This is a genomic window from Streptomyces poriticola, from assembly GCF_036689765.1.
Taxonomy (GTDB): domain Bacteria; phylum Actinomycetota; class Actinomycetes; order Streptomycetales; family Streptomycetaceae; genus Streptomyces; species Streptomyces poriticola.
Map to the genome: position 1 here is coordinate 400,089 of NZ_JBAGKH010000001.1, position 113,818 is coordinate 513,906.

The window sequence follows — 113,818 nt, forward strand, 5'->3', positions numbered from 1 at the left end:
GCCGCCGCCCAGGCCCCGGATGACCGCCTCGTCACCGATGTTGGCGCGCATGGCGCGGATGTCGGCGAAGAGGGAGTCGGTCCGGTACACCTGCGGGGTCGGGGCGTCCGGGTGCAGCTTCTTGACGTGCGTGACGTACCCGCCGAGCACCCGCTGTTCGAGGGCCTTCGCGCCGAGCATGTGGTAAGGCACCAGCAGGAACCGCTTGCCGTCCGTGGTCAGCCACTCGTGCTTGGTCAGCAGCGGGTCGAACTCGGTACGGGCACGGGCGGCCGGGTCGCCGCTGAGCAGCGCGTACAGCACGGCCATGAAGTGCGACTTGCCGGAACCGAACGAGCCGTGCAGGTAGGCCGCCTTGGAGCGGTGCCCGTCGAGCGAGGATCTGATCAGGGCCAGCGCCTCGTCGAAGTTCTCCAGCAGCCGCTCGGTGACGACGTAGTCCTTGAGCGCGTGCCGGGCGCCCTCGGGTGTCGTCGCCTCGGCGAGGGACAGCACGAAGTCCGAGGTGGAGATGGACTCCTTGATGTCGATGACGTCGCGGAGGAGGGGCGGCTGGGCCATTGCGGGTCTCGCTCTCCCTGACGGTGGTCGCTGCTGCTGCTCGTGTCGGTGTGGTGCGGGTCTGGCGCCCAGCCCCAGGGCCGGATACCGGTCCGGGCCATGGAGGAGGGCCCGTAAGCGCGGGGACCTGTGAGCGGTGCGAGGTGCCGGTGGGCCTGCTCGGCGCGGAGGAGACCGGGTCACGTGCCGCCGGGTAGGACCGACGTTCACGGCATCGGCCAGGTCAGGGGAGACGGGGTCGCAACACTGGCACTCTTTGTCCCCCTCGTCCTCGACGGTCACCTGTACAGCCTGCGCATAGCACCCTACATCCGTACTCCGACCGACCCCGCGCCGTACACCCCCGTGCACCGTCCGCGCATGCCGCTCTCACGCGCCGCACGGTTGCGGCGGGCGCCATCGACCCGATCGGTACTCGTCCAGGAGCTGTCGGCCCGCCACTGTGAAGGGGTGCTCGTGGCCCAGTCCGCGTTCCCGCCGTGCGACGACATCGGCCATCAGCTCGATCGCCTCATCGACGTGGCCGAGCGCGGCCCGGGTCCGGGACAGCAACTGCCTGGCCGCGAGAACGATCGGGTACTCCGGACCGAAGCGCCGCACGTACCTATCGGTGACCAGCCTGATCTCACGGTCGGCCGCGGCGAACCGGCCCAGGAGGTACAGCGCCCACGCATGGTTGTGCCGGGCGCCCAGCGTCACCGTGTGATCGGAGCCGAGAAGCCGGTCGCACTGCGCAGGCAAGGAGAGCAGCGCGCCGCCTTCCTCGACGGCCAATTCGGCGGAGGGCAGCATCTCCAGCAGGCTGGCACGGGCGCGCAGTGTCAGCGGATGCGCCGGACCCAACTCCGAGTGTCGACCCGCCACGGTCGCTCGGAGCAACGCGATCGACTCCTCTCGCCTGCCGAGATTCGCCAGCACGAGCTGAAGCCCGTAGGAGGTGTCCAGGGTGTCGGGGTCGTCGGCCCCGAACAGCCTCTCCTGCGCGGCGCGGGCACCGCGGAGCACCGACTCGGCTTCGGCGTACCTGCCCAGCCGGAACAGTGCCCTGCCGCTTCGCGAACGGGCCGCCAGGACCAGCCGGTTGTCCTGGCCGAGCAGTCGCTGTGCGAGGTCCGCCGCGGCGCGGGAGGTCTCCCAGGCGGACAGGTAATCCCCGGTCCGGTGCAGGGCGACCGAAAGGCGCGTCGCGACGGCCAGGGCGTCGGCGGCGGCCGAGGGCTCGCCGATACGTCGCACCAAGGTAAGCGCATGAGGCACCAGCAGTCGCAGTTGCGGATCGTGCGGGCCCGCATCGGGTGCCCGGGGGACGGCGGCGTCGAGCAGCCGGACGGCCGTGGTGTCGAGCGCGGGCAGCAGGTCTGCGGGGGTCGCCGCGCTCACGCTGTCGAGCAGCACACCATGGCTCTGCACGCAGCGCGCTCCCACGATGTCGACCAGCTCGGACAGCGACTGGTCGAGAAGGGCTCTCAGGGCTGTCTCGGTACGGGCCCGGGGAAGGACGTCACCGATGTCGGCGTGGTTGAGGAGGCTGAGCGGCAGGGGCTCGGCTGGGAACCGGGCCAGCAGCCTGAGCAGCATCGCCGCTTCGGGCAGCCCGCGTGCCTCGAAGATGTCGAGTGTGAGCTGCCAGGTCAAGCCGACCAGATGTCGCGGGTCCGGTCCGGACAACGCGTCGGCTCCCCGGTCGATCAGCTGAACCCGTTCGTCTCCTTCGAGGTGTTGTCCGTAGGCGTCCATCGTCCAGGGATCGAGCACCTGGTGGGAGAGGAAGCCGCCGGCCAGGGTGAGAGCAAGAGGCAGCCGCCCGAGCCGGTCCGCGATCTGCGCCGCCTGCTCGGGCGTACCGGTGTCCGGGGCGAGGTCGCACAGCACCAACGCCGCATCCTCACGCGGCAGTACGCCGATGTGCTGCAGTTCGGCCCCTGGCCACCAGCGGGCCGCGGCGCGCCGGGTGGTCACCAGGACGACGCCGCGGGGGCTGGTGCGCAGCCAGCTGCCGTCCCGTAGGATCTCCGGCTCGTCGGCGTTGTCGAGGACCAGCAACCAAGGTTCGGCGGAGCGATCGAGATACGTCCAGACGAGGTCGGCGGCAGGTCTGAGGCCGTTGCGTGCCGCGAGCAGCTCGCCGTCGCCCGCCCCTCGGTCGGCAGCGACGGCGAGCATGCCGGCGCGCAGGCTGGCGCGGTCGGAAGCGTTGACCCACAGGCCTGCCCGGCCCCGCTCTCCGATGACCTCCTGGAACAGGGCGCAGGCGACCGCCGTCTTGCCCGAGCCGCCCATGCCGTACAGCACGTAGACCTGGCCCCCGCGCCCCGCCTCGACGCTCGCCCGCAGGCGTTCCATCACCTCGTCGCGGTCACGCAGTACGACGGGCGGTCGCCCCACTGCCGGGCGGCGCACGGAGTCCGGGCCACCGCCCCCGGGCTCATCACCGCCGTAATGGTGATGCTCGTGGATGTGCTGGTCACCTCGCGACTGATAGACACGTCCCTGGTCCTCGGCGTGGCCGTCCGCCCCACCCGTCATCGCTCTGCGATGTGCTGGTCACGCCCGGCTTGGTAGACCCGGGCTTGACCGGACGCGGTGGCATGCTGGGTGATCTGCCGGGCAGCCGAGCCACCGGGGTCGAGTTGGTCCAGCAGTCCGCGCAGTTCCTCAACGGCGGCGGGCCGGGCGACGAGCAGCCGCAGCACCAACCCCTGCCACTGAACCCGTAGTTCGTCCAGAGTCTCCTGGTCGTCCGCCGCCGCGGCGGCCAGCACGTCCTCGCGACCGGCCTCCAACTCGGCGGCGACGATCTCGACGCGCTCGGGTTGCGTCCTGCGCCAGAGCTGTGTGATCCCGTCGCGCACATGGTGCCAGGCATCGGTCGCCATCAACGCGACCAAGGTGGTACCCGCGCTCTGTGCGAGCAAGGTCACTTCTGGGCCCACAGCCGCCCCTCCGTTCACCCGTTTTTCCGACAACACAGATGGCGAGATCGCCCCGCAGGCGTTGGCCTGATTTTCCTTCCGATCATTATCATTCCACCCTTGAGTGACATGAAACGAGGAGGGATCAATCCTCGTCATTCCCCGTGGACCGGACCCAACACCTGGCCAGGCGGGCGAGTTGCGCGCTACAGTAAGGCATTCCGACCGATCGAGGGGGAAACGGAAGATGACCAGGCCATGGGAAGCGGATCCGGAGACGACTTTCAAACAGCGCTTGGGAAAAACACCCCAGGAACTCGGAAACACAACCGGAACCCCTGACTGCCCAGACATCTGGGAACTCGCCAACGGCGATATCGCCGTCATCGGCCGGGACCTCACCCAGTCGCTCGGCAGGAACTTGCCCGACGGGGTCTCGATCGGGTCGGACGAACGCCTCGTGGTCATCCCAAGGAACATGCTCATCGCGGCGAAGCCGGACATCCCCGGTGTTTGATTCCTTCCCTGACGGTGCCTCCGAGCGCCTGGACCGCCTCGCGTACCACGCAGACCTGGGCCGGGTCTACAACAGCGGGGTCGGCTTCCTCAACAAGCTCGAACGCGGCCAGCACTTCCAGGAGCGTGGCTTCGCGAGCTGGGAGGCCTTCGCCGCCGGCGACTGGGAGAGAGCACTGGCCTTGGCCGACGAGAGGCGCGAGGACTACGCGCAGGAACTCCGGCGGGCGTCGCAATCGGGCGTCAGGCACCGCCGTCTTCGCGTCGTGGAATTCCCGGTGACGCCGTATGTGCAATGGGAGATGTTCGTCCTGCGCGTGCGCGTGGACCTGGGTGACGACATTAAGGTTATGGACGCTCGCGACATTTCGAACATCGAGCGGAGTCGCCCGGTGCCAGAAGTGGTGATTCTCGGCGATGCGGTCATGTACGAGGTCGTTTACGACGAGGACGGGAATGCGGCCGGCGCCAACCGGTACACCGACCGCTCACTGATCCGGGAAACGAACGTCGGATTCGATGGGCTTTATGAGCGCGGTGAAGAATTCCACGCCTTCTTCGACCGGGAGATCGCCCGGCTGGCCCCGCCCCGGGTGTCCGGTGCTCCGGCGGATCTTCGCCGTTCGCGGTGATCAGTAGCGCGGGTCGCGAGCGAGTCCTTGCGCCGACAGATCACCGCCCGGGCAATGACCAGAACGCCCGCATCGGCGACGCCCTCGGCCCGCAGAGCGCGCCTGCGGTGTCAGGACTGAGGTTCCTCCAGCTTGACGGCAGTGGCGTCCGTGCGGGCTTCACGGAGCCCACTGCACCGGCTCCGTTGAGGCCTCGGCAAGCACACGCCCGCCGGAAGGCCTGCGATCGGTGCCGCCCCTGTCAGAGTGCAGCGAACTGGACGAACGCGGTCCAGGCCGCGGGTGGTACGCCCAGTGCGGTACGGGTTGTGTCTTTCGAGTCGCGGACGTGGACCATGCCGGGGTGTGAGGCGACCTCGACGCATTCGCCGCCGGGGCCCGTGCTGTAACTGCTCTTGAACCAGGCCGACTCAGGTACCGTCGCGAGCCGGAACACCATTACGCCCCTGGCCGGGGTCCGTCACGGAGCAACGGCGCGCACGAGGAGCGTCCCGATGTGCCCAGGGTGAGGAGCGTCGAGGACCCGCGCGTCGGCCGTGGCGAACCCGGCTCGGGTGAGCAGGCGCTCCCAGACAGCTGGGCGGTAGCTGTACCGGTAGGTGAACATCGCCTTTCCGGCGAAGCCTCCCTTGTACATGCCCTGCGGGCCGTACGCGCCGGGGATGGCCGGCGGCTGCGAGAACACGAAGACGCCGCCGGGCCTGAGCCTCCGGCGGACGAGAGAGAAGAGACGGCCCGGGTCGGCGAACCAGGCAGCACCGAAGACCGAGTAGACCGCGTCGTACACCTCTTCGTGCTCGCTCAGGTACTCCAGCACCTCGGAGCACACGAACTCCGCGCCGGTGCCGCCCCATTTCGCGGTGGTCCTCTTGACCATGACGGGAGACAGGTCGACACCCCGGGCGTCGATGCCTCGCTCAGCGAGGTAGGCGAGAGCACGGCCGGTGCCACAACCGATCTCCAGCACGGAGCGCGGGTCGCCCATCAGCTCCGGGCCTGGTCCGTGACCGGCGTACTGGGTCCAGCAGAAGCTCGGCTCCGCGCCTCCTTGAAAGCAGAAGCGGCGAAGGCGTCCCATAGCTCCGTCTCAGCGGCGATGTCGTGTTGTACAGGCAAGGCGCTTCCTCTTAGCTCTTAGCAAGGGCTGGCCCCTACCCTCCGAGGGACGAGACCGTCGGGCAGTGAACTGATCACGCGCCCAAGAGCTCCAGCGTCAACGCCGCCAAGGCATGCCGTCCAGGCGACACGATGGGGCTCCCACCCTTCGGGACATGCACCGGGGCCCTCGGCAAGCGCAGGCCCGCCGAGGGCCCTGCCCGTGTCAGAGTGCCGCGAACTCGACGAACGCGGTCCACGCCGTGGGGTCCACGGCGAGTGCGGGACGGGTGGTGTCCTTGGAGTCGCGGACGTGCACCTTGCCGGGGCGGGCGGCGACCTCTACGCATTCGCCGCCGTCGCCAGCGCTGTAGCTGCTCTTGAACCAGGCCGGTCTGTCCAGGCCGATCCTGGCCTTCTCCCCGCTCATCTCTCTCCCAACAGCCTCTCGATCAACGAACGTGATTCTGCCGGAGTGTGGGCCTGCGCGCGCAGGGTCCCGTACGTACATTCAAGCTCTCGGACCTTCTGACGCACCGTGTGGACCCGGCTGTCGCCTTGTACCTCCGCGTAGGCGATCCTGCGCCCATCCTTCATTTCCATCAAGGTGAACGGGCCAGCCAATCCCGCGTGTTCCTGACGGGAGAGCGGCATCAACTGGATCTCTACGTTCCGCTTCTCCTCGATGAGCAGGATCTGCTCCAGCTGCCCGCGCCAAACCGCATCACCACCGAGCGGACGCAGAAGCACGGCCTCCTCGATCACAAAGCTCACGTGCGGTGCGGGCCGCCGGTCGAAGATGGCCTGTCGCGCCAGCCGGGCAGCCAGCCGCTGCTCGACGACCTCCTCGTCCAACTGCGGTCGCCACATGGCGAACACCGCCCGCGCGTACTCCTCGGTCTGCAAAAGACCTGGCACAGCCTGGGTGGCGTACACGTGCAGCACAACCGCCTCGGCCTCCAACTTGGCCGCATCTCGAAAGAACGCCGGATACTGAGCCCGAGCCACCTCCTCCTTCCCCGCGCTCAACACCCCACCCGCTCCGAGCACTTCATCCGCCCGGTCGATGAACTTCCCTGGCGGAATCCGTCTCGCCTGCTCGAACGAAGCGATCGTCGAGGCCGAGTAGCCGGTCAGGGAGCCGAACTTCGCGCGGTCGACACCCGCCCGCTCCCGGATCAGCTTCAACTGCCTGCCGAACACGGACAGAATGCCCGCCCCGAACTCGTACTCCGGCTGCTGAACCTCGTCGCTCACGCCGCAGCTCCTCCCGTACGACCACACCACAGCCACCGAACGTCACCCAACGCGCGGCCTCCATATCCGGTCACGCCCCGCGCCGCGGACAAGCTCACCGCGCAGGCGTACAGCCCGCGCCTTGTCAGCGCATCGCTCCTGTTCAACGCTACGCAGAGTCCGCGACCTTTGACCGCATGAAGTCGGCAACTCCCCCGAACGGGCATACGTCGCAGCACCCCGAGCCGGACCACGCGTTCACCATGCGCTTCACCTCCACGCCACGCGGCGCGCGCCTCGCCCGCAGACTCGTCTCGCACCGCCTGAACGACTGGGGGCACCCCTACACGACCCCGGTGAATGAGACGCTCACCCTCATCACGGCAGAACTCACCGCCAACGCCGTGCGGCACGGCCACGTCCCCGGGCGGGACTTCCGCGTTCGACTCACCCTCGCCGAGGGCATCTTCCACATCGAGGTGACGGACACCCGAGCCGAGAAACAGCCCCCGTCGACTCCCCCGACCCCCGACTCCGCATCCGAGTCAGGCCGCGGCCTCCACCTCGTTGCCGCTCTCGCGGACGACTGGGGTGTCAGCCCGCGCCTGGCGGCCCCGGGCAAGACCGTGTGGGCGGAACTGCGCGCAATGCAACAGGGCCACTCGTCCACACACCAAGTGGCCCCTGACTCGACCGACGTCGATCTCCTTCTGGCTACTGCTTCACAGCTGCGCGACGACCTCGGGTCGCGGCCGGAGGACGCCAGCCGCGGAGGTCGTCGTCCGTGAGCCCGTGCTCGCCCTGCTTCTGCTGGCGGTAACCCGCGAAGAAGTCGGCCGGGGAACCGCTGTAGAGCACGTCGAACTCGTTGTGCCACTGGCCTAGCCACGGCTGGAGTTCCAGCAGGCCAGCGAGGAACGGGGCGATCTCCTCGGTGGACAGCGCGGTGTTCGTGAAGTACGTGGCGAGGGCCTGCGCCTGCTCCCGGTGGTCCCAGCCGGCCCACCCGTACAGCTCGGGGGTGGCGGCGTTGGTCTGCCCGTACGAGATGAACCGCTCCTTGGGCACGTCGAGCTTTCCACGCGCCCTCCAGTAGGAGGGGCGGAGGAAGTCGGCCGAGGTGTACTTCGGCGGCACGGGGATGGAATCCCGGATCTTCCGCTTGGAAGGCTCATCGGGCGCGGCGTCCTCCTTGCGCTGGAGGTCCCACACCTCTTCCCAGTCGGCGCGTTTCTTCAGCCCGGAGGGCTTGTAGCGCAGGGCGGAGAGGAACGGCACATGCTCGTCGGTGATCAGCTGGGCGACGACCTTGGCGAGTTCCTTGCGGGGCGCGTAGAGCTTGGCGACGGACACGAAGTCCTCGTCACGGGAAAGGGCGTCGGTGAGACGAGCAAGGGTGAGGATGGTGGGCTGACCGTTCTCGTCGAACCAGTGGTCGCGGTTCTCCATCCGGTCGAGCAGCCAGGAGCGTAGGGCCTTCTCCTGGAGGGCGTCCCACCCCTCGGTGGCCCAGCGGCGCTTGTACTCGGGCCGCTCGACCATGCCGATGGCCCGGCTCGACTCGATGGCGTCGACGCGCTTCTGGACGACCTCGCGGTAGAGGGCGGGCCAGTGGGCGGGGATCTCCGTGATGGGCGTGGAGCCGTGCCGCTTGAACCACTCGTCGCTTGCCTCGCCTGCGGCAACGCGTCGCGCCAGCACGATCTCGAAGGCGCGCTCACCGAGGGCGAGTTCGGGGATGTTGGGGTCGTCGGCATCCTCGGAGACGCGGAGGTCTTCGGGGTGGAGGCTGTAGAGGGAGTAGACCTGCCAGTCCAGCTCCTCCTGGAGGGCGATCATGCGGGAGCGGGTGGACTCCCAGCGGGCCTTGGCTTCGCGGATGACGCTGGCGTTGGGTGTGGACTCGGTAGCCACGGTTGCGGGGCTCGTGGCGGTGAGTTGTTGAGCCAGGGCATCGAGGGTGGTGGCGATGGCGGTGGGGTATTCGGCAGGTAGTGGGAACTTCTGGAGCTTCGTGCCAGTGAACTCGTAGAACTGCTCCCATGCCTCTGTTTTGATACCGGACTGATGTCCCTCAGTTCCTTTACTGTGGCTCACCATCTTCAACCAGAACCCAGCCGTAGAGCTGTTGAGCAGCCCAAGCAACCGCGGGTACTCCTCCTCACTCGCCCCCTCCCGCAACCTGATCACAGTCGCGGAGTGCTTGAAAGCGACCCGCCCCCGGTTGAAGTAGAAGTGATTATGAGTCGCGACGAGCGGAAAGGAGATCACCCTGTCAGCACGCAACTTAGAAGGGTAAACTTCGCGCCACTCGATCCAGGGGATGCCCCGTTCAAGCAGGGTGATGCTGAACTTTTTCCGCAACTCAAGCAGTCGCCTCAGTGGCCACATGAACCTGTTCAGGTTGGAATTATCCACGTCGGAAGCAAGGCTGAAGTCCTCCAAGTAGGGGTTCGCCAGGTACACCGCTTTCTGCAGGTTCCAGTCACGGATGTCAGGACCATCCGCCGCCCTGGCCACTCGGACCTTCTTACTGACGAACGCGCGAGCAAGTGGGATCTCGAATGCGGCATCCTCGCCGGTGACCAGCGAAAGCCCCATCTCATCGACGACGTCCCACAACCGGCCTGGTGCTTCCAGTAGCGCGTTCATCACATCAACCGCCGCGCCGCCCGACAGGCTCCACGGGTGCTTCGACATGCTCTCTCGCGGAAGGTCGATGACGCTGACCCACTCACTCTCGGAATCCCCCGCGTCCACCTGCCGACGAATCGCCTGCCAAACCATGCCTTGGCTCGGGTCATCGGGGATCGATGGCTCTCCCTGGATGCTCCGCACCGTACGCAACACAGCCGCCCGCCCGCTGCCGCCCCTGCACCTGCCGATGAGGATGACAGTCGGTGTACCATGCCCGGGAATATAGGCACCAGAAGTATCGATCACTTCTGTGAGCTCGATCTTCTCCCGGAAATAGCTCTCGACAAGCTTCTTTCCGAACTCACGCTTCATGAAGGAGTTGGCCGTGATCTGCCCCACCCAGCCGTAGCCGAACCCCTGAGCGTCACCACGTCTGGCGAGTTCGAAAAACCTTTGCGCAAAGGGCACGGAAAGCGCGTATTCACGATGACAGGCATCATAAAGTTCGCGGTAGAGCGCGTTCGTCCTTTTGTCCTTCACTGTGATGTAAGGAGGGTTCCCCACCACCACATGATAACGCCCCTGCTGGAGAATCCCCGAGTGCTCGTGCACATCCTCCGTGGCGTAGGCAAACGAAGTCAGCGGATCATCCAAGTCGTCCTCATCGCCGCCCAGCGTCAGCTCCAACTGCCGAGCCTTGATCAGCGAGTCGCCCACCGCCAGATGAACCGGCCACTCGAACTTCGCCGCCTCCCCCAGCGTCCGCACCCCACTCGCCGCCATCGCCGCCACCAGCAACCGGAACCGAGCAATAGCCACCGCGAACGGGTTGATGTCCACCCCGTGGACCGAGTCCAGCGCGGCCCGCACCCGCTCGTGCACATCACGTCCCGGCTGGCCCTCCGCCCACAGCCGCACCAGCCGACGGAACGCCCCCAGCACGAAGTGCCCCGACCCGCACGTGGGGTCGATCATCTTCAGGTCCTCGTAGCCGAACTCCCGCACCGCGGGGTTCATCGTCCGGTCGAGGATGAACTCCTCCACGAACTCCGGTGTCTGGAGCAGCGCATACGTCTTCCGGGCCGCCTCGCTCAGGTCCTGGTACAGGTCGCCCAGGAACCGCGTGTCCCAGCCCTCCGTGCCGTCCTCGTTCAACGGGTCGGTGAAGTCGTGGACAAGGGAGCCCGCCTCGTCCCTCCCCCGCCAGAACTCGACCAGCTCCCGCGCGCCGTCGTGCGAAAGCGGCACCTGGTACAGCGGGTTGTGCCGCTGGTCGAAGAGCAGCCGGCCCGCCTGGCCCTGGCCCAGTTCCTCGAACGCCTTCTCCAGCCACCCCCGGTACGTCGGGTCCTCGTCCGACTCCACGTACGCGTCGTACCGGGACTCCGCCAGCTCCCGGCGGTCGCCGTCCGGCCCGGTCAGGTACGGTTCCGGGATCAGGCGGTTGTCCTCGCAGAACCGCACAAAGACAGTGCCCAGCACCCACGCCACCGCGACCTGGGTGATCCGCTCGTCCAGCCATGAGTTCCACGTCGCCGCCGTACGCCCGAGCTTGCGCGCGCGGTCGTACTCGGACCGGAGCCGCGCGCCGACGTCCCCCAGCGCCTTCACCTGGCGCGCCAGGTCGGCTTCGACCGCTTTGACCTGCTGCTTGAGGTCGTCCAACAGAGCCTTGCGGTCGATCACTTCGCGTCTCCCTCGACACCACCGGTACTGGCCGCACCTTCGCCGGACCCCCGATGGGCGTTGCCCACCCAGGTGTCCGGAAGCTGAATCCACTCCCCCAGGCCTGCCTGGTACGGCACGGCCACCTGCCCCAGACGGGGCTCGCGCGACGGGTCGGCCTGAGGGACCAGGAGCCACAGGCCCCGGCCGCCCCGCCGGGCCGCCGACGCCAGGCGGTCCAGGACGCCCATCGCGTCGTACCGCGCGAACACCGCGGCCTCCGTGAGCAGCACAGGCCCGGCCCCGCCGCCATCGCCGCCGTTGCCCAGAAGCTCCGCGATCCGGGGCTCCACCGCGCCCCACGCCGTCCGCGCGTACTCCGCGAACCGCACCGCACCCTTCGAGCCCGGTTCGGCGGCGTCCGCCTTGAGCAGGGTCTCCCAGGTGGGCTTGGTGCCCGGTGTGACCTGCGCGTGAAGGGCCTCAAGGAACAGCTCCGTCACCGACACCGCGTCCGCGCCCAGCCGCCCGGCGCCCAGCTCCCGCACCGCGTCCCGGACCAGCTGCTGTCGTACGGTCAGCACCCGGTAGCCGTCCCGGCGGGCCGACGCGAGCAGCCGCTCCTCCGCCCGTACCGCGCCCGCGAGCTGGGGGTCGTCGGCGTACCGCGTCACCGCACCCGTGCGCGTCGACTGCCGCCACGCGCCCGTCGTGAGGTAGCTGGACGCGTCGTCGATCCGCGTCGGCAGGTAGCGCAGCACGCCGTCGCGTTCGTGCATGCTGAGGGACAGTTCGAAGCCCGCGTCGCGCAGCGCCTTGGTGAGCGGGCCGCTCGTCGGGAGTTCATGGTACGTGCCGCCGCGCCCGTCGGGAACGACCATCTCGGGGAAGCGGGCGCGGACCCTCTCGTGCACGGCCTCCACGGTCAGGCCCGGCTGCTGGCCCTCCGGCATGCCCGGAATCCAGCGGACGAGTCCGGCCTGGGTGAGGCGCAGCGCCCTGACCAGGGACAGGTCGCGGGGGTAGATCTCCAGGCGGGGAGTGGCGGCGGCGTTCACGGACGCCGCGGCCGCCAGCTCCACCATGCGCCGCTCGTCCCAGTCCACCGCGCCCGGCGGCACCGTCAGCGCGCTCAGTTCGGCGAGCACGGTCGCCGCCGTCGGCAGGGTGTCCAGTCTGGCGAGCCGGTCGGCGGTCTTGCCGAGGCGGGTCGCGTACTCCAGGAGGCCGGGCGCGGTCGGGGTGTCGGGGCCGTCGTTCTCGCGTACGTCGAGGGCGAGCAGGCCGGCGCCCAGGGATTCGTCCGTCGCCTTGCGGTTCGGCTGGTGCTGGAACTCGGCTTCCTGCGGCAGCAGTTGCTCGACCTCGACCACGGCCCGTACGGCCGCCAGCGCCATCGCACGCCGCTGCTCGCGCCCCGCGAGATGGGTGCCGCGACGGACCGCCAGGGCATCCGCGATCTCCGCTGCCGAGGCGACCCGGCCCATGCCCGCCAGCAGGTCGAGGATCTCCTCGCGCAGTGCCTGGACGGCGGGCTCCGCCTTCCAGCGCTTGCGCTCCTCCTTGAGCATCTGCGGGATGCGGCCGTGGCTCAGCCCGAGGCCCTCCGCGACGTCCTTCTGCTTCGGCCAGACCCCGATGTCCGGCAGCACGCCGTGCTCGTCGGGCAGGCGCAGCAGCAGCCGCACCATCTCCGCCTTGTTGCGGTTGGAACCGTTGTTGTTGACGGCGGGCACGAAGACGGTGGCGAGGGCGTCGAGGCTGACGGAGCGGAGCGTGCGGGGCGAGAGCGCGCCCGCCGACCCGGCCGCCGTGAGTCCGCCGACGAGGGCCGACTCGGCGGCGGTGAGCTGCTCCAGCTCCTCCCTGGCCTCCGCACGGCCCTTCTGGGTCAGCGGCGATACGGGGATCTCACGCAGCCGCTCGCCCCACTCGCGCTGCCGCTGCTGGACCTCGTTGCGGGTCTTGGCGCCGAGGCCGGGGGCGTTGACGAGCTTGCGGCGGCTGTAGTCGAGCAGTTCGCCGACCGTCGTGATGCCGAGGCCGTAGAGGAAGGACTGGGCGGCGGGTGTGAGGCCGGAGACGGTGAGCGGGGTGTCACGGGCGACCTCGGCGGCGAGGCGGTCGCGCTGCTGCTCGGCGCTCTCCGGCTCGGCGTCCGCGATCCCTCCGGCGGGCGCCCCCTGTCCGGTGGCCGCGGTTGTCGCGGCGGCCGGGTGGCGGGAACGGTGGCTGGACGGGACGGTCTGCGAGGCGTCGAGGAAAACCTTGCGCCAGGCGTCGCGCATCGGCTTCAGCTCGGGGAACCGCTTGCCGGCGTCGCGGTGCAGGGCCTTCTGGAAGAAGGCGACGAGACCGTCCCGTACGGCGGGGTCGAAGGCCTCGGCCGCGATGGTCGGGTACGGCCACTCCTTCGGGTCGGTCATGCGGGGCAGGACGCTGCCGTCGCCCCACTTGGGCAGCTCGCCGGAGGCCATCTGGTGCAGAGTGACGGCGACGGCGTACCGCTCGGCGTGCGAGTCGTACGAGCCGCGGGTGATGACGTCGACGAAGGGGTCGAGGTAGCCGTCGGTGCCCGCGTTGGTGCTCCTCGCCGGGTAGCCGGCCAGGGAGAAGTCGATGAGGACGAGTTCGCGGGTGCGGTTGGGGCGGATGCGGACGGCGATGTTGTCGGGCTTGATGTCGCGGTGCCAGACGCCTTCGCCCTCCAGGAAGTCGACGGCTCCGAAGAGGTAGTCGCCGTATGCCTCCAGCTGGTCGACCTGGAGGCGGCCGTTCTCCCGGAGCTGGCGGGCGACGGTCTCCTCACGGCGGCGCGGACGTCCCCCGCCGTCGGCGCCCTGGCCGGTGTCGTCGCGCTCGTCGCCGACGTACTCCAGTGCCAGGACGGTACGTCCGCCGAGGTGCAGCGGCTCGGGTTCGACGAGGCGGATGATGCCGGAGTGGGGGCGCAGCCGGCCCATGGCCTCGGCCTCGCGGACCAGGATCTCGCTGCGGCTGTCGGAGAGGGCGACCTTCAGCACGGCCAGCGGGCGGGTCCTGCGGGCTTCGGCCTGGAGGTCGCGGACGAGGAAGGCCCGGCTGGTGGAGCCGGTGCCGAGGCGGCGGCGGACCTCCCACCGGCCGGCGAGCACATCACCGGCGACGGCCTCCAGCGGGTCCTTGTCGGCGGCGGCTTCGCCGTCCTCGCGGTCCGCCGGCTCCGTAGCGGCGGCGGCCGGAGCCGGGGCGGTGAGGGAGTCCTCGACGACCTCCAGCAGCTCCAGGAACTCGTCCACTCCGGACAGCCGCTGGCCCGGCCGGTAGGCGGTGGCGGCCTGCACCAGCTCGTCCACGTCCTCCGACAGGCCGTCCACCAGGGAGCTGGGGCGCAGGCCCTCGCCCGCCTCCAGACGGGCCAGCAGCTCGGCCTGGCCGGCGGCCGGGGCCTGGCCGGTGACCAGCAGGTAGGTGAGGACGCCGAGCCCGTACACGTCGAGGTGGACCGGGTCGGGGTTGAGAGCGGTGAGCTCGGGGGCGAGATAGGCGTCGGCGTCGTCGGCCAGGTGCATGGCGGACAGGGCGGTCGGCGCGAAGCGGGTCATGCCCTGGCCCTGGGAGGAGTCGCCGCTGCGCTGGGTGGCGATCTGCCAGTCGGAGATCTGCAGGTGCGGGGTGAGCCAGGCGGCCTCCTCCCCCACGGCCCGCCCCTTCCTGCCGCGCGGCCGGGGGACTACGTGCACGGAGCGGGCGGCGAGGGCCCGGTGGTGGATCCGGCTGGAGTGCGCGGAGCGCATGGTCTCGGCGAGCTGGCGGACCAGTGCCATCCGGCCGAGGATGTCCAGCTTCTCGCCGTACTGGACCAGGTACTCGTCCAGCTTCAGGGTGTCCGGGTGGTAGTCGAAGATCAGCGCCGGGCCGGCGGCGTGCCCGGAGGGGAAGTACTGCTTGAGCTCGACCACGCCCGGGTGCTTGAACCGGCCCAGCACCGCGGCTTCGCGCCGGGCGGCGTTCTCGACGGACTGGCGCAGGGAGGCGTCGGAGCCGCGCTCGCTGAGGTAGATGCGGACGCGGGCGGCCTCGGGCAGGTCGCTGTGGCGGGCGAGGTAGTCGGCCCAGGTGGGACCGGAGTCAAAGGACTTGCGCTCCAGCTCGTACGGGCCGACCTTGTACTGCGCGTCGCTCTTGCGGATGCCGATGTTCTTCAGGCCCGCCGCGATCTCGCGTGAGCCGATCGCGGTGATGCGGCGACGCTCGTCGCGCGGAGGCCGCCCCAGCATCTCGACCAGCTGCTGGACGGTGTAGACGCCGTTCTGGTCGTGGGCGGGCAGGCGTACCCGCAGGCCGTCGTCCGTGAAGCAGACGGCCTCGGCGACCCAGACCCGCCTGCCCCCGGGCAGCGCGAGCAGGCCGGCCAGTTCCTTGGCCTTGCGGTTGACCAGGTGCAGCGGGTTGCCGTGCGTACGGCGGCGGCCGCCGGGCGTGGTCTGCACCCAGGTGCCGTTCTCGGAGGTGACCGAGCCGTGCCAGTCCTTCAGCTCGATCATGCAGACGCCGCCGGGGGTGACGACGAGCAGGTCCACCTCGCGCACGTGGCCGGTGTTCGCGGTGAAGGTGAAGTTCGACCAGGCACGCCAGGGGTCGGAGTCCGGGAGCTTCTCCCGGATCGCCTCCAGGCCGCGGCGTTCGTGATCGAACTCGGACTCGGTGACCGTGACCCACCGGCCTTCCCGCATGCCTGTTCCCCGCTCCGTGTGTCCCGCGAGGGCCGCCGTTCCCCATGGTCAGGCCCAGGGTGCAGATCCTAGTCCCTGTATCTGACATGCGAAGGGGTGACGAAGGGGCTGCGCGCAATCGCGCTACACGACCTCGACGACGTCCGACCGCACACGGCCGTCCCGTCAGACCGGCACGGCTTCCCGCGCGGTTCCACCCGCGAGCTCCCGCAGCCTGCGTCGCGTCTCCGGGTCCGTCGAGTACACGACCGTGCCCACCATGCCCCGTGTGAGCAGCACCTTGTACGTGTTGCGGATCAGTCGGTCCACGTCCGTGTCGGGGGTGGACTTCTTGAAGACCGGGTCCTTCGACGCCGTGCGGTCCGTGATCCAGCGGTCGCCGCGCCAGAGCAGGTCGGGGCCGATGATCACGCCGGACCAGTCGTACTCGAAGCCCTGGGCGGTGTAGACGCAGCCGACCTGTCCGAAGCCCGCCGGGTCGGTGGCCCACAGGGCGGCCGGGGGCGCGCCGGAGACGGAGCGGTCACCGCGCAGGTTCCAGGGGCGCGCCCAGTCGCCGATGACGACGTCGGGCGGGAGCGGGTCGCCCGGCTTGGGTTCCGGGGACCAGCGCCAGCAGTAGCCCGCGGACATACGGGCGCCGTAGCCCTGGCCCCGACGGGCTTCGAGGAAGGCTTCCATCTCCTGCGGGCTGTCGGCGACCAGCAGTTGCATGCGGTCGTCGGGTTCCCATACGACCGGCCCGCCCGGCTCCAGTCCGAGGAGGCGTACCACCCAGCGCAGGTACGCGTCACTGCCACCGCAGCGGAACTGGCTGTCCAGCGGGACGACGCCGCAGGGAATGCCACGCTTCGCCGCTGCCGCCTTGATGTCGGCCACGGTGCCCATCTCGCCGGGGCGGACGACCTGGTGCTCGTCGAGGAAGAAGACGGGCACGTAGGCGACGTCGATGAGTTCGTCGATCTGTGCCCTGCCGGTACGGTTCTCGGCGCGCGTGTACCGGTTGGCCGAGGTCTCCCGGATGCGGTGTGCCTCGTCGCAGATCAGGGCACCCAGGCTGTTCTTCTCGGCCGTCATGAAGCTGTTGAAGTACTTGAACAGGTCCTGGACTTCCCGCTTGCGGGCTCCGGCGACCTTCCTCATCGTCTTCGTGAACGACTGCGAGCCGGTGGCGTGCAGTGCCGGAACCCCGCGCCGGTAGAGCTCGCCGAGCAGTTGGAGAGCGATCACACTCTTGCCGGTGCCGGGGCCACCCGTGACGATCACGACCTCCTTGCGATCGGCGTGCTTCGCCTTCTCGACCGCGTTGAGCACCATGCGGTACGCGACCTGTTGCTCGTCCAGGAGCACGAACTGCGTGCGTTCGCGCACCTCCTCGGCGGCCACGGACATCAGCTGCTTCGACGGCACCGTGGCACCCGCGAGGAGTTCGTCCGCCGCCCGGGTCCCCGGGTGCTTGTCGCTCAGCCTCGAACGAAGGTGGTCGACGAAGGCGCCGCGGCGTTCCGCGGTGAAGAGCAGCCCGTGGTCGTCGCGTTCGATCTCCCGCAGCCCCGTCACGCCGAACTCGGTCGCGTTGTGCAGATACGCCGCCCCGGCCACCCGGTCCCCGTGTTCGGCCACCGCCCCGTTGAAGTTGACGAGGTACTCGCAGTAGCGGCGCACCTGCTCGACGGGGTTGAGGACCGGATGGGCGTAGGCATCGACATGGCACAGCGTGGGATCGTCCTCGTGGGGCAAGGCCTGGCTCCACTGCTTCAGCTCCACCACGACGTAGGACGGCTCACCCGTGACCGGGTGCACTCCGGCGAGGACGACGTCGGCGCGCTTGCTGTTCAGCGGCAGCGCGTACTCCAGCATGACCTCCACGTCGCCCAGGCCGGCGTCGTTGAGCGTGGCGGCCAGGACGGGGATGCTGCGTTCCCAGGAACGCACCTCCGAGGCGCCGGGCCGATAGCCGTGCATATGGACGAACTGGTCAGTGAGGTGCAGGAACAGTGAACCGTCGAGTGCCATGACGGCGACCGTTTTCGCGGACGCGCGGAACAGCAAGGACTTCCCCCAGGCAGCACGAAGAGACTCGTGCGGGTGGGGGCGTGTCCTTCGAGACTCCACCGGAGTGGAACGGAAGCCCGTCGGGCCGCGTTGACGATGTCTGAGGGTACCTGGCGGTACTGACAGTCGTACCGACGGTCACGGTGGCGACGGCAGCCCCCGCGCCGGGAGTCCGCTGCCGGACTCCGCTACCGGCACCCGGACATCCGTGCCGGGATCCTCGGGCATCATGATCTCCGGCCTGCGGAAGCAGAGGGCGGCAGACGAGTCGGGCTGTACGCCGGGTTCTGTTCCGGCGGGTCCTCGCGGGCCCGCCGGTGACGGCCATCCATCTAGGGCCGGTGTTGCCACCGGCCTCCAGCGGTCTACCCGCGGACTCGGGCGGGCCGCCCTCGATCGTCCGCGCAGAAGCACCGGGGTGCTTCCTTCTTGACCTTGCTCCGGGTGGGGTTTACCGAGCTGCCCAGGTCACCCTGGGCACTGGTGGTCTCTTACACCACCGTTTCACCCTTACCGAGGACCGAGGTCCCCGGCGGTCTGTTTTCTGTGGCACTGTCCCGCGGGTCACCCCGGGTGGCCGTTAGCCACCACCCTGCCCTGTGGAGCCCGGACGTTCCTCGGGAAGCCCCGTCAAGGGGACTCCACGCGGCCGTCCGCCCGGCTCGTCTGCCGTGCCGACCATGGTACCGGGCGTCGCCGCGGGCTCGGTGCCGCGGCGGCCGTCGCCAGGACCGAACCCGTGAGGATGAGCAGGAACGCGGCCAGCACGGCCGGTGTCAGCGGCTCGTCCAGCAGGACCGCGCCGGCCGCGACCGCGACCGCCGGATTGACGTACGTGATCACCGTCGCCCGCGTCGGACCGGCCTCCTTGATCAGCTCCAGGAAGGCCACGAACGCGACCGCCGTGCAGAGCACGCCCAGGCCGGCGAGGGCCGCCAGCGCGCCGGTGGAGGGGAGGGTGTCCGGGCGGTTCAGGGCCGCGGCGGGGGCGTAGACCAGGGCGGCCAGGGTCAGGCAGGTCGCGGTGAGGTGGAGGGAAGGTACGTCCCTCAGATGGCGGGCGGCGATCAGCGGGGCGATCGCGTAGCCCAGCACCGTCACCAGGACCTCGGCGAGCGAGCGGGCGTTTCCGCCGGTCAGGTGCGGGACGGTCAGCAGTGCCACGCCGGTCAGGCCCAGGGCGAGGCCGCAGATCCGGCGGGCGCCCAGCGTCTCCGTGTCGCCGAAGAAGCGGGCCAGGGCGACGCCCACGATCGGCACGCCCGCGATCAGCAGCCCGGCCGTCGAGCTGGACAGATGACGTTCGGCGTCGGTCAGGGTCCACCACGGGCCGATGATCTCGATGACGGCGAAGGCGAGGAGGGGCTTCCAGTGCCCTCGCACCATGCGGGGCAGGGTGCCGCCGCGCAGCGCGAACGGCAGCAGGAGTGCGGCGCCGAGTGCGCACCGCGTGAACACGACCACGGACGGGGACACCTCGTCCACCGCCACCTTGATCATCAGATAGGGGATGCCCCAGACCACTCCCATCAGGGAGAAAAGGAACCAGCCGCGTGCAGTCATGCGGCGAGTCTGCGGCGCCTCATCCCCGGTCGTCTTGAACGCTGTTGCGGTACGCCGCCGGGGTCACTCCCACGACCCGGCGGAACCAGCGGGTCAGGTGCGCCTGGTCGGCGAAGCCGACGAGCGCGGCGGCCTGGGCGGGGCGCAGGCCGGTCTCCAGCAGGGCGCGGGCCCGGGTCACCCGGTGCTGGGCCAGCCAGGCGTAGGGCGGGATCCCCATGGTCGTACGGAAGGCGCGCAGGAGCTGGTAGCGGGACAGGCCCAGGTCGGTGGCGAGGGCGGCCAGGGAGGGCGGGGCGAGGAGTTCGTCCGCCAGGCGGTCACGGACGGCGACGGCGATGCGGGCGGCTCCGGGGACCCGGTCGTCGGCGGCCCGGGCCGTGGAGTGGCGGCGGGCCAGTGCCGTCAGCAGCCAGGGCAGCCGGGACTCGGCCTCCAGGGGGTCGGGGCGGCGGGCCAGGTCGGTGTGGGCGGCGCGCAGGGCACGGGCCAGCTCCGGGTCGTGGAGGACGGGATCGCGGAAGTGCGGGAGTGCGCCGGCGCGGGTGCCGTCGGTGAGCAGCGCCGGGGTGGCGTACAGGGCCTGGTAGGCGTAGCCCTCGGGGGCGGCCGGGCCGCCGGTGTGCATCTCGCCGGGTTCCAGGACGACGATCGAGCCGGGTCCGGAGTGGATGTGCCCGCCGCGGTAGGCGATGACCTCCAGACCGCCCACCGTGACGCCGACGGTGTAGTCGTCGTGCGCGTGCGGGGCGTAGACGTGGCGGTCGAAGCGGGCGGTGAGGAGATCGAGCGGCGGTCCGTCCGGGCCCAGGCGGGCTCTGGTCCAGCTGGTCTGTTCCGGTACGTCCACCACGTCCACCACGCCCACCCCTGCGCCCCGACCTGCTACAGGGGATCAGAGGAAGTCCGCGGTGTCCAGGTCGAATCCGAAGGGCTCGGGCAGGGTGAGCGGTTTGCCGGAGGGGCGGGTGCAGTGCTCGCGGTAGTCGCCTCCCTCTGGGGCGCTGAACAGCGTGACCGAGCCCTCATCGCGGTCGGCGAGGAGGTGGAGAGGGATACCCGCGTCGGCGTAGCAGCGGCGCTTGACCTCGCGATCAGCCCTGGGCTTGGTGGACGTCACCTCCAGAACCATGGCGACGCCTTCGCAGGGCATCCACGACCCCGTGCCCCCGAAGAGGTCGAGTTCGAGGGATCCGAACGTGACGTCAGGGATGACGTGGTTCTTCGGGCACACGTGTCCCCTGATGAGCTGCAGCCCCTTGTTCCCGGAGAAGTCCATGTCGATCCGCGATCGCTTGATCACTTGATCACTTGCCGCACGATCCGGCTGATGTACTTCTCGTGATCCCCGTCCGGCGGCGGCGTCACAACGATCTCCCCGTCGATCAGCTCGGCCCGGAAACCCTCCGGGGTGTTCAGGGCGAGGAAGCCCTCCAGCAGGACCTCTTCCTGCGAGAGCGGCTCGTGGGCCATGGCAGTCATGTCACGCCCCTCCTTCGGCCGCTCGCCAGACTGGGACATCGGCTGATCACCTGTCCGAGAGATCGGGAACCGTTCCCTCGATCGTGGCACGCGGTCCCCGCCCCCGTCAGTCACCAGGCCGGTCGCGGCTTGACCCTGCCGCGGCGTCAACGTCTCTACTGAGGTCATGCGGATCGGAGAACTCGCCGACGCCGTCGGCGTCACCACGCGGACCGTGCGGCACTACCACCACCTCGGGCTGCTGCCCGAACCGGAGCGGCTGCCCAACGGGTACCGGTCGTACACGCTGCGGCACGTCGTCGTGCTGGCCCGGATCAGACGGCTGACGGAGCTGGGGCTGGGCCTCGCCGAGGTGCGGGACGTGCTGGCGGACGAGGCGGGGAAGGACCTCGCCGAGGTGCTGGAGGAGCTGGACGCGGATCTGGCCCGGCAGGAGGACGCGATCCGGGAGCGCCGGGCGCGGCTGCGGACGCTGCTGGACGCCGGGGAGCTGCCCGACGAGGGGCCCGTCTCACCGGAGCTGGGCGCGCTGTTCGCCGATCTGGAGCACGCATCCGGCTCCGCCGCCGGCGCCCCCGCGTCCCCGATGGCCGCCCGGGACCGGGAGATGCTCGCGCTGCTGGAGACCACGGCGGCGCCGCAGGACCGGGAGCGGCTGCTGGGCGCGCTGCGCGGGGCGCTGGACTCGCCGGAGGCGGTGGCGCGGGCGCACCGCGCCTACGCACTGCTCGACGACCTCGCCGACGCCGATTCCGGCGATCCGCGCGTCGCTGAGGCGGCCCGGGCGCTGGCGGACTGTCTGCCGGTGGAACTGCTGCCCGCGGACGAGGTCGTCCCGGACTCGCACGACAGCTTTCTGCGGGCGTTCTACGCCGACTTCGCCCCGGCCCAGGCGGAGGCGATCCGGCAGGCGATGCGCATCGCGGGACGGGGGCGGCGGTGATGCGGATCGCATACGTCCTGGTGCGGCACGAGCTGCGGCTGCTGGCGAGCATTGCGCTGTGGACGGCCCGGCGGACCCACGGCACGGGCGGCGGCGGGCGTGCCTTCGGGTACCAGCGCGGGCACGGCGCGATGCTCTTCGGGTTCGGGTTCGTGTGTGTGGTCGAGACGGTGATGATGGCCGTGCTGCTGCGCCACTGGCCGGCCGTGCACCACGCGGTGCTCGTGCTCGATCTGTACACCATCGTCATCGTCGTCGGGATGCACGCGGCGTGTGTGGTGCGCCCGCACGTGCTGGATGCGGACGGCGCCGTACTGCGCGTCCGCCGGGCGGTCCACCTGACCTGCGGATCCCGCTGGACCGGATCGGCTCCGTCCGGCGGGAGCTGCGCACCACGCATGAGCGCGCCGACGGCGAGCTGAACGTGGCCCTGGGCTCGCAGACCTCGCTCACCCTCGAACTCACCGAGCCCGTCACCCACGTGACCTTCTTCGGCCGGCGGCGCCAGGTGCGGGTCGTGCGGTGCCATGCCGACGACGCCGGCGCCCTCGTACGAGCAGTCGCCGAGGCGCGGTCAGCGCAGCCGGCGGGCGGGTAGGAAGCGGGCGGCCCGCGGTGCTGCGTCGCGGCACGCCGTACCCTGTCGGGGGCCCAGACCGAAGAGCCCGGGGATCCTGAGGAGTACGTGTGCTTGTCCTGCTGCCGCCGTCCGAGGGGAAGGCGTCGTCCGGCCGCGGCGCGCCGCTGAGGCCGGAGTCGCTGTCGCTGCCGGGGCTCGGCGCGGCCCGCGCGGCCGTCCTCGACGAGCTGGTGGAGCTGTGCGCCGCCGACGAGGAGAAGGCGCGCGAGGTGCTCGGGCTGAGCGAGGGGCTGCGCGGCGAGGTCGCCAAGAACGCCGGACTGCGGGCGGCCGGGGCGCGGCCCGCCGGGGAGATCTACACCGGTGTGCTGTACGACGCCCTGGACCTGGCCTCCCTCGACGCGGCCGGCAAGCGGCGGGCGGCGCGGTCGCTGCTGGTGTTCTCAGGGTTGTGGGGCGCGGTCCGGGTGACGGACCGGATCCCCTCGTACCGCTGCTCGATGGGGGTGAAGCTGCCGGGTCTCGGCGCGCTGGCCGGGCACTGGCGGGCGCCGATGGCCGAGGTGCTGCCGGAGGCGGCCGGGGACGGGCTCGTACTGGATCTCAGGTCCGCGGCCTACGCGGCGGCCTGGCGGCCGAAGGGCGAGGTGGCCTCCCGGACGGCGACCGTGCGGGTGCTGCACGCGCCGACGCGGAAGGTGGTCAGCCACTTCAACAAGGCCACCAAGGGGCGGATCGTACGGAGCCTGCTGGCGTCGGGGACCGCGCCGAAGGGTCCGGCGCAGCTGGTGGAGGCGCTGCGCGACCTCGGGTACGAGGTGGAGGCGGAGGCGCCCACCAAGGCAGGGAAGGCCTGGTCACTGGATGTGCTGGTGACGGAGGTCCACTGAGATCCATCAGGATTCGCCGGCATTCGTCGGCATTCGTTGGGATTCATTCGGCCTCTCATTGCGCCTAGCGCAACGGTCTTTGCGCATACTGCATGCCGCGGGCACGATGAGGCCATGACCTCGCCGCAGCCCGTCCTGCCGCATGCCGTCCTGCACGCCTCCGTGCTGGATCTCGCGCCCGTCGTGCCCGTCGTGGTGGCGGCCGACGCCGCCGACGCCGTGCCGCTGGCGCGGGCGCTGGTCGCCGGGGGGCTGCCCGCGATCGAGGTGACGCTGCGCACCCCGGCGGCGCTCGAGGCGGTCCGCGCGATCTCGGCCGAGGTGCCGGACGCGGTCGTCGGCGCAGGCACCGTGATCCGGCCCGGTCAGGTGTCCGAGGCGGTGTCCGCGGGGGCGCGTTTCCTGGTCGGCCCGGGGTGGACGGAGTCGCTGCTGGAGGCGATGCGGGCGTCCGGGGTGCCGTTCCTGCCGGGGGTGTCGACCACGTCGGAGGTGGTGGCGCTGCTGGAGCACGGGGTGCGGGAGATGAAGTTCTTCCCCGCCGAGGCGGCGGGCGGCACCGCCTACCTGAGGTCCCTCGCCGGTCCGCTGCCGCAGGCCCGCTTCTGCCCGACCGGCGGCATCGGCCCGGCCTCCGCCCCGGAGTACCTGGCGCTGCCCAACGTGGGCTGCGTCGGCGGCAGCTGGATGCTCCCCGAGGAAGCGGTGACCGCCCGGGACTGGCCGCGCGTCGAGGCGCTGGCCCGCGCGGCGGCCGGGCTCAGCGCAGGTGGGACGTGTCGTTGAAGAGCCGCACGCTGGCGTTGCCGTCGGCGTAGTAGGCGATCGCCGAGAGCGAGGCCGCCGACAGCTCCATGCGGAACAGCGCCTCGGGCGGGGCGCCCAGGGCGAGGCGTACGAGCGTCTTGATCGGCGTGACGTGCGAGACGAGCAGCACCGTGCGGCCCGCGTAGGCGGCCACCAGCCTGTCGCGGGCGGCGGCGACCCGGGCTCCGGTCGCGGCGAAGCTCTCGCCGCCGCCGGTGGGGGCGGCGTCCGGGGAGGACAGCCAGGCGGTCAGGTCGTCCGGGTGGCGCTCGCGGACCTCGGCGAAGGTGAGCCCCTCCCAGGCGCCGAAGTCGGTCTCGCGCAGCCCCTCCTCGACGGTCACGTCGAGGCCGAGGCGGTCGGCGACGATCCCGGCGGTCTCGCGGGTGCGGGCCAGCGGTGAGGCCACGACCGTCTGGATCGTGCCGCGCCGGGCCAGCGCCGCGGCGACCCGCTCGGCCTGCTCCCGGCCGACGGCGGAGAGCGACGGGTCGCCCCCTCCGCTGCCGGAGAACCGCTTCTGCGGGGTCAGCGGGGTCTCACCGTGCCGCAGCAGTACGAAGGTGGCGGGCGCACCCATGTCCGGCCGGCCCCAGCCGGGCGAGGCAACGGCCTTCGCGGCACGCACATCCGCGTCGGAGGCACGCACATCCGCGTCGGCCGCTCGTACGCGGGCATCAGCCGCAAGTACGTCCGCGTCGGCCGCTCGTGCTCCGGTGTCGGCGGCAGAGACGCCGGCCTCGGCGGCGCGCGCGCCGGCCTCCGCCCCGAAGTCGCCGCCGGTGCCCGTCGGCCCTGCCGGCCCCGTGCCGGAGGGGGGCGCGGTGTCCAGCTCCGCCGTCGACACGGACGCCGACCACTGCTCGCCGCGCGCCCCCGCGTCCATCGCCTCGTTGGCCAGGCGGTCGGCGTGCTTGTTGCGCTCGCGCGGGATCCACTCGTACGTCACCCGGCCCGCCGGGAAGACCCGCGCCGCCTCGGCCGCCAGCGGCTTGAGGTCGGGGTGCTTGATCTTCCAGCGGCCGGACATCTGCTCGACGACCAGCTTGGAGTCCATCCGGACCTGCACGGTCGCCGCCGGGTCCAGCCGGTGCGCGGCACGGAGACCGGCCAGCAGGCCCCGGTACTCGGCGACGTTGTTCGTCGCGACGCCGATGTACTCGGCGGTCTCGGCGAGGGTCTGGCCCGTGGCCTTCTCCCGCACCACCGCGCCGTAGCCCGCCGGGCCCGGGTTGCCCCGCGACCCGCCGTCGGCCTCGACGACGAAGCTCTGTCCCGGCTCCCCGGCCGGCTCCTGTCCCGGCACCGGTCCCGACGCGCGCACCGAACCGGCCTCCTACAGGCCCGAGTCGGCCGTGCGCACCAGGATGCGGCGGCAGTTCTCGCACCGCACCACCGCGTCCGGCGCCGCCGAGCGGATCTCGTTCAGCTCGGTGATCGCCAGCTCCTGGCGGCAGCCCTGGCAGGACCGCTGGTACAGCTTGGCCGCGCCGATGCCGCCCTGCTGCTCCCGCAGCTTGTCGTAGAGCTTCAGCAGGTCCGCGGGGACCGAACCGGCCACGACCTCGCGCTCCTTGGTCACCGAGGCGGCCTCGCCGTCGATCTCCTCGAAGGCGGCGTCCCGGCGCGCGGTGGCGTCGTCGATCTTCGCCTGCACGGAGGCGACCCGGTCGGTCAGCTCGGCGACCCGCTCCTGGGCGGACTCGCGGCGCTCCATCACCTCCAGGACGATGTCCTCCAGGTCGCCCTGGCGCTTGGCGAGGGAGGTGATCTCGTGCTGCAGGTTCTCCAGGTCCTTCGGGGAGGTGACGGCGCCGGAGTCCAGGCGCTGCTGGTCGCGGGCGGCGCGCCGGCGCACCTGGTCCACGTCCTGCTCGGCCTTGGTCTGCTCGCGGGCGCAGTCGCTCTCCTCGGTCTGCGCGGCCACGAGCAGGTCGCGCAGCTGCGCGTGGTCCTTGGTCAGCGACTCCAGCTCGGCGTGCTCGGGCAGGGACCTCCGCTTGTGCGCGAGCTGCTGCAGGCGGACGTCGAGGGCCTGGACGTCGAGGAGTCGGATCTGGTCGGCGGGCGCGGCGTTCAGTTGGGGGCTCCTGCGGTCGATTCGGAGGGGGCGCGCTGGGCGCTCGTCGGGAGGGCGGTGGCCGGCGACGGGTGGGAGGACGCCGCGTGGGCGGTCCAGGGGTCGGTGACCGTCTTCGAGACATGGACGCGCAGGTCCCATCCGTGCCGGTCGGAGATCTCGTCGAGCTGGCTCGCGGCCAGCTCGCACCAGGGCCATTCGGTTGCCCAGTGCGCCGCGTCGAGCAGCGCGAGGGGGGTGTTCTCGCGGGCCTCGGAGGCCGGGTGGTGGCGCAGGTCCGCGGTGAGGAAGGCGTCCACGCCGGCCGCTCGCACCTGGTCGAAGAGGCTGTCGCCGGAGCCGCCGCTGACGGCGACCGTGCGGACGACGGCATCCGGGTCGCCGGCGACGCGGATGCCCTGCGCGGTGGCGGGCAGCCGCTCGGCGGCACGGTCGGCGAGCTCGCGGACGCTCAGCGGGTGGTCCAGGACGCAGATCCGGCCGAGGCCGCGGCGGCCCTCGGGGTCGCTCGGATCGGGGACCAGCGGGCCGGTGACGCGCAGGTCGAGCGCGCCGGCGAGGGCGTCGGAGACGCCGGGGTCGGCGGTGTCGGCGTTGGTGTGGGCGACGTGCAGCGCGACGTCGTTCTTGATCAGGGTGTGCACCACCCGGCCCTTGAAGGTGGAGGCCGCGACCGTGGTGGTCCCGCGGAGGTAGAGCGGGTGGTGGGTGACGAGCAGATCGGCGCCGAGCCTCACCGCCTCATCGGCGATCTCCTGCACCGGGTCGACGGCGAACAGGATCCGGGTGACCTCCTGGTCGGGATCGCCCACGACGGTGCCGACCGCGTCCCAGGACTCGGCCCGCTCGGCGGGCCACAGGTTCTCCAGCGCGGCGATGACTTCTGACAGACGGGGCACGCAGGCAAGGCTACCTGGCTGGTCTGCGCCGTTGTACCGCCACCGCCTCCTCCGTCTCTTCCCGCCTCTTCCCGCCTCTTCCCGGCCCGGAACGGCTCCTTCTCGCCTTTCCCGGCCCGAACTGCACACCCGCCTCCGCTTCCTCAGCTGAATCGTTCCGCTGCCACCCGTATGTGTGAAGCCGACAGCCGCCCGTGCCCCGCCCGCGCGTGCGAAAACTAGCTTCGTCGCCGGAGGTGACCGAACGATGACAGCCTGTGCCATCGAGCCTTCGGCGGACCCCGGGAACGACGGGGGCCCGCAGGCGGCCTGCACCATCACCGCCGACGGCGCCTACGCCGCCCGGCTGGCCCGCAGCGGCGACTCCTGGTACCCGGAGCGCTGGACGCTGGACGGTCCCGAGCCCTACGCGGTGCCGCTGCCCGGCAACCAGCCGGAGGAGCCCGGCACCGGGCTGATGCCGATGGGCGACGGGCGGGTCCTCATCCACCGCCGGGCGGCCGGCCGGCATCTCTTCACCCTGCTGTACCCGACCGGGCCGGACACCGGCGAGCTGCCGCTGGGCTCGGTGGAGTGCCCGCCGGACACCACCCGGCTGCGGCTGCTGCCGCCGGCACCGGGCGGCGAGCGGGCGTACGCCCTGGCCGTCGGACGGCGTTCGACCGCCGTGTGGCTGGTGGCCGGCGGCGCCTTCGGGCCCGAACTGCTCGCCGAGGTGCCGGGGCGCTGCTCGGGCGGGGTGTGGCTGGACCGCACGGCGCGGATGCTGGCGCTGGACCGGGAGACCGGCGGGCGCACCAAGGCCGTCGTGGTCGATCTGGAGCGGGGCGGCGAGGTGTCGCCGCTGCTGCAGATCGCCGCTGACAGCGACGACCGGGTGCTGCTCGCCGACCCGGAGAGCGGGCTGCTGCTGCTCCGCTCGGACGCGCCGGCGCCCGGGGCGGAGCCGCGGCTCGGCTGGGGCGTGCTGGGCAGCACGCTGCCGGTGCGCTTCCCGGAGTGCCTGCGGCTGCCGGAGTGCACGGTGACACCGTTCGCGATCCAGCCGGGGCAGGTGCTGACGCCGGAGCGGTGCGCGGTGGCACTGCGGCTGGACGGGCCGTTCGGCAGCTGGGTCGGGGTGTGGCGGCCGGCCGAGCGGCAGGTGCACCATCTGCCGGCGCCGGATGGCTGGCTGGCCGGCGGCGGCACCTGGACGGCGGACGGGGTGCTGCGGCTGCCGTACGCCACGGTGGAACTGCCCTGCGGACTGGCCCGGCTGACACTCCCGGACGCGGACGACACCGGCCCGGAGACCGCGGCGAGCACGGCTGCCGGGGATGCCGAGGCCGCCGCGACCGGGCCGGAAGCGCGGCGGACCGCGGCGGACCAGGGGGGCCGTGCGGAAGCGGAGCCGGACCCCCAGGCGTCCGCCGCGGCCCGCCCGGTGCCGCTGCAACAGGCGCCGCTCGCACGGCGTGTAACGAAGTAGTGGCGGTTGGCGTGGCCGCCTGGATTCGGACCGGAGTGGGCCGGTTACACTCGCCCGGCTGTAGGAAAGATCATGTTGACGGGGTGAATTCCTTCCGATGAGCGACGCCAGCACGAACCAGCCGATGCAGGGCGAAGGTGCCGACGTTCAGGAGATCGCCGCCGGCCACGGCCGGCACCGCGGTCCGGTCTCCACGCAGGACGGCGAGGCGGCCCCGCGGGGCCGCCACCGCAAGCCGGTCGAGGAGACCGAGACGGCCGCCTGACGGCACGTCACCGAGCAGGGCACGCGGCCCCGTCCGTCACTTCCGACGGGCGGGGTCTTCGCCTTCCCTCCCGCTGTTCCCGCCGACGTCACCACCGCCACCACCGCCACCACCGCCACCATCGCCACCGCCGTCGCCCGCCGCGCGCCGACCCAGCCCCAGCACCTCCACCGCCGCGAACGTCTCCGCCGGCGGCCGGTCCGCGTAGTACGGGGTGAGCCGCGCGTCCAGCTCCTCGTACGTGAACGTCTCGCCCGTGCTGTCGAACCGGGCGGCCACCCGGGGTCGTGCCACCACGGCCACCATGCCGCCGTGCACGACGAGCAGCTGCCCGTTGATCCGCCTGGCCGGGGGCGAGGCCAGATAGCCGACGAGCGGGGCGACATGCCCGACGGAGAGCGGGTCGAGCCCGTCGTCTCCGGGGCCCGGGGCGGCGAAGACGTCCTCGGTCATCCGGGTCCGCGCCCGGGGGCAGATCGCGTTGGCCGTCACACCGTACTTGGCCAGGGCGTGCGCGGTGGAGGTGGTCAGGCCGACGATGCCGCCCTTCGCGGCGGCGTAGTTGGGCTGCCCGGCCGACCCGGCGAGGAACGCCTCCGAGGAGGTGTTCACGATCCGCCCGTACACCGGCGCACCGGTCCGCTTGGCCCGCTCCCGCCAGTGCGCGGCGGCGAACCGGACCGTGTTGAAGTGGCCCTTGAGATGGACCCGGATCACCGCGTCCCACTCCTCCTCGGCCATGGCGAAGACCATGCGGTCCCGCAGGATGCCCGCGTTGTTGACGAGGACGTCCAGCGTGCCGAACTCACCGACCGCCAGCTCGACCAGGTCCCGGGCCACGGCGAAGTCGGCGATGTCCCCGGCGTGGGCGAGCGCCGTGCCGCCCGCGGCCCGGATCTCGGCGGCGACCTTCTCGGCCGGTCCGGAGGAGGCCTCGCCCGTGCCGTCCCGGCCCGGCTGCCCGTGGTCGTTGACGACGACGGCGGCACCCAGCCGGGCCAGCTCCAGGGCCTCGGCGCGGCCGAGCCCCCGCCCGGCCCCGGTGACGATCGCGGACCTGCCCTCCAGCGGCCGTGCCATGCGCGCCTCCGGTTCAGCTCGATACGGGTGGTTGTCGATACGGGTCGGTTCTCGTGACAGGTCGGGTCTGCTCTCGTGACGGGACGGGTCTGCTCTCGTGACGGATCCGATCTCGTGACGGGTCAGGTGCGTGACGGGTCGGACCTTCTCGCGGGTCCGATCTTGTTGCGGGGCCGATCTCGATGCAGGTCCGATCTCGATGCAGGTCCGATCTCGATGCAGGTCCGATCTCGGTGCAGGTCAGACCCCGACACGGGTCAGAACCCGACACGGGTCAGATCTCGATGCAGGTGCGCAGTGCGGCCCCGGTGCGCATCTGCTCGAGGGCCTCGTTGACGCCGGCCAGCGGCACCCGGTGGGTGATCATGCCGTCCAGGTCGATGCGGCCGGCCCGCCACAGGGCGATGGTCCGCTCGTAGGAGCGCCGGACGTCGCCGCCGCCGTAGAGGGAGGGCAGGATCCGCTTCTCGTCGAAGAACAGCTCGAACATGTTGAGCTGGAGGAAGTCGTCCGCGGCGCCCGCGCCGACGACCACCAGGGTGCCGCCGCGCCGGGTGTTCTCGTACGCGGTACGGGCCGTGGCGGACCGCCCGACGACCTCGAAGACGTGGTCGAAGCCCTCGCCGCCGGTGATCTCCTGCCTGGCGTCGGCCAGTTCCTCCGGGGCGACGGCCCGGGTGGCCCCGAAGCCGGAGGCGGCCTCGCGGCGGGCCGGAACCGGGTCCACGGCGACGATCTCGGCGGCGCCCGCCACCCGCGCCCCCTGGATCACCGAGACCCCGACGCCGCCGCACCCGAGCACGGCGACCGAAGAACCGGCCTCCACCCGCGCCGTGTTGAGCGCGGCGCCGAGCCCGGTGGTCACCCCGCAGCCGATCAGCGCGGCTATGTCGAAGGGCACGTCGCCGGGGACGGGCACCGCGCATCCGGCGTCGACGACGACCTCCTCGGTGAAGGTGCCGGTGCCCGCGAAGCCGAACAGGTCCCCGCCGGACCGCCGGAAGTTCGGCGTGCCGGCGTTCAGGAACCCGGCCAGGCACAGCTCGGTCTGTCCGCGCCGGCAGGCCGCACAGGCGCCGCAGGCGGGCAGCCAGCACACCACGACCCGGTCCCCGGCCGCGACATGGGTAACGCCCTCCCCCACCTCGACGACCTCGCCCGCCCCCTCGTGCCCGGGCACGAACGGCGCGGGCTGCGGCAGCACGCCGCTCATCGCGGACAGGTCCGAGTGGCACAGCCCGGTGGCCCGCACCCGGATCCGCACCTTGCCGGGGCCGAAGCCCACCGCCTCGACGTCGTCGAGCACCTCCAGCTTGTCTTGACCGGTCTCGTGCAGTACGGCTGCTCGCATGGCGCGGCTCCCTCCGGGGGTCCGACGGGTGTGGGAGGTGCTGGCGGTGCTGGCGGTGCTGGACACTGCGGAGGCGCCGGAGCGTCAGACGTGCTCGACGACGGTGTCGGCGAGGACGGGCGCGTCCCCGCGCTCGACGGCGCTCACGGCGACCCGTACGGCGTCGTCGCTCTGCCGCCACAGGCGGATCCGCAGCGTCTCGCCCGGATACACGACCCCGGCGAAGCGCGTGCGGTAGTCGTACACCCGGGTCACGTCGCCGTCGAGCAGTGTGTCGACGACGGCTTTGAGGGCGACGCCGTAGGTGCACAGGCCGTGCAGGACGGGCCGGTCGAAGCCGGCACGCACGGCGAAGTCCGGGTCGGCGTGCAGCGGGTTGAGGTCGCCGGACAGCCGGTACAGCAGGGCCTGGTCCTCGCGGAGCCGCCGCTCGACGACCTTGTCCGGCTCCCCGGCCGGGGCCGGGAGCCGCCCGGACGGCCCGCGCTCGCCGCCCCATCCGCCTTCTCCGCGCAGGAAGATCTGAGCGTCGTTGGACCACAGCGGTCCGTCGGCGTCCGCGACGTCGGTGCGCAGGACGAGGACGGCGGCGGTCCCCTTGTCGTGGACGGCGGCGATGCGCGAGGTGGCGGTGGCGGTGCCCCGTACCGGGACGGGCCGGTGTGTCCGCAGCCGCTGTCCGCCGTGCAGGACGCGGGCCAGGTCCACCTCCACGCCGGGCATGGACAGCCCGCTGATCACCCCGGGCGAGCCGCCGCCGGCGACGGTGGCGAAGCTCGGCAGCACGTGCAGCCGGGACTCCAGGGTGTAGCGCAGCTCGTGGGGGTCGGTGGCGGGGACGCCGGCGCCGATGCCGAGGTGGTAGAGCTGGACGTCCCTGGGATCCCAGGAGATCTCGCGGGAGCGGGGTTCCGCGGCGAGCGCCGCGGCTGCGTCGATGGGCATGGGTCTCCTGTTGGTGTCCGACCGGAACCCCGATACGACCGTCCGCACCGTCGGCCGCACCGGGGCCACCCTGGGGACCGTCCTAGAACGCGTTCCAGTCCGGCGCCCTCTGTATAACCCAGCACTGCACAGATGGGAACCCTTCTGACAGTACGTCAGTTCGGCGGCTCCGCGGGTTCGGGGCCGGGTCCCCTGCCCCGGTCCCAGGACATTTGTCCCGGCCGGTTCCGTACAAGCGCATCTGCCGCCGGGCCCGGGTCCCGGCCTAGCGTCGTACCCGTGGCAGGAACACCCAGGGCAGGAACACCCAGGGCAGGAACACTCATGGCAAGAGCACTCATGGCAAGGGCACTCATGGCAAGAGCACTCATGACAGGGGCGGCGACCGCAGGGCCACCGACGGCTCGGACGGCGCACCGCACCGCTCCCGCGGTCTCCTTCCGGGGCGCCTGCAAGTCCTACGGCGAGGTCCGTGCCGTGGACGGCCTGGAGCTGGACCTCGCCCGCGGCGAGACGGTCGCCCTCCTGGGCCGCAACGGCGCGGGCAAGTCCACGGCGATCGCACTGCTGCTCGGCCTGTGCCCACCGGACGCGGGCGCGGTGGAGCTGTTCGGCGCGTCGCCGGAACGGGCCGTGCGCGACGGCCGGGTGGGCGCCATGCTCCAGGAGGGCCGGGCGGTCCCCCGGGTCACGGTGGGCGAGCTGGTCACCTTCGTGGCCGGCCGGTATCCGGCGCCGATGCCGGTGACCCGTGCGCTGGGACTGGCCGGGATCTCCGCGCTCGCCGACCGCCGTGTGGACCGGCTCTCCGGAGGCCAGACACAGCGGGTGCGCTTCGCGGTCGCGCTCGCCGGGAACCCGGATCTGCTGGTGCTGGACGAGCCCACCGCGGCCCTGGACGTGGCGGCCCGGCACTCCTTCTGGCAGTCGATGCGCGCCTACGCCCACCGCGGCAGCACGGTCCTCTTCTCCACCCACCACCTGGCGGAGGCGGAGGCGCACGCCGATCGCGTCCTCGTCGTCGACCGGGGCCGGCTCGTCGCCGACGGCACGCCACAGGAGTTGCGCCGGGCCGCGGGCGGCAGCCACGTCCGCATCGACGTGCACGGCCGCACCGCCGGGCAGTTGTCGCTGCTCCCCGGCGTCCGCGCGGTGGAACTCGACGGCAACCGCGCCCTGCTGCGCACGGACGACTCCGACGCGACGGTGACGGCCCTGGCCGGGCTGGGCGCGATCCGCGGCCTTGAAGTGGCCCCGGCGCCGCTGGACGAGGCGTTCCTGGCCCTCACCCCACCCGCGGCGACCCCGGCCCCCCGGAAGGAGCGGCGATGAGGGACTACGTCGTCCTGGAGACCCGGCGCACCCTGCGCGACCCCGGCTTCGTGCTGGGCGGTGTCGCGGTGCCCGTCCTGATGTACCTGCTGTTCACCAACCTCGGCGAGGGCGCCACGGGCGTCTGGCGGACCGGCGCGATGGTCGGCATGGCGGCCTACGGGGCGGTCGGCTCCGCGCTCAACACCGGCGGCGGGGTCGCCGAGGACCGGTCGATCGGCTGGCTGCGGCTGCTGCGGGTGACCCCGATGCCCGCGCACCAGGTGGTGATCGGCCGCGCCCTGACCGGTACGGTGACCGTCCTGCCCGCCATCACCGCCGTGCTCTGCGCCGGCGGCCTGGTCAACGGCGTGCGGCTGGCCGCCTGGCAGTGGGCGGCACTGGCGCTGCTGCTCTGGCTGGGCTCGGTCCCCTTCACCCTGCTCGGCCTCGGCAACGGCTACCGTCTCACCGGGCAGACCACCGGTGTCGTCAACATGCTGTCCAATCTGTCCCTGGCGGTCATCGGCGGCCTCTGGTTCCCGCTCGCCCTGTTCCCCGACTGGCTGCGCACGGTGGCGGCGTACACCCCGGCCAACCGCTTCGCGGAGCTCGGCACCGCCCTCGCCACCGGCGGCGCCCCGCCCCTCGGTGGCATCCTCGTCCTCACGGCCTGGCTGTCGGCCTTCGGCGGCTACGCCGTACTGTCCTACCGCCGCGCCGGCTGACCGGCAGGAGGGAGTCCGACGATGCCCCGGCCGCGCCTCTTCTCCGGCCTTCTCCCCGGCCGGGCACCTGGGCGTGCACCCGGGCGTCCGCACGCGTTCCCCACCGGCTTCGCCCTCCTCCCCTGGCTGCTGCTGGGGCTGGGCGCGCTGGCCAACGTCGTCCAGGGGGAGACCTCGAACCCCTGGCTGAGCGGGTCGGCGGTCCTCACCTTCAACTCGCTGTACGTCTTCGTCGCCTTCCGCTCCTTCGACGACCGCACCCGGCGGGCCCCGTCGACCCGCCTGGCCCTGCTCGCCATGGCCGCGGTGACCTGCGCGCTGGGCCTCGGCCACGGCGGCACCTGGCTGTACTTCTTCCCCCTCCTGGGCCTCGCCGCGGGCGCGGCCCTGCGCGGCCGGCAGCTGGTCCGGTGGGGCTGGATCCCGGTGACGCTGGCGGGAGTCGTCTCCGGTGCGGAGGCGGGCTGGGACAGCGTGGGGGTCGTCTACGGCACGCTCCTGTCGACGCTGGTGACGGCCGCGCTGCTGGGCCTGGCCGACGCGGTACGGGAACTGCGCGCCGCCCGTGAGGAACTGGCCCGGCGGGCGGTGGAGGAGGAGCGGCTGCGGTTCTCCCGGGACCTGCACGACCTGCTCGGCCACACGCTCTCCGTGATCGTGGTCAAGGCGGAGGCGGCCCGCCGGCTGGCCCCTGGCGATCCGCCGGCCGCGGTGGCCCAGATGACCGACATCGAGTCCGTCGGCCGCCAGGCGCTGACCGAGGTCCGGGAGGCGGTGACCGGCTATCGCGTGGGCGGCCTCGGCAGCGAGCTGGACCGCGCCCGCTCCGCGCTGGCCGCGGCGGCCGTGGAGCCGGTGGTGCACCGCTCCGGCCCGCCGCTGCCCGCGCCGGCGGAGGCGCTGCTGGGGTGGGTGGTCCGGGAGGCGGTGACGAACGTCGTGCGGCACAGCGACGCCGGCCGCTGCGAGATCGTGGTCTCCGGGAGCGCGGAGCGGGTGCGGCTGACCGTGACGGACGACGGAGGGATCGGCGCCGGGAGCGGGGACGGTACCGGTACCGCTTCCGGTACCGGCCTGGCCGGACTGCGGGAACGCCTTGCGGCGGCGGGCGGCTCGCTGACGGCGGGGGCGGCACCGGGGCCGGGCGGGTTCGTGGTCCGGGCGGAGCTGCCGGTGAGGTAGCCGGCGGTGCGGCAGTGGGCGGGGACGGGGCGCCGCGCCCGGCGCGGCGGAACCGCAACGGGGGCGCCCGGCGCGGCGGCGGCCGTTCCCGGTGAACCGGAGGCAACCGAGCCCTACCCTGGGCCCCGTGGCCGCCGACAGGACCTCCCGGATCCGCCTCCTCCTCGCCGAGGATCAGGGCATGATGCGCGGCGCGCTCGCACTGCTGCTCGGCATGGAGGAGGACCTCGAGGTCGTCGCGCAGGTCGCCGCCGGCGACGCCATCGTCGACGCCGCGCTCACGCACCGGCCCGACGTCGCACTCCTCGACATCGAACTCCCCGGCAGAAGCGGCCTGGACGCCGCCGCCGACCTGCACGACCAGGTCCCGGAGTGCCGGGTACTGATCCTGACCACGTTCGGCCGCCCGGGTTATCTGCGCCGCGCGATGGAGGCAGGCGCCGCCGGTTTCCTCGTCAAGGACGGCCCCGTCGAGGAGCTCGCCGACGCCGTCCGCCGCGTGCTCTCCGGCGAGACGGTGATCGACCCCGCGCTCGCCGCCGCCGCGCTCGCCGCCGGACCCAACCCGCTCACCCGGCGCGAGCGCGACGCCCTCGGCGCCGCCGCCGACGGCGCGACGGTCGCCGACATCGCCGGCGCCCTGCACCTCTCGGAGTCCACGGTCCGCAACCACCTCTCCGCGGCCATCGGCAAGACCGGCACCCGCAACCGCACGGAGGCCCTCCGCGAGGCCCGCCGCCAGGGCTGGCTCTGAGGCCCGGCCGGACCCGCCCCCGGAGGACCGAGCCGCCGCTCCCAGCAGTGAGCATCGCCACAGCCCGTGCAACTGTATCCCGTATATGTACGACGTACATATACATTGTTCTCAGCGCTTCGGTGCGGTTCGGTTCGCCCACGACACGAGGAGACAGCCATGCAGGCTTATGTGCAGACCAAGTACGGCAACGCGGACGTCATGCAGCTCAAGGACGTCCCCAAGCCCGCCCCGGGCCCCGGCGAGATCCTGATCCGGGTCCGTGCGGCGGGACTCAACCCCGTCGACGCCGCTCTGAGAAAGGGGAAGATGCGCATGGTGGTCCGCCTGGACCTCCCCGGGGTGGCGGGCAGCGAGCTGGCGGGCACCGTGGAGGCCACCGGCCCCGGGGTCACCGGCTTCTCCGCCGGGGACCGGGTGTTCACCCGCGTCGACGTCAGGAAGCTGGGCGCCTTCGCGTCCCATGCCGCCGTCGCCGCCGACCTCGTCGCCCCGATGCCCCGGGACCTGGACTTCACCCAGGCCGCCGGCCTGCCCCTGGTCGGTCTGACCGCGCTGCAGGCGCTGCGGGACGAACTCGGGATCAAGAAGGGGGACCGGCTCTTCGTCTCCGGCGGCGCCGGAGGCCTGGGCACCATCGCCATCCAGCTCGCCGTGTCCATGGGCGCACACGTCGCCACGACCGCCTCGCCGGCCGGCGAGGAACTGGTGCGCTCGCTCGGCGCGGAGACGGTCGTCGACTACCGGACGACACGGTTCAAGGACGTCCTGGAGGACTACGACGCCGCGCTCGACCTGGTCGGGGGCCAGGACCTGGCGGACAGCTTCTCCATCGTCAAGCCGGGCGCCAAGGTGGTGTCCGTCGCCGGGGTGCCCGAGCGCGCCTCCGCCCGCGACCTCGACGCGGGTCCGCTCGCCGCCGCCCTGTTCGGGCTGATGAGCGCCAAGGTCCGCCGGCAGGCCAAGGCGCACGGGGTCGCCTACCGCTATCTGTTCATGCACCCCAGCGGCGCCGACCTGCGGGCCCTGGCGGACCTCGTGGACAGGGGACGGCTGCGGACCGTGACCGACCGGGTCTTCCCCTTCGAGGAGATCGCGGACGCCTTCGCCCACCTCGAGCGGGGGCGGGCCAAGGGCAAGGTCGTCGTCGAGCTGCCCTGACCCCGGCCGTGCCCGCCCACCGCGCACGTGCCCGCCCTGCCGCACACCGTCACGGCCGGTCCGGCTTCCGCCAGGGGCGACCTGCCCCGTCCCCGGTGGTCCGGGCCGCCGTGTCCCCGCGGTCGATCACGTAGCGTGGACGCCTACGGTGCGGCACACCACGCGGCAGCAGGAAAGGACGTACGGCAGCCATGACATCCACGGCACGGCCCCGCAGACCCAGGGCTCGCCTGTCCCGGGCGGCGTTGGTGGCCGGCGCGACGGAGCTGGCCGGCTCCGAGGGGCTCGACGCGGTCACCATCCGCCGTCTGGCCCAGCGGCACGGCGTGACGGCCATGGCGATCTACGCACACTTCGACGGCAAGGAAGCCCTGCTCGACGCGGTCGGCGAGGCCCTGCTCGACAGCGTCCGGCTGCCCGACGCCACGGAAGGCGACGGCCGTGACGGGCTGACGGCCGCGCTGACCGCCCTCGCCACGGCGCTGCGCGCGCACCCGTCGATCGCCCCGATCGCCGCCCACCGGGTCCTGGAGTGCGAGTCCGGCCTCGACCTCGCCGAGCATCTGCTGAAACGGCTCACCGAACTCGGCCACCCCTCCGACCTGGCCGCCGTCACCAGCCACTATCTGCTCAACGGGGTCATCGCCCTGGTCTCCAGCGAGCCCGGGCGCGGCTGCGCCCCGAACGACCCGGCCGCCCGCGACCAGCAGATACGCACGCGCCGGGCCCGGCTCCTCGCACTCGACCCCGCGCGCCACCCCCACGTCATCGCCTCGGCGACCCCGCTGACCAGCTGCGCCGACCCGGACGGCTACTACACCCACGGAATCCGCCTCCTGGTCGACGGCGCCTGCGCACTCACCCCGTGACCGGGCGGCCGGCGCTCCGCACCGCGGGGGTGTGGAACTCACCCCCGCAGATTCACCTGGCCGGCGGCGGCCATCGCGGTGCTGCGGCGGCCCGCCGGGAGCCACACCCACATCAGCACGGCCCCGACCGCCAGCACCACCGCCGCCGTACGGAACACCGCGGCGTACCCCTCCGTCAGCGCCTCCGGGGCCCCGCTCCCGCCGGAGCGTGCCGCCGCGATCGTCGACATCACCGCGAGGCCCAGCGACCCGCCCATCGTCCGGGAGGTGTTGACCAGCCCGGAGACCAGCCCGGCGTCCCCCGCCCCCGCCCCGGCCGTGGCCACCGCCGCCAGCGGCGTCATCGCCAGCCCGGCGCCCAGCATCATCAGCACCCCCGGGATCATGATCGCGGTCAGGTACGCCGCGTCCATCCGCATGGTCGACTGCCACCCGAACCCGGCCACCGCCACCACGGTCCCCAGCACCGCCACGGCCCGCTCCCCCAGCACCCGCATCAGCCGCGGTGCCAGCTTGGACCCCAGCAGCACCGCCAGGGAGCTCGGCATCAGCGCGAGGCCCGCCTCCAGCGGCGAGTAGCCCAGCACGTTCTGCACGTACAGCGTCATGAAGAACCACATGCAGAACATCGACGACCCGCACACGAACATCGCCGCGTTCGCCGACGCCACCGACCGCATCCGGAGCAGCCGGGGCGGCATCAGCGGCGCGGCCGTCCGCACCTCCACGGCGAAGAACAGCCCGATCAGCACCGGCCCCGCCAGCAGCGGCACCACCGTGCCCGGCGCCGTCCAGCCGGCCACCTCGGTCTGTGAGATGCCGTACGCCAGCGTGGCCAGCCCCGCGGTCACCAGCACCGCGCCCGGCAGATCGAGCCGGCGCCGCTCCCCGGTCCGGCTCTCCGCCAGCCACAGCAGGGCCGCGGCCAGCACCACCACGCCCACCGGCACATTGATCAGCAGCACCCAGCGCCACGACAAGGCGTCCACGAGCAGGCCCCCCACCAGCCCACCGGCGGCTCCCCCGCCCGCGCCCACGGCCGTCCAGGTGCCGATCGCCCGCGCCCGGGCCGGCCCCTCCGGCACCGCGGCGGTCAGCAGCGTCAGCGTCGAGGGGGAGAGCACCGCCGCACCGAGCCCCTGCACGGCCCGTGCCACCAGCAGCTGCCAGCCCTCCTGCGCCAGCCCGCCGCCCAGCGAGGCCAGAGTGAACAGGCCCAGCCCGACCAGGAACATCCGCTTGCGCCCGTACAGGTCACCGGCCCGCCCGCCGAGCAGCATGAACCCGGCGAAGGCGATCGCGTAGGCGTTCACCACCCACTGCAGCCCGTGCGGGCCCAGGTCGAGGCCGGCCCGCATCGACGGCAGGGCGACGTTCACGACGGAGACGTCGAGTATGACGAGGAACTGCCCGGCACAGGCGAGCACCACGACCAGCCAGGTCGGAGGCGTGCGGCGGAGGGCGGTGCGGGCGGGACCGGTTTCGGCGGCATCGAGCATGACCGCCATGCTCTCAACCCTCTCCCGCCCCGGCATCGGCAGTTCGTCCCCTCGGGGCCCGCGCCGACCGGCTCAGAGCCGCCACGCGGCAGCCCCCGGCGACGTCCCGGCGCAGGGCTACTCACCGGTACCCCCGGCGCACCGCGCGGCGGCGGGTACGGCACGATGGGGCGGCGTCACCCAGGCACGCACCACCGAGAGGACCCCCATGCCCGCGGCCCCCGCCCACGTCCCCGACGCCGATGTCCTGGCCGCGTTCGAGAGCGCGAAGGGCTTCATGCCCACCGACGAGGGCCTGGCGCTGTACTCGGCGGCTGTCGAGGCGGGCGGGCTGGGGCTGCCGCTGCTGGAGGTCGGCACGTACTGCGGGCGCTCCACGGTGCTGCTCGCCGACGCGGCCCGCCGCTCGGGTGTCACCGCGCTCACCGTGGACCACCACCGCGGCAGCGAGGAGCAGCAGCCCGGCTGGGACTACCACGACCCGGAGACGGTCGACCCCGAGGTCGGTCTGATGGACACGCTCCCCGCCTTCCGCCGCACCCTGCACCGGGCGGGTCTGGAGGAGCACGTGGTCGCCCTGGTCGGCCGCTCCCCGCAGATCGCCCGCATCTGGGGCTCGCCGCTCGGTCTGGTCTTCGTCGACGGCGGCCACACCGACGAGCACGCGGGCGCCGACTACGCGGGCTGGGCCCCGCACCTGGCCGAGGGCGGCCTGCTGGTCATCCACGACGTCTTCCCGGACCCGGCCGACGAGTTCACCGGCCAGGCCCCGTACCGCGTCTACCTCAGGGCCCTGGACTCCGGCGCGTTCACCGAGGTCTCGGCGACCGGCTCGCTGCGGGTACTGCGGCGGACGGGCGCGGGCGGCTGAACCCGCGACCGGAACGGCGGACCAGGCGGAACGGCCGGACCGGGTCGACCGGGCGGACCGGGTCGACCGGGCGGACGAGGCGCCGGCGGATCAGGCGCGGCAGCGCAGCATCTCCAGCGGCGGATACGCCAGGAGGTCGGCCCAGAACTCCGCGCCGAACTCCCGGACACCGGCGTCGGACACCCGCAGCGGAACCCACTCCACCGCTCCGAACCCGGCCGCCCGCAGACAGCCCTCGTAGACCTCACGGCGCACCGCCGCCCCGACGATGCTGATCGGCTGCGGTTCCAGGAGAGCCGTGACCCGCACCCGCGGCCCCGTCTCCGTCTCCTCGCCGGTCGGCTCGCAACGGAACCCGTACTCCTCGAGCGACGGACAGTCGAACCGGTAGCCGGGGTTCTGGGCGAGCACGAAGAACTCACCGCCCGGCACCAGGCTCCGGTGGATGTTGCGGCACATCCGCTCCATCGCCGCGATGTCCTCGGCGTAGTTGAGGCACTGCACCCCGAGCGCGATGTCGAAGCGCCGCTCGAGCGGCCGCAGCCGGGCCACGTCGCCGACCTCGTAGCGCACGCCGAGCGGGTCACGCCGCTCGATCTCCCGCGCGGCGGCGATCATCTCGCCGGAGATGTCGACACCGAGGACATCCGTGGCGCCGCGCCGCCTGAACTCCCTGCTGTAGAAACCGGTGCCGCAGGCCAGATCGAGGACCGACCTGCCGCTCACCTCCCCGACCATGCCCAGGAAGCTCGGCACCTCCCCGTAGCGGATCATCGGCAGGGCCTTGAACCCCTCGAACGCCTCACCGATCGCGTCGTACTGCTGCACGCTCATGCGCTTCCCCCTTCTGTACGTCGTCCGGTACGCGGCCGCGCCGGCCCTCCGGCTTTCGCGACGCGCCGGGGCGCGCCGGGGCGCGCCATCTCGTGATCGCGGCCGTGGCAGAAAGTCTGCTGCGCCCCGGCCCGGACGCCGTACTGGCGGATGCCACAAAGAAGTTGGCCGTCCGGGCGGGCGGATCTCGGGCTCTCGTACAGCACCGCTCGGGCTCTCGTACCGTGGTCCGGCGCGGAAGGTCCCCCGCGGGCACCCCGGACTGCCCGTAAAGTTGCAGCCGTGTCGTACACAGGCCCCGAGTTCGAACCGTCCTCGTCCCCGCCCCGTCGCTCCCCGCTGCGCCGGCCGCTGACCGTGGCGCTGGCCGCGCTGGTGCCGGGCGCGCTGCTCGGGTGGGGGGTGTACACGGCCGTCGGTGGTCCGGGGGACGGAGGCGGTGACACCGGAGGGCGGGCCGGCGCCGACGCCGTGCGGACCTCCGGCGCGCCCTCGCCCGGCGGGGCCCCCTCGGCCGACGACGCCAAGGAGCCGGGCGGGGCATCCCCTTCGGCCGGGGCCGGCGAGTCCTCCGCGCGCCCCTCGGAGTCCGCCGACGCGTCGTCGTCGGCGTCCGCGCCCGCCGCCTCCGGGCCGCTGCAGGGGAAGGTCGTCGTCATCGACCCGGGACACAACCCGGGCAACTTCCGGCACACCGCCGAGATCAACCGCAAGGTGGACGTGGGCACGCACTGGAAGGAGTGCGACACCACGGGCACCGCCACCAACGCGGGCTGGCCCGAAGCCGAGTTCACCCTGGACGTGACCCACCGGCTGCGCACACTGCTGGAGGAGCAGGGTGCCACGGTGAAGCTGACGTGGAACGCCGACCGCCCGTACGGGCCGTGCATCGACGAGCGGGCCCGGGTCGGCAACGAGGCGGGCGCGGACGCGGCGGTGTCGATCCACGCCGACGGCTCGAGCGAGGGCAACCGCGGTTTCCATGTGATCCTGCCTGGGTCGGTGAACAAGGGCGCTGCGGACACCCGCAGCATCGTCGGGCCCTCCCGCGACCTGGGGGCGCGGATCGCGGGCCGGTTCGTCGACGTCACGGGCAGCGCACCGGCCAACTACGTGGGCGGCGGCACCGGTCTCGTCACCCGCACGGACCTGGGCGGTCTCAATCTGTCAACGGTTCCCAAGGTGTTCGTCGAATGCGGCAACATGCGCGACAGCAAGGACGTCGCGCTGCTGACCAGCGGAGCGTGGCGGCAGAAGGCGGCGCAAGGGATCTCTGAGGGAATCGTGAGTTTCCTGCGCGGGTAGCGGTCGGCGCACCGGTCCGGGCGGACAGCCCGATCCCGTGGACGATAGTCTCGCCCGTACGATGAGGGGCCACCCCCGCGCTTCGCACCGGGCCTGACGGCGACACGGTGACAGCGACGCCTCCACCGACGACGAGACGACCTACGAAGGACCTGAAGTGAATATCCGCTCCCTCACTAGAGGCGACGGCGTGGTGATCGGAGCAGCGGTGTTGCTGTTGATCGCGTCGTTCCTCGGCCTGTACTCGACCGACGGCATTCCGGACGGCATCGACATGCCCAACCTCTGGGGCAGCGGGCCGGTCCTGTTCAGTGTCGTGCTCGCGGGCATCATCGGTGCCGCGCTCGTCGTCGTGTCCCGGGGGCTGCCGCAGCCCCGCAAGGTCGCGGGACTCGACCTCGGTCAGTTCGGCGCCGCCTTCACCGTCTTCGCCGCCTGGAGCGCACTCGGCAACATCTTCGACCCGGGCAGCGGCGTCGACAACGTCGGCGGGGGCTCCGACGGCCCCGACGCCGGCATCGGCCTGATCCTCGCGCTCATCGCCACCCTGGTCATGGCCGCCGCAGCCATCGCCACGCCCCTGGTGCCCGCCCTCAAAAGCGCGCTGGTCCCGGCGGGCCGGCCCGCCGCGCCGCAGCCGCCCTACGGAGGCCAGCCGCAGGGCGGCTACGGCTACCCGGGCGCGCAGCAGCAGCCGTACGGCGCCCAGCCGGGACAGCCCGGGCAGCCCGGGCAGCAGGGCCAGCCGGGGCCGTCGTTCGGTGGCCAGCCGCAGCAGGCGCAGCAGCCGGCCGGGGACTTCTCGCCGTTCTGGTTCGCCGTGCCGGTGCCGCGTCCGCTGTTCGCGGAGGACGGCTCGCAGACACCGATCGCGGAGCTGGCGCCGGGCACCTGGTACCTGGCCGTCGAGCAGCGGGGTCCCGCCCTGGTCGCCCAGACGCAGGACGGCCGCCGCGGTGTGCTGCAGGACACCTCGGGCATCCAGCGCGGCTGATCCGCGCCCAGGCTCCGAGCGGCCCCTCGCCCTTCCGGGCGGGGGGCCGTTGCCGTACAGTCGCAAGCCCTTGACTGACGGAGCGTCAGGAGGCTGGCGTGCGGCTCGGACTCGCGCTCGGCTACTGGGGCCGCGGCCCCGCGGACCATGTGCCGCTCGTACAGGAGGCGGAGCGGCTCGGCTACGCGTCGGTGTGGACGGCCGAGTCCTGGGGCTCGGACGCGTTCACCCCGCTCGCCTGGATCGCGGCGCACACGCGGCGGATCGGGCTCGGCACCGCGGTGGCGCAGATGGCGGCCCGCTCGCCGACCGCCACGGCGATGCAGGCGCTCACCCTGGACCATCTCTGCGGCGGGCGGCTGACGCTGGGGCTCGGCCTGTCCGGGCCGCAGGTGGTCGAGGGCTGGTACGGCCGCCCCTTCCCCGCCTCTCCACTGACGGCGACCCGGGAGTACGTCGACGTCGTACGGCAGGTGCTGCGGCGCGCGGCGCCGGTGACGCTGGACGGCCGCTTCCACCCCCACCCCTACCGCGGGGCGGACGCCACCGGCCTCGGCCGACCGCTGAAGCCGATCACCCACCCGCTCCGCCCGGACCTGCCGGTGCTGCTCGGGGCCGAGGGCCCGCGCAACGTCGCCCAGACGGCGCGGATCGCGGACGGCTGGCTGCCGCTGTACTGGTCGCCGTCGCGGGCCGCCGACCTGTACGCGCAGGCTCTCGCCGACGCCCCGGGCGGCTTCCGGGTGGCGCCGCTGGTCCAGGTGCGGGTGTGCGCCGACGTCGCCGAGGGGCTGCTGCCGGTGAAGACGATGCTCGGCTTCTACGTCGGCGGCATGGGCCACGCGGCCCGCAACTTCCACGCCGACCTGATGGCCCGCATGGGGTACGAGGAGGAGGCCCGCCGGGTGCAGGAGCTGTTCCTGTCGGGGCGCCGTAAGGAGGCGGTGCGGGCGGTGCCGGACGCCTTCGCCGACGAGATCTCCCTGGTCGGACCGCGTGAACGCATCGCCGAGCGGCTGGAGTTGTGGCGGTCGGGGCCGGTGCCGGTGACGGATCTGCTGGCACTCGCGCCGGACCGGCCGACGCTGCGCGTCCTGGCTGAGCTCAACGGCTGACCTCCCGGTGCGGGTTTCAGCCACGCGCCCGGGCCCCGGGCCAGCCGGAAGGCACGTCCCCCGGATACCGCTGGTCGAGCAGCTCCGCCACGACGGCAAGAGCGGTCGTCGCGGACATCATGGCCTTCATCCTCGGTTCGTGGATCCTGATGTCCCTGCTGGACGCCAACCGGGCCGACGACCTGGTGCGGTTCGTCCAGGACGCGGCCACCTGGCCGGCCGGCCGGTCGCACGACCAGGGGGGTCTGGGGATGCACCCCGGAGAACACAGCACGTCGGACGCGGCCGGGGCCCGCGTCGTCACCGGCTACGGCCTCGCCGCGGTGGTCTCCCACCTCGTCGGGCACGCCGTCGCGGGCCGCCTGCGCCGGCGCTGAGGCCCGGACCGCCGAACCGGACCCGCGAGCCGGAGCACCGGGCCCGCCCCACCGGGCCCAGGCCGCCGGGCCAGAGCGCCGGGCCGGACCACCCGGGCGGCCCGCGGACCCAGAGCGCCAGGCCGGAGCGCCGCGCGGGACCGCCGAGCCCACATCACCGGGCAGGGCCGCAGAGGTCGGGAAAGGGCGGCGCCCGTCCGACGGGGGGTCAGTCGCAGCAGTCCGGGTCCAGGCCCCTGGGCAGGTCCTCGCCGCCGAAGACCCGGCAGGTGGCCTCGTGGCCGCCGAGGACCGCGACGGCGAGGAGCACGGAGCCGGCCGTCCAGGTGGTCAGTTCGCGCGGCCAGACGGCGTCGTCCTCGAAGACGTAGCCCGTCCAGTACAGCCCGCTGGCGTCGTCCCGCAGGTGCTGGATGGACTTCAGGACGTCCAGGGCCCGGTCGGACTCGCCCATCGCCCACAGCGCGAGCGCGAGTTCGGCGGACTCGCCGCCGGTGACCCACGGGTTGGGCACCACACAGCGCACCCCGAGGCCGGGGACGACGAAGCGGTCCCAGTCCTCCTCGATCCGGGCCTTGGCCTCGGCGCCGGTGAGCGCACCGCCGAGGACCGGGTAGTACCAGTCCATCGAGTAGCGGCCCTTGTCCAGGAACCGCTCCGGGTGGCACCGGATGGCGTGCCGCAGCGCGCCGACGGCCAGTTCCCAGTCGGGCTGTGCCTCCTCGCGCTGCTCGGCGACGGCGAGCGCGCAGCGCAGCGCGTGGTGGATCGAGGAGCTGCCGGTGAGCAGCGCCTCCGTGGTGGGCGTGCCGTCGTCGTCGCGGCGCCAGCCGATCTGCCCGCCGGGCTGCTGCAGCCGCAGGACGAACTCGACGGCCGCGTGGACGGTCGGCCACATCCGGTCCAGGAACGCGTCGTCGCCGGTGGACAGATAGTGGTGCCAGACGCCGACCGCGACGTAGGCGACGAAGTTGGTCTCCCGGCCCCGGTCGGTGATGTCCGCGGCATCGCCGTCGGCGTAGGCCGCGTACCAGGAGCCGTCGTCCTGCTGGTGGCGGGCCAGCCAGGTGTACGCCCGCTCGGCGGCCTCGTGCTCACCGGCGGTGTCCAGGGCCATCGCCGCCTCGACGTGGTCCCAGGGGTCCAGGTGGTGACCCCGGAACCACGGGATCGCGCCGTCCGCGCGCTGTACGCCGAGGATGCCGCGTACGGTCGCGGCGGCCTGCCCCTCGGTGAGCACCCCGGGCAGGACCAGGTGTTCCGTCCGGGGCGTCGTCACGCGGCGCCCACCGGCGGCAGGTGCGGCTTGGTCGCGTAGGCCACGAAGCTCTTGCCGATCAGCGGGTTGAGCGCCTGCTCGGCGACCCGCGTCGCCAGCGGCTTCTTCATGATGTCCCAGACCAGCAGCTTGTGGTACGCCCGTACCGGCAGCGCCTTGTCGTTGTCGACGCCGAACGCGCACTTCAGCCACCAGTACGGCGAGTGCAGCGCGTGCGCGTGGTGGGTGCCGTACGGCTTCAGTCCCGCCTCGCGCATCCTGCCCAGCAGCTCGTCCGCCTTGTAGATGCGGATGTGGCCGCCCTCGACCTCGTGGTAGGCGTCGGACAGCGCCCAGCACACCTTCTCCGGGCCGTAGCGCGGCACGGTCACCGCGATCCGCCCGCCGGGCCTGAGCACGCGGACCATCTCGGCGAGTACACCCTTGTCGTCGTGGATGTGCTCCATCACCTCGGAGATGATGACGACGTCGAAGGACTCGTCCGGGAAGGGGAGCGCGAGGGCGTCGCCCTCCATGGCCGTGGCGGTGGCGCCCTCCGGGGCCTCGCCGGCCTCCTTCATCGCCGCGAACCACGTCGCGACCTCACGGATCTCCTCGGCGTTGCGGTCCAGGGCCACGACCTGTGCGCCGCGCCGGTAGCACTCGAAGGCGTGCCGGCCGGCGCCGCAGCCGAGGTCCAGGACACGGTCGCCCGGGGCGAGCGGGAACCGGGAGAAGTCGACGGTCAGCACGTGGCCCTGCTTTCGCGGTCGGATACGGCGGTTGCTGCGGAGGTGGTGGACGCGGCGGAAGCGGCGGGTACGGCGGAGCCTGCGGTCTCGCCCGGGGCGGGCGCCACGCCGGCTGCGGCGGAGGCGGGCGCGGACGCCGACGCGGCGACGGCCTCGCGGTAACGGGCCACCGTGCCCTCCGCGGCGCGCGCCCAGGTGAAGTGCCGCAGAACACGTTCCCGTCCGGCCGCGCCGAGCCGTTCCCGCAGTGCCGGGTCGCCGAGCAGCCGGGTCAGCCCGGCGGCCAGCGCGCCCGCGTCGCCGGGCCGCACCGCGAGACACGTCTCCCCGTCGGCCCCGGCGACCTCCGGGATCGCCCCGCCGGTCGTGGCCAGCAGCGGCGTCCCCGTCGCCATGGCCTCCGCGGCCGGAAGTGAGAACCCCTCGTACAGCGACGGCACGCACGCCACCTCGGCCGAGCGCACCAGGTCGACCAGTTCGGCGTCGGAGATGCCCTTGACGAACTCGACGGCGCGGCCGAGGCCGTACCGCTCGATCGCCCGGGCGACGGGCCCCTCGGCGGGCCGCTTGCCGACGACGACGAGGTGGGCGTCGGGCTGCTCGGTACGCACCTTGGCGAGCGCCTCGACGAGGAAGACCAGGCCCTTGAGCGGCACGTCAGCACTGGACGTGGTCACGATCCGGCCCGGCACCCGCCGCACCGAGGGGTCGGGGGAGAACAGGTCGGTGTCGGCGCCGATGTGCACCACGTGCACCCGGTCGGGCCGGACTCCGAGATGGTCGACGATCTCCTGACGGGAGCTGCCGGAGACGGTGAGCACGGACGGCAGGCGGCGGGCGACGCGCTTCTGCATCCGGGTGAAGGCGTACCAGCGGCGCACGGAGAGGCGGCGCCTCCGGCTCCCGGCGGCGTCCAGCTCCAGCTGCCGGTCCACGGTGATGGGGTGGTGCACGGTGGTGACCAGGGGGGCGCCGATGTCGCCCAGCAGGCCGTAGCCGAGGGTCTGGTTGTCGTGGACGACGTCGAAGTCGCCGCGCCGGGCGCGCAGATGGCGGCGGGCGCGCAGCGAGAAGGTCAGCGGTTCGGGGAAGCCGCCGGTCCACATGGTGGCGACCTCGAGGGCGTCGACCCAGTCGCGGTACTCGTCCCGCCCGGGGGTGCGGAAGGGGTCGGGCTGGCGGTAGAGGTCGAGGCTGGGCAGCTCGGTCAGGCGCGGGCCGGCACCGTCGTCGAGGACGTCGAGCACCGGGTAGGGCTGGGCGCCGATCACCTCGACGCGGTGGCCGAGGCGGGCGAGTTCCCGGGAGAGGTGGCGGACGTAGACGCCCTGGCCGCCGCAGAACGGGTTCCCCTTGTAGGTGAGGAGTGCGATGCGGAGCGGTCGCCTGCCGTCGGCGGCGAGGTCCTGGCGGGGACCCGCCTGACTGGCCTCAGCGGTCACTCTGGGCCCCCTTCTCCCTGCGGTGTCCCGCGAGACTACGCCGGGACGGTAATCTAGAACAAGTTTCAGAGTTGATCGTTCAGAGGCTCCGAATCTACCGGCAGGTAGGGACGCTGTGACCAGTGGATCAGGTGATTCGCGCCACGGCGGCCAAGGCGAACAAGGTGGCCAACGTGACCAAGGTGACCAGGGCGGACATCGGCACCCGCCCCGAGGCCCCGGCCCTGACCGAGCGCCAGGAGGCACGCCGGCGCCGCATCCTGCACGCCAGCGCCCGGCTGGCCAGCCGGGGCGGCTTCGACGCGGTACAGATGCGCGAGGTGGCGGAGACCTCGCAGGTGGCGCTCGGCACCCTGTACCGCTACTTCCCTTCCAAGATCCATCTGCTGGTCGCGACGATGCAGGACCAGCTGGAGCACATGCACGGCACGTTGCGGAAGAAGCCGCCGGCGGGCGACACCGCGGCGGAGCGGGTGGCGCAGACCCTGATGCGGGCCTTCCGCGCACTGCAGCGCGAGCCGCATCTCGCCGACGCGATGGTCAGGGCGCTGACCTTCGCCGACCGCAGCGTCTCGCCCGAGGTCGACCAGGTCTCCCGGCAGACCACGGCGATCATCCTGGACGCCATGGACCTTCAGGACCCCACCCCCCAGCAGCTGTCCGCGGTGCGGGTCATCGAGCACACCTGGCACTCGGCGCTGATCACCTGGCTGTCCGGCCGGGCCTCGATCGCCCAGGTGAAGATCGACATCGAGACGGTGTGCCGGCTGATCGACCTGACGGAGCCCGGCGTCCAGGAGTGACCCGGGCGCACGGAAGCGACCTGGGCACACAGAGAGACCTACGAGACGGGTTCCCTTCGCCGGCATGGTCCGGATCAGGTGACTGGGGGTCGCCTTCAGGCCCTGCTGCTGCCGTCAGGCCTCTCAGCCCTACCGTCGACGTCGGCACCGGCGGAGGCTTGCGCCTCCCGCCAGAGTCGGCTACTCCGGTCGGACTCCCTCACTCGTCCCGTAGGCCACTTCCCAGGATAGAACTCCCACAGGCGGACAGAACCTCCTGAATCGCAAAATTCTGAAGTAGGGACGAGGGGGGTCTCTGAGGCGGGAGTGGTTCCCGAGAGACACGAGTGAAGGGCCGAACCCCCGCTCGAGGACATGGACCACGGGTCTGCCCGGCGGCGGACAGCCCCTGTGCCTGTTCCTGTTCCTGTTCCTGTTCCTGTTCCTGTTCCTGTTCCTGTTCCTGTTCCTGTTCCTGTTCCTGTTCCTCATTATTCCTCCGGCGGGAACACCGGCTCCCCGCTCCCCAGCAGCGTGATCGTGATGGCCTCCACCGGGCAGCTCTCCGCCGCCTCCAGGACGCGTTCGTCGGCGTCCGTCTCGGGTCCGACGGGGCGGGACTGCCGTCCGCTGTCGAGACGGAAGCCGTCCGGCGCGTGGTGCACGCACTGGGCGGAGCCGATACAGACGGTGCGGTCGGTCTCCACCCGCCAGCGGTCGCCCATGGCGTCACCCCTCCCGGCCCGCCGGCAGATGGATCATCTTGTGCTCCAGGAACTCGCCGTAGCCCTCCGGACCGAACTCCCGCCCGAGTCCGGAGTTCTTGTAGCCGCCGAACGGCCCGAGCATGTCCAGGCTGAAGGTGTTGACGGAGTAGGTACCGGTACGGACCCTGCGGGCGACCTCGATGCCGCGCTCGGTGTCGGCCGTCCACACACTGCCGCTGAGCCCGTACTCGGAGTCGTCGGCGATCTTCACGGCCTCGCTCTCGTCACCGTAGGGGACGAGGCAGACCACCGGCCCGAAGATCTCCTCGCGCGCGATCCGCATGCCGTTTCCGACGTCGCCGAAGAGCGTCGGCTCCACGTACCAGCCCCGGTCGAGGCCGGGCGGACGCCCGCCGCCGGTGAGGATCTTCGCGCCCTCCTCCTGGCCCAGGCGGATGTAGTCCATGCTGCGACGCTGCTGGCGCCGGGCGACCAGCGGGCCGATCTGCGTCGCCGGATCCAGCGGGTCGCCGACCACCAGGGCCCCGGCGGCCACGGCGAGGGCCTCGGCGAACTCGTCGTAGCGGGAGCGGGGCAGCAGGACGCGGGTCTGGGCGACGCAGGCCTGCCCGTTGTTCATCCAGGCCGCGGGCACGATCCCGGCGACCGTCTGCTCGACGTCGGCGTCCGGCAGCACCACGGCCGCGGACTTGCCGCCCAGTTCCAGGGTGACCCGGGTGAGGTTGCGGGCCGCGACCTCCATCACGCGCTTCCCGGCCGCGACCGACCCGGTGAAGGAGACCTTGTCGACACCGGGGTGCCCGACGAGGTACTCACTGACCTCCCGGTCGGCGGGCAGGACCGACAGCACGCCCTCCGGCAGTCCGGCCTCGCGGGCGATCTCCGCCAGGACGTAGGCGTCCAGCGGTGACTCGGGGGACGGCTTGAGCACCGCCGTGCAGCCCGCGAGCAGCGCGGGCGCCAGCTTGGCGGCGGCGGTGAACTGCGGGACGTTCCACGGCACGACGGCCGCGACGACCCCGACCGGCTCGCGCCGCACCAGGATCGGGCCGAGCACCCCGGAGCGGGCCTCCTCGTAGGGGAAGTCGCGCGCGACCGTGATCGCCGCGTCCCACACCATCACCGCGCCGAGGGCCTGGGCCAGGACGCTCCAGGAGTACGGCGATCCGTTCTGTGCCGAGACCAGGCGGGCGATCTCCTCGTGCCGGGCGGCGACGCCGTCCTTGATCCGGGTGACGACCTCGATCCGCTCCGCCAGGCCGGTGCGCGGCCAGGGCCCCTCGTCGAACGCCCGCCGGGCGGCGGCGACGGCCCGGTCCACGTCGGCGGCGCAGGCGTGCGGCACCCGCCCGAGGGCCTCCTCGGTGTGCGGGGAGACGACCTCGATGACGTCCTCGCCCAGCGGATCGGCCCACTGCCCGCCGATGAACAGCCGTCCGTGTTCCACGCGCTCGGTCATGGCGGTCGCCTCCCGGAGCCGTTGTCCGTCACGTCTGCCGGACCGTCCCCTGTTCCTGACGATCCATCAGGACTGATACCAGTTCTAGTTATAGTGGGCAATGGCCGTACGACGACCGCGAGGACGTCCGGAGGACGGGGGAAGCCCATGGCACCGGTGTACGACCACGGCGGAGGCGTCCGCTCACTGCGCGTCCCCATCCCGGACAACCCGCTCGGCCACACCCTGGTGTACGTCGTCGACACCGACCGCGGCCCGGTGCTGGTCGACACCGGCTGGGACGATCCCGCCTCCTGGGAGGCGCTCACCGCGGGGCTCACGGCCTGCGGCACCTCGGTCGCCGAGATCCTCGGTGTCGTGGTCACCCATCACCACCCCGACCACCACGGGCTGTCCGGCCGGGTGCGCGAGGCCTCCGGGGCCTGGATCGCACTGCACCCCGCGGACGCCGCGGTCGTCCGCCGCACCCGGGCCGCCCGCCCCGGCCGGTGGCTGACGTACCTGGCCGCCAGACTCACCGCCGCCGGCGCCCCGGAGCACCACGTGGCCCCCCTGCGCGCGGCCCCCGCCGACGCCCTCCCCGGCCTCTCCCCCGCCCTCCCCGACCGGGAGATCGTCCCGGGCGGACTCCTCGACCTGCCCGGCCGCCGGCTGCGCGCGATCTGGACTCCGGGCCACACCCCCGGCCATGTCTGCCTGCACCTGGAGGAACACCACCCCTCGGACCGCACCGGCCACGGCCGCCTCTTCTCCGGCGACCACCTGCTGCCCGGCATCACCCCCCACATCGGCCTCTACGAGGACCCGGACGACACCACCATGACCGACCCGCTCGGCGACTACCTCGACTCGCTGGAGCGCGTCGGCCGGCTCACCCCCGCCGAGGTGCTCCCCGCCCACCAGCACGCCTTCGACGACGCCGCCGGCCGGGTCCGCCTGCTGCTCGCCCACCACGCCGAACGGCTCACCGGCGTACTCGCCCTGCTCACCGGCCCGCTGACACCCTGGCAGCTCGCCGAGCGCATGGAGTGGAACCGCCCCTGGGCCGAGATCCCCCACGGCTCGCGGAACATCGCCGTGGCCGAGGCCGAGGCTCATCTGCGCCACCTGGTGAAGCTGGACCGGGTGCAGCCGGTGCCGGGCAGCGATCCGGTGGCATACATCGCGGCGTGAGCGGTCCGGCGGCGTTCGGCGGTGTGATCTGTGCCCCAGGGGGCGGTTCCGTGGTGGCGGGTAAAGTGGCCGGGTCGTCATCACACCCGTACGGGGGAAAGCCGGTGCAATTCCGGCGTTGACCCTCCCTCATTGCCTGAAGGGCCTGGGAGGTACCCCCATCCGTGAGCCGCACCGAAGGCCTCTCCGGCGCCTGCCGCCCAGGGCTTCGCGGGGTGCGGCGAGCCGGATCGCCCCGGGACGGGACCGTGACCGGCTCACGTGCCCGGCGCCCGCCGTGCACGGGCACCGTCGAGGTATACGGAGCCGAGCCGCCGGGGGCCGGTGCCCCCTGCTGCCCGGTTCCCCGCAGTGAAAGGCACCGCCGATCATGAATGTCCGCCGCCGTAGTGCCGCGGCCCTGGCCGCCATAGCCGTGGTCGGCGCCGCCGCCGCGCCCGCGGTCGCCGCCGACCCGTCGCCCTCCGCCCCGGCATCGACGCCGAAGGGCCTGTACGGCACGGCCGACCCGACCTACGACGGCGTCTGGCGCCAGTCCCTGGCCCTGCTGGCCCAGGACACGGCCGGGGTGAAACCGGCCGGACAGGCCGTGCGGTGGCTGACCGGCCAGCAGTGCGCGAACGGCGCGTTCGCCTCCTTCCGCGCCGACCCGGCGGCGGACTGCGACGCCGAGGTCATGGTCGACACCAACAGCACGGCCGTCGCGGTCCAGGCACTCACCGCGCTCGGCGGGCACGAGGCCGTCACCGGCAAGGCCGTCGACTGGCTGAAGTCGGTGCAGAACGAGGACGGCGGCTGGAGCTACGCCCCCGGCAGCGCCAGCGAGCCCAACTCCACCTCCCTGGTCGTCGGCGCGCTCGCCGCCGTCGGTGAACAGCCGGAACAGGTCGTCAAGGACGGCAAGTCCCCGTACGACGCCCTGGCGGGGCTCGCTCTGCCCTGCGGCGGCGACACCCGCGGCGCGTTCGCCTTCCCGGACCAGGAGGGCAAGCTCAGCCCCAACACGGACGCCACCGCCGCCGGAGTCCTCGGCGTGCTCGGCAAGGGCCTGGTGACGTCCGCCGCCAAGACGGCGACGGAGGCCACCTGCACGGCCACGGACCAGCCGAGCCGGGAACAGGCCGCCGCGAACGGCGCCGCGTATCTCGCCCGTGCCGTCGCCGACAAGGGTCATCTGACCTCCGCGCTCGGCGGCTCCGCCGAACAGCCGGACTACGGCAACACCGCCGACGCGGTCGTCGCGCTCGCCGCGCAGGGCGGCACGGCGCAGGCTCAGAAGCCGCTGCGCTGGCTCCAGCAGAACGCCGGCGACTGGGCCGAGCAGTCCGGACCGGCCGCCTACGCCCAGCTGATCCTCGCCGCCCACGCCACGGGCAGCGACCCGCGCGACTTCGGCGGCGTCGACCTGGTGCAGCAGCTGAACGCGACCGGTCCGGCCCCGCAGGCGGCGGAGGACAGGGGCGAGCAGAAGAACGACGACACCGACAAGGCGGAGAAGGACGAGAAGGCGGGCGACGGCTCCGGCTTCGGCGTCTGGTGGTTCGTCGGCGTCTGCCTCGTCGCCGGTATCGGCATCGGCATCCTGATCAGCGGACGCAAGCGGAAGCAGCGGTCGTGATCCGCCGCGTCGCGCTCTCGGCCCTGGCCGCGCTCCTGCTGACCTGCAGTGTCATCGGGGGCGCCGGTCAGGCGCAGGCCGTCGGCTACCGCTACTGGTCCTTCTGGGAGCGCGACGGCGGCAGTTGGGTGTACGCCACGCAGGGCCCGTCCACGGCCCGCCCCTCCGACGGCGCCGTCCAGGGCTTCCGTTTCGCGGTGAGCGAGAACTCGCAGGACGCCGCCAAGCCGCGCGGCACCGCCGACTTCGCGACGATCTGCGCGCAGACGCCCGAGAAGGCGGGCACCAAGCGGGTGGCGCTGGTCCTCGACTTCGGTACGGCGTCCGACGCGCCGTCCGGCGAGACCCCGCCGGACGGCCGTACGGCGTGCGCGCGCATATCCCCCGAGGCGACGACGGCCGACGCCCTCGCCGCCGTCGCCGGCCCGCTCCGCTACAACGCCAGCGCGCTGCTGTGCGCCATCACGGGCTATCCGCAGAAGGGGTGCGGGGAGCAGGTGTCGCAGGAGCGGAAGCCGGAGACGAGCACCGCGACCCCGGGCGCGGCGGCGACGGCCGGCCGGGCCTCGGACGACGGCGGCCCGTCGGTGGGCCTGGTCGCCGGCATCGCCGCGGTGGCGGCCCTGGGCACGGCAGCGGCATGGCAGGCGCGGCGGCGCAGGAATGGATAGCGGCGCCCGGCAAGCGGACCGCCGCGCACCGGGCGGCACCTTGCCGGCGCCGGCAACCGCACCGAGCACCCGCCCGCACCCCAGCCGCGCATCGGCCCATCCCGGCGCCTGGTGGCTCTGGGCGCTCGGCCTGGGCGTCGCCGCCACCCGCACGACCAACCCGCTCCTCCTCGCCCTCCTCATCGCGGTCTCCGCCTACGTGGTGACGGCCCGCCGGCCGGACGCCCCCTGGGCCCGCTCCTACGGCGCCTTCGTGAAGCTGGCCCTGGCCGTCCTCGCCATCCGGCTCGTCTTCACGGTCCTCTTCGGCTCGGCCGTCCCCGGCACCCAGGTGATCGTCACCCTCCCCGAGATCCCGCTCCCGGACTGGGCGCAGGGCATCCGCCTCGGCGGCAAGGTCACCGCGGAGGGTCTCGCCTTCGCCCTCTACGAAGCCACAAGGCTGGCCGCCCTGCTGATCTGCGTAGGCGCCGCGAACGCCCTCGCCAACCCCTCCCGCCTGCTGAAGTCCCTCCCCGGTGCGCTCTACGAGGTCGGTGTCGCCGTCGTGGTCGCCCTCACCTTCGCCCCGAACCTGATCGCCGACGTCCATCGCCTGCGCTCCGCCCGCCGTCTGCGCGGCCGTCCGGACCGGGGGGTCCGGGGCGTGCTCCAGGTCGGGCTGCCGGTGCTGGAGGGCGCCCTGGAGCGCTCCGTCGCACTGGCCGCCGCGATGGACGCCCGCGGCTACGGCCGTACCGCGCAGGTCCCCGCCGCCGTACGCCGTACCACCGCCGCCCTCACCCTGACCGGCCTGCTCGGCGTCTGCGCCGGGACGTACGGCGTGCTGACCGCGGCCGGCGGCAGCTACGGACTCCCGGTCCTGCTCGCCGGACTCGCCGCCGCCCTCGCAGGACTGTGGCTGGGCGGCCGGCGCTCGCCGCGCACCCGCTACCGCCCGGACCGCTGGGACGTGCGCGCCTGGCTGGTCGCCGGGTCCGGCGCGGCGGTCGCGGCCCTGCTCGCCGTGGCGGCGGCCCGTGACCCGGCGGCGCTGAACCCGGGCACGGTCCCGCTGGTCGCCCCCACCCTCCCGCTGTGGCCGGCCGCGGCCGTCCTGCTCGGACTGCTGCCCGCCTTCGTCACCCCCGCCCCCGCAACCACTCTCGCTGTACAGCCCACCAAGGAGCCGTCGTGATCCGCTTCGAGAACGTCTCCGTGACGTACGACGGAGCGAGCGAACCCACCGTCCGCGGCGTCGACCTCACCGTCCCCGAGGGCGAACTCGTACTGCTCGTCGGTCCGTCGGGCGTCGGCAAGTCCACGCTGCTCGGTGCCGTCAGCGGCCTGGTCCCGCACTTCACCGGCGGCACCCTGCACGGCAGGGTCACCGTGGCCGGCCGTGACACCCGCACCCACAAGCCGCGCGACCTGGCCGACCTCGTCGGCACGGTGGGCCAGGATCCGCTCGCCCACTTCGTGACGGACACGGTGGAGGAGGAACTGGCCTACGGCATGGAGTCGCTGGGCCTGGCGCCGGAGGTGATGCGCCGCCGGGTGGAGGAGACCCTCGACCTCCTCGGACTGGCGGACCTGCGCGACCGCCCGATCGGCACGCTCTCCGGCGGCCAGCGCCAGCGGGTCGCGATCGGTTCGGTCCTCACCCCGCACCCCGAGGTGCTGGTCCTGGACGAGCCGACGTCCGCTCTGGACCCGGCCGCGGCGGAGGAGGTCCTGGCGGTCCTGCAGCGCCTGGTGCACGACCTCGGCACCACGGTCCTGCTGGCCGAGCACCGCCTGGAGCGCGTGATCCAGTACGCCGACCAGGTCGTCCTGCTGCCGGAGCCGGGTGCGGCGCCGGTGGTGGGCCCACCGGCCGAGGTGATGGCCGTCTCGCCGGTCTGCCCGCCGGTGGTGGACCTGGGCCTCCTGGCCGGCTGGTCCCCACTGCCGCTGACCATCCGCGACGCCCGCCGCCGGGCCGCCCCGCTGCGGGAACACCTGGCCACCCGGACCGACCGGGCCGGCAGGACCGACCGGGCCGGCAGGGCGGACACAGCAAGCGAGGCGGACCGAACGAGCCAGGCAGACCGGACGGACCAGGCGAGCCAGGCGGACCAGACGGGCCGGATGGACCAGACGGACCAGGCGAGCCAAGCAGACCAGACGGACCGAACGAGCCGGGCAGACCGGACGGACCAGACGAGCCAGATGAGCCAGCCGGACCAGGCGGACCAGCCGGGCCAGGCGAGCCGGGCGGACACGGCGGACCGCGCCGAAGGAGCGGCGGCCGGTGCGGACGTGCGGGTGCCGCGCGCCGGCTCCCCGGCCGATCGCCCGAAGCCCGCGCCCCCCGCCAGGGGGGACACCGTCCCCGCACGCCGCTCCTCCCTCCTCCGGGGATTCCGCGGAGGCCGGGGGAAGTCCCGGACCGACTCCGCCCCCACCCCCGCCGGCCCGGCCGCCGAGACCCGCTCCCTCTCGGTCCGCCGGGGGCGGATCGAGGCTCTGCACGACATCGGCCTGACCGTCTCCCCGGGCGAGACCGTCGCGCTCATGGGCCGCAACGGCGCGGGCAAGTCCACACTCCTGTCCACCCTCGTGGGCATGGTGGCGCCGTCCTCCGGCACCGTCCGCACCTCCGGCGCGGTCCCGCACCGCACCGCGCCCCGGGAGCTCGTCCGCCGGGTCGGACTGGTCCCGCAGGAGCCCCGCGATCTGCTGTACGCCGACACAGTCGCCGCCGAGTGCACGGCGGCCGACGCGGACGCGGACGCCGCCCCCGGCACCTGCCGGTCGCTGCTGTCGGAACTGCTCCCCGGTGTCGCCGACGACACCCACCCGCGCGATCTGTCGGAGGGCCAGCGGCTGACCCTGGCCCTGGCGGTGGTCCTGACGGCTCGCCCGCCGCTGCTCCTGCTGGACGAGCCGACGCGCGGCCTGGACTACGCGGCGAAGGCGCGGCTGGCCGGGATCCTGCGCGGACTGGCGGCCGAGGGCCATGCGATCGTGCTGGCCACGCACGACGTGGAGCTGGCCGTCGAGCTGGCCCACCGGGTCGTGCTGCTCGCCCAGGGCGAGGTGATCGCCGACGGCCCGACGGCGGACGTGGCGGTGGCGTCGCCGTCGTTCGCTCCGCAGGTCGCGAAGATCCTCGCCCCGCAGAAGTGGCTGACGGTGGCCGAGGTCCGGAAGGCGCTGTCATGACCCCCTTGTCGTCGACCCCACCGGCGTCCCCGTCGTCGCCCCCGCCGCGGTCCTTCTCGCCGCCCGCGCAGCAGCGGCAGGCCCGCGCGATCCGGCTGGGCCCCCGCTCCACAGCGGCCCTCGCACTGGTCAGTGCGGTGGGTGTGGCCGGTTTCGGCTGGCCGTTCCTGTCTCCGCCCGCCTCTCAGGTCAATGCGCACTCCCAGGACGCACCCTGGCTGTTCGCGGGGCTCCTCGTCCTGCTCGTGGCCGTGGTGGCGGCGACGGTCTCCGAGGCGGGACTCGGCCCGAAGGCCGTGGCCATGCTGGGCGTGCTCGCCGCGACCGGTGCGGCGCTGCGCCCGCTGGGTGCGGGGACGGCCGGCCTGGAACCCATGTTCTTCCTGATGGTCCTCAGCGGCAGGGTTCTCGGCCCCGGCTTCGGCTTCGTCCTCGGCTCGGTCACGATGTTCGCGTCCGCGCTGCTCACGGGCGGGGTGGGGCCGTGGATGCCGTTCCAGATGCTGGCGATGGGCTGGTTCACGACGGGCGCGGGTCTGCTGCCGTTCCCGGACCGGCTGCGGGGCCGTACGGAGCTGGTGATGCTGGCGGTGTACGGCTTCGCTGCGGCGTTCGCCTACGGCACGGTGATGAACATGCAGGGCTGGCCGTTCATGGACACCCTGGCCTCGAACATCGCCTTCGACCCGGACGCGCCGGCCGCCGCCAACCTGGCCCGGTTCCTCACCTACTGCCTGGCCACGTCCATGGGCTGGGACCTGGGCCGCGCCGTCGTCACGGTGGTGCTCACCCTGACCCTCGGTGCCCCGCTGCTGAGAGCCCTGCGCCGGGCCACCCGGCGGGCGGCTTTCGAGGCGCCGGTCACATTCGAGACCCCGGCCGAGGTGAAGCACCCCACGTGACCTGCTTCACCTACGACCCGGCATCGTAGGTCCCGGGTTGGGCCGCAGCCCGCCCCCTCACCCCTCTGACCTGCACATTGAGACGCGGGTCACACTCCAGACCAATCCCCCACATACGACCACCACTAGCAAAAGGGGTGATTGCGGACCCTGGTCCGGCCTGTTTCTCTGGACGTGTCGCCAGGCGCCAACGCCCCCACGGGCCGCGGCGCTCTTGCATGCCCCCGGCGTGCACGACACCCCCGTACCCGACGAAAGGCCTCGACCTTGACCGCCGCTTCCCTCCTCCGCCGTGTCGCCACCCCGAAGAAGGCCCTGGCCGGTGCCGCCCTCGCGGCCGCCACCTGCGGCACGCTGATCGCCGCCGCGCCCGCGCAGGCCGCGGCCCCCGCCTCCTCGGCCCAGGCGACCGCGAAGAAGATGATCGGCAACTCGGCCGAGTACACGTGCTTCGCCAAGATCGTCGACCACGAGAGCGACTGGAACGTCACCGCCACCAACCCCTCCAGCGGCGCCTACGGCCTGGTCCAGGCCCTGCCGGCCACCAAGATGGCCTCGGCCGGCTCCGACTGGAAGACCAACGCCGCCACCCAGATCGAGTGGGGCATGGACTACATGAAGGACCGCTACGGCAGCGCCTGCGACGCCTGGAGCTTCTGGCAGGCCAACGGCTGGTACTGACCGGCCCACAGCGGAACGGCAGAACCGAAGGCGGCGGCCCCCGATCCCCGGGGCCGCCGCCTTCACCGTGCCCTGCGCCCGTCCACCGGACCGTCGCCCCGGAGCGTCCACCGGGCCGTCGCTCCGGAGCCCGGCGCCGTCGCGCCTTCAGCGGGTGGAGCAGACCCGGGTGAACGACAGCCGGTCGTGCAGCGCACGGTGCGACGGCAGCAGGACCAGGAAGAGCCCTCCGAAGACGATCCACTCGGTCACCAGGAAGGTGAGCGGACGGTCGGTGCGACCCACCAGGGCGTACATCCAGCCGTACAGCAGGATCACTGCGGGTGCGCCGATCAGCACCGCCGCGCGGATCAGACCGCACAGGGCCCCGGGTTTGGAGCCGTCGAAGCGCACGACCCTCAGGCCGAACACGGCCTTGCCGATGGTCCGGCCGAACGCCGCGTGCGCCAGCCAGTCGTAGACCAGCCACACCAGCATGGCGAAGAGCACGAGTGCGACCAGGAAGGTCGACGCCGTCCTGGCCAGCAGGGCCACCGATTCCCGTGCACTGTCCTTGACCGCCTCGGCATCCAGGCCGGACGTCAGGACACGTCCGCCTCCCCTCCGGACCAGCCCGCGCAGCTGGAAACCCAGGACCGCCTTCATCAGCGGCACCGCCGCCCAGCCCAGAAGTGCCGTGGGCAGCATGACGAAGGCCCCGTCGATCATCCGGGCCCCCACCCGGCGCATGATGATTCCGATCATCGCCCCCCCTGATCCCCCCCGGGGCATGGCGCACCCCCGGGCATGGCGTCGCCCGCCGCGAGAAGTCACCCCCGCGGCCCGGACGCCCGTGTGCGGGACCAGTATTCACATCCCGGTGGTTTCCCACCCCCTCTTCGCAGGACTCACAGATGCCGCTCCGGGGCGCGGGGGGAACCAGGCGGAATCCGGCGGAGCTACAGCCGTTGCAGAATCGTTCCGGTAGCCAACCCTCCCCCGGCACACATGGTCACCAGTGCGAATTCCCCGTCCGTGCGCTCCAGTTCGTGCAGCGCGGTGGTGAGCAGCCGGGCGCCCGTCGCGCCCACCGGGTGGCCCAGCGCGATCGCGCCCCCGTTCACGTTGACCTTCTCCAGGTCCTGGCCGAAGACCCGCGCCCAGCTGAGCACCACCGACGCGAACGCCTCGTTGATCTCGACGAGGTCGATGTCCCCGAGGGTCATCCCGGCCTTGCCCAGCACGGCCCTGGTCGCGTCGATCGGGCCGTCGAGGTGGAAGTGCGGGTCGGCGCCGACCAGCGCCTGGGCCACGATCCGGGCCCTGGGGCGCAGTTTCAGGGCGCGGGCCATCCGCTTCGAGGCCCACATCAGGGCCGCGGCACCGTCGCTGATCTGGGAGGAGTTGCCTGCCGTGTGCACGGCCGTCGGCATGATGGCCTTCAGGCCGGCCAGCGCCTCCATGGAGGTGTCGCGCAGCCCCTCGTCGCGGTCGACGAGCCGCCACATGCCCTGCCCTGCCGCCTGTTCCTCCTCCGTGGTGGGGACCTGCACGGAGAACGTCTCACGCTTGAAGCGCTCCTCCGCCCATGCCCGCGCGGCCCGTTCCTGGGAGCGCAGCCCGAGCGTGTCGACGTCCTCGCGGGTCAGACCCCGGTGCCGGGCGATCCGTTCCGCCGCCTCGAACTGGTTCGGCAGGTCCACGTTCCACTCGTCCGGGAAGGGCCGGCCGGGTCCGTGCCTGGAGCCCGACCCGAGCGGCACCCGCGACATGGCCTCCACACCGCAGCTGATCCCCACGTCGATCACGCCGGCCGCGACCATGTTGGCGACCATGTGCGCGGCTTGCTGGGAGGACCCGCACTGGCAGTCGACGGTCGTCGCCGCGGTCTCGTACGGCAGGCCCACGGTGAGCCAGGCGGTGCGCGCGGGGTTCATGGACTGCTCGCCGGCGTGCGTGACGGTCCCGCCGGCGATCTGCTCGACGCAGTCGGCGGGGATGCCGGTGCGGCCCAGGAGTTCGCGGTAGGTCTCGCCGAGGAGGTAGGCGGGGTGGAGATTGGCGAGCGCGCCGCCGCGCTTGCCGATGGGAGTGCGTACGGCTTCCACGATCACGGGTTCGGCGGCCATGGGGGTGGGTCCTCTCCGGAGATCTGGGGATCTGGGGGACGAGGGACGGACGAGGGGATGCGGGACAGGGAACGGGGGATGGGTGACGGAGGGAAGCGGACCTGAGGGACGCGGGGCCACTCAGAACTAGTACGTGTTCTAGTTACCAGCCAGTCTGCTGACGCCGCCCCCGCCACCGCAAGGGTCGTGCACGCAATTCGACGACGTCCCGCCTCTTGCTACTTCTGGAACCCGTTACTACCTTCACCCCGACCCATACCTGATGAACCGTCAGATGGAATGGCGGGAGGCGTCCCCATGCCCTGCCCAGCGCTGCCCGACGGATTCGACTTCACCGACCCCGACCTGCTTCACCACCGCGTTCCCCTGCCGGAGTTCGCCGAGCTGCGCCGCGCGGAGCCGGTGCGCTGGATCCCCCAGACCGCCGGGGCCGCCGGCTTCGCGGACGAGGGCTACTGGGCGGTGACGCGACACGCGGACGTCAAGTACGTCTCGACGCACCCGGAGTTGTTCTCCTCGTCCCTCAACACGGCCATCATCCGCTTCAACGAGCACATCGGCCGCGACGCCATCGACGCGCAGCGGCTCATCATGCTCAACATGGACCCGCCGGAGCACACCCGCGTCCGGCAGATCGTGCAGCGCGGGTTCACGCCCCGGGCGATCCGCGCGCTGGAGGACCGGCTGCGCACCCGCGCGGAGGCCATCGTCACCGCGGCCGGGGCACACCCCGGCCCCTTCGACTTCGTCACCCGGGTCGCCTGCGAACTCCCCCTCCAGGCCATCGCCGAGCTGATCGGCGTCCCCCAGGAGGACCGGGCCAGGATCTTCGACTGGTCCAACAAGATGATCGCCTACGACGACCCGGAGTACGCCATCACCGAGGAGGTCGGCGCCGAGGCGGCCACCGAGATCCTCTCGTACGCCATGACGATGGCCGCCGCGCGCAAGGAGTGCCCCGCCCGCGACATCGTCACCCAGCTGGTGGCGGCGGAGGACGAGGGCAACCTGGGCTCCGACGAGTTCGGCTTCTTCGTGCTGCTGCTCGCCGTCGCCGGCAACGAGACCACCCGCAACGCCATCACCCACGGCATGCACGCCTTCCTCACCCACCCCGAGCAGTGGGAGCGCTACAAGCGGGACCGCCCCGCCACGGCCGCCGAGGAGATCGTGCGCTGGGCCACCCCCGTCTCCGCCTTCCAGCGCACCGCCACCCAGGACACCGAGCTGGGCGGCAGGCACATCGCCGAGGGCGACCGGATCGGCCTCTTCTACGCCTCCGCCAACCACGACCCCGAGGTCTTCGACGACCCCGGCACCTTCGACATCACCCGGGACCCCAACCCCCACCTGGGCTTCGGCGGCGGAGGCCCGCACTACTGCCTCGGCAAGTCCCTCGCCGTCCTGGAGATCGACCTCATCTTCAACGCGGTCGCCGACACCATGCCCGCCCTGCGCCTGACCGCCGAGCCCCGCCGGCTCCGCTCCGCGTGGATCAACGGTGTGAAGGAGCTCCGGGTGAGCGCCGGCTGAGCCCGGTCCGGTCCCGGTTCCGGCAGCGTGCCGCCCTCGAGCGGCCGGCCCGGCGGGTCGGCCGGCACCATGCCCCCTCCTCGGCCGGAACGCTCCGCGGCACCCGTCGGCGGCAAGGCCGGGGGAGGTACCGTCCCGGCTTCGCCGACCGCAGGTTGTGTCCCTCGGTGCCCCACCGTTCCTCGAGCAGGGCACGGACGAGGCGCACGAGCTGCCGCAGCCGCTCGGGTTCCCGGTGCCCGCGACTCGCCGTGCCCGGGGCGCGCGGGTTCCGGATCAGCTCCCCGCCCGGTCCTTCACCGGGGCGGGCGGGGGACCGCCTCGTCCGGCTCCCGTCAGGCCGCCGCCTCCGGGGGCGGCTTCGGCCGCAGGCGGAGCCGCCCCCGGAGCCGGAACTGCCCCGGCCGCCGCCTTCACCGTGCGTGCCCGCGGCCCCTGGAAGAGGTACGTCAGGCCGAAGCCCGCGGCCACCACCAGGGCGCCGCCCACCGCGTCCAGGATCCAGTGGTTGCCGGTGGCGACGATCGCCGACGCGGTGAACAGGGGGTGCAGCAGGCCGAGGGCCTTCATCCACGGCCTCGGGGCGATGATCGCGATCACCAGGCCGCACCACAGCGACCAGCCGAAGTGCAGCGAGGGCATGGCCGCGTACTGGTTGGTCAGCGCGGTGAGCGTGCCGTAGTCGGGCTTGGAGAAGTCCTGTACGCCGTGGACGGTGTCGATGATGCCGAGCGTCGGCATCAGCCGCGGCGGGGCCAGTGGGTAGAGCCAGAAGCCGACCAGGGCGAGCAGGGTGGTGAAGCCCAGGGCGGAGCGGGCCCAGCGGTAGTCGACCGGGCGGCGCCAGTACAGGACGCCGAGGACCGCCAGCGGGACGACGAAGTGGAACGACGTGTAGTAGAAGTCGAAGAAGCCCCGCAGCCAGTCGATCTTGACGACGGCGTGGTTGACGGCGTGCTCGATGTCGAGGCCGAGGGCGCGTTCGAGGTCGAGGATCTGCCAGCCGTGCTCCTCGGCGCGGGCCCGTCCGGCCGAGTTGCTGCCACCGGTGGCCGCGAGGCGGACCTTGGAGTACGCGGCGTAGGTGACCCGGATGAGGAGCAGCTCCAGGAGGAGGTTGGGGCGGGTCAGCACCCGGCGCAGGAAGGGCAGCAGCGGGATGTGCCGGAAGCGGGTGGGGACGGCGGGGGCGTACTCCGTCGGGACCGGCGCCCGGAAGTACGGCGAGGTGCGGGACAGGAACGGCACGGCGGTGGCGGCGGCGACGGCGGCCAGGAGGATCAGGTTGTCACGCAGCGGGTACAGGGCCGCCATGTTCGGCAGCATCATCTTGGCGGGCAGCGTCATGACCAGGACGACGGCCACCGGCCACACGTACCGGTCGGAGGCGCGTCTGCCGACCCGGCCGGTGACCGCCAGGAGCACCCACAGGAGCTGGTGCTGCCAGGCGGTGGGCGAGACCGCGACCGCCACGCAGCCGGTGACCGCCACCGCGAGCAGCAGCTGGCCGTCGCGGGCGTAGCGCACGGCGCGGCGCAGGCCGAGCACGGCGACGGCGGCGCCGAGGGCGAGGAAGAGCGCGATCTCCAGCGGACCGGAGAGGCCGAGCCGGAGCAGGGCGCCGTGCAGCGACTGGTTGGCGAGGTCGTCGGCGGCGCCGCCGAGACCGACGCCCGCCATGTGGTGCACCCAGTACGTGTACGAGTCCTGGGCCATCGCCGCCCAGGCCAGCGCGGTGCACGCGGCGAACGTCGCCCCGGTGGTCAGCGCCGCCCGTCTGCGGTCGGTGAACCACAGGAGAGGGACGAAGAGCAGCACCGTCGGCTGGAGGGCGGCGGCCACGCCGATGAGCACGCCGCCGGCGTGCCGGCCGCGCACGGCGAAGCAGCCCAGCAGGACCAGCAGCACCGGGATGATGCTGGTCTGGCCGAGCCACAGGGTGTTGCGCACCGGCAGCGACAGCATCAGCAGGGTCACCGCGACCGGGGCGGCCAGCAGCGCGGTACGGCGCCCCACCGGCCGCGGCAGGGCGCGGGCGGCGGCCAGGCCGAGGGCGGCGACCAGCAGCAGGGTGCCGAAGGTCCATCCCCAGCCGAGGGCCTGTTCGGCCGCCCTGGTGAACGGTTTGAGCACCAGTCCGGCGAACGGGGTGCCGGTGAACTGCGTGGAGTCGTACAGCGACCCCTCGACGTGCAGGACCCCGCCGGGGCCCACCCAGGTCTCCAGATCCGTCAGCCGCTCGCCGCGCGGCGTGCTGAGGACCACCGCCAGCTGCCGTACGGCGAGGACCGCGGCGACCAGCCACAGGACCAGCCGCGCCGCGCGCAGCCGGTCCAGGGTCGCATCCACTGCGGTGGCGCCGACGGACGTGCCCCCGAAGGCCTCCGCCGGTCGCCCACTGTGCTCCGCATTCGCCACGCCGCGTCGGCCTCCCGCCCCGTTCGTCCCACGCGTGCCGTGCGCGGGTTGTCCCTGCGAACCCTAATGAGGCTCGCTCCACCCCCGAAGAGAGACGCAGGCAACCCCCGATTCACCTGTCGGCCGCTCTTCTTTTGTCCGGATGACGATAGTGCGGTATCGGTTCGGTCGCCTCTCACGGGAGCGACCAGGATCACAGCCGGCCGGATCACGGTTCACGTGCGGGTCGGCCGGGGTGTCGCACGCCGCGCGGAGCGGGACACTCTGGATCGGCCGGACGGTCTGCGAGAGTCGTGCACCGGAGAGAACCGGAACCAAGTACCGGAACGAAGCAGAAGACAACCCACGAAGCCCGGCACACGAAAGGCAGGCGCATGAGCGAGTCGAAGGTCTGGGACGACGTCGACGAGTACTTCATCTCCCACCTCGCCCCGGACGACGACGCCCTCCAGGCGGCCCTCCGAGACAGTGCCGCCGCCGAGCTGCCCCAGGTGAACGTCACGGCCGCGCAGGGCAAGTTCCTGCAGCTCCTCGCCCAGGTGCAGGGCGCCCGCACCATCCTGGAGATCGGCACCCTCGCCGGATACAGCACCATCTGGATGGCCCGCGCCCTCCCCTCCGACGGGCGGCTGATCTCGCTGGAGTACGACCCCCGGCACGCCGAGGTCGCCGTCCGCAACATCGCGCGCGCCGGGCTGGACCGGGTCGTCGAGGTCCGGGTCGGCGCCGCCCTGGACACCCTGCCGCAGCTCGCCGACGACAACCCGCCGCCCTTCGACCTGGTCTTCATCGACGCCGACAAGGCCAACAACCCGCACTACCTGGAGTGGGCGCTGAGGCTCACCAGCACCGGCAGCCTGATCGTCGTGGACAACGTGGTCCGCGGCGGCCGGGTGGCCGACGCCGGCAGCACCGCCGACGACATCCGCGGCACCCGCGCCGCGATCGAGATGATCGGCAGCCATCCGCGGCTCAGCGGCACCGCGATCCAGACGGTCGGCAGCAAGGGGTACGACGGGTTCGCCCTGGCCCGGGTGCTCGCCTGAGCGGGCTCACGGGTCCGGGCTCACGGGTCCGGGCTCACGGGTCCGGGGCCCAGAGGTCCGGGCCCAGAGGTCCGGGATCACACCTCGTGGTAGAAGCCCACGTTCACGCTGCGCGGGCCGGTCCGGTCCCGGACCACCACCTCGCCGCTGCCTCCCCTGGGCAGCGGCACGGTGCCGCCGTAGAGCAGCGGCTGCGCGTACTCACCGGAGACCAGCCGGACCTCGGAGGACGGATCCGGCTGTGATCCGCGCAGCCAGGTCAGCTGCCAGGTGCCCTCGGGGCCGCACCGGAACTCCAGATGCACCCGGGAGACGAACAGCCAGTCGTCCGGTGTCACCAGCCGGCACACGGACCGGTCCCGGCCCACCCGCAGCACGGCGCCCTGCTCGCTCGGGGCGTCGGCCATCTGCATCCCGGCCGTGGCGCCCGCGTCCGTCCCCGAGACGGTGGCCATGGTGAGTTCGAGCACGTGCCGCTCCTCCTGAGACCGCCCAGTGCGGTGGCCGGATCGGCCTGCCGCCGCCGCATGATAGATCGGCCGACGGCATGCTGTCCGGCACAATGGACGGCATGACCGAGCGAAAGCCTCCCGGCGTCGACTTCGAGTCCTGGGTCGACAAACAGATCCGAGAAGCGGAGTCACGCGGCGAGTTCGACGGGCTCGCCGGCGCGGGCAAACCGCTGCCGAGCGACGTGGACGCCACCTACGACGAACTGTGGTGGATCAAACGGAAGATGGCCCGCGAGGGAGTCTCGGTCCTGCCGCCGGCGCTGGCGCTGCGCAAGGAGGCCGAGGACGCGCTGGCCGCGGCGGCCGACGCACCGTCCGAGCGGATCGTGCGCAAGACCGTCGAGGAGCTGAACGCCAAGATCCGCGACATGCTCCTCAAGCCCCCGCCCGGCCCTCCGCTGGGCCTGCAGCCCTACGACGTCGAAGAGGTCGTGGACCGGTGGCGGGAACGCCGGTCGGAGCGGTAGAGCCGGTCCGGCCCCAGGAATCCGGTTGCGTCACCCCGGGGTCCGGTACCGACAATCTCCGCCATGGCCTGGACCGTCGCCCCGGAACCCCACGACTCCCCCGTCGCCGCCGCGCTCTGGCGGGCGTACTACACCGAGGTCAGCGACCGCTGGTACCTGCGGCACGAGGGGCGGCGCACCGACCCGCGCGAGCTGGAGCGGGAGATCGCCGCCGGGGCGGCCGACACCGGCCTCGCACCGCCCCGGGGCCTGCTGCTGGTCGCCCGGTACGGCAGTGCGCCGGCCGGCACGGCGGGCCTACGGCTGCTGGACGCCGCGACGGCGGAGCTGACCCGGGTGTTCGTGACCGCGGCGCTGCGCGGGCGGGCCGGGGCCGAGCTGCTGGTCGGGGCGGCCGAGGAGGAGGCGGCCGGGCTCGGTGCCCGGCGGATGGTGCTGGACACCCGGTCCGACCTCACCGAGGCACGCGCCCTGTACGCCCGGCTCGGCTATGCGGAGACCGCCCCGCACAACAGCGGCCCGTACGCCGAGCACTGGTTCGCCAAGCCGATCGGTGGCGTCCCGGAGCGCGGCTGACGCGCACGGACGGATCACGCGCGGCGGCGGTCACCCGCACCGGTGCTCAGCTGAACCCCGAGACCGGACGGTCCAGGTGTCTGCGCTCGTCCAGCGGACGCTCCCGCTCCGCGCCGCACAGCTCGTCGTTCAGCTCCCTGACCAGCTGCGACAGGTCGGTCGGCCGGTCCGGTCCCCACCAGTCGCCGAGCAGTTCGGCCAGGGAGTCCTCCCGGGCCCGGGCCAGCCGCCGGGCGGCCTCGTGACCCTGGTCCGTCAGGACCAGGGCCAGGCCCTCGCGCACGGCCAGCCGGCGCACCTCGACCTGGCGGGTGGCCTCCAGCACGGTGTGCAGCGGCACTGGACCGCGCTCGGCCAGCAGCGCCGGCTCCACCCTGCCGTATCTGCGGATCCGCAGCAGCAGCCAGCTCGCCGCGGGCATCAGGTCGTACCCGGCCTCTTCGGTGATCCTCCGGTAGATCTCGCGGCGCCCCTCGCGGGTGCCGAGCACGGACAGCGCACGGGCCGCCTCGTCGTACGAGGAGCGCTCCACCGGGTTGCTGGCGAAGGTCTCGGCGCCGTCGGGCGCCGTGACCGAGGCGCGCAGCGGGTCCTCCTTCAGGAACCAGGCCAGGACGAAGCCGAGCAGCGCGACGGGGGCGGCGTACAGGAACACGTCGGTGATGGCGGTGGAGTAGGCGTGCACCGCGTCCGTGCGCACCTCGGGCGGCAGGGCGGCGATGCCGCGCGGGTCGGCCTCCAGGGCGTCCGCGGAGACCCCGGGCGGCAGCGGGGTGCCGGCGAGCGCGTCGGTCAGCAGGTCGCCGAGGCGGTTCGCGAAGACCGTGCCGAAGACGGCGACGCCGAACGAGGCGCCGATGGAGCGGAAGAAGGTGGCGCCGGAGGTGGCGACGCCCAGGTCCTCGTAGGAGACCGCGTTCTGCACGATGAGGACGAGGACCTGCATGACCAGGCCGAGCCCCAGCCCGAAGACGAGGAAGAAGGTGCTCAGCTCTATGTCGGAGCTGTTCTCGTCGAGCTCGTGGAGCAGCAGCAGACCGAGGGCGGTGACGCCGGTCCCGGCGATCGGGAACACCTTCCAGCGGCCGGTGCGGCTGACGATCTGGCCGGAGACGGTGGACGCCAGCAGCAGACCGAACACCATCGGCAGCATGTGCACCCCGGACATGGTCGGCGTCACGCCCTGCACCACCTGGAGGAAGGTCGGCAGATAGGTCATCGCGCCGAACATGGCGAAGCCGACGATGAAGCTGATGACGGCGGAGAGGGTGAAGGTGCGCAGCCGGAACAGCTTCAGCGGGAGGACCGGTTCGGCGGCCCGGCGCTCCACGGCCACGAACGCGAGCGCCAGCAGCACGCCGAGCACCGCCAGGCCGACGACCTGCGGCGAGGCCCACTCCCAGGTGGTGCCGCCGAGGGAGGTGACCAGGACCAGGCAGGTGGCGACCGAGGCGATGAGGAACGTGCCCAGGTAGTCGATGACGTGGCGGGTGGTGCGGCGCGGGATGTGCAGCACGGCGGCGATCACGGCGAGCGCGACGGCGCCGAGCGGCAGGTTGACGTAGAAGACCCAGCGCCAGCTCAGATGCTCGGTGAACAGGCCGCCGAGCAGCGGCCCGAGCACGCTGGTCGCACCGAACACGGCACCGAACAGGCCCTGGTACCGGCCGCGTTCCCGTGGGGAGACCAGGTCGCCGACGATCGCCATGGACAGCACCATCAGCCCGCCGCCGCCCAGGCCCTGCAGCGCCCGGAAGGCGATCAGCTCGTACATGCTCTGCGCCGTCCCGCACAGCGCGGAGCCGGCCAGGAAGATCAGGATCGCGGCCTGGAACAGCCGCTTGCGCCCGTACTGGTCGCCGAGCTTGCCCCACAGCGGGGTCGCGGCGGTCGCGGCCAGCAGATAGGCGGTGACCACCCAGGACAGATGGTCCATGCCGCCGAGGTCGCTGACGATGGTGGGCAGCGCGGTCGCGACGATGGTCTGGTCGAGGGCGGCGAGCAGCATGCCGAGCAGCAGCGCGCCGATCGAGACCAGGACGTTCCCGGGGACATGCTCCCCGGCGGCGCCCTCAGCGGTCCCGGCCCGTGCCACGGCCGCCGTCTCCCCGGTCTCCTCGGCCGTGCCCCCGGCCCCGCCCTCCTCTGCCCCGCCCTCCTCTGCCCTGCCTTCCTCGGCCATGCAGACCTCCCGGGGCTCGCGTCACACCGTCCGTGCATCCATCCGTCCATCGTGGTGGGTGTGACCCGTTATGGCCTGTTCAGTCCTCCTGAGACCGCGTGCGGAGCCGGGCTGAAGCCGTTGTTCCGGGGGCGAGGGCCCGGGGTGTGGAGATGATCTGCATAATCTGCTGGGGTTCGCGAGGGAACGCGGGCCGGTGCAGGACCGCGAGGGGCCCGAGGACCACGAGGGGCCCGAGGGGACGGGAGGGGAGGGGACGCCGCATGGAGCAGCCCGAGAGGGACGGGGGCCGGGACCGGCCCGGTTGCGCCGGACATCCGTGCCCGGAGTGCGGGGCGCCGCGGGCGCCGGACCGCACCCCCTCCTGCGGCTGCGGCGCCCGGGTGTCCGACGCCCTGCACGAGGCCCGTACGGCACAGGCGGCAGCGGCGGAGGACTTCGACCCGCTGCGGATCCGGCCGTACGTGGAGCTGGGCGGTCCGCAGGAGTCGCCCGACGCGGAGGCCGGGCCGGGGACGCCGGGAGACGCGCCGCCGGGGCCGCCGGCGTCGCCCGCGGCCCCGGCGCCACCGGATCCGGACGCCACGATGCCGCTGCGCGCCGTCTCCGCCGCACCGTCCGACGCGGCCTCGGTGCTGTCCGCACCTCTGGTTCCGCCGGAGAACGCGCCCAGCGCCACCGACCTGAGCCTGTTCGAGTCCACGGCGGTGCAGCCCGCCGTGGCGCCGGACCCGGCGGGTGCCGCCGCCGGGCGTCGGCGGCGCGGGCGGCGGGGAGCGCTGCTCGGCACCGCGGGGGCGGTGGTGACCGTGCTGGGGGCGGCCGGATACGCCGGCGGGCTGTTCGCGTACGAGACGCCGTCGCGGGACGGGGCCCTGCCGGAGGAGGTACGGGCGAGCGTGCCCGACGCGGCGACCGGGGCGGCCTCGCAGGTCCCGGCCCCGAGCACCGCCTCCGCCCCGGCCACGCCCGCGGCGCCTTCCCTCTCCGCCTCCGCGTCCCCGAGCGCGAGCGCGAGTGCGTCGTCCACGCCCTCCGCGTCGGCGTCGAGCGCCTCGCCGGCCCCGACCGGGTCCGCCGGACCGACTCCGGACCCGACGACGCCCGCCGCGGGCGACGGACCGGACGGGTCCGACGACCACCGCGGCCGGGACGGCGGCCACCGGGGCGGCCAGGGCCACGGTGACGGCCCCGGCGACGACGACGGCACGGTGCTGCGCCGCGGCGACGACGGACCGGAGGTCGCCGAGCTCCAGCACCGGCTGGCCCAGCTCCGTCTGTACGTGGACGACATCGACGGCCGCTTCGGCCGCCGGGTCGAGGACGCGGTCCGCACCTACCAGTGGGCCCGCGGCGTACGCTCCGACGACCCGGGCGACTACGGCCCGGAGACCCGCCGGCTCCTGGAGGGGGAGACCCGGGAACCGTAGCGACTCCGCGGCAGCTTCTCCGGCGGGCCTCCTCTGCGGCCTCCTCGGCAGCCTGTGGGCTATGTCCTCAGCCGATGTGCAGCCGGATCGTCCCGTCCGCCTCGGGGGCCACCCGCACCTGGGTCAGGTCCCGCACCAGCGCGTCCGGGCCGTGCAGACCCGCCCGCGGGCCGACGCCCACGACGAGCATGCCGGCGGCGCGCGCGGCGGCGATTCCGGCGCCGGAGTCCTCGAAGGCGATGCAGTCGGCCGGTTCGACGCCCAGCTCGGCGGCGCCCTTGAGGAAGCCCTCGGGGTCGGGCTTGCTGGCGCCCACCGACTCGGCGGTGACCCGGACCTCGGGCAGGGCGAGCCCGGCGGCGGCCATGCGGGCGGTGGAGAGCGCGACGTCCGCCGAGGTCACCAGCGCGTGGGGCAGGCCGTGCAGGGCGGCGAGGAACGGCGCGGCACCGGGGATCTCGACGACCCCCTCGGTGTCGGCGGTCTCCTCGGCGAGCATGCGGGCGTTGTCGGCGTGGTTCTGCTCCATCGGCCGGTCGGGCAGCAGCAGAGCCATGGAGGCGTAGCCCTGGCGGCCGTGGACGACCTGCATCACCTCGTCGCCTTCCAGCCCCTGCCGGTCGGCCCAGCGCCGCCAGACGCGCTCGACCGAGGCGTCCGAGTTGACGAGGGTGCCGTCCATGTCGAGCAGGAGGGCGCGGGCGGTGAGAACGGTGGCGGTGGTGGCCGTCATCGGCAGACTCCCAAGGCGCGGGTGCGGGGCACAGGGCTCGGCTCGTAGCCCCGGGCACAAGGCGGCTCCGCCCGCCGGTCAGGGAAAGCGGGCGGGAGCCACTTTGTTCCTTCACGGTACAAAATCCGGCCCGGACCGCGCCAGCGGACCCGGGATCGTTCACGCGACGTTCAGCTCACACCCGGGCGGCCGACGGGAGTCCGCAGCGCCGGTCCTATCCGGCGCGAGTCAGGCCGCCACCGCCTCCCACAGGCTCCAGGCACCGAGTCCCAGCATCAGCAGGGCCGCGATCTGGGTGATCAGCCGGAGCGGCACCCGCTTCATCAGTGCCTTCCCGCCGACGATGCCGAGTCCGGCCACGGTCCACAGCGCCAGCACCGCGCCCAGGCCGACGGAGAGCGGGTCGTCGTAGCGGGCCGCGAGGTTCGCCGTCATGATCTGGGTGAGGTCGCCGAACTCGGCCACCAGGATGAGCATGAAGCCCGCCCCCGAGACCTTCCAGAAGGACTGGTTCTCCGGCCTGCGGACCTCCTCCTCGTCCTCGTCCTTCCTCAGCAGCAGCATCGCCGCCCCGCCCAGGAACAGCACGCCCGTCAGCGCGTGCACGATCTGCTGCGGCAGCAGCGTGAGCACGCTGCCGGCGGCGACGGCGAGCGCGACATGCAGCGCGAACGCGGCGGCGACCCCGGCGAAGACGTAACTCGCCCGATAGCGGGTGCCGAGGACGAGCCCGGCGAGCGCGGTCTTGTCCGGCAGTTCGGCAAGGAAGACGACGCCGAACACAAGAGCGGTCACGGTGAAGCTGATCAAGGGTTCCTCAATCGGTCGGGGCCGCCCCACCGAGAGTGCTGAATCCTGCGACGCGACGCCTCGGCACGGCAGCACAGGGGCACCCGCGCCGGACGGCGCGGGCGGTGCACTGCTTGCCGAAGGTCTCGCCGGCCTGCCTCGCGCACGAGGCCTGCCTCCGGGCGCCGGCTCAGGCGGGCTGAGCAGTATGTCGACGGTCCGGCGAAGGGCTACTCCCCTTCCGCGCCGCCCATCCTACGTGAGCCGCCGGACGACCGGCCGCACCCGGACCCGGCCGCACGCAAGGCCGCCGCACGCAAGGCGGCAGGCGGCAGGCGGCAGACCCGATCGCACGAGAGCCCGGCAACGACGCGAGCCCGGCAACGGCACGGGCCCGGCCCCATCCGCGCACGGTCGAATCGCGCCACAACCCTCGACGCGACATGTACGCGTCATTAGCTTCTTACCGACCGCACACCCGTGCGCAATGCGACGCCGCGAGCATTCCCCCGCTCGCGTCCGAAACCCCACCCCGCAAGGGAGTTCGCATGCCCAAGCTCTACGCGCGTCGACGCCTCGGCATACTCGGCGCGCTCACCGGGATCCTGACCTCCGCCGCGCTCGCGGGCGCCCCCACCGCCTCCGCCGCGCTCCCCACCCCGGTCAGCGCCGCCACCGCCCGCAGCTATCTCGCCACGCTCACCGTCGAGTCGGAGAACCGTTCCGGCTACGACCGTGACCTCTTCCCGCACTGGTCCACCGTCAGCGGCTCCTGCAACACCCGCGAGACGGTCCTCAAGCGCGACGGCCAGAACGTCGTCACCAACTCCTCCTGCGCCGCCGTCAGCGGCAGCTGGTACTCCCCCTACGACGGCGCCACCTGGTACGCCGCCTCCGACGTCGACATCGACCACCTGGTATCTGTACCTGCGACGTTGTGAGTGCGGTGTCGCACAGCTCATAGCGTCAGCGGCATACCGCCGCTGCGCCAACTGATGCACCTGCGAATGGTCACGGCTTCAGAAGCGCCCCATTGCCGCTTTCGGCCCCGCCTCGACCCGGCACTGTTGACTCCAGGATGCACGCCCTGCCCGCTTCGTTCTTGTTCTGCACGTTACGGCCTGTCGGCAGGGTTGGCCGTGGCGGCGGACGAGCCCGGCGAGACGAGTCCTGTCTCATAGGCGAGGACGACGGCCTGGGCCCGGTCGCGCAGGGTCAGTTTGGCGAAGATCCGGGCGACGTGGGTCTTCACCGTCGCCTCACTGAGCGTCAGCTCCTGCGCCAGTTCGGTGTTGGACAGGCCCCGGCCCATGAGTGTCAGCACTTCGCGCTCGCGTGGTGTCAGCACGGCCAGATCCCGGTGGACGGCTGGGGTTGCGGGGCCCGAGCCGGTCCCGGGGGTGCTGAGGGCGAAGCGTTCCACCAGGCGGCGGGTGATCGAGGGTGCGAGCAGGGCGTCACCGGTGTCGACCAGGCGTACGGCGGCGGCCAGGTGCGCGGGGGTGACGTCCTTGAGGAGGAATCCGCTGGCTCCGGCGGCGAGGGCGGCGTAGACGTAGTGGTCGAGGTCGAAGGTGGTCAGCATGATCACCCGGCAGTCCGGGGCCTGTGCGAGTACGCGGCGGGCGGCTTCCAGGCCGTCCATGGCGGGCATCCGGATGTCCATCAGTACGACGTCGGGCCGCAGCCTTCGCACGGCGGCCACGGCCTCGGCGCCGTCGCCGGCCTCGCCCACCACGTCGATGCCGCGGGCGGTCAGGATCAGGCGGAAGCCGGTGCGGACCAGCTCCTGGTCGTCGGCGATCACGACGCGAGGGGCGGGCTCAGTGTGCGTCGTCACGGCCGATCCAGCGGGATCCGGGCGCGGACGCGGTAGCCGCCGCCGAGGCGGCGGCGAGCGTCCAGGTCGCCGCCGTAGAGGGCGACCCGCTCCCGCAGGCCGAGCAGCCCGCGTCCCGTTCCCTCCGCCTGGCCCGGGACCGGCTCTCTACGCGCCGGCCGACTGCCCGACAGGACGCTCGGTCCGCTGTTCAGCACCTCGACTCGCAGGTAGTGGTCCGCGTATCGCACTGTCACCTCGGCTTTCGTCCCCTCCCCGTGTTTGAGGGCATTGGTCAGGGCCTCCTGGATGATCCGGTAGGCGGTGACATCGATCCCGGTCGGCAGCGGGCGCGGCTCGCCCGAGATCCGCGTCTCCACGGGCAGGCCGGCAAAGGCGATCCGGTCGATCAGCGGGCTGAGTCGGCTCAAGCTCGGCTGCGGTGACAGGTCCACACTGTAGGGCTCGTCATCGCCGTTCTGCGCAGGTGCGAGCAGGCCGAGCAGGTGCCGCAGCTCGGTCATCGTGTTCCGCCCGGCGGTCTCGACGGCGCTCATCGCCGCTGCAGCCTCCTCGGGCCTCGTCGCCAGTACCTCGCGGGCTGCCCCGGCCTGGACCACCATGAGGCTCACGTTGTGGCTGACGATGTCGTGAAGCTCGGCGGCGATCCTGGTCCGCTCGGCATCGACCGCGGTCCGCGTCGCGCTCTCGCGCTCCCGCTCCAGCAGCCAGCCGCGCTCCTCGATGGCCGCCTGGTACAGCCGCCGCGCCCGGACCACCGCGACGCACAGACACTCGACGGTGCCAACTGCCGCCGCCAGGGCGATGACCAGCCAGATCGTCCCAGATCCCCACACCGGATCATCTTCGCAGCCGCACGACGCACCCCGCATCAGTCCTCGGATGCAGCTCCGTACATCCCCGGGATGACCTGCGCGGGCGGATACATCCGGGAGGTGACGCCCCGCCCGCGGACTCCGTCATACGTTCGAGCCATGACAACTGATGACGGCAGTGCCCGGCACGTGGTGGTGCGGCTGGACGGCGTGCACAAGGAGTACGGCGACACGAAGGCCCTGGACGGCCTGTCGCTGGAGATCCGGGCGGGCGACGCGGTCGCCGTGATGGGCCCCTCCGGCTGCGGCAAGTCCACCTTGCTCAACATGGTGGCCGGCCTGGACCGGCCGACCTCGGGCACAGTCGAGGTGCAGGGCCACGACGTCGGGAAGCTGAACGAGACCGGCCTGGCGCTGTTCCGGCGGCGGAACGTCGGCATGATCTTCCAGTTCTTCAACCTCATCGACGACCTGCCCGTCCTGGACAACGTGGCGCTGGCCGCACAGCTGACCGGCACTCCGGCCCGGCAGGCGCGCCGCCGTGCCCTTGAGCTCCTGGACGAACTCGGTGTCGCCGAACGCCGGAACAACTATCCCACGACGCTCAGCGGCGGCGAGCGCCAACGGGTTGCTGTGGCCCGGGCCCTGATGAACCGCCCGGCCCTGCTCCTTGCCGATGAGCCGACCGGCGCCCTCGACAGCCGGTCGGGCGAGCAGGTCATGGACCTGCTGATCGACCTCAACCAGATCGGCCAGACCCTGTTGATCGTCACCCACGACCCGCAGCTGGCCACCCGCTGCGCCAGTCGGCTGATCGAAGTCGCCGACGGCCGGGTCGCCCGCGAAAGCACGCTGGAGGCAACCGCGTGAGCGCCGTATGGACAGCCTCACGCGCGGCCGTGAAGCGCCGTCGGCTCCAGAGCTTCGTCATCGGGCTCGTCGTCCTCTGCTCCACCACGGCCGTTCTGCTCGCACTTGCGCTGCTGAGCGCCGCCTCGGGCCCCTTCGACAAGGCCTACGCCGAACAGCGCGGTGCCCATACGGTGGCGACGTTCGACACCACGAAGGTCTCGCAGAAGCAGCTGGCGCGGACCGCCCGGCAGCCCGGGGTGGAGGCCGCGGCCGGACCGTTCGCGCAGGCCGTCGTCGACATCCCCAAGGACTGGCTCTGGACGGCAGGCGGCACCCTCACCGTGGTGGGCCGGGCCGATCCGGCGGGCCCCGTGGACCGGATCGAGCTGCTTGAGGGCCACTGGGCCACCGCGTCCGGCGAGATCGTCGTCAACTGGCCTGTCCAGGGCTCCCCCGGCCCGGAGCTGCTCGGCACCAAGCTGGAGATCCCCGGCGGAGGGACGCTGACCGTCGTCGGATTCGCCGCCAGCATGAGCAAGTCGGCGAGCGCCTGGGTCTCGCCCGAGCAGATGGCGGCACTGCACCCGTCCTCCGCCCAGATGCTCTACCGCTTCACGGACTCCTCGACGGAGGCCCAGCTGAGCGCCGGGCTGGCGCGGGCCACCACGGGACTGCCCGAGGAATCACTGACCGGCGCGCAGACCTACCTCGCCCTCAAGCAGGCATTTTCTGCGCTGGCCGACTCCTATCTCCCGTTCATGACGCTCTTCGGCGTCCTCGGTCTGCTGGTCTCCACCCTGATCGTCGGCAACGTGGTCAGCGGAGCGGTCGTCTCCGGGTACCGGCACATCGGGGTACTCAAGGCCCTGGGCTTCACCCCGAACCAGGTCGTCGCCGTCTACCTGACGATGCTCTCCGTACCGACCGTGGTGGGCTGCGTGCTGGGCGCCCTGCTGGGCAACGTGCTGGCCGGGCCGATCCTCAGGGGTGCGTTCACCGGCATCGATGTGGGCCGGGCCTCGGTCGGCGACATCGGCCCGTGGGCCTCCGTGGTCTGCCTGGTCGGCATGCCCGCCCTCGTCCTGCTGGCCGCGCTGATCCCCGCCCTGCGAGCCCACCGGCTACCCGCTGCTCAGGCGCTCAGTGCGGGCGGCGCGCCGCGGACCGGGCGCGGGCGGCGCGTCCAGCGGGTGCTCGGCGCCACCCGGCTGCCGCGTCCGGTCAGTCTGGGCCTCGGCCAGTCGTTCGCCCGGCCCGCCCGCACGCTGCTGACCATGGCGGCCATCGTGCTCGGGGTCACCACGGCGACTCTGTCGACCGGGCTGACCAGCACCATGGTGGCGTACGGCAACGTCGGGCGGGAGGACGGAGGCGCCCGGATCCACGTGACAACCGGGGGGTCGGGCGACGACCGGACCCCGCCCCGGCTCAGTGACCTGCAGATCGAGGAACGACTGCGGTCCCTGCCGGGTGCGGAGGAGGTACGGGCCCGCGCGCTGTCCCAGGCGAACATGACCGGGCAGACCCAGCCCGTCTTCGCTGACTTCTACCGCGGCGACGATTCCTTGTACGAGCACACCATCGTCAAGGGCCGGGCGCCGGCTGCGGCGGGCGAGATCGTGGCCGGGCCGTCGTTCCTGACCCAGCGCGGGCTGAAGGTCGGTGACCGGGTCGCTCTGGAGCTGAATGGCAGGCAGGTCTCCGCAACCATCGTGGGCCAACTCATCGAGGGCAACGCCCGGGCCTTGGAGGCCAGCTGGCAGACCCTCGCCCAGCTCGCACCGGACGCCCACGCCACCGAGTACACGGTACGGCTCGCCCGCGGTGCCGACGCGCGCGCCTACGCCGAGGCGGTCAAGGCGCTCGACCCAGGCCTGCGCGCGTCAGTGGCGAACTCGGGGAACGCCGGCACCACCACCGTCGTCACCTTCTCGACGGTGTTCACGGTGCTGCTGACCCTCGTCGCGTCGCTCGGCGTTTTCAACACCGTCCTGCTGAACACCCACGAGCGGCGCCGGGATCTGGGCATGCTCAAGTCGATCGGGATGACTCCCCGGCAGGTGGTGGTGATGACAGTGACCTCGGTCGCCGGGTTGGGCGTGGTCGGCGGGCTGCTCGGCATCCCGCTCGGGATCACGGCGCACCGTCTCATCGTGGACAACGTCGGGGTGGTCGACTTCCCTGCGTACATGAAAGACGTGTGGCACGCGCCGCAACTGGCCGCGGTGCTCCTGGCAGGTGTGGCGATCGCAGTCCTCGGCGCACTGGTCCCGGCCCGGTCGGCGGCCCGGATGACCATCGCCTCGGTGCTGCACACCGAATAGATCACCGTCAGTACCAGGCCCTGGACCCGACCGGTGGCAGCCGACGCGCCAGCGGTCGGGTCCCACGCCGGCTCGGCGTGCATTCTGGAAGGTGCGCGGGCCCAGCGCTGCGCGGGCCCAGCGCCGACGCCGACACAGAAGGCGGTTGAGACCTCCGGGGCGTTCGCGGCCGAGTTCGCCGACATCGAGGCAGTGACCGCCCGCTGGTGGGTGATTCAATCGGCTTCGTAGCGGGCCAGGCGCCTGCGCAGGTCGAGGTTCTCGCCCTGCGCGGTTTCGAGAGCCTTGCGGAGCCCCGCCACCTCCTCACGGTGAGCCCGCTGCTGCCGCGCGAGGCGAGCGCTCAGCGCTCTCACCGCGGCCGAGGTCGAGGAGTCGCCCGGCGAATCTGCGGGGGCTGCCGGAGCCGACCCGGCCCTGGCCCGGTGTCGCTCGATCTGGGCGCGCAGTTCCGGGCTCCGGTAGAGGAAGTCCGTGCTCACTCCGGCGTGGCGGGCCACTGCCGTGAAGCTGACAGGTTTGTCCGCCTTGACCAGCTCGGCGAGGGCGGTGCGGGCCCGCTTCTCGGCTTTCTGGGTGCGGGCGCGGGTGGCTTGGCGGAGGTGTTCGGGCAGTGGTGTCATGCGGTCGGCTCCTGCTGTGGGGTGGTGAGCGGTTCGGGGCGGTCGGCCGCGCCTGCCCCGCGAACCGCCCGGAGCTGTCCGTCCTCGTGGACGCTGACCTGGTCCAGGGCGACGAGGACCTTGGCCAGGGCACGGGTCTCGGTGAGGCGGCCGACGAGCCAAATGTTGTCCTCGCCCATCGGCTCGCCGTGGCGGGCGGCGAACTGCGCCTGGCGGCGGGTGATCAGTGCTTCGGTCTGGGCAAGCTGGTGCTGGAGTTCGTCGCGGTGGCTGGCGTCGGTGACGAACTTGTCGCAGGTCAGGCAGGCATTGCCTTTGGAGCAGACCTGCCTGGGCGGCAGCATGCACCAGCCGTTGGGCAGCACGCGGTCGGCGCGCTGGTCCAGGTGGAGGAGGTCGTAGAGGTCGCTCGGGTCCACCTCGGCGGTCCTGCCGTCGGCCGTCACCTTCTTGTAGCGGAGGAACTCGCGCTCGGCCGTAACGGCGAGGGTCTTGGCATAGTGCATGGTCATGGCCGGTGTGACGTGCCCGAGGTAGCGCATGACGACGTGGATCGGGACCCCGGCGTTGATCAGGTCGGTCGCGCGGGTGTGCCTGAAGGTGTGGGTCTTGGAGATCTTGACGGGGCGGCCGACGCTGTCGTTGATCGCCAGCTTTTTGGTCAGCGTGCCGAGTCGGCTGTGGAAGGTCGCCGAGGCGTAGGGCCTCTTGCCGATCGGGTTGTTCTTGGTCTGCAGGAAGAGATAGCGCGGGTTCGTTCCCGCCGGGGCGCCTTGGGCGGTGATGAACTCGCGGGCCCACTGCTGCTGGCGGCGGACGATGTCGACGATCTCCTGGTCGACCGGGATCGTCGACGGATCACCGCCGGTGATCTTCGTCTGCTGATAGGCGAGGCGGGCCACGAAGCCGTCCGGATCCTTGCCCTCCTGCCCGCCTGCCGTCAGGAGCGGCAGCAGCGGTTCAAAGTCCATCATCAGGACCTCGTTCATGCGTCGGCCGGTCCGGATCAGCAGCATGAGCGCATGGAAGGCCTGCCGGTCGTCGAGCCCGCCTTCCGGCTTGGGGTCCGCGAGCACTCCGGAGCCGGCGGCGATCTCGCTGATCACCTGGTCCTCCAGGGCCATGTCGTCCGGGAGCTGGTTGATGAGCCGCGGCTTGTCCTCCAGTCGGAACAGCACGCAGTGGTGCATGCCGAGCCCGCCCCAGCGGCGGTCACCGAGCACTCTGACGGCCTCGTCGCGGTTGTCGTACATCCAGCGGTAGAAGGCTTCGACGGTCACCAACGGACCCCGCCGACTGTTCTTCGCGAGCCTGCCGCCCTTGTTCGCCCCGGTCATTGCCGTGTGGTTGTTGAGCAGGTCGACGAATCCCCGTAGCCAGGTCCGCAGCTTCTCCGGGGTGTCCACGAGGTGCGGACCGGCGCATCCCGCCTGATCGATGTACCACTGGAACCACTTCAGATGGTCGAGGCGGCTCTTCACCGATGACCACACATACCGTTCCGTCGACAACTGCACCGACAGCCACCACTTCGCGGCCTCCCGGAACCAGTCCGTCGTCAGCTGGCTGAAGTTCGCGACCGCCCTGCCGTACGGTTCGTGCTCCCTCTGCGGAATGCGCCGATCCAGCGCCGGATTCCATACGTTCAGGCGCCACCACTCACCGTCGTGATAGGCGTGCGCGAGACGGTCCTGGAGATGTTTCAGGCCGTTCTCGACGAACACCGGCAGGTGGGAATTGACCGAGGCGTTCGCGCGCATCAAGGCCCCGCGGACCTCCCGCCCCCACTCCTCGTGGGTCAGAGCCGTGAGCGAGCGCGCCGCTCGCGCGGCCGGGCCCCCGTGCTCGACCGCAAGGACGAGCCCACGGCGCAGTTCTCCCATGCGCCCCGTGTTGATGCCGTATCCGTCGGCGACCTGCTGGTGCACACACCAGGCCAGCTCCCAGAGCATCGGCTCAGGCAGCCCTCGCAGGCTCAGGGACTGCGTGAACCAGCCACGCTCCTTGTTGATCGTCCGCTTGCTGAACGCGGAAAGGTAGTCCGCGGGCATGTTGGCGGCATCGAAGTGATCTTGCCGATGCTCCTCCGGCAGACTCTCCCAGAGCCGCCTCGCACGCTCCACGCTGAACAGCTCAGCGATCGGCAGCCGTGGGTCGCGCTTGTCCCGCCGGTTCCGTTCCCGCACCCGTGGTGCTGTGTCCCGCTGCTGCGGCAGGGCCGTGGTCTCGGCCGGATCAGGAATCATGGCTGTTCCCCCATGCCTGCGTGATCTTCTGCCAGTCGGCACACGCCCTCAGTTCGGCATCGTCCGTGACATGGGCGTACGTGTTGATCGTGGTCTGGATGTCCGCGTGCCCGAGCCTTCGGCTCACCACATGCATCGGCACGCCGGCCAGCAGCAGCGCGGTGGCGTGTGTGTGGCGGTACCAGTGCGGTGTCATGTCCGGCGGCAGGCCGGGTACGTCCTTCTTCCGCGCGGCCAGGTGCTTGTAGACGCTCTCCGCCCTGAGCGGCGCGAACCGGCGTCCGCGATGCAGGTTGCAGAAGATGTACGCGTCGTCCCAGTCGTCCAGCTCGACGTCGGCGCCGGCCTCGCACAGCGCCCAGACCCAGTCCCCGTACAGACGGTCCAGGGCGGAGCCGACGAAGACACGACGGTGGCCGCTCTTGGCCCGCAGACCGTGCGGGTGGTCCTCGCGATGGACGACCTCGACCTGCGCGGTCGTACCCGTGCCGGTCTTCCAGTCGCGGTGCCGCAGGCCGAGCGCCTCGCCGAGCCGCACCCCGGTCTCCTCCAGCAGGGTCCACAGCAGGCGGTACCGCAGCTCACCCGACCACACCGTGCCCGCCGCGTCCCAGGTCGCCTCCGCTTCACGGATCGCGGCCATCTGAGCGGGCAGCAACACCGGCGTCGGTTTCGCCCGCACCCGGACCTTGACCACGCTCGAACGCCGCCCGGTCCTGCGCGCCACATGCTCCAGGAACGGCAGATAACTTCCCGGCCCGGCCCGCACCGTCTCGTACAGCCGACCCGCGACCTCGACACCGCGTGCGGCGTGATAGCGGTAGAAGCCCATGACCGCGCGGGCCCGGCTCGCCACAGTGGCGTCGGCCGCCCTCGCCCGCTCGTGGAGCGCCACGACGTCCTCCGCCACGTCTCCGCGACGCAGTTGACCCACGAACGTGCCGAGTTCAGTGACCCCGATGGCGTCCCACGCCTGTGCCCGCCGTTCCAGGAAGGTCCACCACAGTGCGAGCCCTCGAGCGTAGCTTTTGACGGTGTTGGGCGAGCAGTCCCTCGATCTCAGGTACTCCAGATACTGCTCGACCGGCTCTGCGACGCGGTAGTCATCGCCGAGGACCGTCCACGTCACGTCCTCGCCCGTGACCACCCGCTGCGTACTCGCCACCGCGCCCCCTCTGTCATCGCTGTCAGCGGCAACTCACCGCTGCACCGGATAACGCACCGCTCACAGAGAGGACACGGGCCACATCATCTAGTTCACAGATGTCAGCGGCGTCTTTCTAGAGGTACGGATAACACCTGGTCCCGCTCGCCGAGGCCTGGGACTCCGGCGCCGGCGACTGGTCCACCTCCCAGCGCCGGACCTTCGCCAACGACCGGACCCGCCCGCAGCTCCTCGCCGTCACCGACAACGTCAACCAGTCCAAGGGCGACAGGGACCCGGCCGACTGGATGCCGCCCCGCTCCGCCTACCGGTGCACCTATGTGCGGGCCTGGGTGCAGGTGAAGTACTACTACGACCTGTCCGTCGACTCCGCCGAGAAGTCCGCACTGCAGAACCACCTCGCGAGCTGCTGACCCGCCTCCCGGAACCGTCCGGCTCCTCCGTCGCCCCGGAACCCCACGGGACGACGGAGGAAGGGACCGCCCTGGCGGTTCGCCGCACAGAGCACTGGCGTGCGAGCCGCGCGCTCGCTCCCACGTCTCCCAGCACCTGCCGCAGTGTCCCGGCGAACTCTTCTGGCTGCCCGACGAAGCCGCCGTGGTCCCCGCGAAACTCGATCGGCACCTGCTCACGCAGGCACCCTGCGAACGCGGTGCCGCCGACCCGCTCCGCGCCCACCCGGCCGACCCGGCGCGGAACCTCCCCGCCGGCCTCCGTCGTTCCGTACCGTACGGGGCGACGGAGGAGGGGAAGGCCATGGCCGGACTGCGTCTGGGACCGCTGCTCAGATACGCCGACGGTTCGTCCGCGACCGTCTGGGTCGAGGCGAGCCGTCCCTGCACCGCCGAGGTGCGCTGCACCGACGGTGCCGGGGGCAGCGCCCGCACCTTCCAGGTCGCCGGCCACCACTACGCGCTGGTCCCGGTGAGCGGCCTGACCCCGGGGACCACGGCGGCCTACGAAGTGCTGCTGGACGGCGCCCGGGTGTGGCCGCTGCCCGGCTCCCGCCTCCCGGCGTCCGTGATCCGCAGCCCGGGCCCGGACGACGGGGTGCGGGTCGCCTTCGGCTCCTGCCGCTGGGCCGCCGCGCCGCCGGGCGAGGAGGACCCGGTGGGCCCGGACGCCCTGGGCACCCTGGCCGCCCGGATCGCGGCCGACCCGGACGGCGAGCGGCCCGACGTCCTGCTGCTCCTCGGCGACCAGGTGTACGCCGACGAGACCTCCGACGGCACCCGCCGCTGGCTGGCCGCCCGCCGCGATCTGCGCGACCCACCGGGCACCGAGGTCGCGGACTACGAGGAGTACACCCGGCTCTACTACGAGTCCTGGCTCGCCCCCGAGGTCCGCTGGCTGCTGTCGACCGTGCCCAGCTGCATGATCTTCGACGACCACGACGTCATCGACGACTGGAACACCTCCGCCTCCTGGGTCGCCGACATGCGGGCCACCGACTGGTGGCGCGAGCGGCTGCTGAGCGGCCTGATGTCGTACTGGGCGTACCAGCACCTGGGCAATCTCTCCCCGGCCGAGCTGGCCGCCGATCCGCTTCTCACCGCCGTCCGGGCCACCCCCGACGGCACCGACGCGCTGCGTGCCTTCGCCGCGAAGGCCGACGCCGATCCGGGCGCCGTCCGCTGGAGCTACCGGCGTGACTTCGGCCGGGTGCGGCTGCTGATGGTGGACACCCGGGCGGCCCGGGTGCTGGACGAGGAGCGGCGGGCGATGCTCGACCCCGATGAGGCCGCCTGGCTGCGCGAGCAGATGCTCGACACCCCGGGCTCCTGCGACCACCTTCTCGTCGGCTCCTCCCTGCCCTGGCTGCTCCCGCATCTGGTGCACGATGTGGAGGGCTGGAACGCCGCGCTGTGCCGGGGCGAGCGCGGCGCGCGCTGGGCCCGGTTCGGGGAGCGGCTGCGGCGCGCCGCCGATCTGGAGCACTGGTCCGCCTTCCGGTCCTCCTTCGACGCCCTGGCCGGTCTGCTCGCCGAGACCGGCACGGGGCCGCAGGCGCCCGCGACGGTGTGTGTGCTGTCGGGGGACGTGCACCACGCCTATGTGGCGGAGCCCTCCTGGGCGGACCGGGCGCCGGACGCGCGGGTGGTCCAGCTGACCTGCTCGCCCGTCCACAACTCGGTGCCGCTGTCGATCCGCCTGGGCTTCCGCTTCGGCTGGAGCGCCGCGGCCCGGGCCCTCGGCCGCGCCTTCGCCCGGCACGGGCGGCTGGGGCGGTCGGCGGTGCGCTGGCGCAGGACCGGCGGGCCCTGGTTCGGCAACCAGCTCATGACGCTCACCCTGCGCGGGCGCTCGGCCCGGCTGCGGCTGGAGCGCGCCCGGCCGGGCGGCCGGGCCGGCGACGGGGCGGCGTCGGTGCTGCGGACGGTCGTGGAGACCGACCTGGCGCCCTGAGCGGAGCGGGTGCGGACCCGGGAGCCGAATGTTGAACTTGCAAGCATTGGTTAGGGTCGCCTAACGTTCACTTCAGTCGGTCCGTCCCCACAACGACCGTGCCGCCCAACGGCCGGTCGCACCGAAGGAGCCCCCACATGACCGGACGCCTCGACAGCGCCCAGCCCTACGCCCTCGGCCTGTTCCGTATCGTCGTCGGCCTGCTCTTCGCCTGCCACGGCGCCGCCTCGCTCTTCGGCGTCCTCGGCGGCGCGAACGGCGGCGGCACCGTCCCGGCCGGCACCTGGCCGGGCTGGTACGCGGCCGTCATCCAGCTCGTCGGCGGCGGCCTCGTCCTGCTCGGGCTCGGCACCCGCGCCGCCGCGCTGGTCTCGTCGGGCTCGATGGCCTACGCCTACTTCAAGGTCCACCAGCCGGGCGGCCTGTGGCCGATGGAGAACGGCGGCGAGGCGGCTGCCATGTTCTGCTGGGCCTTCCTGCTGCTGGCCTTCACCGGCTCCGGCGCCCTCGGCCTGGACCGGATCCTCGCCCGGCGCACCGGCGGGCGGCAGCTCCCGGCCACGGACCGGACGCCCGCCGCGGCCTGACCCGGCCACCCGAACTGCCCGGACCCGGGCGGGCTGCGGCCGGGTGAACCTGCCGTGCCGAACACACGAGCCCCCTGTGAAACCTCCGCCACACCCCCGGCGTACGCTGTATGGCTGTCATGGCCACCCCTGCCGTGCCCATGCGTCGCGGCAGGGTCGGGCCAACGGGGGAGACGGGGAGTCACGGTGTTCGAGAGTGTGGGGTCGCTGGTCAGCAGCCCGTGGATCTATGCGCTGGTGGCCCTCTCGGTCCTCCTCGACGTGTTCCTGCCGATGCTGCCGAGCGGTGTGCTGGTGATCACCGCGGCCACGGCGGCGGCAGCGGGCACGGCGGCGGGCACCGGCGCGGCGACCGGCCAGGTCCCGCAGAACGTCCCGGACATCCTGATGCTGATCCTCTGCGCGGCCACCGCCTCGGTCCTGGGCGACCTGGTGGCCTACCGCCTCGCCTGGCGCGGCGGGCCGCGCCTGGACCGTGCGATCGCCCGCTCCCGCCGCCTGACCCGGGCGCAGGAACGTCTCGGCGCCGCCCTCGCCAGCGGGGGCGGCCCGCTCGTCGTGCTGGCCCGGTTCGCCCCGGCCGGGCGCTCGGTGGTCTCCCTCGTCGCCGGCGCCGCGCACCGCCGGGCACGCGACTTCCTGCCCTGGTCCGCACTGGCCGGACTGTCCTGGGCCGGCTACAGCGTCGCCCTCGGCTACTTCGGCGCCCAGTGGCTGGGCGCGACCTGGCTGGCGACCGCGGTGTCCCTGGCGGCGCTGTTCGGCGCGGGCGCCGGAGCGGCCTACCTGATGCGCCGCCAGCCGCGGGCCGGCGAGGCGTCCTAGTCCCCCGCCGCGCCTCACCGCCCAGGACGCCCGCCGGCGTCACCACCGGCACCCGCTGACGCGACCCGGCCTCGCCCGGCCTCGCCCGGCGCAGCCCGGCATCCGGCGACGTCAGCCGGCCCGGCGGGCGCCGGCGCCGCGGATCTCCAGGCCGGAGAGCAGGTCTGCGGTGGCGGCGGCGATCGCGTCGACCGCCTGGTCGAACACCTCGCGGTTGTGCTCGGCGGGCACCCGGAAACCGGAGACCTTGCGCACGTACTGCAGGGCGGCGGCCCGGATCTCCTCCTCGGTGGCCTCCTCGGCCAGCACGGGCGGGCGAAGGGTCTTGATGCTGCGGCACATACGCCCAGTCTCACTCACCGCACCCCGCGACAGACACCCGTTCGAATGAATCAGGGATCGGAACGCCGGGAACGCGCGCCCAAAAATCGAACAGGAGTATCATTGCGGCGTGGCTGCGACCTATGACTTTCCGAGTGACCTCCTCGCCGGTCAGGAGGAACTGCATCAGGTCCGGGCCGAGTTGTCGGCCCTGCTGAAACGGCTCCCCTGGTCCGTCGAGCCACGGGACGCCTTCAGCGACGACACCGGCTGGCGCAAGGTCGAGCGCCCCGCCTCGCCCGGCTGGTCCGCGGACGAACAGGCCGAGGTGGAGAAGCTGCGGCGGCGCGAGCGCGAGCTCGCCGTGTTCGTCAGCACCCACCGCTACTGGTCGGAGTTCCCCGGCCCCGACGGGGTGGCCGCCCGCAGCCGGCTCAAGCACGTCCGCGACGCCCCGCCCGGAGGCTCCGGGCAGGGCTCGTAGCGGCAGCGGGGCCGGTGAGGGGGCGGCGCCTCAGCCGCTGGTGTCTCCGCTGCCGCTCCCGAGGAGCCGGTTCATCTCGGCGATCTCGGCGCTCTGCGCGGTGACGACGGACTCCGCCATCTTCCTGGCGGGCCCGAAGCGGCCCTTCTCACGCTCCGCCGTCGCCATCTCGACGGCGCCCTCGTGGTGTTCGACCATCAGAGTCAGGAACAGCCGGTCGAAGGCGGCACCCGACGCCTTCCCCAGCGCTGCCATGTCCTCGGCATCCATCATCCCGGGCATCGCGGTGTGCTCCGAGTGGTCCGTGCCGGACGCGGTGTCGGCCGGCTCCGGCACCTCCTCGCCCCAGGACGTCAGCCAGCCGGTCATGGTGCGGATCTCCGGAGCCTGCGCCTGCTCGATACGGGTGCCGAGGTCCTTCACCTCCGCCGAGGCCGACCGGTCGGCGACCAGGCGCGCCATCTCCAGTGCCTGGCGGTGGTGCGGGATCATGCCCTGCGCGAAAGCGACGTCCTGGGCGTTGTGCGCCGCGTCCGGGGCCGCGGCCCCGGTGGACGCCGTCGCCCCGGCCCCCGGGGAGGCCTCTGCGCCGCGGTCGGTGTCGGCCCCGCCGCCGCAGGCGGCGAGGAGCAGCGCGGCAGTGGCCGCCGCCGTGACCAGGGCGGCGCGGTGCGCGAACGGACGAATCGACGGTCGGGTCGACGGACGGGTCATGCGGGTCATCTGTGAACTCCTGCTGAGGAAGGGGATTTTCGACAGGCCGGAACACCGCGCCGCACGGGCGCGGTGAGCGGCGGTGCCTATATCCGCAGCAGCTGGAGTTCCGACAGGGAGGGCGGCGCACGGGCACCGCCGGGAGCCTCGGCAGCATGCGCGCGTACGTCCTCGGCACCCGCGACGGCGGCGACCGGGTCGGGCACGAGCGCGGGCAGCGCCGGTCCACCGCTCACCGCCCCGGACGCACAGGTCCCGTCCGCATGCCTGAGGTGCCCGCCGCCGTGACCGTCCTCGGCGCACGCGGACTGGTGTGCGGTCACGGCCGTCGGGACGCGGTGACCATGGCCGCGGCCGTGGGTGTCCGGACGGGAGGCGTTCGGAAGGCCCCCGCCGGGGGCGAGCCCGTGCATCGCCAGCAGTCCGGCCAGCAGCCCCAGCACGCAGATCGCACGCCGCCACCGCACCTGCGGCCGGCCGTCGCGCTGTCCGGGGCTGATCACGGGCCCATCCTACGGACCCGTGCGAGAGGCCCCCGGGCAGGACACCCGGGGGCCTCTTCACCGACGTACGCCGTCGGTCCTGGTGGGCGCGGACGGTTTCGAACCGCCGACATCCTGCTTGTAAGGCAGGCGCTCTACCCCTGAGCTACGCACCCAGGACGAGTCGACAGCCTACATTGCCGGGGCCGGTGCCCCGCAAACCTGTTGTCCGGGCCCCGCTCCCCCGCCCCCGACGGCGCTTCCGGGCGAACTTCCGGGGGAACTTCCGGGGGAAAACCCCACCCCGGATCCGGGAGCGTCCCGGATCCCGTCGGCGCGGCCCGCTCCCTACGGTCGAGGAGTCGTCCGAACCAGGGGGAGACCACCATGACCGCCCAGAGCCGTACCCGTCCCGGAACCGGTACCCGCGCTCGTCCCACCAGCGCCGTTCCCGGGCCCGCACGCGCGCTCGCCGCCGCCGGCGCCGTCGTCGCCCTCGTCGCGGGGCTGAGCGCCTGCTCCTCCGCCTCCGAGGACAAGGACCCCGAGCACCGGTCCTTCCCGCTGGAGGGCCGCACGCTCACGGTCGACTCCGACGACTCGGAGCTGGAGATCGTCGCCGTGGACAGCGAGAACCCCGGCCGGATCGAGGTCACCCGGTGGTTCAAGGGCTCGGTCGCGCTCGGTGACGAGCCCCGGGTGAGCTGGAAGATGGCGGGCGACCGGCTGACGCTCGGGGTGCACTGCTCGGGGTTCATCGCCGACTGCGCGGCCAGGCACCGCGTGGAGGTGCCGCGCGGGATCGCCGTGAAGGTGGAGAACGAGGACGGCCGGGTCCGGGCGCAGGGGTTCCGGGACGCGCTGAGCATCCGGACCGAGGACGGCTCCGTCCGCGTCACCGACTCCAGCGGTCCGCTGGAGCTGCGCAGTGCCGACGGCTCCGTGCGCGCGGAGGTCTCCTCGCGCCGGGTGACGGCGCACACCGGTGACGGATCGGTCCGGCTGCGCCTCGACGCGGTGCCCGACCGGGTGGAGTCCCGCAGCGGCGACGGCTCCGTGACCGTCGAACTGCCCCGCGCCGCCTACCGGGTGACGACGAGGACCGGCGACGGCTCGGTGGACGTCTCGGTGCCCCGGGACGACACTAGCTCCCATGTGGTCGACGCCCGGACGGGCGACGGCAAAGTCACCGTTCGAACAGCGAACTGATCGACCCGTGTGTTCGTCCCTAACGGGTGGGAGAATGAACCCGGGCAGGGCGGACGACACGGGAGAGGGATGTGACGGCGACACCATCGCAGCCGGAACCGCCGCCGATGGTGCCGTGCGCGCCTCCCCCGCCGCAGCACCGCACCCGGCGGCGGCACACCGGGCACGGCCGTCGCCGGACCGGTGCGGTCGGTGACCTGCTCGTGCTCGCCGGGCTGCCGCTGATCGCCGTACTGGCACTGCCCGCCGCGTTCGCCGGCGGCGGCACCCGGCGCTGGTTCGGCGGGCGGGCCGAGGGCCAGCGGGCGCAGGCCCAGGCCGCCAAGGACGACGCGGCGGCGGCCTTCTACGAGCTGGACACGGCCCAGCGCGATCTGCGGATCTCCATCGAGACGATCATGGCCGTGGACGACTCCCCCGCCGCCCGGCGCGCGGTCGCCGACTTCGAGGAGCTCGGCCGGCGCATCGACGAGGTCAGCCACCGCTACATCAGCACCGTCGACGCCCATGACCTGGACCGGGACGACCTGGAGGCGTCCGCCGCGGCGCGGGCCCGGAGCGAGCTGACCGCCGCCAAGGACGAACTCGGCCGGGTCAAGCGGGACCTCGACCGGTTCGGCGAGGGGCTGGGCCCGCTGCTCGGCAAGGCCGAGACCCAGCTGGCCCGGCTGGCGCCAGCGGTCGAGCGGGCCCGGCAGTCCCTGCTGGCCGCCTCCAACGCCCTGGACGCCGTGCGGGGTTCGGGGCTGCGGGCGGACGACCTCGCCGCCCGGCTCGCCGCCCTGGGACCGGAGCTGACCCGGCTGAACGAGGGCGCCGGCCGGCACGGCGTGCCGCAGACCCTGGAGCGTGCCGAACGGGTGACCCGGGAGGCCGAGGCGGTCCGCGCGGAAGCCGATCGGCTGCCCGAGCGCGCCGCGGAGATCGACACCCGGCTGGTCTCGCTGCGTACCCGCGCCCAGGCCCTGACCACCCGGGCCGGCCAGGTCGACCCGGTCCTCAGCGAGCTGCGCCGGCGCTTCACCGCCGCCTGCTGGCAGGACCTGCAGCAGGTGCCGGACCAGGCCGCCGAGACCGTCCGGCAGGCCGAGCGGAAGCTCGCGGAGGCCCAGGCCGCGCGGGACGCCCAGCGCTGGCCCGACGCGACCGCGCTGCTGTCGACCGTACGGGCCCTGCTGAACTCCACCGACGAGGCGGTGTCGGCCGCCGGCGACCGGCTGCGGCAGCTGAACGCCGTGCAGAAGGACCCGCAGGCGGAGATCGAGCGGACCCGGTTCGCCATCCGCGACGCCCAGCGACTGGCGATGGCCGGGCGGCACACCCCCGACCCGCGGCACGCCCGCCCGCTGGACGAAGCGGTGGCAAGGCTGGAGCGGGCGATCACCACGCTCGAGGGCCGGCACCCCGACTACTGGCACTTCCTGACCGAGACGGAGGCGGTCCGGCGGACGGTGTCCCGCGTGGTCGCCCAGATCCGCGAGGAGCGCGGCGGCGGGCACTGAGCCCAACCTCAGCGCCGCACACCCGGCGCCGCGCCAGGTGCGGGGCACCGGGTAGTCGGGCACCGGCGAGCCCGGTACCGGGCACCGGCACGGGATGCTGGAACCCCGGGTACCGACGCGGGGCACGGGCGCGCCGGGTACCGATGCGGGGCACCGGATACCGACCGCCGGGCCGAGTGGGCGCCGCGCACAGGGCAAGCGCCGGGCAGGGCCCGGCGTGCGCCCGGACGGGCTCCGGCCCGGGGCGCACCGGTTTCCCCCGGAGGGGGGCGGGCGCCGGTTAACCTGTGCGCATGCCTCGTTACGAGTACCGCTGCCGGAGCTGCGGCGACACCTTCGAACTGAGCCGTCCCATGGCGGAGTCCGCCGCCCCCGCCCCCTGCCCGGCGGGCCATGACGACACGGTCAAGCTGCTGTCGACGGTCGCCGTCGGCGGCACCTCCGCCGCCCCGGCGGCCCCGGCTCCCCCGTCGGGCGGCGGTGGCGGCTGCTGCGGTGGCGGCTGCTGCGGCTGACCCGCCAGGCCGGCCCCGGGCGGCGTCCTCTGGGTAGTCGGCGTCCTCTGCGTCGTCGACGCCGTCGGCGTCCTCAGGTTCCCCTCAGGTGCGGTTTCCTAGCCTGCCCGCATGACAGCCGGCGGACCGCAGTGGATCAACGACCTCATGGCCACGCTCGGCGCGCCCGGTGCCGGGATCGCCATCGCCCTGGAGAACCTGTTCCCGCCCCTGCCCAGCGAGGTGATCCTGCCGCTCGCCGGGTTCGCGGCCGGCTCCGGTCGGATGGACCTGTTCGCCGTGCTGCTGTGGACGGCGGCGGGCTCGGTGGTCGGCGCGCTCGCCCTGTACGGGGTGGGGGCGCTGCTCGGCCGGGATCGCACGGTGGCGGTCGCGGCGCGACTGCCGCTGGTGAAGGTCGCCGACATCGAGAAGACCGAGGCGTGGTTCCTCCGGCACGGCACCAAGGCGGTGTTCTTCGGCCGGATGATCCCGATCTTCCGCAGCATGATCTCCGTGCCGGCCGGGGTACAGCGGATGCCGCTGCCGGTCTTCCCCACCCTGACCACCCTGGGCAGCGCGATCTGGAACACGGTGTTCGTGCTCGCCGGCCACCTCCTCGGCGACAACTGGACCCGGGTCACCGACCTGGCGTCCGCCTACTCCAAGGTCGTGCTGGCCGGTGCGGCGCTCGCCGTGCTCGCCTTCGCCGGCGTACGGCTGATGCGCCCAGGGCCGGGCGGCGCCGCCGCGGCGGACGTGCACCGGGCGCACGCCCGCGTCCGCGCCCGGCCGCCGAGGCGAGCGCGGAGATCACCGCTCCCGTGCCGCCCGCAGGAACTCCCGCAGGATCCGCTCCCCGGCCAGTACCCCCCGCTCGGGCAGCGCGCTGACCGCCGGCGCCGTCCAGCCGGCGTCGGCGAGCTCGCCGTGGCCCGGGCGCCAGCCCCGGTCCGCGGCCAGCAGCAGGTCGGCGTCGAGCAGCGAGTCGCCGGCGGCGAGGGTGAGCTCGGCGCCGGTACGGCGGGCGACCTCGCGGACGGCCGCGCTCTTGGTGAGCGGCTTGGGGACGGCGTAGATCTTGCGGCCCTGCAGGGAGACGGTCCAGCCGCGGTTCTCGGCCCACACCGCGAGGTCCTTCACCCAGTCTCCGGGCAGCAGCTCACGCTCCACGACGAGGTAGGCGAAGAGGTCCTCTGCGGTGCGGTGCTTGCGCACCCAGACCGGGTCGGCGGTGCGCAGCAGATGCTCCTGCACCTCGCCGAGCGGGGCGCACTCGTCGGCCAGCCGCGCGGTGACACCGGCGTGCCAGCCGGGGTCGGAGACGCCGTCGACGAGCAGATGCCCGCCGTTGGCGCAGATCGCGTACCGCGGCGGCGGGCCCGGCAGGTTGATGCGCTGGTACTGCTTGCGGGTACGGGTCGTGACCGGCATGAACAGGGCCCGGTCGCCGAGGTCGGTGAGCAGCCCGGCGGCCGTCTCCGTCAGGTACGACAGCGGCCGGCCCTCGTAGATCTCCACGCACAGCAGCCTGGGTGCCCGGAGGTCGGGCATGGTCAGCGCCAGTGCCGCGGCGGAGTAGATGAGCGTGCGGTCGAGGTCGCTCGCGACGAGCACCGGCATCAGACCGTCACCGCCCTGCCGTCGGCGCCGGTCGCCCCGCGCGTGTACTGAGGGTGGATCAGCCCGACGCAGGTGTAGGGCAGGTCGGTGACCTCCTCCACCGGCACGCCGCGCTGCTCGGCGAGCAGTCGGACGTGGTCCAGGTCGGGTCCGGCGCCGGAGCGGGCGAGCACCTTCCAGGGCACCCGGCGCAGCAGGACCCGGGTGGTCTCGCCGACGCCGGGCTTGACGAGGTTGATGTTCTCGATGCCGTACTCGGCGCTGATCCGCTCCACGGCCGCCCAGCCCGCCCAGGTGGGGGTGCGGTCGGCGGCCAGCAGTTCCTCGGCCCGGGCGTCCGCGGCGTCCGCGACGTCGGTGAAGCGGGCGGAGACCGCGTCGAGGAAGGCCGGGGACAGGTCGGCGGGGGCGAGCTCGCGGTAGAACTTCGCGCCGTGGAAGTCGTGCGGGCCGACCAGGTCGGCGCGGAGCACGGTGCGCGATATCAGCCCGGAGACGGTGGAGTTGAGGCAGGCGGAGGGGATGAGGAAGTCGTCGCGGGTGCCGTAGGTGCGGACGCAGGAGCCGGGGTCGGCCAGCACCGCGATCTCCGGGTCGAAGCCGGTGACGCCGTCGGAGCCGGCGAAGTCGTCCAGGGCGGCGGAGAGTTCGCGGGTGATGGCGCCCTTGCCGGTCCAGCCGTCGACGAAGACCACGTCGGCGGGGTCGTGGTGGGCCGCCAGCCAGCGCAGCGCGTTGGCGTCGATTCCGCGCCCGCGCACGATGGACACCGCGTAGTGCGGCAGGTCCAGGCCGTGCCGGTGCTGGGCCCAGCGGCGCATCAGGATGCCGACCGGGGTGCCCGCGCGGGCCAGCGAGACCAGCACCGGCCGCGGGGAGCGCTCGGCGAGGACGATCTCGGTGACGGTGCCGACGGCCCGCGCGAGCCGGGCCGCGGACGCCTCCAGCGCCGAGTGGAACAGCCGCTGGTACTCCTCGCTGGGCTGGTACTCCACCGGCAGGGACTCCGCGTAGTGGGCGCCGCCGCTCTGGATCGCCTCCTCGCGTTCCTCGGTCGGGGCCTCCAGCGTCACCTCCGAGAGGTCCTGCAGCAGCCAGCCGACCTCGTCCGGGGCGTACGAGGAGAAGGCGGGGCCGCGGAGGGGCTCGGGCAGCATGGCGGGCCTTTCGGGGGCGGTCGGTGCGGTGGGGCCGTACGAGGAGCCGGGCTCGGCGACGGGTGCGGCGACCGGCTCGGCGACGGGTGCGGCGACGGCCGCGGGGACGTACGACGGGACGACCGCGAGCAGGACCTGCGGGACATGGGCGGCGAGCCGCTCCAGCAGGCCGCCCGGGGCGTGCAGCGCGGGAGTGTCCGCGGCCGAGTCGACGACGGCGACGACGGTGTCGAAGCCGCCCCCGGCGACGTTGTAGGCGTAGCGGTCGCCCGGGCCGTCGGCGGGGTCGTCGTGGGCGGGGAAGAGCAGGCGGGTGCGGATCGCGTAGCCGGGGTCGTCGACGGCGAGGACCGGCGAGCGGGTGGTGGTGGAGTAGCGCACCGCGACGCCGGTGGTCCGCTCCAGCTCGCAGGCCAGGCGCAGCGGGGTGTACATCAGCTCCTCGCAGCCGAGGACGAGGACGCGGCGGGCGCCGGCGGGCAGCGCCTCGGCGAGCCGCGCGCCCATCGCCGGCAGGGCGTCCTCCAGCCGGGCCCGGTGGGCGGCGGTGAAGCCGTGCCGGCCGCCGTCGGGCAGCCCGTGCGGCCAGCGCAGGTCGACGCGGCGGGCCGGGCCCGCGCCGGCCGGGGCGGCGGCAGCCACGGGGGCGCTCTCGTGCTCGGCGACGAGCCGCTGCCCCTTCTCCAGCACGCCGTCCGGCAGCCTGACGGTGCCCGCGGCGGTGGTCACCAGGTCGACGCGGGCACCGATCTCCCGGGCGAACTCCTCCAGCCGTCCGGCGTCGGCGGGCGAGCGCATGTCGACCAGGGCGACGACCACGTAGCGGCGGCGGGGGTAGCGCTCGTGCAGGGCGCGGACGGTGTTGAGCACCGTGTTGCCGGTGGAGAACTCGTCGTCGACCAGGACCAGCGGGCCCTCGCCCGCGAGCAGCCGCGGGTCCTCGGGCAGCAGCAGGTGGGAGGTGGCGTGCGAGTGGGACTCCTCGAAGCCGCCCGCGCGGGCCACGCCGGGCACCGGGCGGCGGGTGGAGTGCAGGTAGGGAGCCTGGCCGAGGCCGTCGGCGACCGAGTGGCCGAGGCCGGTGGCGGTCTCCGCGTAGCCGAGGACGACGGCGCGGGCGGCCTCGACCGGGCCCAGCAGATCGCGGACCCGCCGGCCGAGGGCCAGGCCGTGGCCGTGGACGACGGAGGGCGACTGGGGGATGTGTTTGCCCAGTACGTGGGAGACGAGGAGGTGGGCGCGCTTGGGGTTGCGGCGCAGGGCGAGCCCCAGCAGGCCGGGGAGCCGGTCGTCGCCGTCCAGCTCGACGCCGAGCCGCTCGGCGACCCAGCTGCCGGACCAGACTCCGGCCGGGGTCTCGGCGCGTGCGCCCTCGTCCATCTGCTCGTACCTCCCGCTCTCCATGGTCGTCCCTGTGCCGTCCGGTCGGTGCTTCATCTGTTCCCTGCGTCGGTGCCTGCGGATGTCGCCTGCGTGTCGGTGCGGTGTCTGCGGTTCAGTCCTGCAGGCCGGCGGCGAGCAGCTCCACGAAGCCGATGTCCTCGTGGGCCACACCGAAGGCCTCGGCGCGCTGCAGCGTCCGCTCGGCCCAGGCTCGGTGCGGCTTCACCTCGTTCATCTTGTTCGTGTACGCCGATCTGAGGACACCGCCGCCGTCGCGTTCCGGCCGGAGGATGTCCCGGGCGTCGCTGAACTCCTCGTGGCTGACCACGGACAGTGCGTGGACCGGCAGCACGTGGGAGGGGTGGATGCAGGTCTTGCCGAGCAGGCCGTTGGCGTGGTCCAGGGAGATCTCCCGGAGCAGGCCGTCCATGGAGTGTTCGATCAGCTTCTCGCGCAGCTCGGCGGCCTGCACCTGGAGGAACGGGCTCTGCCGCAGCTGTGGCTTGAACATGCGCTCCTGGACCCGGAAGTACTCCCACACGGGCCCGGTGACGGTGAAGCCGGTGCCGTCCGCCCTGCCCAGCATGTTCACCACGTCGGCGATCACGGAGGCGACGACCTGGACGTCGTAGGCGGTCATGTCGGGGGCCCGGCGCAGACCGTAGGAGGAGCAGAAGTCGGTCACGCCGAGGCGCAGGGCCAGCACGCGGTCGCGGTACTTGTCGACGGCGCGGAAGATGCCCTCCAGGGTCTGCACCCGGGACTCGCGGTACAGCAGGTCGGGCGACTCCAGCACCGGCATGGCGAACAGCCGGCGCCCGCCTGCCGTCTCGGCGGCGGAGAGGGCCTCCAGGAACGGCATGCCGCGTTCCTCGGTGAACTTGGGCAGTACGAATCCGGAGAGCAGCCGGACGGCCGGGCCGAGGCGGCCGACGAGGTCGGGGATCTGCTCGGGGGTGCGGACCCGGACGAACAGCAGCGGGAGGTCGGCGCCGGGGCGGGCGGCCAGCTCGGCGAGCCGGCGGACCAGGTTCTCCTCGGCGTCCGGCACGTCGGCGTCGTCGATCGAGTCCTCGAGGCACAGCACCATGGACACGACACCGCAGGCGGCCTGCTTGAGGATGTCGTCGGCGAGCCGCGGGCGGGTGGCCGGACTGTAGAGGGTGGCGCCCAGCGCCGCGGACAGCAGCCGGGCCGGGGAGTCCGCGGTGAAGGTCGCGGGTTCCCGGTGGAAGAGACGCTTCCGCACCTCGGGGGCGATGTGCCCGAAATGACGCATATGAACTCCCCCGTAGGTGTCTGGGTGACCTGGGAACCGTCCGAAGGTGGCCGGTAATAGTACGTAGGTATCCGTGTCCGGGGTTCCCGCCGGGCATGAATTCCAGGTAACCCGCCGATGGAGGCGGCCACCACCCCAGCGCCCCGCGTTGTCGTGACCAGGACCGAGAGGGCAGGATGACGGGCATGACGCACGCGATGCTGAAGGGGTCGAACATCCCGCTGGAAGCCACCACGGTACGCGCTGTACTGCGCTGGGCGCCCGGGCAGGGGGTCCCGGTCGTGGACGCCTCCGCGCTGCTGCTGGGCCCCGAGGGCCGCGTGCGCTCCGACGAGGACTTCGTCTTCTACAACCAGCCCCGGCATCCCTCCGGGAAGGTCTGGCGGCTCGGCCAGAAGCGCAGCGCCGACGGAGTGACCGACACGATCCAGACAGACCTTTCCGGGGTCGCCCCGGAGGTCGGCCGGATCCTGCTGGTCGCCTCGGCGGACGGCGTCACCTTCGACCGGGTCCGGGACCTGCGGATCCTGCTGCACGACGCGGCGGACCCGGGCGGCGAGCCGCTGGCGTACTTCGACATCAGGCCGGAGACGGGCGAGGAGACGGCGCTGATCTGCGGGGAGCTGTACCGGCGCGGTGAGCGCTGGAAGTTCCGGGCGCTGGGCGAGGGCTATGCGAACGGGCTGAAGGGCCTCGCGACCGACTTCGGCATCTCGGTGGACGAGTCGGAGGAGGCGGATGAGGCGGCTCCGGCACCCGGGCCGTCACAGCCCGCGCCGCCTACGGCCGCGTCCCCGCAGGGCGCGCCGTCGCAGGACCGGCCGTCGCAGGACCGGCCGTCGCAGGACCGGCCGTCGCAGGCCGCGCCTCCACAGCCCGCCGCGGCGCCGTCGGTACCCGTCGCCCCCGTGCCGGAGGTGTCGGCCCCGCTGCCACCCGAACAGCCCGGCGGGGTGCCCTCCCAGCCGGGGTACGGCTATCCGCCGGCCGCGGCGACCCAGCCGGCCTACGGATACCCGCAGGCACCCGCGGCCCCGGCCGCCCCGGCCGCCGCCGGTTACGGCTACCCGCCGGGTGCCGTTCCGGAACCGGACCCGGAATTCCGGCTGCCGCCGCAGGGCCCGCAGTTCATCGGCCGGTAGGCGCCCCGGAGCTTCCCGGGCACTTCCCGGGCCCGGGAGGCGCGGATCAGCGCTCGGCCTTGGCCTTGTAGCCCCGGCCCCACTGCAGGCCCCAGCCGTAGAGCCGGTCCAGCTCGCCCTGGAAGCCGTAGACGAACTTCACCTCGCGGCGGACGAGCATCTCCCCCTTGACGTTCTCGATCAGCACCACGGCACAGGACCGCGCCTGCGGATGACGCTCGTCGAGGCCGATCTCGATCCGCGGGCCGTTGCTCGGGTACAGCGTGACGACGGCGTGCGTGCGGTCGAAGGCGGGCGTCTGGTCGTAGATGTACGCGAAGACCAGCAGCCGCTTGATCGCGTCCCGCTGGTCGAGGTTGACGTATATGGTCTCGCCGGAGGCCGAGCCGAACCGGTCGTCGCCGCTGAGCTTGACGTAGGGCGGGGCGTTGACGTCGCCGAAGTAGCCGCCGAGGGGCTGGACCACGCCCTTGGTGCCGTCCTGGAGCTCGTAGAGGCAGCCGAGGTCGAGGTCCACGTTGACCATGCTCTGGCTGTGCCCGATCACCTCCGGCGGCCTGAGCGCCTTCAAGGGGTGGCGCAGCAGGCTCTGCCGCTGTGAGCCGGTGATGTCGGAGGTGCGCATCCGCCAGGCGAGGTTGATGCGCAGATGGCCGGTGGCCGCGCCCTGCTTGGTCAGGGAGACCTGGGCGTGCCGTTTGGTCAGCTCGATCGTGTTGGTCGCCGCGCTGCCCGAGTCGAACTCGCTCTCGCGGCCCCGCCACAGTCCGTCCAAGAATCCCATTCCCGCCCCCAGGTCGCCACGCCACCACGTTCGCCGTCGCCGTCATGCACCGGCACGGTCCCGTACGGCACGGCCATGCCGACGGGGCGGCGCCGAGGAGTGGTCCTCGACGGCCGCCCCGCTCAGAGCGTTCCTCCGCCGGGCCCCGTTCACACCGGCGGTGCGGGCGCACCGGGGTCGAACGGGGCCCGGGGCTGCGGGTGTTTCACACCCCGGAGGAGACTTCCGTCCTCTCGCTGGAGCCCGCTCCCCCCTGGGGCGCGGCGAGCGCGCGGTTGCGGCGCACGGAGGACCAGAAGGAGGCACCGATGAGGACCACACCGATCAGGCCGGTGATGATCTCGTTGATCTCGTACTGGATGGTGATGAGCAGGATCATGGCGAGCGCACCGATCGCGTAGTGCGCGCCGTGCTCGAGGAAGACGTAGTCGTCGAGGGTGCCCTGGCGGACCAGGTAGACGGTGATCGACCGGACGTACATGGCCCCGACGCCCAGGCCGAGGGCCATCAGGACGATGTCGTTGGTGATGGCGAAGGCGCCGATCACGCCGTCGAAGGAGAAGGACGCGTCCAGGACCTCGAGGTAGAGGAACATGAAGAACGCGGCCTTGCCGGCCAGCAGCACCGCCGACTTGGGCTTGCCCTCGCGTGCCGCCTTCTCCTCGGCCTCGTGCTCGCGCTCCTCCTCTTCCTCGAGCCTGTCCTCGAAGAATCCGGAGAGACCACCGACGATCATGTATGTGATGAGACCGGCGATTCCGGACAGCAGCACCGTCTCGGCCTTGTCGGCGTGAGTGCCTCCGTGCTGGTGGGCGTGGGCGCCGAAGGTCATCGCGGAGACGAGCAGCACGATCAGGGCGATGCAGACGGACAGCATGTCGACCTTGCCGAGCTTGGCCAGCGGGCGCTCCAGCCAGCCGAGCCACTTGATCTCCCGGTCCTCGAAGACGAAGTCCAGGAAGATCATCAGCAGGAACATGCCACCGAAGGCGGCGATCGACGGATGGGCGTCGGTCACCAGCTCCTGGTAGCGGTCCTTGTCGGTGAGGGCGAGATCGACGGCCTCGATCGGCCCCAGCTGGGCGCTCACGGCCACGATCACGACCGGGAAGACCAGCCGCATACCGAAGACGGCGATCAGGATGCCGATCGTGAGGAAGATCTTCTGCCAGAAGGCATTCATCTTCTTCAGGATTCCGGCGTTGACCACCGCGTTGTCGAAGGACAGCGAGATCTCGAGGACGCAGAGGATCGCCACGATACCGAAGGCGGTCCACCCCCCGTAGAAGACCGCCGCCACCAGGCCGAGCGCGGTGACCGCGAACGACCAGCCGAAGGTTTTCAGAACCACTGGCTACCCAATCCTTGATGAAGGTCCCGCCCGAGCAGGGCCCGGGAAGGGCCTCCCCCGCCGCCGTACCCGGCTTTACGAAACATTGACCCCGAAGTCTAGAGCGATGCCGCGAAGCCCCGACGCGTACCCCTGCCCCACGGCCCGGAACTTCCATTCGCCCTGGTAGCGGTAGACCTCACCGAAGATCATCGCGGTTTCGGTGGAGGCGTCCTCGCTCAGGTCGTAGCGGGCGAGCTCCTGGCCGTCGGCCTGGTTGACGACGCGGATGAACGCGTTGCTGACCTGGCCGAAGGTCTGGCCGCGCTCGTCCGCCATGTGGATGGAGACCGGGAAGACGATCTTGTCGCACCGGACGGGCACCTTGGAGAGGTCGATCAGCAGCGACTCGTCGTCGCCGTCGCCCTCGCCGGTGAGGTTGTCCCCGGTGTGCTGGACGGAGCCGTCCGGGCTGGAGAGCTGGTTGTAGAAGACGAACCACTCGTCCCCCATCACCCGCCCGTCGCTGCACACCAGTGCACTGGCGTCGAGGTCGAAGGGCGCTCCGGTGGTGGAGCGCGCGTCCCAGCCGAGCCCGATCATCACCTGCGTGAGATTCGGCGCGGCCTTGGACAGGGAGACATTGCCCCCCTTGGCAAGCGTGACGCCCATCCTGCTGATCCCTCCCCGGGTGGTGGTGCCGCCTCGCTGCGAGGCCGTGTGGTGTGGTGCGCGTCCGGCGCCGCACGTGAACCGTGCGGCGCCGGACGAGCGGAATTCTCGATCAGACGTTCACGCCGAAGTCCTGCGCGATGCCGCGCAGGCCGGAGGCGTAGCCCTGGCCGATGGCACGGAACTTCCACTCCGCGCCGTGCCGGTACAGCTCGCCGAAGACCATGGCGGTCTCCGTGGAGGCGTCCTCGGACAGGTCGTAGCGGGCGATCTCGGCGCCGCCCGCCTGGTTCACCACGCGGATGAACGCGTTGCGGACCTGGCCGAAGGACTGCTGGCGGTTCTCGGCGTCGTAGATCGAGACCGGGAAGACGATCTTCTCGACGTCGGCCGGGACGCCGGCCAGGTCGACCTTGATCTGCTCGTCGTCGCCCTCGCCCTCACCGGTGAGGTTGTCACCGGTGTGCTCCACCGAGCCGTCCGGGCTCTTGAGGTTGTTGAAGAAGATGAAGTGCTGGTCGCTGGCGACCTTGCTTGCGTTGTTCAGCAGCAGCGCGCTGGCGTCGAGGTCGAAGTCGGTGCCGGTCGTGGTGCGCACGTCCCACCCCAGACCGACGATGACCGCGGTCAGGCCCGGCGCCTCCTTGGTCAGCGATACGTTGCCGCCCTTGCTGAGGCTGACTCCCACGAGTCCTCCATTGGTGTCCAGGGGCGGGGTGCCCCGTCGTGCATTGGATGTCGGATCAACGAGTCGATCCTAGTGACGGGTTCCCGCCGCTCGCAGGCCCTGGGTCGACAAAGAACGGGGTGTCGAGCGGGCGGGCGCCGTCACCGGAGCCGTCACAGGGCGTCGAGCGCCTTCACGTACTCGCCGAGGTCGCGGGCGTCCGGCAGACCGTTGACGACGGTCCAGCGCACCACGCCCTCCTTGTCGATGACGAAGGTCCCGCGCACGGCGCAGCCCTTGTCCTCGTCGAAGACGCCGTAGGCGCGCGAGACCTCGCCGTGCGGCCAGAAGTCGGAGAGCAGCGGGTATTCCAGGCCCTCCTGCTCGGCGAAGACCCGCAGGGTGTGGACGGAGTCGTTGGAGACGGCGAGCACCTGGGTGTCGCGGTCGGAGAACTGCGGCAGGTTGTCGCGCACCTCGCACAGCTCACCGGTGCAGACACCGGTGAAGGCGAACGGGTAGAACAGCACCACCACGTTCTTGCGGCCGTGGAAGTCGGACAGCCGCACGGTGGCGCCGTGGTTGTCCCTGAGCTCGAAGCCGGGGGCCTTGTCGCCGACCTGGATCGCCATCGTCGTGTTCGTCCCTTCGGTGGGTGTGTTCGCTGGGAACACCCTACGCAGGGGGTCGCACGCCGTCCGCGACGGACCGGCGGACGGGCCGGCGGCGGTCACCGCCGGCCCGTCCGCTCACGCGGCGGGGCGGGGGCCGGTCACCGCTTGGACTTGGCGGCCTTCGGCGTCGCCAGCCGGCTGCCGCTCCAGTCCTTGCCGATGCTGACGCTCTTGGCTGCGGTCAGCCCCGCCGTCCTGGCGGCGTCCGAGATCTCGCTGGGCTCGATGTATCCGTCACGGCCGGTCTTCGGCGTGAGAAGCAGGATCGCGCCGCCCTCTTCGACGTACGTGATGGCATCCACCAGCGCATCCGTCAGGTCGCCGTCGTCGTCACGGAACCACAGCACAACGGCGTCGGCCACGTCGTCGTAGTCCTCGTCCACCAGGTCGCCCTCGGCGGCGGCCTCGATGGCCTCGCGGAACTCCTGGTCCACGTCGTCGTCGTAGCCGATCTCCTGGACCACCTGCCCGGGCTGGAACCCCAGCCTGCCGGCAAGGGTCGTCTCCTCCGCGTGGTCCGCGGTCGCGCTCACGGGTTGCCTCCTGATCATGTCTTGGTCGGGGTGCCCCCCGGGCCCGTCCGGGCCTGGGGGAATCTCAGCCACGCGCGTGCGCGAAGCGTTGGCCGTAGTCCACACGGGCGGGACGGATCGCGCAAGTACCCGGCGGCCGGGACCGCCGAAACGGTGACGATCCGGGCCGTGTCGCCGCAACTCCAGCCATGCCGTCCCCGTGGAAGGTGACGTACACCACACCCTTCTGCCCCGTTTGCGTAATTGGGAACCATCCGTGGGTACGAGATCCGAATGAACGTGCCCCGGACCCCGGACGGAGAGCCGGTCGCCCCGGAGCAGAGATGACGTGCGCCTGCGCCGGGTACACGATGTGGTCCGGCGCAGAAAGGCGCAGAATACGGAACAACGGCCCTCTGACAGTGAAGGAACAGCGTGGCTTCCGCATCCGATCGCAGCCCGATCATCATTGGCGGCCTGCCGAGTCAGGTTCCTGACTTCGACCCCGAGGAAACCCAGGAGTGGCTCGACTCCCTCGACGCCGCCGTCGACGAGCGCGGCCGGGAGCGGGCCCGCTACCTGATGCTGCGGCTGATCGAGCGGGCCCGCGAGAAGCGCGTGGCCGTGCCCGAGATGCGCAGCACGGACTACGTGAACACCATCCCCACCAAGAGCGAGCCGTTCTTCCCCGGCAACGAGGAGATCGAGCGGAAGATCCTCAACGCCACCCGCTGGAACGCGGCCGTGATGGTCTCACGCGCCCAGCGCCCCGGGATCGGCGTCGGCGGCCACATCGCCACCTTCGCCTCCTCCGCGTCCCTCTACGACGTCGGCTTCAACCACTTCTTCCGGGGCAAGGACGAGGGCGACGGCGGTGACCAGGTCTTCTTCCAGGGCCATGCCTCACCGGGCATCTACGCGCGCGCGTACCTGCTGGACCGGCTCGACCAGCAGCACCTCGACGGCTTCCGCCAGGAGAAGTCGAAGGCCCCGAACGGCCTGTCCTCGTACCCGCACCCGCGGCTGATGCCGGACTTCTGGGAGTTCCCCACGGTGTCGATGGGCCTCGGCCCGATCGGCGCGATCTACCAGGCGCGGATGAACCGGTACATGCACGCGCGCGGGATCGCCGACACCTCGAAGTCGCATGTGTGGGCGTTCCTCGGCGACGGCGAGATGGACGAGCCGGAGTCGCTCGGCCAGCTCACCATCGCCGCGCGCGAGGGGCTGGACAACCTGACCTTCGTGGTCAACTGCAACCTGCAGCGGCTCGACGGCCCGGTGCGCGGCAACGGCAAGATCATCCAGGAGCTGGAGTCGGTCTTCCGCGGTGCCGGCTGGAATGTGATCAAGCTGGTGTGGGACCGCACCTGGGACCCGCTGCTCGCCCAGGACCGCGACGGTGTGCTGGTCAACCGCATGAACACCACGCCCGACGGCCAGTACCAGACGTACGCGACCGAGACCGGCGCCTACATCCGCGACCACTTCTTCGGTGACGACCACCGCCTGCGCGCGATGGTCGAGCACATGACCGACCACCAGATCCTGATGCTGGGCCGCGGCGGCCACGACCACCGGAAGATCTACGCCGCGTACAAGGCGGCCCTGGAGCACAAGGGCCAGCCGACGGTGATCCTGGCCAAGACGGTCAAGGGCTGGACGCTGGGCCCGAACTTCGAGGGCCGCAACGCCACCCATCAGATGAAGAAGCTGACGGTCGACGACCTCAAGGGCTTCCGCGACCGGCTGCATCTCCCGATCTCCGACAAGGAACTGGAGTCCGGCCCGCCGCCGTACTACCACCCCGGCCGGGACACCGAGGAGATGCAGTACATGCACGACCGGCGCAGGGCGCTCGGCGGCTACGTCCCGACCCGGGTGGTGCGCTCGGCGCCGCTGGCCCTGCCGGACGACAAGACGTACGCGACTGTGAAGAAGGGCTCGGGCCAGCAGTCCATCGCCACAACCATGGCGTTCGTCCGACTCCTCAAGGATCTCATGCGGGACAAGGAGATCGGCAGGCGCTTCGTACTGATCGCGCCGGACGAGTACCGCACCTTCGGCATGGACTCGTTCTTCCCGAGTGCGAAGATCTACAATCCGCTCGGTCAGCAGTACGAGTCGGTCGACCGGGATCTCCTGCTGGCCTACAAGGAGTCCCCGAACGGCCAGATGCTGCACGACGGCATCTCCGAGGCGGGCTGCACGGCCTCGCTGATCGCGGCGGGCTCGGCGTACGCCACCCACGGCGAGCCGCTGATCCCGGTGTACGTCTTCTACTCGATGTTCGGCTTCCAGCGCACCGGCGACCAGTTCTGGCAGATGTCCGACCAGCTGGCGCGCGGTTTCGTACTCGGCGCGACCGCCGGCCGCACCACCCTGACCGGCGAGGGCCTGCAGCACGCGGACGGCCACTCCCAGCTGCTGGCCTCCACCAACCCGGCGTGCGTCGCCTACGACCCGGCGTACGGCTTCGAGATCGCCTACATCGTCCAGGACGGCCTGCGCCGGATGTACGGCGGCTCCCCCGGGCATCCGCACGGCGAGGACGTCTTCTACTACCTCACCGTCTACAACGAGCCGATCCGGCAGCCGGCCGAGCCGGAGAACGTGGACGTGGAGGGCATCCTCAAGGGCATCCACCGCGTCGGCGAGGCCACCGCGGGCTCGATCCCGGCGCAGATCATGGCGTCCGGCGTCGCGCTGCCCTGGGCGATCGAGGCCCAGCGGATCCTCGCCGAGGAGTGGAACGTCCGGGCGGACGTCTGGTCGGCGACCTCCTGGAACGAGCTGCGGCGCGACGCGGTGGAGTGCGAGGAGCACAACCTGCTGCATCCGGAGGAGGAGCAGCGGGTGCCGTACGTGACCCGGAAGCTGTCCGGAGCGCAGGGGCCGTTCGTGGCGGTGTCCGACTGGATGCGCTCGGTTCCGGACCAGATCGCGCGCTGGGTGCCGGGCAGCTACCAGTCCCTCGGCGCCGACGGCTTCGGCTTCGCCGACACCCGGGGAGCGGCCCGCCGGTTCTTCCACATCGACGCGCAGTCGATCGTGGTCGCGGTCCTGACCGAGCTGGCCCGCGAGGGCAAGGTCGACCGTTCGGCGCTGAAGCAGGCCGTGGACCGGTACCAGCTGCTGGACGTCACGGCGGCGGATCCCGGGGCCGCGGGAGGCGACGCATAGGGCGACGGCGGACGGCGTCCCGCGGACGGAGGGCGGCGGAGGGCGGCGGAGCCGGGCTCCGCCGCCCCGGCCGTTTCCGGACCGCCTTCCGGGGTCTCTACGATGCGGGGCATGAACGAGGGCATCGCGGTCGCGGAACCGACGGCACTGGAGCGCTGGGAGCGGCGCACGCAACGGCCACTGCTGGTCCTGGCGTCGCTGTTCGCCGTCGCCTACGCCGTCCCGATCGTGGCCGGCTCCGCGAGCGGGGCGGTGACGCGCGCGTGCGCGATCGTCGAGTGGGTGGTGTGGGGCGCGTTCGCCCTGGACTACCTGGTGCGGCTGAAGCTCGCCGAGCAGCGGTGGCGGTTCGTCCGCACCCACTGGCTGGACCTGTGCGCGGTCGCCCTGCCGCTGCTGCAGCCGCTCCGGCTGCTCCGGCTGGTCTCGACGCTGCTGCTGGTGGGGCGGCGGGCCCGGATGGCCTCGCAGGTCCGGCTGACGACGTACGTCGTCGGGTCGGTGGTCGGGCTGATGATGTTCGGCTCGCTGGCGGTGCTGTCGGTGGAGCGGGACGCACCCGGCGGGAACATCCGGACGCTGGGTGACGCGGTGTGGTGGTCGTTCACGACGATGACGACCGTCGGGTACGGGGACCTTGCGCCGACCACCGGGATGGGGCGGCTGCTGGCCGTGGGGCTGATGCTGTCCGGGATCGCGTTGCTGGGTGTGGTGACGGCGAACATCGCGGCCTGGTTCATCGCGCGGTTCGAGCGGGAGGACGTGGAGGGACAGCGCCAGACGGAGGCGATCCGGTCACTGGCGGAGGAGGTGCGGGCGCTGCGGGCGGAGGTGGCCGAGCTGCGGGGTGCGGATCTGCAGGCCGCGGATCTGCAGGCCGCGGATCTTCGGGCCGCCGATCTTCGGGCCGCGGAGCAGCGGGTGGTTCCCGCGGACTGAGAACACGCCCCTGTCCGGCGCCGTACACCCGTGTGCGGGCCGGTGCCGCCCCGGGCGCGCTGCCCCCCTCCTGCAGCGCGCCACGGGCGGACGGGGCCCTCCATGTCCTGCGGAGGGCGTGACCCACTGTGACGTGAAGAGGTCCGGGAGCGGGAGGGGGTCGCCGGGCCTGTCACCCTGATGAGCGAACCGTCAGAACAGCCGAGCGGCCCGTCAGACGTGGCCGACGCCCGCGCCAGCCTCGGCGTTCGCCCCCACCGCTCGGCGAGGAAGACGGGACCGACCCCCTGCCTCACAGGAGTTGCTTCCTGTACCACACGAACGAAACGTGATCCCGGTCACTTGGCTCACGTGAGACCCTCCCGTTCTCCTAGTGTGTCCTCCCAGTGACTTCCTTCGACACCTCCCCGCACCTGCTCGGCACCTCCCCGCAGCCGAACGTCCGGCGTGCGCTGCTGGCGCTGACCGTGGTGTTCGTGATGCTGGCGACCGGCGGCTGGACCGCACTGCGCCAGCAGCGGGCGACGCCGGCCCTGCAGGCGTCGGTCGCCGACTGGGAGGACGGCCGGATCGCCGGGCGCCGGCTGCCGGACCCGCAGGCCGCGCCCGCGCGGCTGGCCCGCTTCTTCGCCTCGCTCACCGACGCGCAGCGGGCGTCGCTGGCCCGCCGCTACCCGCTGGCGGTCGGCAACATGAACGGGGCCCCCGTCCAGCTGCGCTACCGAGCCAACCGCCTCGCGCTGCACCAGGCCCGCGAGGTCGAGCGGCGGCGCATGCACGACGGCCGGCTCTCCCCGGCCGGCCAGCACGAGGCGGGGCGGCGCATGCACCGCTACGGTTCGCTGCTGCGTGCCGGGCGGAACATCCTGGCCTTCGACCCGGCCGGGCCGGGCCGGGTCGCCGAGGTCTTCGGGGACCTGGACCACGCCGAGCGCGTCTCCGTCGTCGTCCCCGGCGTCGACACCGACCTGCTCACCTTCCAGCGCACCCACCGCAGCCACGCGGCGCCGGTCGGCATGGCGAAGGCGCTGCACGACGCCGAGCGAGCGGCCGCCCCCGGCACCCCGACGGCGGTGATCGCCTGGGCGGACTACACCACGCCCAACGGGGTCGGCATGGACGCCGCCACCGCAACCCTCGCCGCGCGCGGGTCGGTACGGCTGAACGCGCTGGTGCGCGCGCTGCCCGGGCAGGCGCCGGTGTCGCTGTTCTGCCACAGCTACGGCTCGGTGGTGTGCGGGATCGCCGCCGAGTCACTGCCCGGACGGGTGGCCGACATAGCGGTCGCCGGCAGCCCCGGCATGCGCGCCGAGAACGCCTCCGAGCTGCGCACCTCGGCCCGGATCTGGGCCATGCGGGACGCCGACGACTGGATCCAGGACGTGCCGTACCTGGAGCTGGGCGGGCTCGGGCACGGCGCCGACCCGATGTCGGCCGCGTTCGGGGCGCGGGTGCTGTCGGCCGAGGGAGCCGAGGGGCACAGCGGGTACTTCGTCCCCGGTACGGAGAGCCTGGCGAACCTGGCGCACATCGGGGTCGGCGCATACCGCTCGGTGGACTGCGCCCGTGAGGACGAAGCCTGCCGGGCCGGTTTGTCCGCAGCGGCGACGGCCGGACGCGCGTAGAGGCGAAGAAACCGCGGTCTGCGCGGGGAGGGGACGTAGGAGCGCGTGCCGCATACGATGAGCCGCATGGGTGACGTACTGGCCGGATTTCATGCCGCCTGGGAGTTCGAGTCCGACTCCGTGCTCATCCGTTACGAACGGGGGATTCGAACACCCAGACTGTTCCAGGCGCTCGGGGAACGCCGGGTGCCGCTGGAGGCGATCGCCGGGGTGACACTGACCCCCGGCAGGCGCGGCACGGTCGTGCTGCGTGCGCAGCTGCGCCCCGGCGCCGATCCGCTGCTGGAGGCGGCGGCGGGACAGCTGAAGGAGGGCAGCGACCCGTACCGGCTGGTGCTGCCGGCCGAGCGGGAGACGCTCGCCGAGTACTACGCCGACGAGCTGCGCACCCGGCTCACCGGGGACGGACCGGCCGAGCGGCACCTGGTGGCCGCGCCCGAGGCGCCCCTGCAGTTCAAGGCGTACGACGGGAAGGCGTATTTCGACGGGACGTCGGTGGCGTTCCGCTGGTTCTGGACCGGGGCCTCCTCGGCGAAGTGGAAGGCCGGCGACCAGACGTTCGCGGTCACCGAGCTGGGCGGCGTGCAGTGGCGCTCGCCCGAGGCGCTGGAGGGCCATCTGCGGCTGGAGCGCCGCGACGCGGAGCCCGCGGCCGGACAGGCCGACCAGGACCCGGCGTCCGTGGTCTTCGGCCTCGGCTACGGGGCGGTGCACGAGTCACTGCCCTTCGCCGCGGCGGTACTGGCCGCCGTCCGCAGCGCCGGACCGGCCCCGGTCCCGGTCCCGGCCGCCGTGGCCCCCCGCAGGGACCCCGCCGACATCGCGGAGCGCATCCGCCACCTCGGGGAGCTCCACCGGGCCGGTCTGGTGACCGACGAGGAGTTCTCCGTGAAGAAGGCGGAACTGCTGGCGGAGCTGTGACCGGGAAGCTCTAGGAGCTCCGCTCCGACGCCAGGGCGTGCCCGGCGTCCGCGTAGACGCCGATCTTCCGGTCGAGCACGGCGAGCGTGCCCTGCAACTCGGCGATCCGGGCGAGCACGTCCTCCCGCGTCGCCCTGAGCAGCTCGAACCGCTCGGCGTACGTGTGGTCGCCCGCGCGCACCAGCTCGGCGTACCGCACCATGTCCGCGACCGGCATGCCGGTCAGCCGGAGCTTGCCGACCAGGTCCAGCCAGTCGAGGTCGCGGTTGCGGTAGCGGCGCTGCCCGGTGTGCGACCGGTCGACGTGCGGCATCAGCCCGATCCGCTCGTACCAGCGCAAGGTGTGCGCGGTCAGCCCGGTGAGCGCGGCGACCTCACTGATCGTGTACCTGTCCTGCCCGTCCGGCCGCCGACGCCCCCGAGGCCCCCCGGCGCAGCTGTCACCCCTGGAGGCAGTGGTCTCCGTCACCGTCATACGGCCCACGCTAGAACCCTGGAGTGCACTCCAGGCAAGTACCCCTCGATGCGGCCGGCCTTCCGAGGCGCTTAGGCTCGCTGGCATGTCGTTGAAGAGCCTTGCGTTGATCGAGAACTGGCCCGTCCCCGCCGCCGCGGCGGGCGTCGTACGCGCCGACGGCACGGTCCTGGGCGCCCACGGCCCCGTGGGGCAGCGCTTCCCCTTGGCCTCGGTCACCAAGCCGCTGGCGGCGTACGCGGCGCTCGTCGCCTACGAGGAGGGCGCCGTCGAGCTGGAGGAGCCCGCGGGGCCGGACGGGTCGACCGTCCGGCATCTGCTCGCGCACACCTCCGGGCTCGCCTTCGACGAGCACAGGGTGACCGCCCCGCCCGGTGAGCGGCGGCTGTACTCCAACGCCGGTTTCGAGCAGCTCGGCGATCACATCGCCAAGGCGGCGGACATCCCGTTCGCCGAGTATCTGCGCCAGGCGGTGCTGGAACCGCTGGGCATGACGGCGACCGCGCTCGACGGCTCCCCGGCGAAGGACGCCGTCTCGACGGTGGAGGACCTGCTGCGGTTCGCGGCCGAGGTGCAGGCGCCACGGCTGCTGGACCCGCGGACGGTCGCCGAGGCGATGACGGTGCAGTACCCGGGCACCAAGGGCGTGCTGCCGGGGTACGGCCACCAGAACCCCAACGACTGGGGCCTGGGCTTCGAGATCCGCGACGCCAAGTCCCCCCACTGGACGGGCTCCGCCTCCTCCCCGCGCACCTTCGGCCACTTCGGGCAGTCCGGCACGTTCCTCTGGATCGACCCCGACGCGGGTGTCGCCTGCGTGGCCCTCACCGACCGCGCCTTCGGCCCCTGGGCGGTCGAGGCGTGGCCGGCCTTCACGGACGCGGTCCTGGCTGAGCTGCGGGGCTGACGCACTCGAACCACACCGTCTTGCCCCGCCCGCCGGGGCGGGGCAGCACACCCCAGCGGTCGGTCACCGCAGCCACGATCACCAGCCCGCGCCCGCCGTCGCCGAGGGCGGCATCGCCGTCCGCCCGGACCGGCAGCTCCGCGCAGTCGTCGGCGACCTCCACCCGCACCCCGCCGGGCCACACGAGGAAGCGGACACGGCAGCACCGACCGGGCACATGCCGTACGACGTTGGCCACCAGCTCCGTGAGCGCGAGTCCGGCGGCGTCGGCCACGTCGCCCAGGCCCGAGCGGACGAGGTGGAGGCGCAGGATGCGGCGCAGATGCCGGGCCGAGTGCGCTCCCACGGCGAACTCGGCGTGGTACTCGGTCTCGATGTCCGTCATCTGCGGACCAGTCACGTGATTCACACCACAAGGCTGCGACGCACTGCATACGCTCGACTACGCAACGAAACGAACGCCGCGAGGCGTTGCCACCCCTGTAGTCCCGTCGTTCCCGGAGCCCCCGGAGCCCCCGGAGTCCCCGGAGTCCCCGGAGTGAGGTGCCGCCGTGGCCAACATCCAGTCGCTCGACCCGACCGCCTCCCCGCTCGACTACTACGGCTGGGAACTCCGCCGCCAGCGCGAGGCGCACGGCCTCAGGCAGGGCCAGCTCGGCGAGATCATCTTCTGCACCGGCTCACTGGTCGGCCAGATCGAGACCACGAAGAAGGTCCCGACGCGGGACTTCTCCGAGCGCGTCGACGCCGCGCTCGGCACGGACGGCCTGTTCTCCCGCCTGATCGGCCTGGTCCTGCGCAGCCAACTCCCCACGTGGTTCCAGCCGTACGCGGAGATGGAGGCGAAGGCGGCGTACATCTCCACGTACCAGGCGCAGTTGGTGTACGGGCTGCTGCAGACGGAGGAGTACGCACGGGCGGTGCTCGACGTGGAGCACCGCGACAATGCTGACGAGATGGTGGCCGCCCGCATGGAACGCCAGCGCATCCTCGGGCGCGACCGGCCACCCGCGCTGTGGGTCATCCTGGACGAGGCCGCCCTGCTCCGCGAGATCTGCGGACAGGACGTCATGCGAAGGCAACTCGCCCACTTGTTGAACTTCACCGAGGCCCCATGGGTCCAGATTCAGGTCCTCCCGCTTGCCTCAGGCCAACACGCGGGCATGATGGGTACGTTCACTCTGTTGAGATTCGACACCGACCCCGACCTCTTCTACATGGACGGTTACGACCGAGGCCGCATGACCGCCGATCCGGAAGTGATCAAGGAACGCTCGTTCGGCTACGCTCGACTGCAAGCCTCGGCGCTCTCCCCCGAGGACTCGGCGAGACTGATCACCCGCGTGATGGAGGAACGCTATGCGGCCCCGCACAGCACCGAACAACGTTGAGTGGCGCACGTCCAGTTACAGCGGAAGCAACGGCGGCGAGTGCGTCGAGTGCACCGTCACCGGCGGCGCCGCCTGGCGTACCTCCTCGTACAGCGGCCCGAGCGGCGGCGACTGCGTCGAGGCCGCCGCCGGCTGCCCCGCCGGTGCCGTCCCCGTGCGGGACAGCAAGAACCCGGCCGGGCCCGTCGTGACCGTCGGCGCCCATGCCTGGCAGTCGTTCGTCGACAGCCTGCGCTAGCCAGTCAGCGAGCCCGGCATCTCCCACACGAGCAGCTCCGCGTCCGAATCTCCTGCCGTCGCGGACAGGCCCTCGGCCCCCGTGATCCGCGCCGCGTCCCCCGCTGCCAGCTCCGCCCCGTCCAGGCGTACCGCGCCCCGCACCACATGGACGTACACATACGCGCCGTCCGGCACCGCCGTGCGTTCGCCCGCTGTCAGG

General features: G+C 72.4%; 99 protein-coding genes, 1 tRNA gene, 1 other RNA gene and 7 pseudogenes (2 of these 108 only partly in view). 53 read left to right on the forward strand and 55 right to left on the reverse strand.

Annotated features, from left to right (window positions below):
• The 3 genes from pglY to V5O46_RS01745 form a co-directional block, all read right to left on the reverse strand.
• On the reverse strand, positions 1-561 hold the start of the coding sequence (pglY, locus tag V5O46_RS01735) for a BREX-2 system ATPase PglY (RefSeq protein WP_332882551.1). The gene continues 3,330 nt to the left of window position 1, outside the view; only the first 561 of its 3,891 coding nucleotides appear in the window; the start codon lies at positions 559-561; its stop codon lies off the left edge, out of view.
• Between the two features lie 369 nt (positions 562-930).
• Positions 931-3,087, reverse strand: a complete 2,157-nt coding sequence (locus V5O46_RS01740) for a tetratricopeptide repeat protein (protein WP_332882552.1) — start codon at positions 3,085-3,087, stop codon at positions 931-933.
• The gene (locus V5O46_RS01745; protein WP_332882553.1) at positions 3,084-3,494 is read right to left on the reverse strand and encodes a hypothetical protein; all 411 of its coding nucleotides are present in this window, start codon (positions 3,492-3,494) and stop codon (positions 3,084-3,086) included. Before V5O46_RS01745 ends, V5O46_RS01740 begins: the two co-directional genes overlap by 4 nt.
• Before the next feature lie 226 nt (positions 3,495-3,720).
• Here V5O46_RS01745 and V5O46_RS01750 point away from each other — a divergent pair, with 226 nt between their 5' ends.
• Together V5O46_RS01750 and V5O46_RS01755 are read left to right on the forward strand one after the other, a co-directional pair.
• Positions 3,721-3,990 carry a hypothetical protein gene (locus tag V5O46_RS01750; RefSeq protein ID WP_332882554.1) on the forward strand — a complete coding sequence of 90 codons (270 nt, stop codon included), beginning with the start codon at positions 3,721-3,723 and terminating at the stop codon, positions 3,988-3,990.
• On the forward strand, positions 3,983-4,621 hold the full coding sequence (locus tag V5O46_RS01755) for a DUF6879 family protein (protein ID WP_332882555.1): 639 nt from the start codon (positions 3,983-3,985) through the stop codon (positions 4,619-4,621). The genes V5O46_RS01750 and V5O46_RS01755 overlap by 8 nt, the downstream gene beginning before the upstream one ends.
• A gap of 241 nt (positions 4,622-4,862) precedes the next feature.
• Here the strand turns inward: V5O46_RS01755 and V5O46_RS01760 are convergent, their stop codons facing one another.
• From V5O46_RS01760 to V5O46_RS01775, 4 genes and pseudogenes are all read right to left on the reverse strand, one after another.
• The gene (locus tag V5O46_RS01760) at positions 4,863-5,060 is read right to left on the reverse strand and encodes a DUF397 domain-containing protein (protein ID WP_332882556.1); all 198 of its coding nucleotides are present in this window, start codon (positions 5,058-5,060) and stop codon (positions 4,863-4,865) included.
• A 21-nt stretch (positions 5,061-5,081) separates the two neighbouring features.
• A pseudogene (locus V5O46_RS01765) lies at positions 5,082-5,737 on the reverse strand (class I SAM-dependent methyltransferase).
• 205 nt (positions 5,738-5,942) lie between these two features.
• Positions 5,943-6,146, reverse strand: a complete 204-nt coding sequence (locus V5O46_RS01770) for a DUF397 domain-containing protein (protein WP_332882557.1) — start codon at positions 6,144-6,146, stop codon at positions 5,943-5,945.
• Complete coding sequence (locus tag V5O46_RS01775; protein ID WP_332882558.1) at positions 6,143-6,973, reverse strand: helix-turn-helix domain-containing protein; 831 nt, start codon at positions 6,971-6,973, stop codon at positions 6,143-6,145. The genes V5O46_RS01770 and V5O46_RS01775 overlap by 4 nt, the downstream gene beginning before the upstream one ends.
• A 242-nt stretch (positions 6,974-7,215) precedes the next feature.
• Between V5O46_RS01775 and V5O46_RS01780 the strand changes: the two genes are divergently transcribed.
• Positions 7,216-7,740 carry an ATP-binding protein gene (locus tag V5O46_RS01780; RefSeq protein WP_332882559.1) on the forward strand — a complete coding sequence of 175 codons (525 nt, stop codon included), beginning with the start codon at positions 7,216-7,218 and terminating at the stop codon, positions 7,738-7,740.
• Here the strand turns inward: V5O46_RS01780 and pglX are convergent.
• The 7 genes and pseudogenes from pglX to V5O46_RS01810 form a co-directional block, all read right to left on the reverse strand.
• Positions 7,667-11,275, reverse strand: a complete 3,609-nt coding sequence (gene pglX, locus V5O46_RS01785) for a BREX-2 system adenine-specific DNA-methyltransferase PglX (RefSeq protein WP_332882560.1) — start codon at positions 11,273-11,275, stop codon at positions 7,667-7,669. The two genes, V5O46_RS01780 and pglX, sit on opposite strands and share 74 nt — an antisense overlap.
• Complete coding sequence (pglW, locus tag V5O46_RS01790; protein ID WP_332882561.1) at positions 11,272-15,969, reverse strand: BREX system serine/threonine kinase PglW; 4,698 nt, start codon at positions 15,967-15,969, stop codon at positions 11,272-11,274. The genes pglX and pglW overlap by 4 nt, the downstream gene beginning before the upstream one ends.
• Before the next feature lie 165 nt (positions 15,970-16,134).
• On the reverse strand, positions 16,135-18,021 hold the full coding sequence (locus V5O46_RS01795) for a DUF2075 domain-containing protein (RefSeq protein ID WP_332882562.1): 1,887 nt from the start codon (positions 18,019-18,021) through the stop codon (positions 16,135-16,137).
• Between the two features lie 263 nt (positions 18,022-18,284).
• Positions 18,285-18,689, reverse strand: an RNA gene (gene rnpB, locus V5O46_RS01800) — RNase P RNA component class A.
• A 118-nt stretch (positions 18,690-18,807) separates the two neighbouring features.
• A pseudogene (locus V5O46_RS31795) lies at positions 18,808-19,587 on the reverse strand (DMT family transporter); the annotation flags it as partial.
• Positions 19,588-19,606: 19 nt separating this feature from the next.
• Positions 19,607-20,440, reverse strand: coding sequence for an AraC family transcriptional regulator (locus V5O46_RS01805; protein WP_332882747.1), 834 nt, complete (start codon positions 20,438-20,440; stop codon positions 19,607-19,609).
• A gap of 42 nt (positions 20,441-20,482) precedes the next feature.
• A pseudogene (locus V5O46_RS01810) lies at positions 20,483-21,069 on the reverse strand (Uma2 family endonuclease).
• Between the two features lie 166 nt (positions 21,070-21,235).
• Between V5O46_RS01810 and V5O46_RS01815 the strand changes: the two are divergent.
• From V5O46_RS01815 to eda, 4 genes and pseudogenes are all read left to right on the forward strand, one after another.
• Positions 21,236-22,012 (forward strand): MerR family transcriptional regulator, encoded by a 777-nt coding sequence (locus V5O46_RS01815; protein WP_332882563.1) that lies wholly within the window; start codon positions 21,236-21,238, stop codon positions 22,010-22,012.
• Positions 22,012-22,610: pseudogene (locus V5O46_RS01820) on the forward strand (hypothetical protein). The gene V5O46_RS01815 and the pseudogene V5O46_RS01820 overlap by 1 nt, the downstream one beginning before the upstream one ends.
• An 89-nt stretch (positions 22,611-22,699) precedes the next feature.
• Positions 22,700-23,482, forward strand: a complete 783-nt coding sequence (gene yaaA, locus V5O46_RS01825) for a peroxide stress protein YaaA (RefSeq protein WP_332882564.1) — start codon at positions 22,700-22,702, stop codon at positions 23,480-23,482.
• A gap of 114 nt (positions 23,483-23,596) precedes the next feature.
• Positions 23,597-24,268 carry a bifunctional 4-hydroxy-2-oxoglutarate aldolase/2-dehydro-3-deoxy-phosphogluconate aldolase gene (eda, locus tag V5O46_RS01830; RefSeq protein WP_332882565.1) on the forward strand — a complete coding sequence of 224 codons (672 nt, stop codon included), beginning with the start codon at positions 23,597-23,599 and terminating at the stop codon, positions 24,266-24,268.
• Here eda and V5O46_RS01835 read toward each other — a convergent pair.
• The 3 genes from V5O46_RS01835 to V5O46_RS01845 are packed head-to-tail and all read right to left on the reverse strand — an operon-like array spanning position 24,243 to position 27,268.
• Positions 24,243-25,613, reverse strand: coding sequence for a bifunctional RNase H/acid phosphatase (locus V5O46_RS01835; RefSeq protein ID WP_332882566.1), 1,371 nt, complete (start codon positions 25,611-25,613; stop codon positions 24,243-24,245). The two genes, eda and V5O46_RS01835, sit on opposite strands and share 26 nt — an antisense overlap.
• Before the next feature lie 12 nt (positions 25,614-25,625).
• Positions 25,626-26,369: a zinc ribbon domain-containing protein gene (locus V5O46_RS01840; RefSeq protein WP_332882748.1), complete on the reverse strand. Its 744-nt coding sequence runs from the start codon at positions 26,367-26,369 to the stop codon at positions 25,626-25,628.
• Positions 26,366-27,268: a Nif3-like dinuclear metal center hexameric protein gene (locus V5O46_RS01845; RefSeq protein WP_332882567.1), complete on the reverse strand. Its 903-nt coding sequence runs from the start codon at positions 27,266-27,268 to the stop codon at positions 26,366-26,368. Before V5O46_RS01845 ends, V5O46_RS01840 begins: the two co-directional genes overlap by 4 nt.
• Positions 27,269-27,515: 247 nt before the next feature.
• Here V5O46_RS01845 and V5O46_RS01850 point away from each other — a divergent pair, with 247 nt between their 5' ends.
• Both V5O46_RS01850 and V5O46_RS01855 read left to right on the forward strand, forming a co-directional pair.
• Positions 27,516-28,739 carry a hypothetical protein gene (locus V5O46_RS01850; RefSeq protein ID WP_332882568.1) on the forward strand — a complete coding sequence of 408 codons (1,224 nt, stop codon included), beginning with the start codon at positions 27,516-27,518 and terminating at the stop codon, positions 28,737-28,739.
• 97 nt (positions 28,740-28,836) lie between these two features.
• On the forward strand, positions 28,837-29,004 hold the full coding sequence (locus V5O46_RS01855) for a hypothetical protein (protein WP_332882569.1): 168 nt from the start codon (positions 28,837-28,839) through the stop codon (positions 29,002-29,004).
• Between the two features lie 36 nt (positions 29,005-29,040).
• Here the strand turns inward: V5O46_RS01855 and V5O46_RS01860 are convergent, their stop codons facing one another.
• The 3 genes from V5O46_RS01860 to V5O46_RS01870 form a co-directional block, all read right to left on the reverse strand.
• Positions 29,041-30,084, reverse strand: a complete 1,044-nt coding sequence (locus tag V5O46_RS01860) for a 3-oxoacyl-ACP reductase (RefSeq protein WP_332882570.1) — start codon at positions 30,082-30,084, stop codon at positions 29,041-29,043.
• Positions 30,085-30,358: 274 nt separating this feature from the next.
• Positions 30,359-31,435, reverse strand: coding sequence for a Zn-dependent alcohol dehydrogenase (locus V5O46_RS01865; RefSeq protein WP_332882571.1), 1,077 nt, complete (start codon positions 31,433-31,435; stop codon positions 30,359-30,361).
• A gap of 84 nt (positions 31,436-31,519) precedes the next feature.
• Entirely contained in the window at positions 31,520-32,380 is an 861-nt protein-coding gene (locus V5O46_RS01870; protein ID WP_332882572.1) for a MaoC/PaaZ C-terminal domain-containing protein, read from the reverse strand.
• A 369-nt stretch (positions 32,381-32,749) separates the two neighbouring features.
• On the opposite strand from V5O46_RS01870, the gene V5O46_RS01875 reads away from it, so the two are divergent.
• From V5O46_RS01875 to V5O46_RS01900, 6 genes are all read left to right on the forward strand, one after another.
• The gene (locus V5O46_RS01875) at positions 32,750-33,712 is read left to right on the forward strand and encodes an ABC transporter ATP-binding protein (protein ID WP_332882573.1); all 963 of its coding nucleotides are present in this window, start codon (positions 32,750-32,752) and stop codon (positions 33,710-33,712) included.
• Positions 33,709-34,419, forward strand: coding sequence for an ABC transporter permease (locus tag V5O46_RS01880; RefSeq protein WP_332882574.1), 711 nt, complete (start codon positions 33,709-33,711; stop codon positions 34,417-34,419). Before V5O46_RS01875 ends, V5O46_RS01880 begins: the two co-directional genes overlap by 4 nt.
• Positions 34,420-34,440: 21 nt before the next feature.
• A complete protein-coding gene (locus V5O46_RS01885) occupies positions 34,441-35,601 on the forward strand; it encodes a sensor histidine kinase (RefSeq protein ID WP_332882575.1) in 1,161 nt (386 codons plus the stop codon).
• A 127-nt stretch (positions 35,602-35,728) separates the two neighbouring features.
• Complete coding sequence (locus V5O46_RS01890) at positions 35,729-36,355, forward strand: response regulator transcription factor (protein WP_332882576.1); 627 nt, start codon at positions 35,729-35,731, stop codon at positions 36,353-36,355.
• A gap of 159 nt (positions 36,356-36,514) precedes the next feature.
• On the forward strand, positions 36,515-37,516 hold the full coding sequence (locus V5O46_RS01895; protein WP_332882577.1) for an NADP-dependent oxidoreductase: 1,002 nt from the start codon (positions 36,515-36,517) through the stop codon (positions 37,514-37,516).
• Between the two features lie 191 nt (positions 37,517-37,707).
• Positions 37,708-38,385 (forward strand): TetR/AcrR family transcriptional regulator, encoded by a 678-nt coding sequence (locus V5O46_RS01900; protein WP_332882578.1) that lies wholly within the window; start codon positions 37,708-37,710, stop codon positions 38,383-38,385.
• Between the two features lie 38 nt (positions 38,386-38,423).
• On the opposite strand, the gene V5O46_RS01905 is transcribed toward V5O46_RS01900, so the two are convergent.
• On the reverse strand, positions 38,424-39,884 hold the full coding sequence (locus V5O46_RS01905; protein ID WP_332882749.1) for an MFS transporter: 1,461 nt from the start codon (positions 39,882-39,884) through the stop codon (positions 38,424-38,426).
• A 208-nt stretch (positions 39,885-40,092) separates the two neighbouring features.
• On the opposite strand from V5O46_RS01905, the gene V5O46_RS01910 reads away from it, so the two are divergent.
• Complete coding sequence (locus V5O46_RS01910) at positions 40,093-40,755, forward strand: class I SAM-dependent methyltransferase (RefSeq protein ID WP_332882579.1); 663 nt, start codon at positions 40,093-40,095, stop codon at positions 40,753-40,755.
• A 90-nt stretch (positions 40,756-40,845) separates the two neighbouring features.
• Here V5O46_RS01910 and V5O46_RS01915 read toward each other — a convergent pair whose 3' ends face one another.
• Positions 40,846-41,589, reverse strand: a complete 744-nt coding sequence (locus V5O46_RS01915; RefSeq protein WP_332882580.1) for a class I SAM-dependent methyltransferase — start codon at positions 41,587-41,589, stop codon at positions 40,846-40,848.
• A gap of 282 nt (positions 41,590-41,871) precedes the next feature.
• On the opposite strand from V5O46_RS01915, the gene V5O46_RS01920 reads away from it, so the two are divergent.
• The 4 genes from V5O46_RS01920 to V5O46_RS01935 all read left to right on the forward strand — a co-directional run bounded on the left by V5O46_RS01920 (position 41,872) and on the right by V5O46_RS01935 (position 45,380).
• Entirely contained in the window at positions 41,872-42,894 is a 1,023-nt protein-coding gene (locus tag V5O46_RS01920; RefSeq protein ID WP_332882581.1) for an N-acetylmuramoyl-L-alanine amidase, read from the forward strand.
• Positions 42,895-43,051: 157 nt separating this feature from the next.
• Positions 43,052-43,888: a hypothetical protein gene (locus V5O46_RS01925; RefSeq protein WP_332882582.1), complete on the forward strand. Its 837-nt coding sequence runs from the start codon at positions 43,052-43,054 to the stop codon at positions 43,886-43,888.
• Between the two features lie 98 nt (positions 43,889-43,986).
• Positions 43,987-45,003, forward strand: coding sequence for an LLM class F420-dependent oxidoreductase (locus tag V5O46_RS01930; protein WP_332882583.1), 1,017 nt, complete (start codon positions 43,987-43,989; stop codon positions 45,001-45,003).
• Between the two features lie 119 nt (positions 45,004-45,122).
• Positions 45,123-45,380: a hypothetical protein gene (locus tag V5O46_RS01935; RefSeq protein ID WP_332882584.1), complete on the forward strand. Its 258-nt coding sequence runs from the start codon at positions 45,123-45,125 to the stop codon at positions 45,378-45,380.
• Between the two features lie 208 nt (positions 45,381-45,588).
• Here V5O46_RS01935 and V5O46_RS01940 read toward each other — a convergent pair whose 3' ends face one another.
• From V5O46_RS01940 to V5O46_RS01950, 3 genes are read right to left on the reverse strand one after another with little or no spacing between them, the layout of a single operon-like run.
• Positions 45,589-46,659, reverse strand: coding sequence for a prenyltransferase/squalene oxidase repeat-containing protein (locus V5O46_RS01940; protein ID WP_332882585.1), 1,071 nt, complete (start codon positions 46,657-46,659; stop codon positions 45,589-45,591).
• The gene (locus tag V5O46_RS01945; protein WP_332882586.1) at positions 46,656-47,390 is read right to left on the reverse strand and encodes a class I SAM-dependent methyltransferase; all 735 of its coding nucleotides are present in this window, start codon (positions 47,388-47,390) and stop codon (positions 46,656-46,658) included. The genes V5O46_RS01940 and V5O46_RS01945 overlap by 4 nt, the downstream gene beginning before the upstream one ends.
• Complete coding sequence (locus V5O46_RS01950) at positions 47,384-48,832, reverse strand: glycosyltransferase family 4 protein (RefSeq protein WP_332882587.1); 1,449 nt, start codon at positions 48,830-48,832, stop codon at positions 47,384-47,386. Before V5O46_RS01950 ends, V5O46_RS01945 begins: the two co-directional genes overlap by 7 nt.
• 164 nt (positions 48,833-48,996) lie before the next feature.
• On the opposite strand from V5O46_RS01950, the gene V5O46_RS01955 reads away from it, so the two are divergent.
• The gene (locus V5O46_RS01955) at positions 48,997-49,635 is read left to right on the forward strand and encodes a TetR family transcriptional regulator (RefSeq protein ID WP_408648866.1); all 639 of its coding nucleotides are present in this window, start codon (positions 48,997-48,999) and stop codon (positions 49,633-49,635) included.
• Between the two features lie 470 nt (positions 49,636-50,105).
• Here V5O46_RS01955 and V5O46_RS01960 read toward each other — a convergent pair whose 3' ends face one another.
• Together V5O46_RS01960 and V5O46_RS01965 are read right to left on the reverse strand one after the other, a co-directional pair.
• Positions 50,106-50,339: a ferredoxin gene (locus tag V5O46_RS01960; RefSeq protein WP_332882588.1), complete on the reverse strand. Its 234-nt coding sequence runs from the start codon at positions 50,337-50,339 to the stop codon at positions 50,106-50,108.
• A gap of 4 nt (positions 50,340-50,343) precedes the next feature.
• Positions 50,344-51,801: an aldehyde dehydrogenase gene (locus tag V5O46_RS01965; protein WP_332882589.1), complete on the reverse strand. Its 1,458-nt coding sequence runs from the start codon at positions 51,799-51,801 to the stop codon at positions 50,344-50,346.
• A gap of 147 nt (positions 51,802-51,948) precedes the next feature.
• On the opposite strand from V5O46_RS01965, the gene V5O46_RS01970 reads away from it, so the two are divergent.
• From V5O46_RS01970 to V5O46_RS02000, 7 genes are all read left to right on the forward strand, one after another.
• Entirely contained in the window at positions 51,949-52,974 is a 1,026-nt protein-coding gene (locus tag V5O46_RS01970; protein WP_332882590.1) for an MBL fold metallo-hydrolase, read from the forward strand.
• 370 nt (positions 52,975-53,344) lie between these two features.
• Positions 53,345-54,592 (forward strand): prenyltransferase/squalene oxidase repeat-containing protein, encoded by a 1,248-nt coding sequence (locus V5O46_RS01975; RefSeq protein ID WP_332882591.1) that lies wholly within the window; start codon positions 53,345-53,347, stop codon positions 54,590-54,592.
• Positions 54,589-55,263: an SCO2322 family protein gene (locus V5O46_RS01980; RefSeq protein ID WP_332882592.1), complete on the forward strand. Its 675-nt coding sequence runs from the start codon at positions 54,589-54,591 to the stop codon at positions 55,261-55,263. The genes V5O46_RS01975 and V5O46_RS01980 overlap by 4 nt, the downstream gene beginning before the upstream one ends.
• Positions 55,256-56,440 (forward strand): energy-coupling factor transporter transmembrane component T, encoded by a 1,185-nt coding sequence (locus tag V5O46_RS01985; RefSeq protein ID WP_332882593.1) that lies wholly within the window; start codon positions 55,256-55,258, stop codon positions 56,438-56,440. The genes V5O46_RS01980 and V5O46_RS01985 overlap by 8 nt, the downstream gene beginning before the upstream one ends.
• Complete coding sequence (locus V5O46_RS01990; protein ID WP_332882594.1) at positions 56,437-58,449, forward strand: ABC transporter ATP-binding protein; 2,013 nt, start codon at positions 56,437-56,439, stop codon at positions 58,447-58,449. Before V5O46_RS01985 ends, V5O46_RS01990 begins: the two co-directional genes overlap by 4 nt.
• A complete protein-coding gene (locus tag V5O46_RS01995) occupies positions 58,446-59,351 on the forward strand; it encodes an ECF transporter S component (RefSeq protein ID WP_332882595.1) in 906 nt (301 codons plus the stop codon). The genes V5O46_RS01990 and V5O46_RS01995 overlap by 4 nt, the downstream gene beginning before the upstream one ends.
• 267 nt (positions 59,352-59,618) lie before the next feature.
• Complete coding sequence (locus V5O46_RS02000; RefSeq protein ID WP_332882596.1) at positions 59,619-60,032, forward strand: aggregation-promoting factor C-terminal-like domain-containing protein; 414 nt, start codon at positions 59,619-59,621, stop codon at positions 60,030-60,032.
• A 147-nt stretch (positions 60,033-60,179) separates the two neighbouring features.
• Here the strand turns inward: V5O46_RS02000 and V5O46_RS02005 are convergent, their stop codons facing one another.
• Together V5O46_RS02005 and V5O46_RS02010 are read right to left on the reverse strand one after the other, a co-directional pair.
• Positions 60,180-60,776 (reverse strand): RDD family protein, encoded by a 597-nt coding sequence (locus V5O46_RS02005; RefSeq protein WP_332882597.1) that lies wholly within the window; start codon positions 60,774-60,776, stop codon positions 60,180-60,182.
• A gap of 194 nt (positions 60,777-60,970) precedes the next feature.
• Positions 60,971-62,140 (reverse strand): steroid 3-ketoacyl-CoA thiolase, encoded by a 1,170-nt coding sequence (locus V5O46_RS02010; protein ID WP_332882598.1) that lies wholly within the window; start codon positions 62,138-62,140, stop codon positions 60,971-60,973.
• A 297-nt stretch (positions 62,141-62,437) separates the two neighbouring features.
• Between V5O46_RS02010 and V5O46_RS02015 the strand changes: the two genes are divergently transcribed.
• Positions 62,438-63,673 (forward strand): cytochrome P450, encoded by a 1,236-nt coding sequence (locus V5O46_RS02015; RefSeq protein ID WP_332882599.1) that lies wholly within the window; start codon positions 62,438-62,440, stop codon positions 63,671-63,673.
• Between the two features lie 276 nt (positions 63,674-63,949).
• On the opposite strand, the gene V5O46_RS02020 is transcribed toward V5O46_RS02015, so the two are convergent.
• A complete protein-coding gene (locus tag V5O46_RS02020; RefSeq protein WP_332882600.1) occupies positions 63,950-66,091 on the reverse strand; it encodes a bifunctional glycosyltransferase 87/phosphatase PAP2 family protein in 2,142 nt (713 codons plus the stop codon).
• 374 nt (positions 66,092-66,465) lie between these two features.
• On the opposite strand from V5O46_RS02020, the gene V5O46_RS02025 reads away from it, so the two are divergent.
• Positions 66,466-67,137, forward strand: a complete 672-nt coding sequence (locus V5O46_RS02025; protein WP_332882601.1) for an O-methyltransferase — start codon at positions 66,466-66,468, stop codon at positions 67,135-67,137.
• Positions 67,138-67,214: 77 nt separating this feature from the next.
• On the opposite strand, the gene V5O46_RS02030 is transcribed toward V5O46_RS02025, so the two are convergent.
• Complete coding sequence (locus tag V5O46_RS02030; protein ID WP_332882602.1) at positions 67,215-67,607, reverse strand: FHA domain-containing protein; 393 nt, start codon at positions 67,605-67,607, stop codon at positions 67,215-67,217.
• 101 nt (positions 67,608-67,708) lie between these two features.
• On the opposite strand from V5O46_RS02030, the gene V5O46_RS02035 reads away from it, so the two are divergent.
• Positions 67,709-68,116, forward strand: coding sequence for a DnaJ family domain-containing protein (locus V5O46_RS02035; protein WP_332882603.1), 408 nt, complete (start codon positions 67,709-67,711; stop codon positions 68,114-68,116).
• 63 nt (positions 68,117-68,179) lie between these two features.
• Positions 68,180-68,692 (forward strand): GNAT family N-acetyltransferase, encoded by a 513-nt coding sequence (locus V5O46_RS02040; protein WP_332882604.1) that lies wholly within the window; start codon positions 68,180-68,182, stop codon positions 68,690-68,692.
• A 46-nt stretch (positions 68,693-68,738) separates the two neighbouring features.
• Here V5O46_RS02040 and V5O46_RS02045 read toward each other — a convergent pair whose 3' ends face one another.
• Positions 68,739-70,874: an MDR family MFS transporter gene (locus V5O46_RS02045; RefSeq protein ID WP_332882605.1), complete on the reverse strand. Its 2,136-nt coding sequence runs from the start codon at positions 70,872-70,874 to the stop codon at positions 68,739-68,741.
• A gap of 263 nt (positions 70,875-71,137) precedes the next feature.
• Between V5O46_RS02045 and V5O46_RS02050 the strand changes: the two genes are divergently transcribed.
• The gene (locus V5O46_RS02050) at positions 71,138-72,304 is read left to right on the forward strand and encodes a peptidoglycan-binding domain-containing protein (RefSeq protein WP_332882606.1); all 1,167 of its coding nucleotides are present in this window, start codon (positions 71,138-71,140) and stop codon (positions 72,302-72,304) included.
• Positions 72,305-72,371: 67 nt separating this feature from the next.
• On the opposite strand, the gene V5O46_RS02055 is transcribed toward V5O46_RS02050, so the two are convergent.
• Positions 72,372-73,037 carry an HAD-IA family hydrolase gene (locus V5O46_RS02055; RefSeq protein ID WP_332882607.1) on the reverse strand — a complete coding sequence of 222 codons (666 nt, stop codon included), beginning with the start codon at positions 73,035-73,037 and terminating at the stop codon, positions 72,372-72,374.
• A 228-nt stretch (positions 73,038-73,265) separates the two neighbouring features.
• Positions 73,266-73,847: a TMEM165/GDT1 family protein gene (locus V5O46_RS02060; RefSeq protein ID WP_332882608.1), complete on the reverse strand. Its 582-nt coding sequence runs from the start codon at positions 73,845-73,847 to the stop codon at positions 73,266-73,268.
• 527 nt (positions 73,848-74,374) lie between these two features.
• Here V5O46_RS02060 and V5O46_RS02065 point away from each other — a divergent pair.
• A pseudogene (locus V5O46_RS02065) lies at positions 74,375-74,746 on the forward strand (hypothetical protein); the annotation flags it as partial.
• Positions 74,747-74,940: 194 nt separating this feature from the next.
• Here the strand turns inward: V5O46_RS02065 and V5O46_RS02070 are convergent.
• Both V5O46_RS02070 and V5O46_RS02075 read right to left on the reverse strand, forming a co-directional pair.
• Positions 74,941-75,666 carry a response regulator transcription factor gene (locus V5O46_RS02070; RefSeq protein ID WP_332882609.1) on the reverse strand — a complete coding sequence of 242 codons (726 nt, stop codon included), beginning with the start codon at positions 75,664-75,666 and terminating at the stop codon, positions 74,941-74,943.
• Positions 75,663-76,502: a sensor histidine kinase gene (locus V5O46_RS02075; RefSeq protein WP_332882610.1), complete on the reverse strand. Its 840-nt coding sequence runs from the start codon at positions 76,500-76,502 to the stop codon at positions 75,663-75,665. The genes V5O46_RS02070 and V5O46_RS02075 overlap by 4 nt, the downstream gene beginning before the upstream one ends.
• A gap of 138 nt (positions 76,503-76,640) precedes the next feature.
• On the opposite strand from V5O46_RS02075, the gene V5O46_RS02080 reads away from it, so the two are divergent.
• Entirely contained in the window at positions 76,641-77,351 is a 711-nt protein-coding gene (locus V5O46_RS02080) for an ABC transporter ATP-binding protein (RefSeq protein WP_332882611.1), read from the forward strand.
• Positions 77,348-79,657, forward strand: coding sequence for an FtsX-like permease family protein (locus V5O46_RS02085; protein ID WP_332882612.1), 2,310 nt, complete (start codon positions 77,348-77,350; stop codon positions 79,655-79,657). Before V5O46_RS02080 ends, V5O46_RS02085 begins: the two co-directional genes overlap by 4 nt.
• 215 nt (positions 79,658-79,872) lie before the next feature.
• Here the strand turns inward: V5O46_RS02085 and V5O46_RS02090 are convergent, their stop codons facing one another.
• The 3 genes from V5O46_RS02090 to V5O46_RS02100 are packed head-to-tail and all read right to left on the reverse strand — an operon-like array spanning position 79,873 to position 83,691.
• Positions 79,873-80,280 carry a DUF6262 family protein gene (locus tag V5O46_RS02090; RefSeq protein ID WP_332882613.1) on the reverse strand — a complete coding sequence of 136 codons (408 nt, stop codon included), beginning with the start codon at positions 80,278-80,280 and terminating at the stop codon, positions 79,873-79,875.
• Positions 80,277-82,526, reverse strand: a complete 2,250-nt coding sequence (locus V5O46_RS02095) for a tyrosine-type recombinase/integrase (RefSeq protein ID WP_332882614.1) — start codon at positions 82,524-82,526, stop codon at positions 80,277-80,279. Before V5O46_RS02095 ends, V5O46_RS02090 begins: the two co-directional genes overlap by 4 nt.
• Positions 82,516-83,691 (reverse strand): tyrosine-type recombinase/integrase, encoded by a 1,176-nt coding sequence (locus V5O46_RS02100; RefSeq protein WP_332882615.1) that lies wholly within the window; start codon positions 83,689-83,691, stop codon positions 82,516-82,518. Before V5O46_RS02100 ends, V5O46_RS02095 begins: the two co-directional genes overlap by 11 nt.
• Before the next feature lie 131 nt (positions 83,692-83,822).
• Here V5O46_RS02100 and V5O46_RS02105 point away from each other — a divergent pair.
• From V5O46_RS02105 to V5O46_RS02120, 4 genes and pseudogenes are all read left to right on the forward strand, one after another.
• Positions 83,823-84,104, forward strand: a pseudogene (locus V5O46_RS02105) (HNH endonuclease family protein); the annotation flags it as partial.
• A gap of 343 nt (positions 84,105-84,447) precedes the next feature.
• Entirely contained in the window at positions 84,448-86,097 is a 1,650-nt protein-coding gene (locus V5O46_RS02110) for an alkaline phosphatase D family protein (RefSeq protein WP_332882616.1), read from the forward strand.
• 137 nt (positions 86,098-86,234) lie between these two features.
• A complete protein-coding gene (locus V5O46_RS02115) occupies positions 86,235-86,684 on the forward strand; it encodes a DoxX family protein (protein WP_332882617.1) in 450 nt (149 codons plus the stop codon).
• Between the two features lie 186 nt (positions 86,685-86,870).
• The gene (locus tag V5O46_RS02120) at positions 86,871-87,509 is read left to right on the forward strand and encodes a DedA family protein (protein WP_332882618.1); all 639 of its coding nucleotides are present in this window, start codon (positions 86,871-86,873) and stop codon (positions 87,507-87,509) included.
• Positions 87,510-87,620: 111 nt separating this feature from the next.
• Here the strand turns inward: V5O46_RS02120 and V5O46_RS02125 are convergent, their stop codons facing one another.
• The gene (locus V5O46_RS02125) at positions 87,621-87,851 is read right to left on the reverse strand and encodes a DUF2277 domain-containing protein (protein ID WP_332882619.1); all 231 of its coding nucleotides are present in this window, start codon (positions 87,849-87,851) and stop codon (positions 87,621-87,623) included.
• A 109-nt stretch (positions 87,852-87,960) separates the two neighbouring features.
• Between V5O46_RS02125 and V5O46_RS02130 the strand changes: the two genes are divergently transcribed.
• Positions 87,961-88,314 carry a hypothetical protein gene (locus V5O46_RS02130; protein ID WP_332882620.1) on the forward strand — a complete coding sequence of 118 codons (354 nt, stop codon included), beginning with the start codon at positions 87,961-87,963 and terminating at the stop codon, positions 88,312-88,314.
• 30 nt (positions 88,315-88,344) lie between these two features.
• Here the strand turns inward: V5O46_RS02130 and V5O46_RS02135 are convergent, their stop codons facing one another.
• The 3 genes from V5O46_RS02135 to V5O46_RS02145 all read right to left on the reverse strand — a co-directional run bounded on the left by V5O46_RS02135 (position 88,345) and on the right by V5O46_RS02145 (position 89,686).
• Positions 88,345-89,037 (reverse strand): DUF305 domain-containing protein, encoded by a 693-nt coding sequence (locus tag V5O46_RS02135; protein ID WP_332882621.1) that lies wholly within the window; start codon positions 89,035-89,037, stop codon positions 88,345-88,347.
• A 77-nt stretch (positions 89,038-89,114) separates the two neighbouring features.
• Complete coding sequence (locus V5O46_RS02140) at positions 89,115-89,531, reverse strand: DUF6153 family protein (RefSeq protein ID WP_332882622.1); 417 nt, start codon at positions 89,529-89,531, stop codon at positions 89,115-89,117.
• Positions 89,532-89,611: 80 nt separating this feature from the next.
• Positions 89,612-89,686: transfer RNA gene (locus V5O46_RS02145), tRNA-Val, on the reverse strand.
• Positions 89,687-89,897: 211 nt separating this feature from the next.
• Here V5O46_RS02145 and V5O46_RS02150 point away from each other — a divergent pair.
• The 4 genes and pseudogenes from V5O46_RS02150 to V5O46_RS02165 all read left to right on the forward strand — a co-directional run bounded on the left by V5O46_RS02150 (position 89,898) and on the right by V5O46_RS02165 (position 93,608).
• Positions 89,898-90,719: a DUF4097 family beta strand repeat-containing protein gene (locus V5O46_RS02150; RefSeq protein ID WP_332882623.1), complete on the forward strand. Its 822-nt coding sequence runs from the start codon at positions 89,898-89,900 to the stop codon at positions 90,717-90,719.
• Positions 90,720-90,790: 71 nt separating this feature from the next.
• Positions 90,791-92,221 carry a hypothetical protein gene (locus V5O46_RS02155; RefSeq protein WP_332882624.1) on the forward strand — a complete coding sequence of 477 codons (1,431 nt, stop codon included), beginning with the start codon at positions 90,791-90,793 and terminating at the stop codon, positions 92,219-92,221.
• Positions 92,222-92,514: 293 nt separating this feature from the next.
• The gene (locus tag V5O46_RS02160; protein WP_332882625.1) at positions 92,515-92,736 is read left to right on the forward strand and encodes an FmdB family zinc ribbon protein; all 222 of its coding nucleotides are present in this window, start codon (positions 92,515-92,517) and stop codon (positions 92,734-92,736) included.
• A gap of 111 nt (positions 92,737-92,847) precedes the next feature.
• Positions 92,848-93,608: pseudogene (locus tag V5O46_RS02165) on the forward strand (DedA family protein).
• On the opposite strand, the gene V5O46_RS02170 reads toward V5O46_RS02165, so the two are convergent.
• The 3 genes from V5O46_RS02170 to V5O46_RS02180 all read right to left on the reverse strand — a co-directional run bounded on the left by V5O46_RS02170 (position 93,529) and on the right by V5O46_RS02180 (position 98,157).
• On the reverse strand, positions 93,529-94,338 hold the full coding sequence (locus V5O46_RS02170) for an HAD family hydrolase (RefSeq protein WP_332882626.1): 810 nt from the start codon (positions 94,336-94,338) through the stop codon (positions 93,529-93,531). The pseudogene V5O46_RS02165 and the gene V5O46_RS02170 overlap by 80 nt on opposite strands.
• Complete coding sequence (locus V5O46_RS02175) at positions 94,338-96,875, reverse strand: phosphoribosyltransferase (protein ID WP_332882751.1); 2,538 nt, start codon at positions 96,873-96,875, stop codon at positions 94,338-94,340. The genes V5O46_RS02170 and V5O46_RS02175 overlap by 1 nt, the downstream gene beginning before the upstream one ends.
• Before the next feature lie 115 nt (positions 96,876-96,990).
• Positions 96,991-98,157, reverse strand: a complete 1,167-nt coding sequence (locus tag V5O46_RS02180; protein WP_332882627.1) for an HpcH/HpaI aldolase/citrate lyase family protein — start codon at positions 98,155-98,157, stop codon at positions 96,991-96,993.
• 185 nt (positions 98,158-98,342) lie between these two features.
• On the opposite strand from V5O46_RS02180, the gene V5O46_RS02185 reads away from it, so the two are divergent.
• Positions 98,343-99,299 (forward strand): TerD family protein, encoded by a 957-nt coding sequence (locus V5O46_RS02185; protein WP_332882628.1) that lies wholly within the window; start codon positions 98,343-98,345, stop codon positions 99,297-99,299.
• A gap of 46 nt (positions 99,300-99,345) precedes the next feature.
• Here the strand turns inward: V5O46_RS02185 and V5O46_RS02190 are convergent, their stop codons facing one another.
• The 6 genes from V5O46_RS02190 to V5O46_RS02215 all read right to left on the reverse strand — a co-directional run bounded on the left by V5O46_RS02190 (position 99,346) and on the right by V5O46_RS02215 (position 103,959).
• The gene (locus V5O46_RS02190; protein ID WP_332882629.1) at positions 99,346-100,083 is read right to left on the reverse strand and encodes a TerD family protein; all 738 of its coding nucleotides are present in this window, start codon (positions 100,081-100,083) and stop codon (positions 99,346-99,348) included.
• A gap of 205 nt (positions 100,084-100,288) precedes the next feature.
• Positions 100,289-101,434: a DUF475 domain-containing protein gene (locus V5O46_RS02195; RefSeq protein WP_332882630.1), complete on the reverse strand. Its 1,146-nt coding sequence runs from the start codon at positions 101,432-101,434 to the stop codon at positions 100,289-100,291.
• A 75-nt stretch (positions 101,435-101,509) separates the two neighbouring features.
• Positions 101,510-102,085: a TerD family protein gene (locus tag V5O46_RS02200; protein ID WP_332882631.1), complete on the reverse strand. Its 576-nt coding sequence runs from the start codon at positions 102,083-102,085 to the stop codon at positions 101,510-101,512.
• A 112-nt stretch (positions 102,086-102,197) separates the two neighbouring features.
• Positions 102,198-102,773: a calcium homeostasis/redox stress adaptation protein gene (locus V5O46_RS02205; RefSeq protein ID WP_332882632.1), complete on the reverse strand. Its 576-nt coding sequence runs from the start codon at positions 102,771-102,773 to the stop codon at positions 102,198-102,200.
• Between the two features lie 152 nt (positions 102,774-102,925).
• A complete protein-coding gene (locus V5O46_RS02210) occupies positions 102,926-103,384 on the reverse strand; it encodes a peroxiredoxin (protein ID WP_332882633.1) in 459 nt (152 codons plus the stop codon).
• 140 nt (positions 103,385-103,524) lie between these two features.
• Positions 103,525-103,959, reverse strand: a complete 435-nt coding sequence (locus V5O46_RS02215; RefSeq protein WP_332882634.1) for a DUF3052 domain-containing protein — start codon at positions 103,957-103,959, stop codon at positions 103,525-103,527.
• Positions 103,960-104,373: 414 nt separating this feature from the next.
• Here V5O46_RS02215 and aceE point away from each other — a divergent pair, with 414 nt between their 5' ends.
• The 4 genes from aceE to V5O46_RS02235 all read left to right on the forward strand — a co-directional run bounded on the left by aceE (position 104,374) and on the right by V5O46_RS02235 (position 110,606).
• Positions 104,374-107,121, forward strand: a complete 2,748-nt coding sequence (aceE, locus tag V5O46_RS02220; RefSeq protein ID WP_332882635.1) for a pyruvate dehydrogenase (acetyl-transferring), homodimeric type — start codon at positions 104,374-104,376, stop codon at positions 107,119-107,121.
• 111 nt (positions 107,122-107,232) lie between these two features.
• Positions 107,233-108,060: an ion channel gene (locus V5O46_RS02225; RefSeq protein WP_332882636.1), complete on the forward strand. Its 828-nt coding sequence runs from the start codon at positions 107,233-107,235 to the stop codon at positions 108,058-108,060.
• A 386-nt stretch (positions 108,061-108,446) separates the two neighbouring features.
• A complete protein-coding gene (locus V5O46_RS02230; RefSeq protein WP_332882637.1) occupies positions 108,447-109,685 on the forward strand; it encodes an alpha/beta hydrolase in 1,239 nt (412 codons plus the stop codon).
• Between the two features lie 66 nt (positions 109,686-109,751).
• Positions 109,752-110,606: a DUF4429 domain-containing protein gene (locus tag V5O46_RS02235; RefSeq protein ID WP_332882638.1), complete on the forward strand. Its 855-nt coding sequence runs from the start codon at positions 109,752-109,754 to the stop codon at positions 110,604-110,606.
• A 10-nt stretch (positions 110,607-110,616) separates the two neighbouring features.
• On the opposite strand, the gene V5O46_RS02240 is transcribed toward V5O46_RS02235, so the two are convergent.
• Positions 110,617-111,081, reverse strand: a complete 465-nt coding sequence (locus tag V5O46_RS02240) for a MerR family transcriptional regulator (protein ID WP_332882639.1) — start codon at positions 111,079-111,081, stop codon at positions 110,617-110,619.
• An 85-nt stretch (positions 111,082-111,166) separates the two neighbouring features.
• Between V5O46_RS02240 and V5O46_RS02245 the strand changes: the two genes are divergently transcribed.
• Positions 111,167-111,988 carry a serine hydrolase domain-containing protein gene (locus V5O46_RS02245; RefSeq protein WP_332882640.1) on the forward strand — a complete coding sequence of 274 codons (822 nt, stop codon included), beginning with the start codon at positions 111,167-111,169 and terminating at the stop codon, positions 111,986-111,988.
• Here V5O46_RS02245 and V5O46_RS02250 read toward each other — a convergent pair.
• Positions 111,954-112,373 (reverse strand): ATP-binding protein, encoded by a 420-nt coding sequence (locus V5O46_RS02250; protein ID WP_332882752.1) that lies wholly within the window; start codon positions 112,371-112,373, stop codon positions 111,954-111,956. The two genes, V5O46_RS02245 and V5O46_RS02250, sit on opposite strands and share 35 nt — an antisense overlap.
• 166 nt (positions 112,374-112,539) lie before the next feature.
• Between V5O46_RS02250 and V5O46_RS02255 the strand changes: the two genes are divergently transcribed.
• Positions 112,540-113,379 (forward strand): helix-turn-helix domain-containing protein, encoded by an 840-nt coding sequence (locus tag V5O46_RS02255; RefSeq protein WP_332882641.1) that lies wholly within the window; start codon positions 112,540-112,542, stop codon positions 113,377-113,379.
• Positions 113,348-113,617 carry a DUF397 domain-containing protein gene (locus V5O46_RS02260; RefSeq protein ID WP_332882642.1) on the forward strand — a complete coding sequence of 90 codons (270 nt, stop codon included), beginning with the start codon at positions 113,348-113,350 and terminating at the stop codon, positions 113,615-113,617. The genes V5O46_RS02255 and V5O46_RS02260 overlap by 32 nt, the downstream gene beginning before the upstream one ends.
• Here the strand turns inward: V5O46_RS02260 and V5O46_RS02265 are convergent.
• Positions 113,614-113,818, reverse strand: partial view of a pirin family protein gene (locus V5O46_RS02265; protein WP_332882753.1) — the 3' end only. 464 nt of this gene lie beyond the right edge of the window; only the last 205 of its 669 coding nucleotides appear in the window; its start codon lies off the right edge, out of view — the gene reads right to left on this strand; its stop codon occupies positions 113,614-113,616. The two genes, V5O46_RS02260 and V5O46_RS02265, sit on opposite strands and share 4 nt — an antisense overlap.

Bases quoted from the DNA above. Each gene is read 5' to 3' on its own strand.
- V5O46_RS02015 (WP_332882599.1), top strand. From the start codon at position 62,438: ATGCCCTGCCCAGCGCTGCCCGACGGATTCGACTTCACCGACCCCGAC.
- V5O46_RS02200 (WP_332882631.1), bottom strand. From the start codon at position 102,085: ATGGGCGTCACGCTTGCCAAGGGGGGCAATGTCTCCCTGTCCAAGGCC.
- V5O46_RS02040 (WP_332882604.1), top strand. From the start codon at position 68,180: ATGGCCTGGACCGTCGCCCCGGAACCCCACGACTCCCCCGTCGCCGCC.
- V5O46_RS01850 (WP_332882568.1), top strand. From the start codon at position 27,516: ATGACAGCCTGTGCCATCGAGCCTTCGGCGGACCCCGGGAACGACGGG.
- V5O46_RS01770 (WP_332882557.1), bottom strand. From the start codon at position 6,146: ATGAGCGGGGAGAAGGCCAGGATCGGCCTGGACAGACCGGCCTGGTTC.
- V5O46_RS02160 (WP_332882625.1), top strand. From the start codon at position 92,515: ATGCCTCGTTACGAGTACCGCTGCCGGAGCTGCGGCGACACCTTCGAA.
- V5O46_RS02250 (WP_332882752.1), bottom strand. From the start codon at position 112,373: ATGACGGACATCGAGACCGAGTACCACGCCGAGTTCGCCGTGGGAGCG.
- V5O46_RS02125 (WP_332882619.1), bottom strand. From the start codon at position 87,851: ATGTGCCGCAGCATCAAGACCCTTCGCCCGCCCGTGCTGGCCGAGGAG.
- V5O46_RS02260 (WP_332882642.1), top strand. From the start codon at position 113,348: ATGCGGCCCCGCACAGCACCGAACAACGTTGAGTGGCGCACGTCCAGT.
- V5O46_RS02150 (WP_332882623.1), top strand. From the start codon at position 89,898: ATGACCGCCCAGAGCCGTACCCGTCCCGGAACCGGTACCCGCGCTCGT.
- V5O46_RS02025 (WP_332882601.1), top strand. From the start codon at position 66,466: ATGAGCGAGTCGAAGGTCTGGGACGACGTCGACGAGTACTTCATCTCC.
- eda (WP_332882565.1), top strand. From the start codon at position 23,597: ATGACCTCGCCGCAGCCCGTCCTGCCGCATGCCGTCCTGCACGCCTCC.
- V5O46_RS01760 (WP_332882556.1), bottom strand. From the start codon at position 5,060: ATGGTGTTCCGGCTCGCGACGGTACCTGAGTCGGCCTGGTTCAAGAGC.
- V5O46_RS02005 (WP_332882597.1), bottom strand. From the start codon at position 60,776: ATGATCGGAATCATCATGCGCCGGGTGGGGGCCCGGATGATCGACGGG.
- V5O46_RS01875 (WP_332882573.1), top strand. From the start codon at position 32,750: ATGACAGGGGCGGCGACCGCAGGGCCACCGACGGCTCGGACGGCGCAC.
- V5O46_RS01740 (WP_332882552.1), bottom strand. From the start codon at position 3,087: ATGACGGGTGGGGCGGACGGCCACGCCGAGGACCAGGGACGTGTCTAT.
- V5O46_RS01815 (WP_332882563.1), top strand. From the start codon at position 21,236: ATGCGGATCGGAGAACTCGCCGACGCCGTCGGCGTCACCACGCGGACC.
- V5O46_RS02055 (WP_332882607.1), bottom strand. From the start codon at position 73,037: ATGACGGCCACCACCGCCACCGTTCTCACCGCCCGCGCCCTCCTGCTC.
- V5O46_RS01885 (WP_332882575.1), top strand. From the start codon at position 34,441: ATGCCCCGGCCGCGCCTCTTCTCCGGCCTTCTCCCCGGCCGGGCACCT.
- V5O46_RS01915 (WP_332882580.1), bottom strand. From the start codon at position 41,589: ATGAGCGTGCAGCAGTACGACGCGATCGGTGAGGCGTTCGAGGGGTTC.
- V5O46_RS01870 (WP_332882572.1), bottom strand. From the start codon at position 32,380: ATGCCCATCGACGCAGCCGCGGCGCTCGCCGCGGAACCCCGCTCCCGC.
- pglW (WP_332882561.1), bottom strand. From the start codon at position 15,969: ATGCGGGAAGGCCGGTGGGTCACGGTCACCGAGTCCGAGTTCGATCAC.
- V5O46_RS02080 (WP_332882611.1), top strand. From the start codon at position 76,641: ATGACAACTGATGACGGCAGTGCCCGGCACGTGGTGGTGCGGCTGGAC.
- V5O46_RS01970 (WP_332882590.1), top strand. From the start codon at position 51,949: ATGGCACCGGTGTACGACCACGGCGGAGGCGTCCGCTCACTGCGCGTC.
- V5O46_RS02045 (WP_332882605.1), bottom strand. From the start codon at position 70,874: ATGGCCGAGGAAGGCAGGGCAGAGGAGGGCGGGGCAGAGGAGGGCGGG.
- V5O46_RS01780 (WP_332882559.1), top strand. From the start codon at position 7,216: ATGCGCTTCACCTCCACGCCACGCGGCGCGCGCCTCGCCCGCAGACTC.
- V5O46_RS02110 (WP_332882616.1), top strand. From the start codon at position 84,448: ATGGCCGGACTGCGTCTGGGACCGCTGCTCAGATACGCCGACGGTTCG.
- V5O46_RS01965 (WP_332882589.1), bottom strand. From the start codon at position 51,801: ATGACCGAGCGCGTGGAACACGGACGGCTGTTCATCGGCGGGCAGTGG.
- V5O46_RS01895 (WP_332882577.1), top strand. From the start codon at position 36,515: ATGCAGGCTTATGTGCAGACCAAGTACGGCAACGCGGACGTCATGCAG.
- V5O46_RS02090 (WP_332882613.1), bottom strand. From the start codon at position 80,280: ATGACACCACTGCCCGAACACCTCCGCCAAGCCACCCGCGCCCGCACC.
- V5O46_RS01960 (WP_332882588.1), bottom strand. From the start codon at position 50,339: ATGGGCGACCGCTGGCGGGTGGAGACCGACCGCACCGTCTGTATCGGC.
- V5O46_RS01860 (WP_332882570.1), bottom strand. From the start codon at position 30,084: ATGGCACGGCCGCTGGAGGGCAGGTCCGCGATCGTCACCGGGGCCGGG.
- V5O46_RS02210 (WP_332882633.1), bottom strand. From the start codon at position 103,384: ATGGCGATCCAGGTCGGCGACAAGGCCCCCGGCTTCGAGCTCAGGGAC.
- V5O46_RS01910 (WP_332882579.1), top strand. From the start codon at position 40,093: ATGCCCGCGGCCCCCGCCCACGTCCCCGACGCCGATGTCCTGGCCGCG.
- V5O46_RS01880 (WP_332882574.1), top strand. From the start codon at position 33,709: ATGAGGGACTACGTCGTCCTGGAGACCCGGCGCACCCTGCGCGACCCC.
- V5O46_RS02180 (WP_332882627.1), bottom strand. From the start codon at position 98,157: ATGCGTCATTTCGGGCACATCGCCCCCGAGGTGCGGAAGCGTCTCTTC.
- V5O46_RS02185 (WP_332882628.1), top strand. From the start codon at position 98,343: ATGACGCACGCGATGCTGAAGGGGTCGAACATCCCGCTGGAAGCCACC.
- V5O46_RS01975 (WP_332882591.1), top strand. From the start codon at position 53,345: ATGAATGTCCGCCGCCGTAGTGCCGCGGCCCTGGCCGCCATAGCCGTG.
- V5O46_RS02190 (WP_332882629.1), bottom strand. From the start codon at position 100,083: ATGGGATTCTTGGACGGACTGTGGCGGGGCCGCGAGAGCGAGTTCGAC.
- V5O46_RS02135 (WP_332882621.1), bottom strand. From the start codon at position 89,037: ATGACCCGCATGACCCGTCCGTCGACCCGACCGTCGATTCGTCCGTTC.
- V5O46_RS01750 (WP_332882554.1), top strand. From the start codon at position 3,721: ATGACCAGGCCATGGGAAGCGGATCCGGAGACGACTTTCAAACAGCGC.
- V5O46_RS02225 (WP_332882636.1), top strand. From the start codon at position 107,233: ATGAACGAGGGCATCGCGGTCGCGGAACCGACGGCACTGGAGCGCTGG.
- V5O46_RS01855 (WP_332882569.1), top strand. From the start codon at position 28,837: ATGAGCGACGCCAGCACGAACCAGCCGATGCAGGGCGAAGGTGCCGAC.
- V5O46_RS02095 (WP_332882614.1), bottom strand. From the start codon at position 82,526: ATGATTCCTGATCCGGCCGAGACCACGGCCCTGCCGCAGCAGCGGGAC.
- V5O46_RS01905 (WP_332882749.1), bottom strand. From the start codon at position 39,884: ATGCTCGATGCCGCCGAAACCGGTCCCGCCCGCACCGCCCTCCGCCGC.
- V5O46_RS02115 (WP_332882617.1), top strand. From the start codon at position 86,235: ATGACCGGACGCCTCGACAGCGCCCAGCCCTACGCCCTCGGCCTGTTC.
- V5O46_RS02170 (WP_332882626.1), bottom strand. From the start codon at position 94,338: ATGCCGGTGCTCGTCGCGAGCGACCTCGACCGCACGCTCATCTACTCC.
- V5O46_RS01900 (WP_332882578.1), top strand. From the start codon at position 37,708: ATGACATCCACGGCACGGCCCCGCAGACCCAGGGCTCGCCTGTCCCGG.
- V5O46_RS02035 (WP_332882603.1), top strand. From the start codon at position 67,709: ATGACCGAGCGAAAGCCTCCCGGCGTCGACTTCGAGTCCTGGGTCGAC.
- V5O46_RS02240 (WP_332882639.1), bottom strand. From the start codon at position 111,081: ATGACGGTGACGGAGACCACTGCCTCCAGGGGTGACAGCTGCGCCGGG.
- V5O46_RS02010 (WP_332882598.1), bottom strand. From the start codon at position 62,140: ATGGCCGCCGAACCCGTGATCGTGGAAGCCGTACGCACTCCCATCGGC.
- V5O46_RS02235 (WP_332882638.1), top strand. From the start codon at position 109,752: ATGGGTGACGTACTGGCCGGATTTCATGCCGCCTGGGAGTTCGAGTCC.
- V5O46_RS01935 (WP_332882584.1), top strand. From the start codon at position 45,123: ATGGCCTTCATCCTCGGTTCGTGGATCCTGATGTCCCTGCTGGACGCC.
- V5O46_RS02175 (WP_332882751.1), bottom strand. From the start codon at position 96,875: ATGGACGAGGGCGCACGCGCCGAGACCCCGGCCGGAGTCTGGTCCGGC.
- V5O46_RS01865 (WP_332882571.1), bottom strand. From the start codon at position 31,435: ATGCGAGCAGCCGTACTGCACGAGACCGGTCAAGACAAGCTGGAGGTG.
- V5O46_RS02245 (WP_332882640.1), top strand. From the start codon at position 111,167: ATGTCGTTGAAGAGCCTTGCGTTGATCGAGAACTGGCCCGTCCCCGCC.
- V5O46_RS01995 (WP_332882595.1), top strand. From the start codon at position 58,446: ATGACCCCCTTGTCGTCGACCCCACCGGCGTCCCCGTCGTCGCCCCCG.
- V5O46_RS02050 (WP_332882606.1), top strand. From the start codon at position 71,138: ATGGAGCAGCCCGAGAGGGACGGGGGCCGGGACCGGCCCGGTTGCGCC.
- V5O46_RS01985 (WP_332882593.1), top strand. From the start codon at position 55,256: ATGGATAGCGGCGCCCGGCAAGCGGACCGCCGCGCACCGGGCGGCACC.